Raw genomic sequence first — 93,901 nt, 5'->3', positions numbered from 1 at the left:
GGCTCCGCACGGGGAGCCTCCGCCGCGCCGGGTGTCATTGCCGCACGAGGCCGCCGGTGAACGAGTCGCTCGCCGAGGCGGAACGTGCGTTGGGCGTCGTACCCGCCGAGGCGTAGAACGCCGGGACCTCGTTGGGATCGCGGAAGGTGATGAGCACCCCGCTGCCGTTGGCCGTGGTGGCCATCGCCGTGTCCGTGTCGGCCAGCACCTTCGTGCCGGTGCGGGAGTCCGTGAGAACCGTCCACTGCTGGTAGTCGACGCCGCTGGGGGTCGACTGCTGAGTCGTGTACACGAAGTTGTCCGTGCTGCGGACCGAGATCCGGGCGACGCCGCCGGCGACGGCAGCGGCGGGAGAGCCCACCGCGACGAGGTTGTGGATGGGCGACCAGATGCCGGTGAAGCCGCTGCGCGTCTCGCGCTGCCAGTGCACGAACCCGTCCGCGCGGCGGGCGTAGAGGTCCAGCTTGCCGTCCAGGTTCAGCACGGCGGCGGGCTTGCCCGTGATCGCGCCGCCCGGCACCGAACGCCAGGGCCCGAAGGCGGCCTGTTCGTAGCGCACGGCCGTGACGTCACCGGTGGTGGTGCGCGCGACGAGTTCGAAGCCGTCGCCGGAGCGGATCACCACGAAGTCGGACGTGAGGTTGGTGCCGCCGACTTCGGTCCAGGGGATCAGCGGCCCGTCCACGGCGGCCTGCGAGCGGGTCCACAGCTTGCCGGCCGCGTCCACCGCGAAACCGCGGATCAGGTTGTCCTTGTCGCGCACGAACGTCGTCGGGCCGGGAGTCCATCCGCCCAGTGAGCTGTACGCGGACCAGGCAAGGCGGTTCTCGCTCTGCGTGGACGTTCGGGTCTCCCCGTCCTGGCCGAGGGCGAACGCCTGCAGCCGGTCGCCGACGCCGAGCACGGCGGAGGGCGTCCTGGTCAGCGAGTTGCCGTCGATGACCTGCAGCTCGACGCTGCGCGGGTCGGTCGCGTTGACCTGCTTGCCGTGCACGACCTGCCCGAAACCGTTGACGTAGAAGTACTGCGGCACACCGTCTTTGCTCATCATCACGTGCGCCGCGGCACGTCCGTCCAGAGGCACGCCGACACGCTGGGGGAACGACGGCACGGACGTGAGCTTGCAGGCGTCACTCATGGCGCTGGTGTCGTCGTTCTGCCAGCCGCTGCCGATCGGCACGCCCGTGGTCTCGCCACCGACCCACGTGTTGTTCGACTCGATGTAGCGGTACCAGAGCATCACACCGTCGGGGCGCACCCCGTAGAGCACGTCGCCGCCGGGGGAGAAGATCCGCTTGAAGCCGTGCCAGCCGGTGCCGACCTGCACGTCGCGCAGGACGTAGCGCTGAGACTCCGCGTGGAACCGGTAGCGGATCATCTCGCCGGTCGGCTTGCGCGCGTAGAGCACGCCCGCGCCGGCGGCGGTGATCGAGTCGTACCGGTTCCAGCCCACGCCGATGACGTCACCGGAGGGGTTGGCCCACTTCTTGTTCTGGGCGTCCCAGAGGTAGATCTTCAGCTGGCCCTTGTCGTCGATCGTGTAGATCCGGCCGGTCTCGTCGACGGTGATCCTGTTGCGGTACTCGTCGGTCGTGTAGCGCTGCCACTCGACGCCGATCACCTCGGGCTGGCCGTTGTTGTCCCAGCCGGAACCGTTCCAGCGCAACCGCTTCAGCGCGCCGTCCGGCGGGATGTTGTAGATCACGCCGTCCGGCCCGGCGATGGTGCGCCCGGTCCACTGCGTGCCCTTGACCTCGCCTCCGGTCCACACGCCCTGCCCGTTCTCCGGCTCCTCGTGCCCGAAGACCGCGAGGTCGCCGTTCTGGCGAACGGTGAACACCGACACCGCGCTGCGGCACACCGGGGTGGTGTCGGCGATGGCCACCAACGGGGTCGACACCACGGCCAGCGGCGCCGCGATCAGGCCGGCCAGCAGCGGCGCGTGCCACCGCTTCACTCTTCGCCTCATTAGTATTTCCTCTGCATTGATGAGAAATGGGCGTGCGACAAGGGTGCTCCAATTTTAGGGCGTGTCGCCTTCATGTCTGTTTCATCGCTGCAACGCGCCGCTTTCGTGATGAAACAGCAGCTCAGAGCCTTGTGTGAATTGCTCTTCTGGTTCATTCTCTCGTGCGGAGCAAATATTTCGTCCTGCCTGGGGGATGGTTCACGTGGTGGCGGAGAAACGCGGTCGTGTGCGGCGCTTGTCCTTGTTGGGACTGGCGTTGTTGTTGCTCATCACGTTGTTCGGCCCGGCTGCGTCGCAGTTGTTCCCACTGATCACCGCGGAGCAACGCGCGTTGCTGGAGGCGATCGCGCTCGCGCCCGAGCAGGCCGGCGGCAGCGCGGCGGGCAAGCCGCACGAGATCGCCGAGGGACCGACGAACCAGGCGAAACCCGAGTCGCTGCAGGCGAAGTACCCGGAGATCAAGTTCCCGGAAAGCCCTGACGTGCCGCGCAACGAGACCAAGGTGTCCACCGGTCCGGCGCAGGTGCGCGGGTTCAACCGGGACACCAGCGAGGAGCTGCCCGAACAACGCGGCAGACAGCAGCGCACGTACCGCAACGACGACGGCACGCTGACGACCGAGTTCTCCCGTGACCCGCTGAACTACCGGTCCGCCGACGGCAAGTGGCACGCCGTCGACGCGGCGATCGAGGACGCGGGCGCGGACGGCTGGCGCAACCGCGCGGACAGCGTGCGCACCACCTTCGCACGCACCTCGGACGCGCAACGCCTGGTGCGCATGGACTTCGGTGACGGCGTCGAGTTCGGGTACGGCCTGCGGGGCGCCGCTCGCGTCACCGGGGTCGTGGACGGCACGACCATCACCTACCCGGCCGCGCTGCCGGGCAGCGACCTCGAGCTCCAGTCGGTTCCCGGCGGCATCAAGGAAACAGTCGTCCTGCACGGCCCCGACTCGGCCAGGACGTGGAGCTTTCCTCTGCAGCTCAAGGGACTGACCGCCCAGGTCGTCGACAACCAGGTCGTCCTCACGGACGCGAAGGGCACCGAGCGCGCGACCATCCCCGCCGGGTTCATGACGGACTCGGCGAAGGACCCGGCCACCTCCCACGGCGTCAAGTACTCCATTGTGGACGGTGCACTGAAGGTCGAGGCGGACGAGGCCTGGCTGCGCGACCCCGCCCGCCGCTTTCCGGTCCTGGTCGACCCGAGCGTGCTGGAGCGCGCGGCCGGCGACAGCATCGTGGTGCACAGCAACGGCCGTCAGTCCGGCGCCCAGGACCTGCTCGTCGGTCTGCACAACAACGTCAAGCACGCCAGCTACCTGAACTTCGGTGACATCGCCGGAGCCATCCGCGACCACAAGGTGTTCGGCGCCCAGCTGTACCTCACCAACTGGTGGTCCGCGTCCTGCGAACCCCGGCCGATCACCGTGCACGCCGTGCGCAGCGCGTGGGGCACCAGCGGGGCCTACCCTGGTCCGTCCTTCGACCCCGAACCGCTGACGAGTTCGTCGTTCGCGCACGGCTACATCGGCGACTGGCAGCCGGTGTCGAGCTGCCCGACCGCGTCCGAGGTGATCGATCTCGGGGTGCGCGGCCGTGACCTCGTGCAGGGCTGGGCGAACGGCCAGCCCAACAACGGCCTCACCGTCCGCGCGTCGGAGACCGACACCCTCGGCTGGAAGAAGTTCACCGGCCACACCACTGCGAACAAGCCACGGCTGTTCATCACCCACAGCCCGTATGACGCGGAGTACCGCATCGACAACGGCGTGCCGGAACCGCCGGTGCACGCCGGGGCGCCCGGCTTCGTGAAGATCACCGTCACCAACCGCGGCGCGCAGACGTGGGGCGCGAACGACTTCGTGCTCGGCTACCGCGCCTACACCTCCACCGGCGCGCCGTTCGCCACGGTCGAGTCCCAGACGCTGGGCGGTGCTGACGTGCCCCGCGGCGGCTCGGTCACGCTCAACGCGCGGATCAACGCGATGCCGATCGGGGAGTACGTCCTCGACTTCTCGATGCTGCGCAAAGGCGGACCCTGGTTCACCGACGAGCAGATCCCGCCCGCCCGGCTGACGTTGCGCGTGGTCAACATCAAGCCGATCGTCAAGGCGCAATACCCGCCCAACGGCTACTCGGCGCAGACGCTGACCCCGCAGCTGTGGGTCGACGCCGTGGACGTCGACTCACCGCCGGACAAGAAGCCGCAGTACAGGTTCGAGGTCTGCGACAAGTTCGTCGACGGCAAGGGCGTCGGCTGCGTCGCCAACTCCGGCTACGTGAACGATCGCGTGTGGACGATTCCCGCGGGTGCGCTGAGATGGAGCAAGACCTACCAGTGGCGAGCGTTCGGGTACGACGGCATCGCCGAGAGCATTGAGCTGCCGGGCAGCGCGCTGCTCACCGCGGTGCCGCAGCCCGAGATCACCTCGCACCTCGCGAACGCGCCCTACGGCGGTGCGAACGAGAACTTCGACTCGCAGACCGGCAACTACTTCTCCAGCGCGGTCGACGCGTCCGTTGCGGTCACGGGTCCGGCGCTGGACGTCGTGCGCACGTACAACAGCCTCGACCCGCGCAAGGACCTGATCTTCGGCGCCGGCTGGTCGACCCGCTACGACATGCGCGTCCTGCCGGACAACGACGGCTCCGGCAACGTCGTCGTCACCTATCCCGACGGCCAGCAGGTGCGGTTCGGCCGCAACGCCGACGGCACCTTCTCCCCGCCGCCCGGCCGCTCGGCGAACTTCCGCACCGCGGCCGCCGAGGAGGGCGGGGGCTGGTGGCTCACCGACAAGGCGTTCACCACCTACCGCTTCCGGGTCGACGGCCGGCTGTGGAGGATCTTCGACGAGGCCGGGCACTGGGTCGAGATCGAGTACGACGCCAACGGCAGGATCATCCGAGCGATCAACCGCACCAGTGATCGCGTTCTGGAGTTCGGCTGGGCGGGCGGCACACACGTCAGGACCGTCACGAGCGACCCGGTGGACGGCACCCGGAACGTCTGGAACTACTCCTACACCGGCGACAAGCTCGACACCGCTTGCGGCCCGCTGAGCGGCTGCTCGAGGTACGACTACCAGCTCGGCTCGCACTACCGCAGCGTGGTGATCGACTCCAGGCCGCTGTCGTACTGGCGGCTCGGCGACCCGCTCGGCACGAAGGCGGAGAGCCAGGTCCGCACCAACCTGGGCAAGGACGACGGCGTCTCGAAGGACGTGACGCCCGCCGAGGGCGTGCTGAACGGCACCTCCGACGGCGGCACCCGGTTCAACGGCACGTCGTCGGCGATCACGCTGCAGGCCGGCCTGGTGCGCAAGAACCGCGACCTCGCCGTCGAACTGTGGTTCAAGACCTCGGCGGGCGGCCCGCTGTTCGGCTACCAGCAGCAGCCGATCACCGGCGTCTCCGGCGGCGGCGTGCCCGCCCTGTACGTCGGGCAGGACGGCAAGCTGCGCGGCCAGTTCTGGAACGGCAGCGCGAACCCGCTCACCTCGACCAGGGTGGTCAACGACGACCAGTGGCACCACGTGGTGCTGTCGGGCTCGCTCGCTACCCAGATGCTCTACCTCGACGGCGAGCCGGTCACCCAGACGCCGCTGCCCGGCGAGATCACCCACCCGGACGCGCTGCACAGCCAGATCGGCGGCGGCTACACCGTGCCACCGTCGGCGTGGCCGGGCTGGGGCACCGACGCCCGCCGCTACTTCTCCGGCCTGATCGACGAGGTCGCGTACTACGAGCACCCGCTCGGCCCGGCCGAGGTCAGGTCGCACTTCCGCGCCCGCGAGACGTCCGACCAGCTGACGAAGCTGACCCTCCCGAGTGGACGGACGGCAGCACAGCTCAGGTACGACGTCGTCAACGATCGCGTCAGCGAGTTCACCGACCGCGACGGCGGCCTGTGGAAGATCAGCATCCCGGTGGTCACCGGCACCGCGGACAACCTGATCCGCACCACCCGCGTGACGGATCCGGGCAACCGCAACCACTTCTACGACTTCGACCCCAAGCGCGGGCGCGTGCTGCGCTACGCCGCGCCATTGGGTCTGGGCACCCGGCAGGAGGACGCGCGGGACATCACCGGCAAGCCGAGCGTGCCACCCGCGCCCACCTGCCCCGCACCGACCAGTCCGCCACCGGGGCCAGGTGACCCGCCGCCGGTCTACTGCGGCGGTCCGGGCACGCCTCCGAACGACTGGATCGGCGGGCCCGTCGACGGCCAGGGCGTCCGCACGTTCGCCTACGACGAGCTGGGCTTCCAGAGCACCATCACGGACGAGAACGGCAACAAGGTCTTCCTGACCACCGACGAGCGCGGGAACCTGGTGTCCCGCAGGACCTGTCGCGTCCTGGAGACCGACTGCCAGACGTCGTACTCGACGTACTACCTCAACGCCGGCGACGTCACCGACCCGCGCAACGACAAGATCGTCACGCACCGGGACGCGCGCTCCTCGAACGCGACCGACTCCCGTTATCTCACGACCTACTCCTACACGGGCGAGAACAACCAGCGCGGTCTTCTCGCGCAGGTGTCCAAACCGGACGGTGGGGGCCTCACCCACACCTACACGCTGCTCAACGGCAGCACTCCCGCGTTCGACGGCGGCGGCGCACCGGCCGGGCTCGTCGCCACCTCGAAGGACAGCCGCGGCGCCGTCACGAAGTACAGCTACTTCCGCAACGGTGACCTGGCGCAGGAAGAGGCCGTCGCGACCGGGTTGATCACCCAGTACACCTACGACGCCCTCGGCAGGCGCACGTCGCAGACGCAGATCTCCGACGATTTCCCGCAGGGCCTCAAGACGACGTTCACCTACGACAAGCTGTCGCGGCGGACGTCCGTCACGGAACCGGCCACCACCAACGCGGTCACGAACGCCAAGCACACGCTGCGCACCGAGACGTCCTACGACGCCGACGGCCGGCCGCTCAAGGTGACGATCAGCGACCTCACCGGTGGTGATGCGGCGCGCACCACGACGAACGAGTACGACGACCGAGGCCGCCTCAGCGTCCAGACCGACGCCGAGGGTGGCAAGACGTCTTACGGCTACGACTCGTTCGGCAACCGCACCTCGATGACCGATGCGGGTGGCAACAAGTACGAGTACGCCTACACCGGGCGCAACAAGGTCGCCGAGGTGCGGCTGCGCGCGTTCCACGACCAGCCGGTCGTGCCGGACAGCGGCACCGGTGAGGGCTCGTCGTCGACGACACCGGGCACCACCCTGGTGCTGCAGTCGTTCACCTACGACCTCGCCGGCCGGACCATTCGCGCCACCGATGCCATGGGGCGCACGAAGCAGTTCATCTACTACAACGACGATCTGCTGCACAAAGTCGTCGCCAAGGGCGTGCGAGACCCGTTCAACGCCGGTGCCGCGGCGCGGGACGTCCTGCTGGAGGAGAACCTCTACGACGGCGCCGGCAACCCGGTCCGGCAGCTGACCCCCGGCACGGAGGGGACCGGCAAGCGCGTCACCGCCAGCACCTATGACGCCGTCGGTCGCGTCAAGACGGTCGAGTCCGATCCGGACGGTCTCAAGCGCAGGACCGAGTACACCTACGACACCCAGGGCCACACGACCCAGGTCAAGCGGACCGGGGCGAGCTCCAACAGCGTCGGCATCGACACCAGCCGCGTCGAGGTCACCGACTTCCAGTACGACCTCGCCGGCCGGATGTTCAAGCAGACCGTCGTCAACGGTCCCAAGTCGCTGGTCACGCAGCACGGCTACAACGACCGCGGCCTGCTCACCTCGGTCACCGACCCACGCGGCAACACCACCGACCTCGGCTACGACGAGCACGGCAACCAGGTGAAGGTGACTTCACCGACCGTGCAGGTGGAGTCCAATGGCGGCGCCGCGGTCGCGCAGCGCCCGGTGGCCACGACCGGCCTCGACACGTTCGGCGCGCCGACGCACGTGAAGACCCCGAACGGCGAGGTCGTCACGACCGGCTACGACCGGCTCGGACGCGTGGTGCGCACCGAGTCGCCGGACTACACGAGGCCGGGCGAGACCACCGCCAGGAAGGCGGTCCAGACCGCGAGGTACGACCGCCTCGGCAACCGGATCGAGGTGACGGACCCGCGCTCCGGCGTCACCACGAACCGCTACGACCAGCTGGGCAGGCTGCGCGAGGTGCGGCAGCCCGTGCCCGGCGGAACCTCGTCGTACACCTACACGGCGGCCGGTGAGCCGTTGTCGGCCACCGACCCGACGGGGTCGCGCACGCAGGCGACCTACGACGACCTCGGCAGGCCGGTCACCAGCACGTCGCTGGAACGCAAACCGCAACCCGCCGCGCACACCACCGAGCTCCGCTACGACGACGCCGGCAACCTGCGCACGGTCACCGCTCCGTCGAGGGAGGTCACGCAGCACGACTACAACGTGCTGGGGGAGCGGATCAGGACGATCGCGCCGGACAACGTCACGACCCAGTTCGGCTACGACCTGACCGGCAACCAGGTCCGCGTCTCCGACGGTCTCGGGCGCACGTCGTTCACGAAGATCGACGCCGCCGGCCGCCCGGTCGGCACCTACCAGCTCAACGCGCAGCAGGCGGTCCTGCGTCAGACCGCGACCGTCTACGACGACGCCGGCAACGTGGTCGAGGCCCGCAACGCCGAGCAGGAAGTCACGACGTTCGCCTACGACGCGGCGAACCGGCTCGTGAGCCAGGTCGAACCGGTGGCGGACAACAAGTCCATCACCACTTCGTTCGGCTACGACGCCAACGGCCGGCGCTCGCGGTTCACCGACGGCCGCGCGAACAAGTTCATCACCACCTACAACAGCCTCGGCCTGCCCGAGTCGACGGTCGAACCCTCCACGTCGCAACACCCGCAGCCCGCCGACCGCACCTGGACGACGAGCTACGACCTCGCGGGCAACCCGGACCTGCTGAAGGCACCGGGAGGCGTGACGCGCACCCGCGTCTACGACGCGCTCAACCGGTTGAAGGAGGAAACCGGCGCGGGCGCCGAGGTCGCCACGCCTACCCGCACGGTCGACTACGACGCGGCGGGCAGGCTCAAGACCGTCAACGCGCCCGGCGGCACCAACACGTTCGACTACAACGACCGCGGTCTGCTGCTCAGCGCGACCGGCCCGTCCGGCAACTCGTCGTTCACCTACGACGCCAACGGCAGGCCGCTCACGCAGACCGACGCCGGCGGCACCACCCGGAACTCCTATGTGGACGGTCGCCTGGCCACCGTCCTGGACGGCGCCACCGGCCGCACCCGCACGCTGGACTACGACAACGCGGGCGCACTGGCCTCCGTGGCGTACGGCGCGGGCAACACGAGGACCTACGGCTACAACGACGTCGGAGGCCTGGCTTCTGACACGGTGCGCGGCGGCACGACCGACATCACCGCCACGACCTACGAGTACGACCTGGCCGACCGGGTCAAGCGCAAGAAGGTCGTCACCGGCCCGTCGACGACCGACAACACCTACACCTACGACAAGTCCAGCCGCCTGAAGTCCTGGTCCGCCGGCGGCACCACCACCGCGTACGCCTGGGACGACTCAGGCAACCGCACGCAGGCAGGCGCGCGCACGGCGACCTACGACGAACGCAACCGCATGCTGTCCGACAGCGGTGTCACCTACACCTGGTCGGCACGCGGCTCCCCGGTCAAACGCGGCGACGTGACCTACCAGTTCGACGCCTTCGGCCGCTCGGCGAAACGCGGCGCGGGCACCTACACCTACGACGGCCTGGACCGCCTGGTGCGCCGCAACGGAGTCTCGTTCTCCTACGTCGGCGCGTCCCTGGACGTGGCCTCCGACGGCACGACGAACTACAGCCGCGACCTGACCGGCTCACTGCTCTCCCTGAACCGCGGCAACGACAAGCGCACCCTGCTCACCGACCAGCACGGCGACGTCGTCGGCGGCTTCGACGGCGCCGCGCAACTCACCGCCCTGACGGACGCCACGACGTTCGACCCGTTCGGCAAAGTCCAGGCCAGCACCGGAACCCGCCCCTCGCTCGGCTTCCAGTCGGACTACACCGACCCGGACAGCGGCGAAGTGGACATGGGCGCCCGCTGGTACGACCCGGCGGCCGGCGGCTTCACCTCGCGCGACGACATCTCGCTGCCTGCGTCGCCTTCGGTTGGGGCGAACCGCTTCACGTACGGCAACGGCGACCCGGTCGGCAACCACGACCCGGACGGCCACTACTGCGCCACCAACGGACGCTCGTGGCTGTCGCCCGTCGCGGCCTGCCCGCCGCTCACCAGGACCGCGGTCAAGCTGAAGACCAAGATCCCGGGACGGCTGGTCGCCCGCGGGACCGGCCGGCTGATCCCGTTCGTCGGCTGGGGTTTCTTCGCCTACGACATCGTCGACGGCATCACCGATCGGCCGCAGTCCAGCTTCGTCAGCCACTGGTCAAGGTTCCAGTGGCCCCAGAAGATGCCGGGTTCTCTCGACGCCAACCAGCCGGTGAGCGAGAGCGGCGACCTCGGAGACCCCGCACAACTCCCGCCCGACGTAGTCCTCCCGCCGCCCATCCCACCGGGCGTGATCGCCCGCATCGAGGCGGAGCAGTCGGCGAAGAACGTCGAGATGGCCCTCGACCCGGCAGCACTCGCGGTCGTGATCGCCGGTGGTGTCGTCGCGGCCAACCCGGACGTGCCGGCGGCGGTCGTGGGGACGGTGCTGCACGACGTCCAGGACGAGGAGGTCGTCAACCAGAAGGTCCGCGAGGCGGTGCTGGGGGCCGAGAACACGGTCATCCAGAACGCCGTCGAGACCATGCCGTCGGAGCTGTCGAACTCCGGTGGCGGCAACCTCTACACCGAGGACGGCATCTTCCGGGTCAGCGAGAACAGCGACGGCTCGAAGTCGTACCGCCAGACGGCCTGGAACGGCAATGGTGGGACGTCAGCCAGCCAGGACCTGGATGGTCCCGGGTTCCTCAAGATCACCGCAAAGCAGCCTGACAACTGGCGGAGGAAGGAGTCGACCTGGTTGTCAGAGCTCGCGGCCGCGGAGTATCTCGCCGGGCAGGGGCGACGAGTCGAGCTTCGGCCACCGGGCGACGATCGCAGGAAGAAGGGCAACACCAGCGATCTCCTCGTCGACGGAGCGCGATGGGACGTCTACACACCGTCAACGGCGAATGATGACGCGGTCGTCACCAAGGTTGCGAAGAAGTACTCGCAAGTACACGGTGGTGGCGTGATCGTCGACCTGCACCGCACGTCTCTGACCGCTGCTGACCTCGAGGACGTGCTGACTCGCGCTAACGGGATGATTCGCAGCTGGAAAGCCAAAGGAAAAGGGTTGGAGTATCCGTACTTGAGCGAGGTGGTCCTCTTCGACAGCGAACTTCCCTGGGAGAAATGACCATGGCCAAGTTCAGGTGCAAGTGCGGAACGGTGACCAGGGACGACGATCCTGATCACGGTCTGCAGATGTTCACCTCCAGGGAGTACGAGGACGACGTCGAGGAGTTGTGGCAGCTCATCGGCGCGTGCAGGCAGGTCATCGACTGTCCGACGTGCGGCAGGCTGTGGGTCTGGTGGGAGAACGAACCAGGGTTTCCGCCGACCGAGTATCTCCGGCAACCGCGGGACGCGGATGAGGGCGAGAACGTGTGATCCGGGCGGTTCCGTTCCCGTACTAGGCCGGGAACGGAACCGGCTCCGCCACCCCGAGCGAGGCGAAGATCTCGGCCGCCATCATCCGATGCGGCCGAGCCTCCTCCTCCCCGGACACCACAGCGACCGCCTCCGCGTACACCCGCAAAGCCCGAGCCTCAGCCAACCGATGCCCATGCTCCCGATGCGCGCACACCGCCCGCCACCCCTGAACAACGGCAGCCCCGCCGTCCCCCAACCGCAAATGAGCGGAAGCCAACGCCGTCAACACCCGCCCGACCCGCGACCGAACCCCGGAAGCCACCACCAAAGAGTGCGCCTGACGACACATCTCCAGCGACTGGACGAAGTCCCCGGATCTGCCCTGAGCCTCTGCCAGCCCGAGCAGCGCGGCGACCTCGGCCCGGCGGTGGCCCAGCGAACGGGCGACGCCCAGCGCCTGCGAGTGGTGACGCAGCGCGTCGTCGGAAAGCCCCAGTCGCAAGCACACGGCGCCCAGGGTGTTGTGCGCCTCGGCGGCCAAGCGGGGGTGGTGCGCGGCCGAGGCCAGGGCGCGGGAGGCGTAGTCGTGGGCCTGGTTCAGGTCGCCGCGGTCCAGGTGGACGCGCGCGAGACTGTCCTGCACCTCCACCCGCGCCTGGTGCGAGTCGGACAGGCTGAGGCACACCAGGGCCTCGTTGAACGTCTGGCCGGCGCGGGTCAGGTCGCCCATCTCCCAGAACGCCGAGCCGAGGTTCACGAGGGTGGTGGCCTCGGCGGCGGGGTGGCCGGCGGCGCGTTGGATCACCAGCGCCGTCTTGTACGCGGTGATGGCGATGGCCGGTTGGCCCATGTCCTGACGCAGCACGCCGATGTTGTTGTGGCTGGCGTGCACGACGCGCGGGACATCTTGCAGGCAGGCGACTTCCAGCGCCCGGTCGTACTCCTCCAGAGCGCGGCCGTGGTGGTGGAAGCTCGCGTACAGAGTGCCGAGGCTGTGCCGCATCAACGCCTGTGCTTGCGGGTTTCCCACAGCTGCACGCAAACCCGCGTGTGCTGCGACGGTCCAGTCGGTGCCGTTGGTCTGCAACCAGAAGTAGCCGCGCAGCGCGTCCGTGAGCTGCCATGCCAACGGACGTGGGCCGTGGTCGGCGGCGTGGGAGATGGCGGCGACGAGGTTGGCGCGTTCGGTGTGCAGCCACGAGAGGGCGTCCTCGGCCGTGCGGAACGGACCACCGTCCGCGCGGGAGGGCAGCATTTCCGGGTAGAGGTGTTGTGCCGCACCGAGTGCGCGCGACAGGTACCAGTCGTAGACGGCGTCCACCCCGCGCGAGTCGGGCAGCGCGGCGGCGTAACCGCGGATCAGGTCGTGGAAGCGGAACCGGCCCGGCGCGACGCGGTGCACGAGGTGCGCGTCGGTGAGGGTGCGCAGCACTGAGGCCGCGGTGGCGGGACAGACGGAGATCAGCACGCCGGCGACCTCGGTGCCGAAGTCGTCGCCCGGAAGTCTGGCCAGCAGCCGGAAAGCCTGCTGCGCCAACGGGTTCAGTGCCGCGTAGGACAGATCGAACGCCGCCGACACCGCGACTCGGGCATCACCCGCCACCGACAGGGCCGCCAGGCCGCGTCCGCGCAGCTCCGCGACGTACTCGGCGATCGAGCCGGTGATGTTCGCGGCGGCGATGCGCAACGCGAGCGGCAGGTGCGCGCACAGCGTGACCAGGTCGGCCGCCGCAAGGGGTTCGGCGCGCACCAGCTCCGGGCCGACGACGTCCACCAGCAGTTGCTCGGCCTCGGCCGCGTCGAACACGTCGATGGTCAACGACCGCGCTCCGTGCGTGACCACCAGGCCGCGCAACGGATCCCGGCTCGTGACGAGCACCGCGCAGCCGCCGTCGGCCGGCAGGAGCTTGCGGACGTGCTCCGCGTCGGCGGCGTTGTCCAGCACCACCAGCATCCTGCGGCCGGCGAGGACCGACCGGAACAGCGCCGCCTGCTGGTCCACGTCGAGCGGGATCTGCTCGGCGGGGATGCCGATGCCGCGCAGGAACTGGTTGAGCACCTGGTCCGCGGTCAGCGGCGGCTGCTCGTCGTAGCCGCGCAGGTCCGCGAACAGCTGGCCGTCCGGGAAGTGGTCGCGCACCCGGTGTGCGACGTGGACGGCGAGCGCGGTCTTGCCGACGCCCGGCGAACCGCTCAGCACCACGACCGAGGTGGCACCGCCGCACGTGCGCAGCCGCGTGGCCACCCACTCGGCGAGCCCCGCCCTGCCGACGAAACCCCGCAGGTCGAGGGGGAGTTGCATCGGCACTGGCGCGGAGGCCTGGTCCGGCACCGCGATCTCCTCACCGCCTGCCAGCACCGTCGCGTGCAACCGCCGCAGTTCCGCGCCGGGATCGACACCGAGCTCGTCGGCCAGCACACGGCGCACGTCCTGGTAGGCCGCGAGCGCGTCCGCCTGACGACCCGAACGCCACAACGCCGTGATCAGCTGCACCCACATGCGTTCCCGCAACGGATGCGCCGACACCAGCTGGCGCAGTTCGCCGACGACCGCGGAGTGCTCGCCGCGGTCGAGGTCGGCGTCGACGCGCATCTCGATCGCGTGCAACCGCTCTTCGGTCAGCGCCGGAGTCACGTGAGCGATCACGTACGCCGCCTCCACGTCGACGAGCGGGCTGCCACGCCACAACGCGTCCGCATCGCGCAGCAGGGCCGCACGGGCCGCGGGATCGGCGGTGGCGCTGGCGGCGGCCACCGTCTTGCGGAACACCGCCAGATCCACCGCGTCAGGTGCGACGGTGAGCTGATAGCCGCCGGGCGTGGTGCGGATCAGCTCCCTTCCGTCGCTGTCGCCGAGCAGGGCACGCAGACGCATCACGTACACCTGCAGCGTCCTCTTGGCATTGGCCGGCGGCGAGTCTCCCCACAGCCGGCCCACCAGCTCGTCGATCCTCAGCACCTCGTTCGCGCTGATCAGCAGCAGGGCCAGCAAAGCGCGGAGCTTCGCCGGCCGCACCGCCACCTGCCCCGTTCTGTCGAACGCTTCGAGCGGTCCGAGCACGCCGAAGCGGAACCGGCCAGACATCAACAACCCCCCCAGTCGTCGACGTGGACTGTACGTGCGATCAGCTGCCCAGCAGCCGCGTGATCGCGGCGTTCACCAGGCCCTCGGTGCAGTCGGGTGCACCGGGACGGTCCCGCGGCGAGGCGCGCAGCGGTGCCGGCAGCAGGTAGGACAGCGCGGCGGTGTCGATGCCCGCGATCTTGTCGTCGTCCTTCCAACCGGCGGCGTAACCACCGCGCCACAGCAGGTCGTCGGCGGCGACGTAGGCGTCCACGTGGTTCGCGTAGGCCATGAACCACAACGGTTTGCCGTACCGGTTCTTCGTGCCGACGTGGTAGCCGCTGACCACCTCGTGGGCGAGCGCGAGCACGGTCAGGCCGCCGAGGTCCAGCCGCTGCACCGTCATCGGCAGCGACCGCGGCAGCGCGTTCCGCCCGATCAGCCCGAGCATCCGTTCGGCGTGCCTGCGCACGCCGCTGCCGGTACCCGGCGTGTCCACGCGCTGCTGGTACTTGCGCCGCAACAGGTCCACGGCGGCCGCGTCCGACAGATCGACGGAGAACGGCAGCTCGATCGTCTCGGCGGCCGTCTGCATCGGGCCGTTCACCGGCAGGAAAGCGTTGTTTCGCACCATGGCGACGACCGAGTCGGCCAGCCGGTCGCCCGTGAGCCGCACGGCGGACTCGCTGCCCATCGAGACGGGGTTGAGATCGCCCGCCGCACCCTGGAAGAACAGGGCGGGCACACCCAGGCGGCGCGTCACCTCCGCGGCGGCCCGGCCGCAGTGATCCGCGTCGAAGGTCTTCGTCGCGTACGGGTGGCACACCGGATGGCAGGCGTGGCCGAACAGGACAGCGTGCACCGCGCCGTCGGAAGCCCGCCTGGCGACCAGCACCGGAACGTCAGGTGGTGCCCACCCCAGCTGCTCCCTGTTGGCCGCGATGTAGGCCTGTCCCTCGGCGTATCCGAGGGTGACCGGGACCGGCGTGGCCGCACGCGCACGCGTCACCAGCCCCACGATCACGTCGGCGAACTCCGCGGTGAACGCGTCGGTGAGAGCGATGTCGTCCTCGTTGCCCAGCAACACGTACGGGTCGGGCACGCGCCCGACCATCGGCCCGTTGTGGGTGTGGCTCTGCGCCAGCACGAAGTCCGCGGCCGAGGCGACCAGACCAGCGGACACCAGCCTTGCCACGATCTCCAGGTACACCGCGCGCGGCACGCTGATCACGTCGGCCCGCACCAGCACGACGACGTGACCCGTCGCGTCGGCCAGCACCGCGCACTGCGCCCGCAGCCGCCGTCCTTCCACCACGCTGCCGTCGCTGCGGCGCTCGGACCAGCCGTATCCGCCCATCGGAACGCCCGCGCCCGGCGTGTGGTCGACGGACTCGAGTCGCATCGTGAAGCTCATGCCGTCACCACGCCGTCGCCCGCCCAGCTCTGCCACGGCTGCCAGCCCGCGCCGGTCCGCCGCGTCCAGGTCATGGCACCGTCCTGCGTCACCCCGAACACCGAGATCTCCCCGGAGGGGCTCAGCACCGCGGACGGATCCGTGACCGTCGAGCCGCCGAGGTCCGCCCAGGTCGACCACGCACCGCCGTGCCCGTTCTGCTCGGCGAACCGCACCCGGCGACCCGCGTCGCGCGCCACGACCACAAGGCCACCGTTCGGCCCCACGAGCACCGCGGGCCTGCCCTCGACCACCTGGCTGCCGACCGAGGTGAACGACCCCCACGCGCCGCCGCCGGTGCTCTGGCTCAGGTACCGCAGGGTGCCGTCAGCGCCGCGAGCGACGACCGCGATCGCACCGGTAGGCGTCACGGCGACAGCGGGATCACCGCCCAGCGAGTCGCCGAGCCAGGTCCAGCCGGCCGACCACTCACCGCCGACCCCGACCTGCCAGCGATGCACCAGGCCAGCGCCGTTGCGGGCGAACACCACCGCGCCACCGGACCCGCTGATGACCGCACGAGGCCGCCCCGCCACCCCGAGATCGAGCCAGTCGCTCCACGCGCCCGACTCGGACTGCTGCTCGCGATACAGCACGGACCCCTGCGCGTCGCGCACGTACGCGGCCATTCGCCCGGTGGGCCCGACCGTGACGGCGGGCTCGTTCGTGCCGCTGACCGCGCCGAGCCCGTGCCAGTCCGACCATTCACCGCCGTAGACGTTCTGCCAGCAGTGCACCACCTGGCCACCGGACCGGGCGAACACGACGATCGCGCCGTTGGGCACGGTGACCGCGACCGGACGGCAATCCAGCGCCACGTCGCGCACCAGCTCGAACGCCGACCAGGCGCCGCCACGCGTGTGCTGGCGCCGGTAGTGCAGATGACGCTGGGAACCAAGCGCGAACGCCGCCAGCCCGCGGCCGCTGTCGACCACCGCCGGGTAGCCGGACGAGACGCTGCTCAGGAACCGGACGTCCGCCGCGACCGCGAGGCCGCCGGCAGGAGACGGCGCACCGTACGCGGTGGCCGCGGCGACTGGGCTCATTGCGCCCAGGCCAGTGGTGAGGATGGCGCTCTTGATCGCCGTCCTCCTGGTGATGCTGTTCAAGTGGACCCCCCAGGGTATGCCTGCGCAGCCTAATGGGACCGGCGGCCACGGCGCCAACATCCCGCGACATGGAACGGCCGGCGACCGCGTCACCCGCAACCCCCTTGTCCACTTTGGACACGTCAGCTATGGGGTGGACCACCACTTCTGACTGGTCTCGCCCGGACCAGATCACCGCCGTGGACGACGCTGACGTCGCTCACCGGCGGGGCCGGAACTCGTGGAGTTCCTCGACGCCGCCCCGCGCCACGACACAGGTCGACTCGGGCACCTCGCGCCAGGCGCCGTGCAGATCGCCCAGCGGCTCGGACACCACGAGCCGCGTGTCGGCGGAGAGCGAGTGCAGCGCGGGGTTGTCCGGGTACTGCTGCCGCAGTGTGGAGATGTCGGCACTGTGGAACAGGCTGCGCGATCGGCCTTCGCTGGAGTAGCGGAAGGCCCAGGTGGTCTCGCCGTCGGTCGTGGCGACCGTCATCTGGATCGGATGCGGCACGCCGCGGTTCCTGCCGATCGCCTCGACGAAACCGACCGTGCGGGCCACCGCGGTCCGTGGGTCGTGCTCCAGGCCGAAGGTCAGCGCGAGGTAGAAGAGGATCTCGGAGTCGGTCGATCCCTCGATCTCGGAGTAGAGCGAGGGATCGACCACCAACGCTAGTTCCCTGCGCAGCAACGGGAAATCGGCGATGAGCCCGTTGTGCATCCACAGCCGGCGACCGTGCCGGAAAGGATGGCAGTTCGTCTGCTGGATCGCGGTGCCGGTGGACGCGCGGACGTGCGCGAAGACGACGCCCGCCGTGGTCTGCGCCGCCAGCTCGCGCAGGTTGCGGTCGTTCCAGGCGGGTTCCGTGCTGAGGAACAGGCCTGGCGCCGGCGCGGTCGCGTACCAGCCGACACCGAAGCCGTCACCGTTGATGGTCTCCACTCCCAGCCGGGAGTGCCTGCTCTGGGTGACGAGCGAGTTCGCCGGAACGTAGAGGAGCTCCTCCAACAGGACCGGGGAACCGGAATACGCGAGCCATCGGCACATGTCAGATCTCCTCACAGTCCACTCTGGACAGACACGCGTCCGGACCGCGCCGCCTGCGCCAGGAGCCGGTGGTCCTGCTCGTTGCGATCCGCGTAGCTCTCGGCGAACTCGACGAGCGCGAGGTCGAAGGTCTTGCCGTCATCGAGGTACGCGGCCATCGCGATCCGGTCGCCGGTGCGCGCGTGCGCTCTCGCCAACGTCCACCCGCACAGCGCGCCGTACAGTCGCAGACCGACCGCGTCCATGGTCTCGACCGGGGCCGAGCCCTTCCAGTCGCGCAACTGCCGGACGTAGAAGTCCCTGGTGAGTCCGTCGATGCCCTCGGCGGTGTGCCAGCCCAGGAAGATGTCGCCGGCGGCCTGCATCAGCCGCTGCCCGGCCACGACCCGCTCGCCCTCGCTGCGGTGGTTCGTGCCCGCGCAGGTGGGCAGATGGTCCGCGAGAACAGATCGCGACGCCTCCTTCACCTGCAGCAGCAACGGATCGTTCTCGTCACGGCCGTACAGCAGCACGATCCAGCATCGGGTCCCGACGCTGCCGACACCGACGACCTTGCGCGCCATGTCGACGAACCGGAACCCGTTCATCAGATGACGCCGATCGGCGGACAGGGTGGTGGCGTAGCCGGCGAGCAGGTCCTGGACCAGGAGCTCCAGGTCCGCCCGGTCCGCGTCGGGGAGCAGGTGGCCAACCGGTACGAGAAGCGGCGGATCGGCGGCGATGCGGCGATGTCCGTCGACGACGGAGGTCAGCTTGCGGTAGGCCTGCAGGCTGTCCCGCGCACGGGCCTTCGCCTGCTCCTGTGCGAAACGGCGCTGTTTGGCCTTGTCCCCGTGTGCCTTGAGGAAGGTCTCCACCTCGTCGACACCGGCGTGGGCGTACCACACCTCGAGATCGCCCTGCTCGGCGAAGCGGATCATCGCCGACCGGTACCGGCCGACGGCGGTGCGCACGGCGGTCGCCCTTGCCTTGCGCCCCAGCCCGTTCTCCCTGCCGACGACGGCGATGCTGGCCGCGAGGCGTTTCACGTCCCACTCCCACGGACCGGGCAGGGTCTCGTCGAAGTCGTTGAGGTCGAACACGAGTTGCCGCTCCGGGGAGGCGAAGACCCCGAAGTTGCTCACGTGCGCGTCCCCGCTGAGCCGGCAGGTCAGGCCGGAGGACGGAGTCGTCGCGAGGTCACCGGCCATCACCGCCGCCGCGCCGCGGAAGAACGCGAACGGAGAAGCCAGCATCCGGCCGTACCGGATCGGCACCAGCTCCGGCACGCGTGTGCTGTCCTGTCCGGCCAGCACCTCCACCGGGTCGGGCCGGCCGCCGGACTCGGGCAGCTCCGCGTGTGCGTCGAGCGGAACCTCCTTGCGGGCGGCCAGACCCGTGGCGACCCTGGTGGACACTGGACCGGTCATCGTGCACCTCCCGGCGGAACCGGTGGCTCCGGTCCACCTGCGACGCAACAGCTTCGAGGCCGGCGGCGCACCACCCGCCACGGTGGAGCACGGTGCGGTGCCTCATCCGCGGCGCGTGAAGCGGCCCGGACGTGGCCGCTGGAGTCTGCGTGGGTGGACTCCAACGCCTTGCGCAAAGTGCTCGTCCCCCTCGCTCTCGCCCAGTTCATCTGCAGCTTCGCCGGCTCCAACATGAACGTGATGATCAACGACATCAGTCAGGACCTGGGCACCACCGTCCATGGCGTTCAGGTCACGATCACGATGTTCCTGCTGGTCATGGCGGCACTGATGATCCCCGGCGGCAAGCTCACCGACCGATACGGCCGCAAGCGATGTCTCACCGCCGGCCTTGCCGTGTACGGCGTCGGCGCCGTGCTGAGCGCGCTCGCACCCGGCCTGCCCGTCCTCATCCTCGGCAACTCGATCTTCGAGGGTGTCGGCACCGCGCTGCTGATCCCGCCCGTCTACATCCTGGCGACGATGCTGTTCACCGGCGTCACCTCGCGTGCCCGTGCGTTCGGCGCGATCAACGGCATGGCGGGCATCGGCGCGGCCACGGGGCCGCTGATCGGCGGGCTCATCACGACGGCGCTCAGCTGGCGGGTCGCGTTCCTGTTCCAGGCGCTGGTGATCGTGGTGATCTTCGTGCTGAGCCGCAGGTACGTCCGGGATCCGCGGCCACCGGACCCGGCCCGTCCGTTCGACCTCCGCGGCGCTGTGCTGTCGTCGACGGGGCTCGTCCTGATCGTGTCCGGCGTGCTGGCGGCGGACGACAACCTCTGGCTGACCGCCGGGTTGCTCGTGGCCGGCTCTCTCACACTGGTGTGGTTCTTCCACTCGGTGCGCGCCAAGGAACGCGCCGGCGTGGAACCGTTGCTGTCGACCGCCTTGTTCCGCAGCCGCACCTCCAACCTCGGCCTGATCACGCAGAACGTGCAGTGGCTCGTGCTCATGGGCGTCTCGTTCGTGGTCTCGGCGTACCTGCAGGTCGTGCGCGGATACAACGCGATCGAGACCGGTCTTGTCCTCACGGCGGCGACGGTGGGAGTGCTGCTCGCGTCGCTGTCGGCCGAGCGCCTCGCGAAACGCCACGCCCAGCGCACCCTCGTCCTGACCGGCTTCGCCGTCACGACCACCGGCATCGCGCTCTTCCTCGCCCTGCTCGCCATCTCGTCGCAGGTGTGGGCCTTCCTGCCGGGCCTCTTCCTGATCGGGCTCGGCATCGGCGCCATGCTGACCCCGTCGGTGAACGTCGTGCAGTCGAGCTTCCCGGACGCCCTGCAGGGCGAGATCTCCGGCCTGTCCCGCAGTGTGTCCAACCTCGGGTCCTCACTCGGCGCCGCGATCGCCGGCACCATCCTCGTCGCCGGCATCACCAGAACACCCGAACGCTCGTACGCGCTGGCGCTGGTCGTACTGGCGCTGATCGCACTCGGCGGCATGGTGGCGGCCGCGTTCCTGCCGCGGACCCAGCCGAGCCCGGTGCGGTGACCGTGCTCGCCGTGCGTTCCACCCACAGCGGATGAGGTGACCGAGGCCGGTGCGCCCCGACGATGGGACGACTGATCGAGTCGAGGAGGGGTCGTATGGCCATCGGGCCGATCCAACTGATCGTGCTGGGCTTCACACACCCGGACTTCCGCGGTGAGGTGATCGCTGAACTGGAGAGACTCCGCAAGACCGACACCATCCGCGTGATCGACGCTCTTGCCGTCCACAAGGACCCGCAGGGCAACATCGCGGTCGAGCACCTGAGCAACCTGTCACCATCGGAAGCGGTCGAGCTGGGCAGCAAGATCGGCGCGCTGATCGGCCTCGGCGCCGCGGGGGAGGCAGGCGCGCAGGCCGGTGCGGTCACGGGAGCCGAGTCGGTCGCGGAAAAAGGCGGCGTCCACCCGTTCGACGACGCGGACGCGTGGGACGTGCTCGCCGACATTCCCAACGACAGCGCGGCGGCGCTCTTGCTCATCGAGCACCACTGGGCTGTGCCGTTGCGCGACGCCGTCGCCCGCGCCAGGGGCTTCCGCATCTCCGATGGTTTCGTCAGCCCCTTCGACCTGATCGCGATCGGCCTGGTGAACGCGGAAGAGGCCGAGGAACTGCACGACCTGGAGAACGCAGGCTCGACGCCATGAGGAGGCAGACGTGTTCGGTTCACGCCGCGTGGCCCGCCGCACCGCACGACGCACGGCGCGGCGAACAGGGGGAGTGCCGGGGATGTTCGGATCACGCCGGGTAGCCCGGCGCACGGCTCGGCGAGTGTCCTGGCGCCGCTAGGACAGGGGCGCTATCACAGGGGCCGCTAGGACAGAGGCCACTAGGACAGGGCCAGTCCACGCAGCCGCGCCCAGTCCAGCTCGGGCCGGTGTGACGGCACCCCAGGCCGATGGCGCGGCACCCGCACTCGCAGCGCACCCGGCCTGACCACGCACCGCACGGGAGCCGGCATCGTGACCGCCTCGCCGTCCACACCGACCGGCAACGACGGTGTGTCCGCCGTGATGACGACCTCTGTCGCGGTCCGCAGGAACACCGCGCTCGACCGCCGCCGGCCGCGCACCAGGCCGGCGGCTTCGGCCGCGTTGCGCACCGTCACGGCGAGCACGCCCAGCACGCCGCCGTCCAGTCGCGGCCTGCGTCCCAGCCCGGCCAGGTCGCTCGACCCGTACGGGTTGTTGCTGACCAGCACCGCCTGCGCCCCGGCGAGCACGGCCGCTTCCGTCCGCACCCGCAGCATCGCCGCCCGCGGCCCTGTCAGCAGGCCGGGCAACAGGTTGAGCGTCGTCCGCGTCTTGCCGTCGCGGTAGGCGGGGCTCCGCACAACCTCGGCGTACGCGCCGAACGAAGCGTTGTTGACGAAGACGCGGTCGCCGGCCACGCAGAGATCCACCCGGACCTCGACGCCGTCGGTGAGCGCGTCGAGACAGCGGCGAGGATCGTCCCGGTCCAGACCGAGGTCGAGTGCGAAGTGGTTGCGGGTGCCCGCCGAGACGACCATGAAGGGCACCCCGCGTTCCGCCGCGATGCCCGCCACGATCGCCTGGGTGCCGTCACCGCCGGCCACCCCGAGCAGGTCGGCGCCGTCGTCGACAGCTCGCTGGGCGAGCGCGGCGACGTCCTGCGGCCCGTCGAGCACGCAGACCTCCGCCCCGAGCACCTGGGCCAGTTCCGGGAGACCGAACCGCCCGACCTTCCCACCGCCCGACCTCGGGTTCATGATCAGGTACGGCCGCCGGGGTGGCGGTACCTCGAGTTCGACCGGATGGCTCGGCTCACCGCTCGGAGCGAGCGCACGCCGTCCACAAGCCAGCGCCACCAACCACAGCAGGGCACACACCACTACCACCCACGCCAAGCGAGCCTGCACGTACAGGACGACCACGGTCAGCGGTGCGAGCACCACGAGCATCCCGGCCAGCCAGCGCAGCAGGCCGCGGTGCGCGAGGAACCACCACGCGCCCACCAGCGCGATCACCGTCCCCGCGGCGCCGACCAGCGCCAGCCCGATGCCGGCGCGCACCCCGGCCGCCACCAGCACGACCACGACGGCCGTTCCCGCCGCCAGGAAGGCGAGCCGGGCCAGCAGGCGTTGTCCCGGCGACGTCGTCACATCGGTCACGGCAGCCTCCAAAGTGGATTGTCCGTCCAGCCTGACCGCACACGTCGCGGGCGGCCTCACCCCAGGCGGATGAACGGGTCCGTCGAGCTCACCTGCGACGGCGGAAGCGCCCCGGCCAGGCCGTCACGACGATCGGTGCAGTGAAACCGTTGCGCATCAACAGATTTCTCTGCCCAGTCGTCGCGGCACTGCTGACTCTCACCGCCTGTTCGGCTCCCCACCGCGTCGCCCACGTCAGCCCGGCGCCGGCGACCACCGCCAGTCCCGCGCCGGCCGCCATGCGTTCCACCTCGCGACACTTCCGCGCCCAGGTGCTCGCGCGTGTTCCCACCGACCGCGCCGACGCACGCGGTCTGGAACTGGCCGGCGATCTCCTGGTGGAGAACACGGGGCCGGTGATCCGCGTGCTGGCACCCTCCACCGGTGAGGTCCGAACCCAGCGGAACGCACCGCCGGGCAACGGAATCGCGCTCACACCGGCCGGCCTGTGGCGCACCGGCGCAGGTGCCGCGGTGTTGCTGGATCCGCGGTCACTGGCGGAACGACACCGCGTCACGATCGCGGACGAGAGCTGGGGACTGTGTTACGACGGAACGAATCTCGTCCAGTCGGACGGCACCACCAGACTGCTGCTGCGCGACCGCGACACCGCCGCGTTGAGCCGCGAGCTGCGTGTCGACGCCCGTGAATGGTCCACCGCACGGCTCGGCGAGCTCCACTGCGTGATCGTCGACGGCCGCCCGCAGGTGTGGGCAGCGGTCACCGGCACGGACTGGATGATCCGAGTGGACCTTGCCACCGGCGCCGTCACCGCGGACGCCGACCTCGCCGCCATCACCATCGCCGAACTGCCGACGGGCCGCGATCAGGTGATCGGGGGCATCGCGGCGGTGCCGGGCACGGCGGGGGAGCTGTGGGTCACCGGCAGGCACTACCACCACCGCTACCGGATCGGGCTGCAGCCCCGGCCGTGACCCCGGCAGGCCGGTCCCACGCCTGGCGTTCCGCTCCGCGCGGGTCGTCGACCGTGCCGCTGTCCAGGTCGAACCGCATGGTGGTGCGCCGGTCCAGGGTGTAGCGCGGCCAGCCGGGATCTCCGGTGCGGGCGAAGCGGACCCAGCTCTCGTGGACGCGCGTCACGAGGGACGACGGCGGTTCGCCGTCGCCGAGCAACCTGTTCGGCCCGCGTAGTGAGGCGAGGCCGGTCCGCCCGAACACGAACGGGAGCTCGACCGTGTGCGTGGCGCCGAGCGCGCCGTCGAGCGCGGGTGACCGCCACGCGAACTCGTAAGCGAAAGCCCGGGAGTGACGGGCGTACGCCTCGGTGAGCGCCCAGGTGCCCGCGCCGAACAGGGCGTCACCCAGGACGGCGGACCGGATCTCTCCGTCGGACGCCGCCGGCCGCTGTTCGCGGTAGGTCCTGACCAGCCGCAGGGGGTCGGGGTGCGCCCTGGCCGCGACGGCGTCCACGTCCGCGCTGGTCGAGCTGCCGTACGTGCCGAACGGGACCAGGTAGAGATTGCCCTCCTCGGTGTTCGTGCCGATGAGCAGATCGACCTCGGCGACGGTGGCGTCGGCCGGTTGCGTGTCGAGCACCAGGCTGAACGGGCTCAGCCCGATCAGCGGATCGGTGTGCGTCGCGGTGCGCAGATCAATGCCCGCGAGCTTGGACGCCGTCTCCACGAGACGCTCGTCGGAGATCTCCGCGAAGGCTTGAGCGCTCGCCTCGACGCCGAGGAGTTCGGCGGCGGCGCGGGTGACGAGGGACGCCTGCTCGGGGGAGAAGGCGCCCAGACCGCTTCCACTTTGGACGATCGCGCGCCGGAACAGCCCAGCGGCCTCGGGTGTGGCCAGCAGCCCGCCGACGACGGTCGCCCCGGCGGACTGGCCGAACACCGTGACGGTGCCGGGGTCGCCGCCGAATGCGGCGATGTTCTCCCGCACCCAGCGCAGGGCCGCGACCACGTCGAGCAGGCCGCGGTTGGCCGGTGCGCCGGGAACGTCGAGGAACCCGGCGACACCGAGGCGGTAGTTCACGGTGACGAGCACGACGCCGTCACGGGCGAACGCCGAGCCGTCGTACGACTCGGCGCGTCCGGAGCCCGCCACGAAGCCGCCACCGTGCACGAACACCATGACGGGCAGGCCGGTGGCAGCGGGATCCGGCGTCCAGACGTTGACGGTGAGGTAGTCCTCGCCGCGGTGCCAGCCGTCACCGAAGTAGGCGCGCAGGTCCATGCTGCCGAGCTGGCGCGGCGCCTGCGGGGCGGTGGGTCCGAACCCGGTGGCATCGCGCACGTCCCGCCACGGCTCGTGCTCGGCGGGTGCCGCGAACCGGCCGGCACCGGAGGGTGCGGCGGCGTACGGGATGCCGAGGAAAGCGGCGATTCCGTCCCGGCTCAGCCCGCGCACGGCACCTCGGGTGGTGACGACCTCCACCGGACTCACCTCTGCTCGTAGGGGGAGAAGGGCGCCCAGTCCTTGATGGCGAACGTGCCCGCGTCGCGCACGACCTCCACGGCGCCCCCGCCCGGGAAGTGCGCCGGGAACACCAGCGTGCGGGTGTCCGCGGCCTCGCCCAGGATCCTGCGGCGGGTGGCGCGGGATTCGGCGGGGTTCTCGCAGAAGCAGCTGTTGGCGTCCGGTTCCACCACCTGCACCGGGGCGTGCATGAGGTCGCCCGCGAACACCGCGCGGTCGGTGCCGGAGGCGAGGGTCAGGACGCTGGAGCCCGGAGTGTGGCCGGGTGCCGGTTCCAGGCGGAGGTTGGCGTCGATCTGGTGGCCGTGCTCCCACAACCGCGCCAGACCGGCCTGGTGCACGGGGGCGACGCTGTCCTCGAAGACGTTCTGGTTGCCGCGGCCGAGCACAGCGGTCCTGTTGTTGGCGGGGTTCCAGAAGTCGAAGTCGTCCTTCGGCATCAGGTAGGTGGCGTTGGGAAAGGTCGGCACCCAGGCGCGGTCCTCGAGGCGGGTGTTCCAGCCGACGTGGTCGATGTGCAGATGGGTGTTGACGACGACGTCCACGTCCTCGGGGCGGACGCCGGCGCGTTCGAGGTTGCCGAGGAAGTCCGTGCTGAGATGGCTCCACACCGGGGCGTAGGGGCGCTCCTTGTGGTTGCCGACCCCGGTGTCGACCAGGATCGTCCTGCCCTCGCTGCGCAACAGCCACGTCTGGATGGCGGCACGCACGTTCCCGGTGGCGGGGTCGAGGAACTCCGGCTCCACGTCCTCCCAGACCTGCCGCGAGCTCTCGGGGAAGAAGACCTCGGGCGTCATCTCCACCGAGCCGTAGTACTCCCACACGCGGGTGACGGAGACGTCACCCAGTTCGATCGTGTCCATGCCGTCGATGCTGCGAACCCCGGCCGTGGGCTGCCAGACCCGCCCTTGCCTACCACTGGCGTGGTCAGGCTCGGCGCGACCGGCTTGCGCATACTGGCCAGATGAGCGGACAGGGACAGCTCGCCGAGTACCTCCAAGCCTGCCGGGCGCGCCTGCGACCGGACCAGGTCGGTCTCTCGACCTACGGCGAACGGCGACGGGTCCCCGGTCTGCGTCGCGAGGAGGTCGCCGGCCTGGCCGGCGTCAGCGCGTCCTACTACATCCGGCTGGAACAGGGACAAGCGCTGCACGCGTCACAGGAGGTCGTGGCCGCACTCGCCCGAGCGTTGCAACTGAACCCGGACGAACACGCCCACCTGCGCGAACTGGCCCAGCCACGACGCCACCGGACCGCGCCGAAGCCACCGCCGGAACGCGTCTCGCCCGACACCGCCGAACTGGTCGCCACGCTGGCCCAGCCTGCGATTCTGCTGGGCAGGCGCGGCGACGTGCTGGCGTGGAACCCCTTGGGCCACGCCTTCTTCGCGGGCCACCTCGACCCTTCCAGTCCGCAACGCCCCGCAGACCGTCCCAACATGACCAAGCTGGTCTTCCTCGACGCGCACACCCGCGCCCTCTACCGGAACTGGGGGGTCAAGGCCCGTGCGGTGGTCGGCAATCTCCGCCTCACCGCCGGCAAGTACCCGGAAGACCGGGAACTGACCGCCCTCGTAGGTGAACTGGCGACCCGCAGCCCCGAGTTCGCGACGATGTGGGCCGACCACCGAGTGCGCGTCTGCGCCAGCACCGCGCACCAGATGCACCACCCAGTCGCGGGGGAGATGGTGGTGAAGCAGCAGACGCTCCGCATCCCGCACGCCCCGGACCAGACGCTGACCGTCGTGACGGCGCAACCCGGTTCGGCCGCGGAGGCCGCGCTCACGTTGCTCGGGCAGGCCGTGGCGATGGGCCAACCGATGGCGCCCGCCGAGCCGCGGATCACGTCCTCGCCGCGGCCGTGACCTTCGGACAACCTGCCGTTCGCTTGCCCAGGGCCTCGGCAAAGTCGGCCGCTGGCCGCCGGGCCTGCGTTGATGGCGTGTGCAAGTACCACCAACTCAACATCAACAGGCACTTTCCTACTACCAACTGGTCGCCCCCCGTCCTGCGGCGACACCGATCGAACCAGGCATCGCCGCCGAGTTGGGTGCGGGTAGCGGCGGTTCGATCATGAGTTGGTAGTACTTGCACACGCCAACCAGCAGAAGCGACTTTGTCGGGGCCCCGGGCGGACCGCCTTGGGCACGGCCGATCCGGAGGTCGTGATCATCGTCGCCGGACTGGGCGTGTCGGTGGCCTTCTCGGTCGGATTCTTCAGCAGTCCGCACCGGAACCTCTGATCGAAATCGCGCCCGGCTCCGTGGGGTGAGAGAATGTCCGAGAAGATTGAATCCGAGGGTTTTCGAAACATTGTTGAAACTCTGTGGAGTCGCCTCGGCACTGCTAGTGTCGGCATGGTAAGCCACTGCCAACCGGGATTCCCGTCGAATCCGGTGTGGCCGTTCGAAACCGCATCGTCGGCCAACTGCGCAGAGCAGGCCGGCGCCAACGGCGGCCATCGCCACCAGCACTCACGAGTCATATAGCGCTGCCTGGCTGCTGTGCCAACCTCGACGACGAGGAGTACTGCACATGGCTGAAGCCAATGTTCGACCGTCGAGCCGCCCGCGCGGCCGTTTCGCATTGCTCGTCTGCGGCGCCTGTATTGCGCTGGTCGCCGCCCTGACGCCCAGCACCGCCGGCGCTGATGTGGGTATCACCGCCACGTGCTCGAGTCAGACGGGCAACAACGGCGGTTACTACTATTCGTTCTGGACCGATGGTGGTGGCAGGGTCTGCATGGACTTCGGGTCCGGCGGCAACTACAGCACCTCGTGGAGCAATGTCGGCAATTTCGTCGGCGGCAAGGGCTGGAGCAATGGTTCACGACGGACCGTGAACTATTCCGGAAGCTTCAACCCGTCCGGTAACGCGTACCTGACTCTCTACGGGTGGACGTCGAACCCGCTCGTCGAGTACTACATCGTCGACAACTGGGGCACCTACCGGCCCACGGGTTCGTACAAGGGCACAGTCACCAGCGACGGCGGCACGTACGACATCTATCAGACGATGCGCTACAACGCGCCCTCTGTCGAAGGCAACAAGACCTTCCCGCAGTTCTGGAGCGTCCGGCAGCAGAAGCGGACGGGCGGATCCATCACCACCGGCAACCACTTCGACGCGTGGAACCGTGCCGGCATGCGGCTCGGCAATTTCAGCTACTACATGATCCTCGCGACCGAGGGGTACCAGAGCAGCGGCAACTCCAACATCACGGTGAGGTGAGCATCCCGCTCCCCAACGGTCACCGCGACAGGCAGCGTGGCCACCGGAGGTGCCGCCGCCGGCGGGGCACGCCGCTGCCGGACATCCGGGCTACCCGAGCCCGGCGAAGAGGTCGGTTTCCGGGACAGGTGATCCCGTGGTGTCCCGTGCCCGGATGAAGTCCTCGACGCCGAGGGCTTCGGCGAACTCGGCCGGCGGCAGTCTGCCCGCGATCGACGAGCCGAGCTGGGAGGCGTGACAGTGCAGCGCGGCGCGCTTGCGGTCGACGACCGCGCGGGTGTCGATGGTCGTGGTGATGCGCCGGTCGACGTCGTCGAGTCCGGTGGGCCTGTCCCGGTGGATTCCGACCGAAGCGGCGACCCGGATGAGGCGTTCCCAGTACGCCCGGCCGTGTGCGTTGAAGTAGAGCTTGGCCGCCACTGCGGACAGGTCGAACGCCGCCGAAGCGACCCGTGCGGCGTGCAGATGGTCCCGGTGCTGCGCCGTGTTCTCGGCGTCGTAGGTCACCACGACCTGCGGCTGGTAGCGCTCGATCAGCCTCGCCACCTGGTCGGCGGCCGCGGACACCGGCACGTCCACGAAGGCGCCGCGAGGCTTCTCCCACGCCGCGATGCCCGAGTCGTGGTAGCCGAGCAGCTCGACGTCGGTCACACCGAGGACGCGGCACGCCGCGTGCAGCTCGCCGAGCCGGTGCGATGCGACCCGTGCAGGATCATGTGCGGGCGTGAACGGTCCAGCGCCGTCCGGTGCGTCGCCGAGCTCGCCGTTCGTGCAGGTCACGAGCACGATTCGGGCGCCGAGCGAGGCGTAGTGGGCCAGGATGCCGCCGGTGGACGTCGACTCGTCGTCGGGATGGGCGTGCACCGCGAGCAGCGTTCGGGTCATGGTGTCCAGCTCAGCAGCAGAAGCGCCGCACTGTCACCGCCGGCTCATGCCAAACGCCGGAGTCTCGTGGATGCCCATGCCGTACTCGTACCGCAAGCCGGCGTGCGCGATGAAACGCTCCGCGTGCGGCAGCACCGGGTGCGAACCGATCTTGCTCACGGCCATCCGGCGAACGGCCCGGTTGAACCGGCCGGAGGCACTGGTGACCGCCGCCCAATTCCACTCAGCGGGGTCACCCAGTCGCGGCAAAGTCGCTGACCACGCCGCCGCCCGCTTCTCCGTGTTGTGGTTGGTGTGACTCAAACGCAGCTCCCGCGTCCCGGCCGCCACGCCGTGGTGGAGCTGGATGAGCCCCCAGCCTTCGCAGCAGTACCGGAACGTGGCGTCGGGATGCACTCCTGGAAGGAAATCTATCCGCTTCGCGACGGGACCCGGTCCTGACCCGATGGCGAACAACGCCAGGCTTCGTCCCTGCCGACCGTCAGGGACCTCCGCGGGGGCGTGAAACTCGCGCAGCTCGCGATCCAGCTCCGAGTCGGACTCGAAGACACGGAACAAGCCGAGATCGAACACGGTATCGAGGACCGCGGACCAATCGTCGGCAACGGCGTAGAAGTCGAGGTTCGGCACGAACTCACCATCCCAGTCGGGGCACCACAAGCGCCAACGACCACGTCCTCTCCTTGGCATGACAGGCGTTCACCTGTCGGCTCCGACCTGAAAGTCAGCCGTCGCATGGCTCTGGTTTGCGCGGCAACATCTCCGGGAGGCATTGTTGGCCATGTTCAGTGGCGCGCATGTGATCCTCTACAGCCAGGACGCCGAGGCGGACCGGGCCTTCATCGCTGACGTCCTCGGGTTCCCTCACGTGGATGCCGGACACGGATGGCTGATCTTCAAGCTGCCGCCGGCCGAGGTCGCCGTCCACCCGACGGACGGGACACCGCAGCACGAGTTCTACTTGATGTGCGACGACCTGGACACGGTGCTGGCCGACCTGGCCGCAGCCGGTGTCGAAACCGCCCGACCGGTGACCGAGGCACGGTGGGGGCGACTCACCGCGGTACGGATGCCAAGTGGGGCCGAACTGCCTCTGTACCAACCGCTTCACCCCGTCGCACACAGCCTGTGACCCTGCCGAGTCGCAGGATCGCCGCGCCACGGACTGCGATCTCCGGGATCTGCAGGATGTTCCTGTGCGGCACGGTCTTGTCCGCCTCAACCTTATGGCCAATTGGTATGTACCACTCGGTGTGATCCTCGCCTTAGGGTTTGCGCGCAATCACCCTGCATGCAAGGAGCGGACATGAACCGCAAGCTCATCGCCGCCGCCACGGCGGCGGTCACGGCGGCCGGGCTGACCATCGCGGTGGCGCTGACAACCAGCGCCACCGCTGCCAACACGGCTGACCCTGCCGTGCTGGCCGCGATGGCCCGTGACCTCGGCATCTCCTCGGAGCAGGCGCGGGAACGCCTCGACGCCGAGAAGGTCGCAGGCCAGACCGACGCCGCGCTGAAGTCGCGCCTCGGCTCGGCGTACGCCGGGTCCTGGCTGGACAGCACCGGCCACATCCTCACGGTCGCGGTCACCGACCCGGCGCTGGCGAGCTCGGTGCGTTCGCGCGGTGCCGTCGCCACCACGGCGAAGCACAGTGCGTCCGCTCTGGACAGCGCGAAGATCAAGCTGGACGCCAAGGCCACCACCGCACCCGACGCCGTCCCCGGCTGGTACGTCGACGTGCGCACCAACAAGATCGTCGTGCTCGCCCGCGCCGGCGGCGAGGCGCAGGCCAAGGCGTGGACGGCGGAGGCAGGCCTGCACGGCGACATCGTCGCCTTCGAGGCCAGCACCGAGAACCCCGAGACGCTGATCGACATCGTCGGCGGCAACGCTTATGGCATCCCCGGCGGCGGCCGCTGCTCCATCGGTTTCGCCGTCGAGGGCGGCTTCGTCACCGCGGGCCACTGCGGAGCCACCGGCGGCCGCACTTCCAACCCCGGCGGCACCATCCAGGGCAGCAGCTTCCCCGGCAACGACTACGCCTGGGTCCGCACCGACGCGGGCAACACCCCGCGCGCCCTGGTCAACCGCTACCCGGGCACCGTGCCGGTCGCGGGCTCCCAGGAGGCTCCGGTCGGCTCCTCGGTCTGCCGCTCCGGCTCCACCACCGGCTGGCGCTGCGGCACCATCCAGCAGAAGAACGCCTCGGTCACCTACCCCGAGGGCACCATCACCGGCCTGACCCGCACCAACGCCTGCGCCGAGCCCGGCGACTCCGGCGGCTCGTGGCTGACCGGCGACCAGGCCCAGGGAGTCACCTCCGGCGGGTCCGGCAACTGCCAGACCGGCGGCACCATCTACTTCCAGCCGGTGACCGAAATCCTGCAGGCCTACAACCTGCGCCTGATGACCACCGCCGGCCCGACCACGACCACCCCGCCGACCACCACGACCACGACCACTCCGCCCGGCGGCGGCTCGTGGGCCGCGTACACCTACTACGGCGACGGTGCCCAGGTCACCTACGGCGGCGCGTCCTACCGCATCATCCAGCCACACACGTCCGCTCCCGGATGGGAGCCGCCGAACACCCCTGCCCTCTGGCAGCGGCTCTGACGGCAACACCCTCCAACCGCCCCCGACGGCTGCCACCGTCGGGGGCGCTGTGCACCGCGCAGGCCAGGCTGAGAAAGGCTTCGTGGACGTCGTCGCGGAGTTCTTCGACGTCGCAACGGAAACCGTCGGCCGAACGGAGCCGAACGGGGCGTGAGCAGGTCACTCAATCGCGGCCAACGAACTACGAGCGCGGCGATGGCGAGGCTGTGCGGGTCAGACCGGCCTCGCTTCCTGGAGGATGGATGAGAACCTGGTTGCGCAAGGCGTTGACGCTCGCGGTGACCGCGTCGGCAGCGCTGTTCCTGGTACCGGCCGCCGCGGTGGCCGCGGAGCAGCAAACGCCGGTGGTGCAGGGCATCAACCCCGGCACGTACCAGAACCTGATCAACAACTACCACCGCAAGTGCCTCGCGGTGAACTCGGCGGACAACCGCAACGGCAAGCCGGTGATCCACTACGACTGCTACTCGTCGTACACCGACCAGTACTGGCGGTTCGAGCCCATCGCGGCCGCTCCGGGGTACTACCGGATCCGCAACCAGCGGACCGATCGCTGCGTCGCCGCCGCGAACCCTGCCAACGGCGCGAAGGTCGTGCAGTACGACTGCGTCGACGAGTGGTACGACCAGTGGTGGTTGCCCGAGCTCATGCCCGACAACGTCCACTACCGGTTGCGCAACTACAAGAGCGACCGGTGCCTCGCGGTTCCGTCCAACAAGGGCGGGAACGGTGAGAGTGCCGTGAACTACAACTGCATCCTCGGCTACAACGACCAGTGGTGGCAGATCTGGCCCTGATGGGCGCAACCCTCCCCGCGCGGTCAGCCCGCACGGCCTAGCCCGAACGTTCGCAGCGTGACGGCAGAGCTTGAGCGTGTTGATCAGACCCGGTAAGCATGCTGCCGGGGCGCGGGGAGGAAGCCAGATGACGGTGCGGTTCCGGCTGCTCGGGGATGTCGGGGCACAGGTCCGCGGTGAGCCGATCACGATCGGCTACGGGCAGCTGCGGTCCATGCTGGCGGTGCTGCTGGTCGAGGCGAACCAGGTGGTGTCCGTCGACCAGCTGGTGGACCGGATCTGGAGCGAGCGCCGCCTTCCGCGCAAGCCGCGTGCCGCCGTTCAGCACAGCATGACCATGCTCCGCAACGCTTTGGCGCCCGCGGAGGGTGTCACGATCGTGCGCAGGTCGACCGGCTACCAGCTCACCGTCGAGCCGGAAACCGTGGACCTGCACCGGTTTCGGCGGCTCGTCGACGACGGTCGTGCCGCCGCGGACGACAGCCGGGCCGCGACTCTGCTCGAGGAGGCGCTGAGGTTGTGGCGAGGGGAACCGTTCGCCGGACTGGCCACGGCGTGGCTCGATTCCTTGCGCGCCACGCTGATCCAGCACCGCCACGCGGTCCGGCTCGAGCTCGTCGACGTCCAGCTCCGCCACCTGGCAGGACCCGAGCACACCGCACTGTTGCTGCCCGACCTGGCGGAGTGGGCGGACCAGAACCCGTTGGACGAACGCCTGGCGGGCCAGCTGATGCTCGCCCTGTACCGCAGCGGCCGCCCCGCCGACGCGCTGGACCACTACCAGCAGATGCGCAGGAGGCTGGCCGAGGAGCTCGGCACCGATCCCAGCCCGCCGCTGCAACGTCTGCACGAGCAGATCCTCGTGACCGATCCGGCGCTGACCGTGCCGCGCGGACCGCGGATCGTGGCACCGCAACAGCTTCCGGCCCGGCCGAGGCTGTTCTCCGGCAGAGCGCGCGAACTGGCGGAGCTCGACGCCGCACTGGGGCAGGACACCGTGGTGGTCACAGCGGTCGCCGGGCTCGGCGGGATGGGCAAGACCTGGCTCGCGTCGCAGTGGGCGCACCGGAACCTCGACCGGTTTCCCGACGGTCAGCTGTACGTCAACCTGCGCGGCTTCGACCCCACCGGCCAGCCGACGCCCGCCGCGACGGCGGTGCGCGGTTTCCTCGACGCGCTCGGCGTCGAGCCCTCCGCCGTCCCCGCCGGCCTGGACGCGCAGGCCGGGCTGTACCGGAGCCTCGTCGCCGGCAGGAGGATGCTGATCTTCCTCGACAACGCGGCCGACAGCGCCCAGGTGGCCCCGCTGGTGCCGGGGAGCTCGACCTGCGTCGTGCTGGTCACCAGCCGCCGCCACCTCAGCGGGCTGGTCGCCGCGCACGGCGCGCGGGTGCTGAACCTGGACCGGTTGACCGACGAGGAGGCACGACGGCTGCTGGCCGCGCACCTCGGCGAGGCCCGGCTGGCAGCCGAACCCGGAGTGACGGCCGAGCTGCTGACCTGCTGCGCGGGGCTGCCACTGGCGATCAGCATCGTGGCCGCCCGCGCCACCGCACATCCGGACTTCCCGTTGTCCGCACTGGCCGGTGAACTGCGCGAGCAGAGCGAGCTGCTCGACGCCCTGGACGCCGGCGAGGACCTGGTGAGCCTCCGTGCCGTGTTCTCCTGGTCCTACAACGCTTTGTCCGCTGAGGCGGCTGCCGTGTTCGGTGCCGTGGGAATCGCTCCCGGCGCGGACATCGGCCTGCCCGCCGTCGCGAGCCTCACCGGACTGCCCCTCGCCCGCGCCCGTGCCTGCCTGCGTGAACTGGAACAGGCGCACCTGGTCGGTCAGCACCTTCCTGGGCGCTACCGGATGCACGACCTCGTCCGGCTGTACGCGGCCGAACGCGCGCATCGCGACACCGTCGCGTTCGAGCGGGTGATCGACTTCTACGCGTACACCGCGTATGCCGCTGATCGAACGCTCGCTCCGCTGCGTCGCCTGATCGCGATCGGAGTACCCGCCGAGGGCGCGGTCCCGCTCGAGTTCGAGGACGACACAGCCGCGGCGGAGTGGCTGATCACCGAACTCCCGAACCTCCTGGCGGCGCAGAAACTGGCCGCGGAACAGGGCCTGCACGCCCAGGTCTGGTACGTGGCCTGGTCGTTGGACACGTTCTTCCGCAGGCGGGGCGCCTATCACGACGGCCTCACCACGTGGCGGGCCGCGGTGGCCGCCGCGGACCGCACGAGCGACAGAGACGCTCAGGCCATGACCCGAAGACATCTCGGCAACGAGTGCGGGGGACTGGGACTTCACTCCGAAGGACTGCCCCTGCTCCACGGTGCTCTCGCCATCAGCGAGGAGACGGGGGACCTCCCCGGCCAGGCTCACGCCCATCACATGCTCGCCAGTCTGTGGCAGGGCCGTGGGGACTACGGGCGGGCGTTGCAGCATTCAGTCCCCGCCCTCCGCCTGTTCCAGCACATCGGCCTGCCGGCCCAGGAGGCGTGGGCACGCGCCCAGGTGGGCTGGGATCATGCCCAGCTCGGGATGTACGAACAGGCACGCACCCACTGCGAGGCCGCGCTGACGTCGGCTCGGCGCCATCGTGACCGCGAAGTGGAAGCGGACGCCCTCGACACCCTCGGCTACGTCGCCCACCACACCGGCGACCTGCCCCAGGCCCTCGACCACTACCGGCTCGCGCTCGCCCTGTTCCGCGAGATCGGGCACGACTACCTCGAGGCGAACATCCTGGAGCGCCTCGGCCACACCCACCACGCCCTCGGACACCACGATCTGGCACGTACGGCCTGGCTGCAGGCCATCGAGCTGTACCGGGCCCAGCGCAGGGCCAAGGACGCGGCCGACCTCCGTCAGCTCTTGGACGGTCAGTCCACGTCGAGTGCCTCGGCGAGCCGCAACCGGCAGGAGACACCGAGCTTGCGGTAGCTCCCGGACCGCGCGTTCTCGACGGCGTCCGCGGGCATCAGTGAGATGGGCCAGTTCGGAGCAGCCTCCTCGTCGCCGGGCAGCGCGAGGGTCTCGTAGCGCAGGGTCAGCTCCCACGCGCGGATGGGTCAGGCGCATGGTCAAGCTGGTCCGCGTCGCGCCGTAGTGCGCACGGGCGTCGCCCTTCTGGCGAGATCAATCGCTCGACCAGGTTCCCAGCGCGGCGATCGCGGCCTCGATGAGAGCCGGACCGGTCGGCGCCCGCTCGATCGTGCTGCGGTAGTACAGCGGCCCGATGGTCGCGGCGGCCGCGTCCCGGCTGGGGAGCGCGAGCACGACCTCGCCGCGTGCCTGGGCGTCGTCGAGGGCCGCCGCCAGCCGGTCGGCGAGGATGCCGGCGAACTGCGCCCGGCGGGCGTTCATGGTCTCGTCCCACAACGCGGTGTTGGCCAGCGTCGTGGACACGGCTCGCACGTCGTCGAGTTCGAGTTGCCGCGCGATCGCGGCCAGTTCCCGCCGCAGCCACTCGCGCGTCGGAGCGCTCGGCTGGTCGAGGAACGGCATGGGCACGGTCGCCATGGCTTCCAGGAGGAGGGCTTCGGCCTGGGGCCAGTGGCGGTACACCGTCGCGCGGCCGATGCCCGCGCGCTCGGCGATCTGCACGTGCGTCACCGCGCTCGGCCCGCTTTCCAGCAGCAGGTCGCGGGCGGCGTTCAGGATCGCCTCCCGGCTTCGCAGGGACCGCGGGTCCGTCTCACTGGTCATCGGCCGATTCTATGAGACAACTTGACTCGAAGTGAGGTCGACGCCATGCTTCGGGTTATGAGACAGTCTGTATCGCAGATGAGGGTGGTCGTCCTCGGAGCGACGGGTGCCACCGGGCGTCACGTGGTGTCCGCGGCACTGCGGCGCGGTCACCACGTGGTCGCGCTGGTCCGGGCGGAGAAGTTCGCGCCGGCCGAAGGCCTCGATGAAGTGATCTGGCCCGGTGTCGCCGACGTCCCGGCCCTCACACGTGCCCTGCGCGGCGCGGACGTGGTGATCAGTGCGCTGGGTGGGGCGCAGAGCGAGCCGACGACGGTCTGCACCGACGGAATCCGGTCCGCGATCACCGCGATGAACACGGTCGGAGTCGACCGCCTCATCGCCGTCAGCGCGCACGGCGTGCTGGAGACGCACGACAAGTCGCTCTACTCGTTGGCGGTGTGGGCGAACGTGGCCGAACGCATGCGCGACAAGGAGACGATGGAACGTCTCATCACCGCCTCCGGTCTGAAGTGGACGATCGTGCGGCCGCCCAAGCTGTCGGACCACGAGGCGATCGGGAAGTACCGGACCGGTACCGACCTGCCGATCCGGCTGTGGAGCTCCATCGGACGCGCCGACCTGGCCGCGTTCCTGCTCGACGAGGCCGAAACCCCGCGCTACACCCACGCCTGCCCGAGGATCACGCGATGAACGCCGTCATTCCCGGCCTGACGGGCAAGGTCGCCGTCGTCACCGGCGCGACAGGCGGCATGGGCCAGATCATCGCCGCCGAACTCGCCCAGGCAGGCGCGCACGTCGTCACGATCGCCCGCAGCCCCGTGCGCGCAGAGGCTTTACGCGTCCACATCGGCGCACAGGCAGCGCACCGGCTCAGCGTGATCGCGGGCGACCTGTCTGTGCGCGCGGACGTCGTCAGCGCGGCGAAGACCATCCTGGACAGGCACGAGCAGGTCCACGTCCTGATCAACAACGCCGGCGCGCACTTCCCGGATCACCGCGTCTCGGCCGACGGGATCGAGATGCACATCGCCCTCGACCACCTCGCCGCCTACGGCCTCACCACCCTGCTCGCAGCGCCGCTGCGCCGCGGCCGGGCACGTGTCGTGAACGTTGCCAGCGACACCCTCAACGACACCCGGCAGATCAAGCTCCCCGGCAAGCCACGTCCGGCGACCCTCGACCTCACCGGCATCGACGACCTCGGAGAACTCAACCCCGCCAGCGGTTTTGTTCCGTTCGAGGCCTACGCGCGTGCCAAGCTCATGACCGTCACCGCCGGCTACGCCCTCGCCCGAGACCTCGCCGCCGACGGGGTGACCATCAACGCGGTGCACCCCGGGATCGTGGCCACCGGCATCATCGACGACCTCGTGCCCGCCGTGCTTCGCCCGATGCGCTCCCTGATCCGCCGCACCATGCTCACCCCCGCCGAGGGAGCGGCGAGCGCGATCCGCCTCGCGACCGATCCCGGCCTCGGCGGCGTCACCGGCCGGTACTTCCGCCGTGACGCGGAAGCGAGCACGCCGCAGGTGTCCCACGATCCCGCCGTCCAGCACAGGCTCCTGGCGTTGAGCGACCACCACTTCGCCCGCTGAACCGGGTCAGGCCGGTTGCATCGATCGCGGGTACAGCCAGCTGCCCGGCGTGCCCTCCGCGGGGTTCGTGTAGTACTCGTGCACCGCGTCCACGTACTCCTGCAGGCTGATCGAGCCGTCGCCGTCGGCGTCGAGGTGTGCGAACGCGACCCCGCACTCGGCGTCGGACAGGCCGCGCGCCTTCAGCAGGACCTGGAACTCGGCCTCCTCGACCCGGCCGTCCCCGTTCGCGTCGGCCAGCGCGAGCAACGACTCGGAGACCTCCAGGTACATGTCGTCGAACTCGTTCACGTCGGCGAGCACCGCCACCATCGCCGTGCGGTACTCGTCGAGGGTGATCCGGCCGTCGCGGTCGGTGTCGCAGCGCGCGATCAGCGTCTCCCAGAACTTGTCGGAGGTCTCGATCAGCTCCCGGCCCCGTTCCGAGGACGCGGGTTCACCGAAGCCGCGCATCAGCCGGTTGGCCAGCGCGTAGAGGTCCGCGAGCTCGATGACGCCGTTGCCGTTGGCGTCGTAGTGGGCGAACGTCGCCTCGATCCGGTGCAGGAGAACTTCGTTCATGACCACGCACCTTGGCGGCAGCGGAGGCCGGGCGCAACCGCGGGTTTCGTGTGCGGTCCCGCCGGGGAAGAAAGGTGATGTTGATACCGGATGGAGTCGAGATGAGTGACAACGGCAACCAGCTCACCGAGGACGACCGCGAGTTCCTCCGCCGCCCGCTCTACGGAATCCTCACCACGGCGGAAGGACCGGTCCCGCCGCAACCGAGGCCGGTGTGGTTCGAGCTGGCGGAGGACGGGACGTTCCACCTGTTCACCGCACCCGATGCGGTGCGGGTCCGCCGCCTGCGCGGCGATCTTCGCGCGTCGCTCGTGGTCGTCGCGCCGGTGGGGGAGCGCGAGCGTTGGGTATCGGTGGCCGGGCGTGTGACCCTGCACGAGGCCGGCGCCTCCGAACTGGTCGAACGCCTCTTCGCCCGTTATTGGGGCGAAGAGGCGCCGGCACGAGCGGACGAGCTCAACGGCATGCTCGCCGCCGAGTGGGTGCGCATCGAACTGCACCCTGACAAGGTGCGTCGCTTTGTGAACTGAACACCCGCAGTCAGCAACCGCGGGTCAGTTCACCTGGTAGGCCCTGATGATCGTCTGGGTCACCGTGTTGCCGTCCTGGTCCGCAGCCTTCGCGCGCAGCGACACGAACCCGGACGCCGGGTTCCGGATGACCGCCAGCCAGGTGCCGCCCACATGCAGCACCGGCACCCGCTGCCAGGTCTGGCCATCGTTGTGGGACACCTCGACCCTGTTCGGCTCGGCCTTGCCGCCCTGTGCGCCCGGCTGCCGGTCGACGCGCAACGGTACTTGGAACAGCGCGTTGCGGGGCGCGTGGTTCGTCAGGTCGAGTTCGGGGTCGAAACGGATCGACAGCAATGGCAGTGGTGTGGCGGCGGTGGTGTGCCCGGACCGGAAGCCCCATTCCGCGCTGACCTTTGTGGACAGCGGCCATCCCGGGTTGCTTCGGCTCGCCTCGGCGGTGAGCCGGTAGTTCGCCGCGCCCACGGGCACCGTGAACTGCCCGCTGCCGGGTTGGCCGCTGCGGGCGATCTCCTTGCCGTCCAGGTAAAGCACGGTGTCGCCGGTGTCACCGGAATCGGGGAACCCGGAGTGACCGCCTGAGTCGGAGAACAGCGGCAGACGGGTGTTGATCTTCTCGCCCGCGCGGTACGCCAGGTGCGGCTCGGTCGAGAAGAAGCCCACCGGCCCGGTGACACCCGGCCCGATCACGGCCTTGCCCCAGTCCACAGTGGCCTTTTCACCGGGCTTGAAGGTCCGCTTGGCGGCCTCGTAGTGCTGCGCCGCATCGCCTGCCGGCACACTCACGGCGTTCGCCCAAGTGACGGGGGAGTAGTACTCGGTCCGCTCCTGGGGAAGGGGAGTCGGCGTCGACTCCAGCGCACCCTCCAGGTCGTACTTCCCGTCGGTGGCGAACATCGACCCGTAACCCACACCGTCCACCGGCGCCCGGTAGGTCGTCTTCACCGTGGCCAGGTCGCTGTTGCGCGGCCGGTAGGTCACGTTAGCCGGAATGTCCCCGTAGCTGGGGAACACCAGCTCGTACCGGTACGGGCTCGGCGGCAAGCCGGTCAGCGTCACGGACGCGTTCGGCGACTTCGCCAGCCGAGCGCCCTCGGGGCTGAACGTGGCCGTCAACGGCAGTGGCGGTGCCTCCGTCAACCGCACGGCGCTGCCGGAGAAGTGGAACAGTGCGGAGTTCGCGCCCGCCTCGGCGATCGCCCGCACCCGTGGGCTGAACTCGAGGCCCTCACCGTCGCCGAGCGTGAACACCGCCAGTTTACCCTTGAGATCGGCCGCGGCGATCTCGCCGGGTGTGGCATGCCCGACGTCCACAGCGGACAGTGCGCGAGAGCCGGCCGGCCTCGGCGAGCCCCATATCCACTCCACGGGGACCTCGAACGACTCGGGCTTGTCGACCGTCAGCCGGACCTGTGGCCGTTCGAGCTTCATCCGGTCGAAGTACCGGAATTCCTTGGTGTGCTTGGCGGTGGGCGCGGTGTAGTCGTTGTAGTCCGACAGGCTGTAGTAGCCCACTCCACGCGCACCGGTGTCGACGACCATCCCGTTCGTCCAGGAGATCGGGCGGGCGTCCTTCTCGTCGGTCCGCACGGTGACCTTCTTGCTGTTCCTGGCGTCCAGCGTGACCGTGGTGTCCTTGCGCAGGTCGACCTCCGGGTCGGCCACCCTGGTGCTCGTCGGCAGGGGCTGACCGGGCACTGCGGTCTGGATCGTGCCCAGCACGGCGTACCGGCCCGCGGGCAGCCGCACGGTGCTGTTGTTCCCGATCAGGTCGAAGTCGTCCTGGCCAGTGCCCAGCGGAACCCACATCGCGCTCGCCAGCAGGCCGTCGGCCGGCGCAGCGCCGTTCTGGTCGATCAGCTTTGTCGTCAGGTCGTAGCTTTCCGGTTCCTTGTACGCGCCGACCGGCGTCTGGATCACCGCGTCACCGGCGTCGCTCTTGGCAACGAGCCTGCCGCCGTAGACACCGATCTGCGCGGCGGAGTGGTCAAAGGTGACCGACACCGTGGCCTCGCCGTTGGCGGGCACCGTGACCTGGTCGACGTTCGTGCGGAACGCCGGGACGTCCATGCTCAGCCGCAGCGAAACCGGTGCGCTGCCGGTGTTCCGGTACATGATCTGCTTTGTCAGCGCGGGCTGGCTGTGCGGCCACCGCACGAAACCGAGGCTCAGGCTCCCCGTGCTGGGGATGATCGTCTGCCTGGACGCCCGGCCCGCATCGAGCCGGCCGGCGCCCTGCTGGTAGATCGTGGCGTCGATCGGGGTCGCGCTGCCCATCAGCGCGGCCTTGATCTGCCGGCCGGTCCAGTCCGGATGCTGCGCGGCCAGGATCGCCGCGGCACCAGCCACGTGCGGCGTCGCCATGGAGGTGCCGCTCAGCCGCGCGTAATGCTCGTCGACAGCGCGGTCGGCGAGCGTGCCCTCGGCCCGTGCGGCCACGATGTCCTCACCGGGCGCGGCGACGTCCGGTTTGACGGCGTAGTCCTTGAACCGCGGTCCGGGCTGCGAGAACAAGCTGTACTTGTCCTGCTTGCTCACACTGGCCACGGCCAGCGCGGCGTCTGCGGAGGCCGGGCTCGAGACCGGCGTCCGCTGGCCGTAGTTGCCCGCCGCGATCACGAACAACGTGCCCTTCTCGGCCGAGAGCCGGTTGACCGCGATCTCCAGCGGGTCGCTGACGCCGTCGCCGGGCCCGCCACCCAGACTCATGTTCACGACCTTGGCGCCGCTGTCCGCGGCCCACTGCATGCCCGCGAGGATTGCGTCGAACGGGCAGCCGCCTGTCTGGCAGACCTTGCCGATCAGCAGGTCCGCGCCCTTGGCGACGCCGGTGTACTTGGAGCCACGGCCGGCGACGGTCGAGGCCACGTGCGTGCCGTGCCCCACGTTGTCGACGATGCCTTCGCCGGTGAAGTCCTTCTCGCCCTTCACGATCCCGGCCAGGTCAGGGTGTTTCGGGTCGTAGCCGGTGTCGAGGACCGCGACGGTCGCGCCCTCGCCGGTGTACCCGGCCTGCCAGGCGGCCGGCGCGCCGACCTGCGGCACGCTCACATCCAGTGATGGATGAACCTTGCCGTTGAGCCAGATCTTGCCCGCGTCGGCCTTGTCGAACAGTTCCGCGGCCTTGTTCTTCGGCGTGGCCACCGCGGAGAGCTCGACCGACGGCAGTTCACGGGTGATCTTGCCGAGCGTCCGGGCGCCTTTGGACTCGACCAGCAGCGGGATCTCAGACGTGTGGCCGTCGTCGTAGCCCAGGCCGATCAGGCCTGTCACGTCGAACAGCTTGCGATCCAGTTTGCCCGCCCTGATCAGCGGCTCGGCGACCGATGGGATCACCGTGACGCCCTTGGCGCTGACTGATTTGATGAACCGCACCGGCCCGAGCCGGGCGGCCGGCTGGATCTTCGCGTCCCAGGAGCCGTCCTTCCTGGTCACGGTCACCTTGTCGCCGGTGATCAGCGTGACCGTCCTGGGCGCCTCGGCCGGCGCCGGTGTGGGTTGCTGCGCGGCTGCCGGTAAGACGGCCACACCGGTGGCCACCACGGCGAAGACCGCCGCATGGATGAAACCGCGTTTGCGCACAGATCGCCCCTTGTGACGTCGGCTGGTGTTTCCCCTTGCCTCTATGACTCGTTGAGTGGGTCAACCTGTTTATTCGCCGAAGCCGGTAAACGGTTCGCCGTCGAGCTGAGTCTTCAAGAGTGATGGCTGACTACGACGACTTCGCCCGAGCGCAACTACCGCGGTTGCTGCGGTACGCGACGATGCTCACGGGCCAGCGGGAGCAGGCGGCTGATCTGGTGCAGGACGTGCTGGTCAAGGCGTACCGGCACTGGTCCCGGATCAGCGGCACGGATCACCCCGACCGGTACGTGCTGCGGATGGTGACCAACGGCTACCTGTCCTGGCGACATAGCTGGTCCGCACGTGTGATCACGTCGGGTGACCTTCCCGACGAGGCACGGGCGGACGATTTCGCGTCGGACCACGCCGCGCGCGAGGACATGTGGCAGCGCTTGGCGCGGCTGCCCAAGCGCCAGCGGGCTGTGGTGGTGCTGCGGTACTACGAGCAGCTGCCCGATTCCGAGATCGCCGGGCTGCTCGGCTGCGCCCAGGCCACCGTCCGCGCACACGCCCACAAGGCATTGGCCGCACTGCGAAACGGCTTGGCCATCGAGCAGATGGCGGAGGCCAGGGAGACGTGATGAACATCGAGAACCTGATCAAGGACACCTTCACGGCGCGCGAACACGACGCGCCCGACAGCGACGCGGTGTTCGCCGCGGCGCGCCAACGCATCGACAGCAGGCGCTCCGGGCTGAGCCGGCCGTTGGCGGTCGCCGCCGGGGCGACCGTGCTGACCCTCGGCGCGGTCACCGCCGTGGTGCTGAACCGGCCGGATCCCGTGGAGCAGTCCCAGACGATTGCCACCGCCAACGGCTCTCAAGGCAGCCAAACCCCTGCCCCTACCGGCCAGGCCGCGGCGGGTCTGCAGATGCCCTACTCCCTCGGCTGGCTCCCGCCGGGCTCAGTCGCCTACCGGGTGCACCGGATCAACGTCGGGTCCACCGCGGCCAACCCGGCCGCGCCCCTGTACGGCGGCGAGTACATGCTGACCGTCACTGCCGATGGCCAGGTCCTGGAGGTCGACGTCCAGCAGTTCCGGATGATGCCGGTGGACCAGGCGATGTTCAAGTCGGGTCCGGGCACGTCCGTGACGATCAACGGGCAGCGCGGGGTCGAGAGTTCGGTGTCCACCGGGCCAGGTGGGTACGAGCTGTACGTGGCGCACCCCGACGGCGGTTCGATGTACGTGAACGTGTCCGCCGCGCCGGGCAGCAACGCGCCCGCGCAGCAACTCATCGACGCCGGCCGCCGGATCGCGGAGAACATCCAGTTCCCGGGCACGACGACCGTCACCCCGGCGTACGGCCTGCGCGACCTGCCCGACGGGATGCGAATCTGCGCCTTCAGCGTCGACCAGGGCCTGGACGGGGCCCCGGCCGCGCAAGGGACCAAGCCGGGGACCAACACGAGCTACTCGCTGGGCACGTGCACCGTGCACCCGACGGTCTTCGTGAACAGCGCTGTCGTCGGCGAGCCGACCGGCACGCCGGGACAACCCGTGCAGGGCCACGCGACGCGCTACGTCGACGAGAACGGCTACCACCAGTTGTGGGTCCTCGACGCGATTGGGGGAGCCCCGGTCGTCATCGCCGGCCGGATACCGCAGGCCGACCTGTACGACATCGCCAACCGGCTCGTCCTGCCGCACTGACTGCGGCTCGAACAGGGCCCATCCGCGGCGTAGCCGATGCCGTACCGCCCGGAAAGTCATCCCCGCTCGGAGCAGCGATGACTTTTCGGGCGACAGACGCTAGACGGGCGTTGCTCCACGCTCGCGGTCGTCGATGTACCGGACAAGTTGGTCATTGGACACGACGTCTTCGAACCTGAACCGAGCCAAATCCACGTCGACCGACGTGGATTGCCGGAGCTTCGTCCAAACGGCTGCACCCAGATCGAGTGATGTGGCGTCCTCAGCTGGGGCGTATTCCGCGTCGCCGAGTTCGTCCTCGGCGCGAAGGAACGCCGCCCAGGCGTTGTGGGGAGGTTCTGACAGCGCGACAGCAGCTGCATGAGGTCCGAGTGGGACCGCGCGCTCCTTCGCGAGCATCCGCGCAAGTGCCGCAGCGCTCAGCTGCATCGTCCGGGTGGCATCGGCCTTGTCCGGATCCTGCCGATTCTCGGGAGCCTGCAGGTAACTCCTGATGTTGCCGAGGTACACGCAGATCCGCCGGACGCCGTAGCGGATCGCCTTGATCACCTGCCGATCCGGCAGCATTGCGTCGAAGGATTCATGAAGCTCGTGCAAAGCCGGGTCCGACCATCCCCCTTGCACGCGGTAGACAGCCATCGCTGTTCCGGTCGGGACGTGGTAAACGGTGCCGAAGAAGTCGATGGAGGGACCCACCAGGAGCGGATCTCGATCGAGGTCGAAGGCGATGCCCCGGGGCTCCTCAGCGCGCCAACGGCACAGTGGCTCAGCGCCGGCCCCTGGCTGGCCGACCGGGAAGTCGAAGTGCGCGCCGCGGTCGGCGAGGATCTTCAAGGTTCCTTCGCGCGCCATGTCACAGCCCTTGCGGTCGGCCATCAGACCGGAGAGGTGTTCGGCGATCGCCTGCCCTGGGGGGATCGGAGCCCACTCCGGGCTCGTGGCGATCCATTCCGCACTGATGACGATCCGGTCGTCGAAGAGCCGAAGTTCGTAGGTCTTCTGAGGGTGCAAGCTGATGCCCGGCAAGGTCGCGAGGAAGACGGTCCGCTCGTCGGCCCGCCATGCGGTGTACGCAGGCCCGGAGCTCAGGTGCAGCCGATAGGAGATCTCGCGCTTCAGGTCCCGGCTGAGCAGCGCCCGTTGCTCGGCGTCCGCGTGGGGCGACAGTTCCCAGCACCGGGCCACCAGGTGCGAGTTCGTCACGACCTTGAGCTCACGCAGATGGGTTCGCTCGAATCCCGGCATGGAGGTCGGATAGTCCGAGGCAGCCTGCGCGGACGGGACGCGGCCTGGGGTGGGCAGGTCGACGACACCGAACTCGCGAAGTTTCGCCAGGACGAGCTCGGCCGTCGCCTCGTAGCCTTCGAGTTCGAGATAGGCCACGTCGCGGACGGCGTTGGGAATGTCCGTGCCGTCGAGCCGCACCGGCAGGACGTAGTCCGGCTGCGAACGCCGCCTGATTAGTGCGGCCTCGAACTCCACTTTGGTGTAGTCGCCAACGAAGTAGTTGCGGGACAAGAACATCAGGCAGCAGCACGCGTCTTCGCGGTAGATCTGGCTCAGCCGCTCGTTGAGTGCCAGTCCCCAGGTCAGTGTCTTCTCGGTGCGATCGTGGAAAACCCTGATTCCGCGAGCCTTCAGTGCGTACACGACCCCGCTGACGGTTTCCTGATCCGTGCGGGAGTAGGACACCGCGACGTGGAACTTCCGGAATCTCGCCTCTGCCGTCATGATCCAGTCCCGCCGCGAGTCGGTGCGCTACTTGAGCAGTCGTTCGCGCCGTCCCGGTCGTTTCAAGCCCACATGCGGCGAACCGGCGACGATTCCGGCTTTGATCAGGTGACGGGTGCCGCTCGGCCTACAGGTGCAGGGTCAGGCCTTCCGATGCGGCGAGCACCTCACCGTCGAACTCCGCTTCGGCTGCCTCGACGGCGGCTGCACGGTTGTTTCCCGGCCAGAAGTGGGTCAGCATCAGGCGACGTGCGCCAGCCCGTGCGGCCCACTGGCCTGCGGCAACGGATGTCATCAGCAAGCCGGAGGTGTCGCCCGGCCGGTCGGTGGCCTCGACGATGAACAGATCCGCGGCACGACCGAGCTCGGCCAATGCAGGACTGGGACCCGTGTCGCCGGTGTAGGCGAGCACTCGATCCGCGACCAGCCGGACACCCGCGTTCGGTACGAAGTGGGGCAGGTCGAGACCGGTCAACTGGAACGGTCCGACCTCGTAGCTGCCGGGCAGCTCGAAGACGTCGAAAACCTCGCGCAGCTCGACCTCCGGCTCGAGGCCCTGTAGTCGGTCCAGTACGCCCAGGGGGCAGTACAGCGGCAGGCGACCGCGGCGGCCGTAGTGGTAGGCGCGGAACAGCGCGTGCAGATCGGCGCAGTGGTCCGGGTGCTCGTGAGTGATCACCACGGCGTCCACCCTGTCGGGCCACAGCTCCATCAGCCGCGGCAGCGTGCCGTAGCCGAGGTCCAGGACCAGGCGGAACCCGGCGGTCTCCACCGCGAAGCCGCTGCACGCCCGGCCGGGCTCCGGGTAGGCACCGCAGCTGCCGAGAACGGTCACGTCCATCAGGAAGGCCGGGTGGTCGGGGCCAGGATGGCCGTCTCCGCCGCGCGGCTGGTCCGTTCCCAGCCGGACGAGGTCTCCAGGCCGGCGGCCGCGGCGCTGGCGTAGAGGTCGGTCCAGCAGCCGCCCGGCTGGACCATGGTGACCTTGACGCCGAACTCGGCGGGGCACTCGGGTGTACGCACCACAACTGTGTTGATCTCGCGCGTGAGCTCGTCTACGTGTGTCGGGCCAGGCTGACAAATCGCGTTCGCCAATCTATGACCGCTACCTCTCGTGGTCGGTGACCGCTGGAACAGTGTCGAGCGGACGCTCGGCGAGGCGGAGGCGCTCCGGACGAACGCCTCGTTCCACCGCCGTGCAGCGAGGCGGCGAACGCACTGGTGATCGGAAACCCGCCGACGCCGCCCAGCGCGTCGATGATCCCCATGCCGGCCGCATTATTCTGCCACTTCGTCGCGCACCGCCGCGGAATCAGGTGGTAGATCGAGCCATCCACAGCGGCGCTGAACTGTCCCGCCCGCACTCCGGGCACGGTCTCGAAGATCATCCGGGCCGCGTCCGAGGCGGTGACACCCTGTACGTGGCGTCGCGAGAGGGTGTCGTGCAGGCGATTCCGTGGTGCGGTGGGTGTCTGACGAACGCGGCAATGGCGCGGGAGACGGCGACGATGGCCGACCGCGCTGCCGTGCTCGGTCTCGGCTGACCGCTCGCCTGCGGCAAGGGCGCTCGCAAGCAGGTTCCGGGCGAATATCCGAGTTCCCCTGGGGTACTCGATGGTGCATGCAGGAGACCGTTGTGCTCGGTCTGCTCGCCGATCCCGGGCTGGCGACCGACATCGTGGAGGACCTGGCCGAAGATCTGCCGCAGCGGCTGAGCCGTGACGTCGACGGCGACGTCGAATGGCGGGTGGTGCCCGTTTGCGACCAGTTCGCCGCCGATGAGCACGGCTCCGTGCGGCACGTGGTGCAGGCGGTGCGTGACCAGGTCGTGGAGGAGCGCTGCGACCTGTGGGTGTGCCTGACGGACCTGCCCCGCAGAGCCGGCACCGACCCTGTGGTGGCCGACGCCAGCGCCGACGACGGGCTGGCTGTGGCGTCACTTCCAGCACTGGGTAGTTGGGGTCTGCACCGCAGGACGGGTGACGTTGTCAGTGCTGTCGTTGCCGAACTCAGGAACCGTGAAGTCCCTATTGCACGGCTTGCGCGGCGGGTGGACTCACCCACAGATGACATCGGTGTGCGGTTCGTGGCTCCAGGGCTGCGCGGCCGGTTGCGACTGTTCGCGGGCATGGTGAGGGCGAACCGGCCGTGGCGGCTCGCGATGGGGCTGTCCAGCGTGCTCGTCGCCGCGCTGGGAACGGGCGCGTACACGTTGATCAGCCCGACCATGTGGATGCTCGGCACCCACTCGAGCGTGGTCAGGCTGGTGGCGGCGACGCTGTTGTCGATCACGGCCATGGTGGTGTGGCTGATCGTCACCCACAAGCTGTGGGAGCGCCCGTCCGACGCGGTCGGGAAGGAACGGGCGCGGCTGTACAACCTCACCACCGTGGTCACCCTGGTGCTGGGCATCTCCACGCTGTACGTGGCGTTGTTCGTGGTGGTGCTCGCGTCGGCCTTGCTCGTGCTCGAACCGTCCGTGCTGGCAGAGCAGATCGGCCATCCACCGGCCGTTGGCGACCACCTGGGCATGGCGTGGCTCGCCGCGTCGGTCGCGACCGTGGCCGGTGCGCTCGGTGCGCGGCTGGAGAGCGACGAGGCGGTGCGCAACGCCGCGTACGGCCACCGCCAGCAGGAGCGCCGCGAGAAACTCCAGAAGTGACCCTCAGGTCCACAACCTGCTCCGCTCCAGCTCGTCGGACGATCAGGTCAGGGCCACCAGCGCGGCCCTGACCTCGCCTCAGATCAGCAGCGGCGCCAGCCGTTCCACGACGCGGTCCCTGCCGGGTCCGTCGTGCACCAGTACCCGCTACCTGTCACCCACACGGAGAAAATGCGGTTCCCGCCGGACCACCAGGCGTCGTCGGTGTCGTCGGCGTGGCCGTTGCCCGGCATCACCTTCCAGCCGCCGCTGCCCGGCCACGCGTGCCAGATCGTGCGGTTGGTGGAGATCACGAAGCTCTCCAGGCGTGCGGTGCCACCGGGGTTCCAGTTGACGTCCAGGATGTGAGTCCCGCACATGGCCGTGCCCCCGTAGCCGTACCTGCTCACCGAACAGCCGGCTTGAGCGTCCTGGCCGGTGACCTGCTGCCTGGTCGCCGAGGCGGTCGCCGTCGGATCGGCTCCGGCGGACGGGACGGCGGCCAGGCCCAATGTGGCCAGGACGGCTGCGGCGAACAACAGGACTCGGTTTCTCATGGGTCCCCCCTCACTTGTGTCGTGTTCTGGCGAAAGTCTGGTGTTCGAGCGTTGACGAAAGGTTGATTCCGGTCGGCGGTCCTGCTAGACCCTGTGGCGGGGAGACGTTGAGGGGGCCACCGATGTCGGTGGAGTTTCGTGTGCTCGGCGACGTGCAGGCGTGGGTCGACGGCGAGCGGGTGGACATCGGGACCGCGCAGCAGCGGTGCGTGCTCGCGGTGCTGCTGGTGGAGGCCAACCGCCCGGTGTCAGCCGACCAGCTGGTCGACCGGGTGTGGGGTGAGCGCGGCGGGAACAAGCAGACGCTGCGGACCTACGTGTCCCGGCTGCGCAGGGCTTTGGCCGGGGGAGAGGCGGAGATCGGGCACGGCAGCGGCGGCTACGTCCTCGAGGTGGACGAGACGGCGGTCGACTTGCACCGGTTCCGCGGGCTCGTCGCGCAGAAGCAGTGGGAGCAAGCCCTTGGGCTGTGGCGATGCGAGGCGTTCACCGGCCTCGACAGGCCTTGGCTCGTGGAAATGCGGCAACGCCTGGAGGCCGAGCGCGTGGCGGCCGAGCTGGACCACACCGACGTGCGGCTGCGGCGTGGCGAACACGGATCGCTGCTGCCCGAACTGACCGCCCACGCGGCCGAACGGCCACTGGACGAACGGCTGGCGGGCCAGCTGATGCTCGCGCTGTACCGCGCCGGGCGACAGGCCGACGCGCTCGCCCACTTCCGGCGGCTGCGGGAGCTGCTCGCCGAGGAACTCGGCGTCGACCCCGGCATGTCGCTGCGGCTGCTGTACGAGCAGATCCTGCGCACCGACCGCGCCCTGGACCACACACCCGTGCCACGTCAGCTGCAGCCGGTCGCGGACGCTCCGGTGCACGCCCTGCCCCACGACGTCATGGACTTCACCGGCCGCGACGAGGAGCTCGCGCACCTGCTCGACGCCGTCTGCGGCCCTGCCGGCTCCACGATGGTCATCGCCGCGATCGACGGCATGGCCGGTGTCGGCAAGACCGCCCTCGCTGTGCATGCCGCCCACCGCCTCGCCGAACGTTATCCGGACGCACAGCTGTTCATCGACCTGCACGCGCACACAGCCGACCGGCAACCCACAGAGACCGAAACGGCCCTCGGCACGTTGTTGCGTTCGGTGGGGGTAGCGGGCGAGCGCATTCCGGTCGGGCTGGAAGAACGCGCCGCGTTGTGGCGAGCCCAACTCGCGGGGCGCAAGGCCCTGTTGATTCTCGACAACGTTGCCAGCGCTGCCCAGGTCCGCCCACTGCTGCCCGGCGGTCCTGGCTGCCTGGCGCTGATCACCAGCAGACGAAGACTCACCGACCTGGAGTCTGCCCGCACGCTGTCGTTGGACGTGCTGCCCCACCGCCAGGCGATGGCCCTGTTCACCAAGGTCCTCGGAGACCAGCGGCAGGTGCCGGAGGCCGTCGGAGAAGTGGTCGGCCTGTGCGGACATCTCCCGCTGGCGATCAGGATCGCGGCGGCGCGGTTGCGTTCCCGTCCGGTGTGGACGGTTGGGCACCTGGTCCAACGCCTGACGACCGGACGGCAGCGACTGAGCGAGCTGGTGACCGGCGACCGCAGTGTGGCCTCCGCGCTACAGCTGTCCTACCGCCAGCTCACCGAGACCCAACAACGACTTTTTCGGCTGCTGGGCCTGCATCCCGGTGCCGACTTCGACGTGTACCCGGCCGCCGCCCTCATCGCTGCCGGCGTGGAAGAGACGGAAAGTTTGCTGGAGGAACTGGTCGACCTGCATCTCCTGCACCAGCAACAGCCTGGCCGGTATCGGATGCATGACCTGTTGCGCACGTTCGCCGCCGAGCTTGCCGTTGACACCGACAGCGCCGCCTGCAGACACGAGTCTCTTACCCGCCTGTACGACAGCTATCTCTCCACTGCCGCCCAGGCAATGGACATCGTCGCGCCCAGGGACGAACACGTGAGTGTTCCCGCGAACCTCCCCGATCCGTTCCTGCCGGGCTACCCGGAAGCCATGGCATGGCTGGAGCGCGAACGCGAAAACCTCATGGCGACGGCCACTTCCACCGCGGGCACCCACTCCAGTGAGCTGTCCACGACTTTGTTGCGCTACCTCGACCTGCGCGGCTACCACGACGACGCGCTTGCATTGCACAGCCATGCCAACGCCACCGCTCGTAGTAGCGGTGACGTCGAATCGGAATGTCAGGCGCTGGGCAACCTGGGCACGACCTACGAGAGACTGGGTCGCTACGCCGAAGCCGAAGCGCACCACGGAAGGGCACTGGAACTGGCGAGGTCCATCGACGACCTCCCGTTGGAAGGACGCACGCACAACAACCTCGGCAACGTGTACCTGGCCGTGGCGGATCACCAGAAAGCGCTCGTGCACTACCGGCAAGCGCTCGACATCGCTGTGCGGACCGCGAACCGCATCGGCCAGTGCCGCTCGGCCAACAACCTCGGCATCGTCCACGAACGGCTGGGCCGGTACGACGAGGCGGTCGTCCAGCACAGAAAGGCCTTGACCGTCGCCGAACAGATCGACGACGTGGCCGGTCGCGGATATGCGTTGCACAGCCTGGGGTTCGGCTACCGCCGGCTCGGTCGTGCGGAAGAAGCGCTCGATCACTTCCAGCAAGCTGTCGTGATCGCCGCGGACACGGCCAACCGGAGCCTGGAGGGATACACGACGCTCGGCCTGGGGCTGCTCCTGGCCGATCTGGGCCGGTTCGCGGAGTCCGCAGCCAACCTGCACAACGCGCTCTCCGTAGGACTCGACACCGGAAACCGAGGCCTGCAAACCGAAGCACTCAACGGCCTCGGCGAACTGGGCCGGCTCGCCGACGAACCGCTTCGCGCACTCGACCACCACCGGGAAGCGCTGGCAATGGCCGAGGACACCGGTGATCGATATCAGCAGGCCTGCGCTCACGACGGCCTGGCACACGCGCATCGCGCCCTGGACCAGAAGGCCGAGGCCCGGCGGCACTGGCACAACGCACTGACCCTTTACGCCGGGACCGGCGTTCCGGAAGTCGATGCCGTCCGCCGCCAACTGTCCACTGTAGAGGATAGTCAGACAGGAGCTGGTCTGTGAAACTGTTGTCCGCCTTGGTGGCCATGGTGCTGCTCGCCACGATCCCCGCTGCCCCTGCACAAGCCGCCATCCAGGGAACCACACCGGGCACTCAGATCTACTACGTGGGCTCTGTGCAGGAAGCTGCCGGCACAGAACCGTCACGGCACCTCTGCGGAAGTGTGGTCATCGAGGAAACCTGGGTCCTCACCGCGAAGCAGTGCGTGCAAGGCAGAACATCCGAGTCGATCAACGTTCGAATCGGGTCCAGGTACCACGCGAGCCGCGGTGAACTCGTGTCCGCTGTCCGCATCCTTCCGCATCCCACCAGCGACGTGGCGCTCGTCGAGCTGAGCAAGCATGTCGGCGTCGTTCCGATGCACGTCGCCGAACAGCCGCTGCAAGAGGGTGAGAAGGGCAAGGTGCTGGGTTGGGGCCAGAACTGCCCGACCGCAGGGTGCGGTGGCCCGAGCACAGAACTACAACAGGTGAAGGCCCTCATCGAGCCGCGGTCGGCGTGCGGCGGTGAGGGGGACCGACTCTGCGCGACCTACGCGAACGGCGGCGGTCCCTGCTTCGGTGACGAGGGCGGCCCGCTGGTCACCGAGGACGGCTTCTCGTTGATCGGACTCGTTCCCAGCCGGGTTGCCGGCGCGCAGGACTGCGCCCAGGACCGGCCACCCCTGATCGACTTGACTGTGCTGCGCCACTGGATCAACCAGCACGCCAGCTGACTCAATGCTTGCGCGGGCGTCGCGTGTGCGGCAGGTAGCGGGCTGTTCCGGCATTCGGAAGGTGGTTCGGCGCCCGTGATGCGGCCCAGGGGAGTGGAGCCGTTCTAATCCTGGCCTCAGGTTGATCGGAGAGGATGAGCGGCAAAAGCATCGACTGGAGGGGGCGGGCCGGCGTGCGGATCATGATCGCGGATGACGAGGCGGCCATCCGCGAGTCGCTGGAGCGGGTGCTCCAGGTCGAGGGTTACGACACCAGCACCGTCGCCAACGGTCTCGCCGTGCTCGACGGGGTCGGTGGCGACGCGCCGGATCTGCTGATCCTCGACGTGATGATGCCGCGCCTCGGCGGGTTGGAGACTTGCCGGCGGTTGCGGGCGGCGGGCCGGGATCTGCCGGTGCTGATGCTGACCGCCCGGGATCAGGTCTTCGACCGGGTCGCGGGGCTGGACGCGGGCGCCGACGACTATCTGCCCAAGCCGTTCGCCACCGAGGAGTTGCTGGCCAGGGTCCGGGCTCTGCTGCGCCGCCGCGCGCCGGGCGGCGACGAGTCGCAGATCCTGACGTTCGCCGACGTCCGGGTCGATCCCGACAGGTTCGAGGCGTGGCGGGGCGGGCGGCCGCTCCACCTGACCCGTACCGAGTTCTCCCTGCTGGAGGTCCTCGTGTGCAACGCGACCCGTGTGTTGACCCGAGGCGCGCTGTTCGAGGCGATCTGGGGATTCGACATGAGCGTCACCTCCAACAACCTCCAGGTGTACGTGAGCTACCTGCGCCGCAAGATGGAGGCCGAGGGCGAGCCGCGATTGATCTACACGCTGCGCGGCTTGGGGTACACGTTGCGGGAGACTCCTCCGTGAGCAGGTCAGCCGGCCGGCTGACCCGTTGGTGGCGCCGGCGGTCTCTGCGGACCAGGCTGACGGTGATCGCGGCGACGGCCATCGCGGTCAGTGTGTTCGTGACCTTCCAGGTGGCCAGCGAGCTGCTGGCCTGGGAGCTGCGGGACACCGCGGAGGATCAGCTGCGTGCCGACTCCCGCGTCCTGGCGACGAGCGCGGAGCGCGCCGGTCTGGCGCAGGTCGAGCTACCGCCGTATCCCGGATCCGGTCGGCTGGTGCGGGTCATCCTGCCCGACGGCTCGATCCGGACGCCCGAGGGCCAACCCGCGCTGCCCCCGGTCAGCGAGCACGCCGGGCGGGTGGCGCAGGGCGCGTCGGCCGACCTGATGGAGTCGGGCGACAGCGACGACGACGGCTACCTCGTGTACACGCTGCGGGCGGGCGACGGCGCGGTCCAGGTGGCCCGCGTCGCCGACGACAGCCCGATCAACCGGTTCGGGTTGGGCATGCTGCTGATCGGGCTGTTCTGCGTGGTCAGCGGCGCCCTTGTCGGGCGGGCCGTGGCGCGGACCGGGCTGGCACCGATCGACCGGCTGACCGCCGCCGCGGTCCGTGTCGCGCACACCCGGGATCTAGACGCCGACATCCCGGATGAGGGCGGCGGGGAGATCCGGCGGCTGATCCAGTCGATCAACGACATGCTCGCCGCGCTCAGGGACTCCCGGCGGGCCCAGCGGCTGCTCGCCGAGGACGCCGCCCACGAGCTCAAGACCCCGCTCACCAGCCTGCGCCTCAACATCGAACTGCTGGTCCGGCTCGATCGGCGCGGCACCCTGGACAGCGCACTGCCGGCGGAGAGCCGGACCCGGCTGCTCAACGATCTCGGCGCCCAGATGGCCGAGTTGAGCACCCTTGCCGCCGAGCTGACCGACCTGGCGCGCGGTGACGTCAGCGACGAGAGCGCCGAACTGCTCGACCTCGCCGACGTGGTGGTGGCCGCCGCGGCCCGTGCTCGTTCCCGCGTGCCCGACATCGAGGTCGCGCTCGACGTGACGTCCGTGTGGGTGAGCGGGCGTCCCGCTGCGCTCCAGCGGGCGGTGCTCAACCTCATCGACAATGCCGGCAAGTGGTCTCCCGCGGACCAGCCGGTCCAGGTCCGGCTCCGTGCCGAGGGCGCGTCGGCGGTGCTCGAGGTCGACGACGCCGGGCCGGGCATCGACGCCGCGGACGTACCGCGGGTGTTCGACCGGTTCTACCGTGCGGACAGCGCACGGGCGTTGCCGGGATCCGGTCTGGGGCTGTCGATCGTGCAGCGGGTCGTCGACACCCACGGCGGCCGGGCCACCGTCGCCCGCTCCTCACGCGGTGGCGCGCTGCTCCGGGTCGACCTTCCGGCTGCGGCCCCGCCCGCCCCGATCGCGCGGCTCACCGTCGGGGAGGACACCGCGGTGCGCTGACCCCAGCCCCGGCCAGTTGCGACGGGCCTTGATTCTCGTGCGGGTGCCGAAACGGCGCTCCGGAGAGAAGTACCGTGGTACCACCTCCCTCCCGAGGATGACGACCGCAGTACGACGAAACGGGACGGAATCGGGCCTAGCGTTGGGCTATGACGAAACCTCATAGTCCACTGTGGAGGCTCGCGGCGGCCACCACGGCGCTGGCGACGGCGTTCGCTGTCGTCGCCTGCGGGTCTGGCGCCGACAACAGTGCGGCGCCCGCCGCGACCGGCTCGCACCACGCGCACGCGGGCCAGTCATCGGCTCCGCCGCAGCCGCTGCGCGCCGGCGAGCGGTTCCTCGACCTGAAGATGGCCGAGGCCTACACGCCCGCGCCGCCGGAGGGCGGCGGCACGGACGAATACCGGTGCCAGGTGATCGATCCGGGCCTGACCAAGGCGGCGTTCGTGACCGGAACCCAGGTCATGCCGGAGAACGCCACCATCGCGCACCACGCCATCGTGTACGCGGTGCCGCCGGCCGGCGCTGCCCTCGTGCGCGCACAGGACGCGAAGATCCCCGGCCTCGGCTGGCAGTGTTTCGGCGGGACCGGCGTGGTCGGCGCCGACGTGGAGAGCGAGGACGAGAGCGCCCACCCCGGCGCGACGTGGGTGGACACCTGGGCGCCGGGCGCCACGGAGACGCTGTTCACCCAGGACGTCGGCTTCAAGCTGGAGCCGGGCAGCCTGATCATCCTCCAGATGCACTACAACCTGTTGACGACCGACGGCAAGCCAGCCGGGTCGGACCGCTCCGCGGTGCGGCTGCGGCTGACCGACGGCACGCCGCAGACACGGGAACTCGACACGTTCCCGCTCGACGCGCCGACCGAGCTGCCATGCACCGCCGACGAGTCGGGTCCGCTCTGTGACCGGGCGGCCTCGATCGCGGACGTGACGAAGCGGTTCGGGCCGGAGGTCGGCGGCACCGCGGACGAGCAGCTGGAGGAGTGCGGCCAGAGCGCGCCGAAGCCCGGTGACACCCAGACCTGCGACCAGGAGGTGCCGGCGCCGATGACGCTGTTCGCCGGTTTCGGGCACATGCACCTGCTCGGGCGGGCCATCAAGGTCGAACTCAACCCTGGCAAGCCGAACGCCAAGGTCGTGCTGGACGTGCCGCAGTTCGACTTCGACAACCAGCGGCTGGTGAAGCTGCCGGAGCCGGTGGAGATCGGTCCGGGGGACACGCTGCGGGTGACGTGCACGCACGACGCGGGGCTGCGCAAACTGCTGCCGCAGCTGAGCAAGCTGCCGCCGCGCTACGTGGTGTGGGGCGACGGCACCAGCGACGAGATGTGCACGGGCATCATGACGGTCTCCCCCCGCAAGTCCTGACGAAGCGTCGAACGTGTGTGAGCTCACTGAGGTCAAGACGCCGAAAAACACCACTGTTCGCGCTCAGGAGGCATCGTCTTGCCAGATCCAACACGCCGCACGGTTGTCTGCGGCCTGCTAGCCGGTCTGGTCGCACCGGTTTCCCTGGCCGCCTGCTCGTCCGGGACGCCCGCCGCCAACCCGCCCGCCGGAGAATCCTCCGGCTCCGGTGGCAGGCCGTTGGCCAAGCTGGCCGACGTCCCGGTCGGCAGCGGCGCGATCGTGGACGGACCGTCAGGCAAAGTCCTGATCGTCCGGCCATCGGAGAACGAGGTCAAAGGGCTCAACCCGGTCTGCCCGCACGCGGGCGTCATCGTTTCCCCACCGGCGGGCGGCACTATCACATGCCCCGGCCACGGCAGCGTCTTCGACGCCGCGACCGGCGACAGGAAGAAAGGGCCGGCGACCACCGGCCTGACCCCGATCCCGGTGAAGATCAGCGGCGACTCGGTCGTGACCGCCTAGAAAGGTGTCGGCGGCCCGCCGGAACTCGGCGGGCCGTTCGCCCCAGGGATAGTGGCGGCGGCACTGGTCGATCAGCACGGCATCACCGTTCGGGAAAACCAACTCACGCTAAATCGGCAGGGCGAGCCTCAGGTCGTAGGCGAGGATGACGGCCTGGATCCGGTTCCGTGCGCCGATCTTGGCGAGGACCCGCCCGACGTGGGTCTTCACCGTCGACTCCGACAGCGTGAACCGTTGCGCGATCTCGCCGTTGGTGAGGCCCTGGCCGATGGCGACGAGGATCTCGCGCTCGCGGCCGGTCAGGGAGTCCAGCCGGGGATCCTTTCGCACGGGCCCGCAGAGGTCATCGCCGAGCCGGTCGGCGAACGCGTCGAGCAGCCGCCGAGTCAGCGCCGGCGCGATCACCGCGTCCCCGGCGGCGACGGCCCGGATGCCGGCGAGCAGCTCCTCCGGGCGGATGTCCTTCAGGAGGAAACCACTCGCTCCGGCCCGCAGCGCGGCGAGCGCGTACCGGTCCACGTCGAACGTCGTCAGCATTAGGATCCGCGAACGCCCACCGGCGGCGACGATGCGCCGGGTGGCCTCGATCCCGTCGACGCCCGGCATGAGGACGTCCATCAGCACCACGTCGGGACGCATCCTGGTGGTCCACCGAACGGCCTCGGCGCCGTTCTCGGCCTCGCCGACGATCTCGGTGTCGGAGGTGCTCTCCAGCAGCATGCGAAACCCGAAGCGCTGCAGCGGCTGGGAGTCCGCCACGAGCACAGAGATCATGAATGGCTGCCTTTCAGGGTCGCGTAGACGGTCCAGCCGCCGTCCGATGCGGGGCCGAGACCCGCCTCGCCCGGCGATGCCTACTTCATACCGAGCGAACCTGAGACGACTGTTAAAACGGCGCTCAGGCCGGCGGCTTAACCTGCATGGACGCAGTTTTCGGCACGCACAACGTTCTCGCCACCATCGGTCACCCGGGCCAACCGCAACCTGCTCATGGTCCTGGAGGACACTGCGTTCGGCTCCTCGGCACCCACGAATCGCGGAAATCGCGCGGAGAGGTCGTCAGCGTCGAGGCGCCCGTGGTGGGCAGGTCTAGCCAAAGGAATCCCGGAAGTGCCCACGAAGGAATCTGACGACGCCAAGGTGAGACTGGGAAGTCGCTTCCACAGGCTTTTCGGCGCCACGCTGGTGTCGTCCATCGGCACCGGAATGCACGCCGCCGCGTTGCCGTTGCTGGCCCTGCAGGCCACCAGCAGTCCGCTGGCGTTGAGCGCCGTTGTCATGGCTGCCGAGATTCCCTGGGTGCTGCTCTCGCTGCACGCCGGCGTCGTGGTGGACCGGCTGGACCGCCGGCGGGTGATGGTGTGGGCCGACCTCGCCCGGTTCGCCGTCCTGGTCGGTCTCGCGGCGCTGATCCTGACCGCGCAGGTGAACCTGGTGTGGCTGGTGGTCGCGGCGTTCCTGCTGGGGGTCGGCCAGGTCTTCTTCGACATCGCCGCCCAGTCGGCCATCCCGGACTTCGTGTCGCGGGACCCGCGGAACCTGGCCACGGCGAACGGGCGGATCGTCGCCGCGGAGAGCAACGGCGAGGACTTCGTGGGGCCCCCGGTCGGTTCCGCTCTGTTCGGCGTGTGGAACTTCCTGCCGTTCGCCGGCAACGCCCTTTCGTTCGCCGCGAGCGGCCTGCTGATCCTCTCGATCAAGACGGACGCCAAGCCGGAGAAGATGTCCGACGTGCCGCGCAAGACCGTGCGGAGCGAGATCGTCGAGGGCATCCGGTGGTTGTTCGGGAACCGGACCCTGCGGGCGCTGGCCACGGTCTCCTGCCTCGGCAACGTGGCCGCCACCGCCCAGTTCGCGATGCTGGCGCTGCTGGCCAAGGAAGTTCTCGGACTTCCGGACTTCGGTTTCGGCCTGCTGCTGACGGCCACCGCGGTCGGTGCGACGGCCGGGGGACTGACCGCCGCGGCCGTCAGCAGGCGGTTCGGTCCCGGCACGGTGATGCTCGTGGGCAAGACCGGCGTGGGCGCGGCCATCCTGGTCCTGGGACTCGTCTCGAATTCGTGGGTGGCGGCCGCGATGATGATGGTGACCGGTGCGTTGATGACCGCGGAGAAAGTCGTTGTGAGCACCCTGCGTCAGCAGATAGTGCCCGATGAACTCCTGGGGAGAGTTCTTTCTTCGAGCAGGCTGGTGGTGATGATCGGAGGCCCGATCGGAGCGGCACTCGGCGGGGTTCTCGCGACCGTTTTCGCCGTCCAGGTCTCGTACGTCGCTGCCGGTGTTTTCCTGATCCTGGTGGCATTGGCCTTCTATCCCGTGCTGAACAACCGCGCCCTGGCGAGCGCCACGGAACAATCAGCCGGATGAGCATGAGGATTTCGCGTCCGCACGTGTGTGGGGTGCCTGAAGTCAGCGGTCCTGTCACGGTGTACTACAACAGCGAATACGGCGGTTCCAAGCAGACCATCGCGGCAGGCGGCAAGGTCAACCTGAACGCAAGCCTCAAGAACGAGAACGCCTCCCACCGACTCAACGACAACGGGGGCGGCGGCGGTGGCGGCGTCACCTACGCGGCACCGCCGAACAACCCGCACCCATCGGCGACCACGTGTCTGTTCAGAACCCCCACGGCGACTGATCGACACGGCACGCTGACTGGGCCTGGTTTGTCTGCCAGGCCGCGTGATCGGACCGGGGTGGGCGGCCAAGCTTCGGTAGCTTCGCCGCCCACCCGATGCGTCGTTGGAGGCAGCCTCGACGTGGACGCTGAGTTCAGGTCCTTAATGGACAGTTGGTCGAGGTGTCTGCGCAGGAGTTGATCTCGGTCGGGGAATCGCCAGGCGATTACAGCGGTTCAGGCGCACCTTCGAGCACGGCGAGGTCGCGCACCGCGTAACGGTGGTGCTCGGCTTCTTCCTTCAGCACCACCTTGAGGCAGCGGCGCACGACGTACTCCTGGTCGGGATACATGTCCGCGGGCTTGCGGCCGCAAGCCCGGTCGAGCTCGGCCGCAGTGAGTCCGTCGACGACACGCCGCATCGCCGCCATGCGGGCGAGCCGGGGCGCGAGCACCTCGTCGAGCGTCGGGACGGCTTCAAGGGTGAGGCCGAGCCCCGCCGCAGCGTCAGGTGGCGTTCCCCCTGCGGGCAAGCCCAACGGGTGATAGGGCGCCTCCTCCTCGAGCACAGCATTGCCGAGCCAGGCATCGCTGGCGAACAGCAGATGCCGTTGTGTCTCGACCAACGACCACTCGCCGTCGACCCGCTCGTGCAGTTTGGCCTCGGGCAACAGCCTCGCGCGGTCGAGCGTCGCGCCCCACGCGGTCTCGATGACGTCCCAAGCGGCCCGGTAGTCCTCGGGAGACGCCGCATCCCGTGCCAGCACCCGCGCGGGGTGCAGGCGGTCGAGCTCAGCCTCGACGTAGGCGGTCACGTCGACGTCGTTGACGACGAGACGTTCGAAGAAGCCACCCAGGTAGACGTTGCTGCCGTAGCAGTCGACGATCTTCAGACTGTCCACCTCGCAATCGCGGATCTCGAGGCCCGCGAGATTGCACAGGTGGATACGAGCACCGCGGAATTGGTCGCTCTGAACGTATTCGGAAACCATCGGTGCAGTCTCGCTCACCCGTCTCGTCCGTGTCACGTTCGGCACCGGCCCTGAGCGTCGTCTCGATGCGCACCGCCGGACGGCGCATCGAGACGACGTCCTGAACCACATCTCCTCGGCGCACAGCGAGAACATCAACTCCCGTGTCCGGCAGCCGCTGCGGCCGAGTGTGGGGGTGTCAGCCCTTCTGCAGGTAGGCGTCGATGATCCGACCGTTCCTCGGAGGGGAGCTGAAGGTGTCCTTGTTGCCCTCCGGGCAGGCCCTGTTGCTCGTCCACGTGCTGCCGTCGGGGTAGTTGGCCGTCACCCACCCGCACATGCCGTCGGACCTGGTGTCCTTCACCCAGCCTTCGATCCAGATCTGGGTGCTGTTGCAGCGAACCGTCCAGCTGGCCTTCGCGCCGCCGAGGTCCGGGTTCTTGACGGCTCCGCACGAAGCCAAGATCGATACCGGGTCGCCGGCATCCGATGCAACGCTCGCCAACGCGGGTGTCGTACCGATCGCCATGACGGCCAACGAGGCCGCCAGCCACAAGTTCTTTGACGCGGGGTACACGTGGATCGCCTCCGATGCGTTCGCCGTGACAACCGCTTCCGGATGTCGGCTACCGGCGTGGACTCACGATGTGCCGCCGTTTCAGTGAAACTCCCGCGCTTTTCAACAATTCGCAGGTCGAGACTGGCTTTGTCGTGCTGATGGACAGGTGTGGATGGGAGGGCTTCTTGAGCGGTGTCCACATCCTCGGCACCACCACCAACCCTCGAACCGCCGAAGACGGGCAGCGGCCGACGAACGTGCATCTCCGCGCCGGCCGGAGTCCGATCTCCTCCGCCACGACGACGTTGAAGACCGCGTTGCGAAGGAGGGGTTCAGGAATCTGCGCTGGATGCCGAAGCTGGGGTGGCGTGAACCGGTGCAGGACCGGGCCCGTCCGCGTGGAGCACGGACACCGACGTTGTCGCGGAGTACCTGGTGGCTGCCCAGGAGATCAGCACTGACCCGATCGACATGCCGCCACCGAAGCCGCACAGGAGTACGAGGTCGTTCTGCGCGAGCAATCTCTTGCGGTGCACCAGGTCCAACGTGATGGGGATGGACGCGGCACCGGTGTTGCCGTACTGCTCGAGCGCGAAGTGACACGTGGCGTCGTGCAGCCCCAGTGAGGGCCACACGTCGTCGAGCATCGCACCATTGGCCTGGTGCGGTACGAAATGGCGGACGTTCTGCGGTGCCACCGAGTTCTCGCGCAGCAGCGCTTTCACCTCTTGGCTGAGGCTGCTCTCCACGAAGGTGCGCACCGCACGACCTTTCATCGTGAAGAAGTGCTGATGGTTGGTCACGGTGGCTGCCGACGCCGGCATTCTGCTTCCTCCGGCGGGAACGCCGATCAGGTCGTGCTGGTCTCCTCGCGTGGTGAGGCGGGTGCCCAGCACCCCGCGCCCCACGTCCACCCTGCCGATCAGCACGGCGCCCGCGCCATCGCCGAACAAGATGGCCGTGCTTCGATCCGAGTGGTCGAGGATGCGCGAGTAGATGTCGGCACCGATGACGAGTGCGTACCCTTGCGGCTGGTCGTGCAGCAGTCCTTTGGCGACGGACAGGGCGAAGACGAAGCCGCTGCAGACGGCGTTCACGTCGAACGCCGCCGCGTTGGAGGCACCGAGCAGGTGCTGGACGATGCTGGCCGTCGCGGGTTGCGGGTGGTCCGGCGTGGAGGTCGCCACCACGATGTAGGACACCTGGTCTGGCGTGACGCGCGCCTGGGCCAGTGCGGCTTTCGCGGCTGCGGCCGCCAGATCCGACGTTGCTTCATGGGGTGCCGCGCGCCGCCGGGACCGGATCCCGGTCTTGCGCATGATCCATTCGTCGGTGACACCGGCGGCCGCGCCGACTTCGGTGTTGCCGACCGAGCGGGCGGGCAGGTAGCTCCCTGTCGCGATGACGCCGATGGGATGACGCATGGTGCTCAACGCCTCTCTCAGAACGTTCGGGAGTCGCGCTCGCGGGTCAGTTGCGTTCGTAGAGGCGCTTGTGCCCGGAGAGACCCGCGAAGCGGAACGGGCCGGTGGTCTGCCGCGGCGTGAGGTGGTGTCCGCCGTCCTGAGGCAGCGACAGCTCGTGCAGTTCGCGGTAGGTGTCGTAGTCGATCGGCTGCCGCCGGTCGACGATCCGGCGGTGGTCATCCGTGCGCAGGCGCTCCAGGTACCCGGGAACGACGATGCCGCCGAAGAACTCGGCGACGCAGCCGGAGCCGTAGCTGGCGAAACCGATCGGCTGGTCGGTGAGGTCGCCCGCGTGGTCGAGCAGCGAGGCGAGCGCCACGTACATCGATGCCGTGTACGAATTGCTGACGACCTTGTTGTACGCGGTCGTCAGCCGGAGCATCGCCGACATCTGGTCCTCGTCGAGGTCGTGGCCCACAGTGGACGTGAAGTTGAGCAACCAGGAGACCCGCGTGCTCTCCCTGGCACAGGCGGGCTGCACCAACAAGCAGATCGCCGCGAAGCTGTGCCTGACCGTCCGCGGTGTCGAGTTCCACCTTTCGTCCTGCTACCGGAAACTCGGCGTGCCGGGGCGACGCGCACTGGCGGCGGTGCGCATCGCGACCTGAAGCCGCCTGGATCGAGCAGGATCAGCAGATGATCTTCAGATCGCCCCAGTCGGCGTGGTCGTAGGAAATGCCGTTGCCGCCGTCGAGCACGACCAGGCGCACGACCGTCGCGCCGGACACGTCGGCTTCCAGCGCCTTCGCGTCGTCGACACCGGAGACCGGGCCGCTGTCGTAGGCCTTTTTGCCGTCGGCCCAGACTTGGAAGCTCACCAGACTCAGTGGGTTGACCTTCCGGTCGTCGATGCCGATGGTGGCGGTCAGCTTCGAGCAGTTGCCACCGGTGTAGTACTCGATGTGCGCGGGGGCGTGCGTGCCGAGGCCCTTGGGGAAGACCCGGCCGCGGATGGTGATCGGGCCGCCATCACCGGCCTCGGTCTCGCCGTTGGTCGTGTCGATCTCGACCGGGCCGTAGCCGTTGGCCGCTCGCAGCCACTTGAGGTCGCTGACGAAGAGATCGCCCTTGGGGGCTGCGCCGGCGACCATGGCCTCGACGGTGTGCGTACCGCTCACCGGGTTGCTGCTGTGCGGTGCGTGGTAGGTGAGAGTGGCCTTGACGGGGAACCTGCCCGCCTGAGCATTCGGGGGAACGGTGACCTGCCAGGTGGTCTTGAACGTCTGCCCGCCGGCCAGGGAGGTCTTGAAGCTCGCGGAGGTGGCCTTCGCGGTCCAGCCCTGGGGGACCTGCAGGCTGGCCAGGACACGGCTGATCGGCAGCCGGCCGTTGTTGCGCACCGTCGTGGTGTAGGAGGTGGGCTTGCCGGGCTGCACGATCGGCAGCGCGCCGGGGTAGAGGATCTCGCCGTCCGCGGCCGTGGTGACGGCGGGCGGGTAGTTGTACCAGTCCTGCGCGGCGCTGATGCGGTACATCGCCGAGCCGTGCGGAGGCAGGCCGGCGCCGATCGAACCGGCGGTGTGCGTGGTGGTCTTGGCCCACAGGTCGCGGACTTTGTAACCGCTCGCCTTCGCCAGGCCCAGCTCCGCCGCGGTGACGGAGATAGTCGCGTTGTTGTCGTTCTCGTTGAACAGCAGGACGGCCTTGTCGCCGTTGGAGAGCGGCTTGACCAGGACGTAGGTGCCGTCCTGGTTGCGCACGACCCTGCCCTGCACGCCGAGCTTGTCCTGGTCGACGGCGATGACCTCCCGGTTCTCCAGGATCTCGAACGTCTCCGGAGTGGCCTTGCGCAGGTCGGCGCCGATCAGCAGTGGCGCTGCCATGATCGCCCAGAGGCTGAAGTGGCTGCGGTACTCCACATCGGTCATGCCGCCGTTGCCGACCTCCAGCATGTCCGGGTCGTTCCAGTGGCCGGGGCCCGCGTAGTCGGCGAGTTCCATGTTGCGCTTGGCGATCGACACCATGGAGTTCCAGTTGTCGCTGATGTCGCCGGTGGTGCGCCACAGGTGGCCGACGTCCTTCGCCCACTCCCACGGCTTGTTCTCGCCCCACTCGCAGATCGAGAACACGATCTTGCGGCCGGTGGCGTGGAGGGCGTCACGCATCTTGGTGTAGCGGAGCTTCGCGTCAACACCTTGGTTGTGGCAGTTGTCGTACTTCAGGTAGTCGACCCCCCAGGATGCGAACAGCCTTGCGTCCTGCTCCTCGTGGCCAAGCCCACCGGGGAAGCCCGCGCTGTCACACGTGGCCGTGCCCGCGCTGGTGTAGATGCCGAACTTCAACCCTTTCGCGTGGATGTAGTCCGCGACGGCCTTGATGCCGTTGGGGAAGCGGACGGGATCGGGGACGAGGTTGCCATCCGCGCCGCGTTCGGGCAGTGCCCAGCAGTCGTCGATGTTGACGTACTCGTAGCCGGCGTCCTTCAAACCCTTGGTCACGAAGATGTCGGCGATGCCCTTGACCATCTCTTCGTTGAAGTCGCCGCGGCAGTGCGTGGAGTTCCAGTTGTTGAAGCCCATCGGCGGCGTCAGCGCAAGACCGTCGTCGATCTGTGCGGCCGGGGGCTGGATCTGTTCAGGTGCGGCGGTCGCCTGTGGGGCGACCAGCGTTCCCGCGGCGATGAGGACTGCGAAAGCGGCTGTGTGCCATTTGATCCCGCGTAGTACCACGTGCCTGCTCCTAATCCCGGGAAATGGTCAGGGCGGCGCTCTGTCCAGAGCGGACAGAGCGCCTTTCACCCTCCGAGCTGCTCAGTCGGCGGCGTTCATGAGATCCACCGCGCTGTGCTGACGAGCGGCGTCGCTGCGCTGAAACGGGCCGGCCCACGGCTGGTCGTACGAGTCGGCGCTGGAGCGGTCCCGTGCATGGGCGGTGTCGGCCTGACGGCGCAGATAGGTGGTGTAGGGGCGGTCTGCCAGTGCTCTGTTCAGTGTGGACAGACCGCGGACGTAGATTCCCTTGAAGGACGGGACATCTCCGCCGCCGCCGTTGTCGAACAGGATGCCGCCGGGGTTGAGGAAGCCGCTGCTGGTCGAGGCATCGGCGAGGGTGCGTGCCTTGGTGAGCAGGCTCGTGTCTCCGGTGGCCCGGTACAGCTCCGTCAGCGCGGCGAGGGGAACGCCCTGGTTGTAGCTCCACGGTGTCAGGTTGTTGTTGGCGCAGGTTGTTGTGGTCAGGCCGTCGTTGACCAGGTTGGCGTTGTTGATCATTTTGCTGTTGGCGAACCACGTCCAGCCGGTCCTGGCGCGGTGCAGGTAGCCGGTGTCGCCGGGGATCCTGTTGTGCAGTGCGGCATTGAGCTGGACGTACAGCGAGTTGGTGATCGCGTTCTTGTAGTTTTTGCTCGCGCTCCACCACACTCCGCCGCCACACACCGAGTCCCAGTACCGGTGGATGTGGTCCGCGCCGATCCGGGCGGTGTTCAGGTACCTGTTGTCGCCGGTCAGGTCGTAGGCGGCCAGCCATGCGAGGCCCCACCAGGCGATGTCGTCGTTGTAGTCGTTGATGAAATTTCCCTGCCAGGCAGGGAGGTTGAGGTCGTAGGTACGGGCGATGGCGTAGCGGTAGCTGTTCATCCCGGTCACCCGGATGTTGTCGATGACCGCGGTGAGCGCGTTGGCGGAGTTCCACCAGCTGGTCGTGTCGAACAGGCCGTTGCCGAGGTTGTAACGCTCCATCAACGCCGTCGCGGCGGCCGTACGGCGTTCACCGGCGTTCCACGTCGTGCGATACCAGCTCGTGCACGCGATCGTGGTCGACCCGGCCGGCCGCCCGCAGGCTCGCAGCAGGCCGACCCCGAGATTGGCCCAGTCGTCCACGTTGAACATCATCGTGCGCCAGTCGCCGAAGCCCGGCGGGGCCGACGTGTTGCCGAGCCGGGAACCGGATCCCCAGCTGACGCCGGCGTCGAAGGACCGGTCCAGCCACACCTCGTCCCCCTGCCCGGTAGCGGAGATCGCCGCCCAGCCCATCGCGTCCGCGTCGTCGAAGTGCAGGGAGATCCGGCGACTGCCGACCGTGACGGTCTGGGCCGGCCGGTCCGCGGGCGCGAGGGCAGGGTCACGGACGTCGCAGTACTTGTTGCAGATGACGGCTGCCGCGGCTGGCGGCGAGTCTCCTGTCGATGGCGGGCCACCGGTCTGCGCCGGTGCGCTGGTGCCGGGCTGGTAGACGGATCGCCTCGAACCGGGTGGCAGGGCGGGGTCGCGGTTGTCGCAGTAGCTGCCGCAATCCACGACGGGCTGACTCGTCGTCGGCGCGACCACCACCGACTCAGGTGGCGCGGCTACGACGAGTGCGGACACCATGAGGGACGGGAGAAATAGACTTCTCAGCATGTGACCTCCCAATGCAGGGGTGGGCGGCCCGAGAGCTTGAGAGCGCTCTCAAGAATGACGTTAGAGTCGGGCAATCCTGCCGTCAATGCATCCTGCAGGACAGTGTTTTGTCAGATCGGTTGTCGGGCAACACACGGCTCAGCACACTCACCAGCTCGGGTATCACGTCGGTGAGGTAGAAATGGCCGCCAGGGAAGCACTCCAGGCCGAACCAGGACTCGGTCAGGTCTCCCCACCGGTCGAGATCGCTCGCACGTGTGATCGGGTCGTCGAGTGCGTGGCAGGCAATGATCGGGCACGTCAGCAACGGGCCTGACCGGTGCCGGTAGGAGTTCAACATCAGGTAGTCGGCACGCAACGACGGCAGGGTCAGGCGCTTGAGCAAGGCGTTGCGGTGTAATCGATCCGGGATACCGCCCAACTCGTAGGAGTGCGCCCAGATCTCGTCGTCGGTGCTGGGGAGCGTCGGTGTGGCCGCGAGATTCGGCGCGGTCTTGCCGGAGACGATCAAGGCGGCGGGTGGCGTGCTCAGCCGGCGGGTGGTCTCGAATGCCACCAAGGCCCCCATGCTGTGTCCGAAAAGGACCAGGGGCGAGCCCTGCGGTGTGTTCAACGCCGAGACCGCTTGGTCAACGAGGTCGAACAGGTCGGCGGCGTTCTGTTCCCATCCCCGGTGCCCTCGGCCCGGGTACTCCACCGCCTTCATCGCCATCCCGGCGGGCAGGTGCTCGGGCCAGGACTGGAAGAAGTCGGTGCGCCCGCCCGCATGCGGGAAACACACCAGGGTCGAGGAAATCACCTCGGGGACGTGGAGGTCCCGCATCACGGTCATCAGATGCTTCCCCCGCCGTCCGCGGCCAGAACCTGCCCGTCGATGTTGGTGTGGCTCAGCAACAGCATCCGCACCACGGGCAGCAGGTCGTCGGCGGTGACCAAACGGCCAGTGGGCGTACGCCGTGCGATCGAGGCGACCTGCCCTGAGCCGAGCACCGCCGACATCTCCGAGTCGAAGAAGCCGGGGGAAACGCAGTTGATCAGCACCCGGTCGCGCCATTCCCGCGCGAGCGAGCGTGTCGCAGACTCCAGCGCACCCTTGGTCGCCGAGTAGGCGCTCAGCCCGGGGTAGCCCCGCTGCGCGCACACCGACCCGATCATCACCACGCGGCCTCGGCCGCCGCGGACGAGCAGGCGGCGCAGGAACGTCCGCGTCAGCAGCAGCGGCGCGGTGAGGTTGGTGGCGATGATGGACTCGATCTGCTCGGGCCTGGTGTGCACCAGGATCGAGTCCTGGCCGACCGCGGCGTTGTTGACCAGCGCGTCCGCCGGGCCCAGTCGTTCGGCGGAGGCAGCGAGGAAGCTGGTGACGGCCGGCTGGTCGGTGATGTCGACGGCGCCGTGGTGGAAGTGCTCACCGTGACGTTCGGCCAGCTCGGCCATGCCCCTCGTCGGGGTGCGAGCGAAGGCGGCGACACGTACTCCGGACTTCAACAGGTCCTCGGTGATGGCCAAGCCCAGACCGCGGGAAGCGCCGGAGATGATGACGCTGGTGGCGACTGGCACCGGCTCTGTCGCGGACTCACAGCTCACTCTTCAACCCTTCTTTCACAGAGATCTCGTCGAGGAAGGTGATCAGTCGAGGGACCGCGTGGTCCGGCAGGCGGTCCGCGCACCAGGAGGTCAACTCGGCGGTGTTCACCGGCGCGCTGGCCACGACCTGCGCGGTCACCAGCTGACCGACCACGGGCGCACGGCGGGCATGCACCCTGGCCCAGGCGATGCGGGGGTGTTCGGTGAGCACTTGGCGCACTGCGGCGGCGGAGATCTTGGCACCACCGACGTTGAGCTGATCGTTGTCGAGGCGCCCGGTGATGTGCACACGGTCGCCCCGGATCTCGGTCCGATCACCGGTGCGGACGAAGCCGTCGAGGTCGACCCCCTGGTACGGGCTGTGCACCAGCAGTTCGCCGCCGTCCACACGCAGCCGGGGACGTCCTGGCGCCTCGCTGTCCAGCCACGCCACCGGGAAACCGGCCTGCGCGTCGTGCACGGCGAAGGCCGCGCCGGTCTCGGTGGAGGCGTAGATCCAGCTGATCCGGGCATCAGGAAAGCAGGCGGTCAGATCGTCGAGCAGCCGCTGGTCGACAGGCTCACCGCCGAGGGTGATCTGCGCCAAGGGGAGAGCGCCGGCCGCCGCGCGGTCGGTGAGCAGGCAGTGCCGCCAGAAGGTCGGGGTGGCCGAGACCGCGGTGACACCCTCGCGTGCAGCCACCCCGGTCCACCGGCTCAGCTCGTCCGGCTCGACTGTGACGAGGTCCTGACCGGCCACGGAAAGGGAAAGCATCACCAGCTGCCACCACGCGTACGTGCCAGGGGTGAACGGCAGCAGCCAACGGCGTGGCTCCTGCCGCCCGGTGACTGTGGTGAGCCCGGTCAGGGTGTGCGCGATGCGCTTGGGCCGGCCGGAGCTACCACTCGTGGACACCCAGACACGGCCGGGGCTAGCAGGTACATCCGGCCCACCAGGTTCACCGAAGATCGCGAACCCGTCATCGGTGAGTTCCGCGGCCATCTGGTCGGTGAAGCGCGTGGCAGGTACGACGAGCAGCTCGGTGTCGCGTCGTCGGTGGTGCGTCCACACCGCGGCCAGCGCGGTGAGGTGGTCCGGTGCGATCACGGCGACGCGGTGCGGTGGCAGTTCGGCCGTGGGCAGATCGTGCCAGGAGCCGTCATGTCCGCGCAGGGAAAGGCCATTGGCACCGTGATCCGGGAGGTTGGCGCTCATCCGGCTACGGGAGTGAGCTTGCCCAGCAGGTCGAGCAGATCCCCCACCGTAGCCAAAGGACGGATTTCCGCCGCTTCCAGAGCGAGTTCGCCGCCGGCCCGGTCCTCCAGCCGCACGGTCAGCTCGGCCAGGTCGAGGGAGCTGAATCCGAGATCGGCCAGGGTGTGGTCGTCGGTGACCGGCAGCGGCTTGCCCTGCGTGCGAAGCAAATCCTCCAGGAGCGCGCGCAATTCTGAGCGCGCGACAGCGTTCGAGCCAGTCTGCATGTGTCCTCCAAATGAATGCCAGTCGGCGAGTTCCCGTGCGGCCGGCACCGTTCCCGTCCCTGCGGTGGCCCAAGGGGATTGTTCCTGTGTGAGCCGTCTGGCTGATTTCGTAGGACGCTCGGTGAGTCGCAGCACTCAACCATGAGTGTCGGTGGTTGCCGCAATAGGTCGTTCCACGGTGCGGGACAACGCCAATGAGAGACATCGGGCAGGAACCGGAGGCAGCCTGTGATGCTTACTTCAGTCGAGCGGTCCTTTGTGGACTTGAGCCGAGCGGGCAGGCTCCGGAATCTGCTCGTTCGAATTCCGTTCGAACAAACGGGGCAATGAACGAACTCGTCTTTGGTTGCAATTGGGCGCAAACTCGAAAGCGCGACGCGCCAGTGGTCCGCGTCCGGACATGGGGAGCCACTCACCGGCAACTGGTGACGCAGGTCACTCTTCAGTGCTGTCAGGTTTCGCGCCGCTGTCCGGTTCAGGAAGCGAACACCGACCGGACAGGAGCAAACCGTGAAACACCGCATTGTCGTTCTAGGGGCTGGATACGCCGGAGCCAACGCCGCCGGGCGCCTGGCCAAGCGGCTGCACCCCGCCGACACCGAGATCACCCTCGTCAATGCCGATCCCGAGTTCGTCGAGCGCGTCCGCATGCACCAGCTCGCGGCTGGCCAGGACCTGTTGCCCCGCTCGCTGACCGATGTCTTCGCGGGCACGGGTGTGCTCGTGCGGCTGGCGCGGGTCACCGCCGTTGACGCCGAACGCAAGATCGTCGGCGTCGTCGAGGCCGACGGTCCTGGCGAGATCTTTTACGACACGCTCGTCTACGCACTCGGCAGCACCGCCGGCGACTGCGGCGTACCCGGCGTCGCCGAGCACGCCCACAACATCGCCGGCAAGCAGCCCGCGCTGCGGTTGCGCGCGTCTCTGGCCGACCTCGCCGGGGGCGGCACCGTGCTCGTCGTCGGTGGCGGCCTCACCGGCATCGAAGCCGTCACCGAGATCGCCGAAGCCCGACCGGACCTCGAGGTCTCACTCGCCGCCCGCGGTGGCCTCGGCGACTGGCTGGGGGAGAAGGCCCAGGGCCATCTCCGCAAGGCGTTCGACCGGCTCGGCATCACCTTGCACGAGCACACCGGCATCGCGAGCGTCGAGCCGACCGGCGCGGTCACCGCCGACGGCCGCGCGATCCCGGCCCAGGTGACCGTCTGGACGACCGGCTTCGCCGTCCATCCCATTGCCGCGGCCACGACCTTGCAGGTGTCCGCGACGGGACAGATCGTCGTCGACGACACGATGCGGTCCGTGTCGCACTCGGATGTCTACGCCGTCGGCGATGCCGCGCTCGCTCCGGGCGAGAGCGGTGCGCCACTGCGGATGTCCTGCGCCTCGGGAGTTCCCTCGGCTCACCTGGCGGCCGACGCCATCGCTGCCCGCCTGACCGGACGCCAGATCCCCCCGAACAAGATCGGCTACACCGCCCAGTGCTTCAGCCTTGGCCGCCGCGACGCCATCGTGCAGTGGGTGACCCCGGACGATCAGCCCAAACCGTCCGCGGCCACCGGCAAGATGGCCGCACGCCTCAAGGAACTGATCTGCAAGGCCGCCGCCTGGAGCATCTCCCACCCGACATCGATGTTCCCAGCCCGTCGCCACCACGCCATCCCGGCCGAAGAGGCCCTCGCGATCGCCGCGTGACATACCACCACCACAAGGAGGAACGACCGTCATGATGCTGATCACCGGCGCCAACGGCGTCGTGGGACGTCAGGTGATGAACCTGCTCCTGCACGAAGGCACCGCCGTCACCGCGGTCACTCGCGGCCCCGGCAAGCCCCTGTTTCCCGGCAACGCGAAAGTCGTCAGCGGCGACCTGTTTCGTCCACAGTGGATCGAGCCGGCGCTGCGAGGAGTCGAAGCAATTCAGATCAGCCCGCGCGCCACCGGCCCCGGCCTCGCCGAGCTGCTGAAGCTGGCGGCCGAACAAGGCGTCCAGCGCGTGGTGCTGCTGTCGGCCACCACTGTGGAGCACCCGGCAGGGGAAGCCCGCTTCGCCGCCCAATTCAAGTCAGCCGAGGACCTCGTCACCAGCTCTGGTCTGGAGTGGACGGTCCTGCGCCTGGCCGACTTCGCCGCCAACGCGCTGGCATGGGCGCCACAGATCATGGCAGGGGATGTGGTGCGCGGCGCGTACGGCCAAGCCGCCACCTCCCCGATCCACGAAACCGACATCGCCACGGTCGCCATGAAAGCCCTCCGCGGCAGCACCCCAGCGGAGTCGGTGTACACACTGACCGGGCCGCAGTCCCTGGACCAACACGAGAAGGTGCGGCTCATCGGCGCCGCCATTGACCGGACGCTGTCTTTCCAGGAGCTCCCGGCCGAGCAAGTACGGCACGGCATGCTCGCGCAAGGACTACCCGAGGAGGTCCCTTCCCGCCTGCTCGGCTCACTGGCCGACTACAGCGAACGCCCCGGCCCCACAACCCGCACCGTGGAGGACCTCCTTGGTCGTCCCGCTCTCACCTTCGCCGACTGGGCACACGACAACGCATCTGCCTTCGGCCCCTGATCACCGCGACGACCTGCGCCGCCAGCTGACCGGGCCGGTCCGTTGTGAGTGAGACCGCGGACCGGTTCTGGTTCGCTGCGGTGGAGGATCGGCAGTTCGTCGACGGCTGCGAGCACGCGGAGGCGGCGGCTGTGGTCGACCTCGATGGTGGGCGAGTTCGTGATGTCCTCGCAGATCATCCGAAGCATGGCGTGACCGTCGGGGTCGTCGGTGCCAGCAGGGGCGGTGGGCAGAATCGGCAGGGAGACCTGCCCCGCGGGATTCGACGGCCAGGCAGCCGCCACTGACCCGTCGAGTCGAGGAAATGCTTGTGCCGCCCATCTTTCAGGCAAAGCATCCGGTCGCGCCGGATGGGCGGCTACCCTCGCGCTGAGGGCCGCGACGGTACGGGGAGCGCTCCGGACCGGCCTGGTCGCACGTCAGTGGTGAGGGGAGCGCACCACGTGAGGATTCGGCTGCTCGGACCGATCGACGTCGTGGTGGACGGGACCCCTCGTCCGGTGCGGGGGTTGCGCCGCAAGGCGGTGCTCGCCGTGCTCGCGCTGCAACACGGACACATCGTCAGCGTCGCACGGCTCGTCGACAGCGTGTGGAGTGACAACGGGCGTCCACCGGCCCAGAACACGTTGCAGAGCCACGTGTCGCACCTGCGCCAGGTGCTGGGGAGCCGGACGTCGATCGTGGCGCGACCGCCCGGCTACCTGCTCGACGTCGGATCCGGGGACACCGACGTCGAGGAAGCCGAACGCCTGATCCGGCAAGGAATGCGGTCGGACGACAGCGCCGTGGCCGCAGGGCAGCTGCGCGGCGCGTTGGAGCTGTGGCGCGGCTCGGCATTGGAGGACGTCGCCGGACTCGCCTGGCTGGAAGGGCAGGCCGAGCGCCTGAGCCAGTTGCGGGCGCAGGCGGTCCGGGCCCTGCTCGAGGTCCGGCTGGACCTCGGAGAGCACGCGGCGCTGGTGCGTGACCTGGAGTTGCTGGCGGTCGAGCACCCGCTCGACGAGCAGATCCACGGCCAGCTCATGCTCGCGCTGTACCGCAGCGGCAGGCAGGCGGACGCTCTGGCCGTCTTCCGCCGCCTGCGGAGCGTTCTCGTCGGCAACCTCGGCGTCGATCCGACCCTGGCGCTGCGCGAGCTCGAGGCCCGGATGCTGCGGCAGGATCCCGGCCTCTGCCCGCCGCCCGCGCCGGTGACGGTGAGCCGGCCACCGCTGCCGGTCCCGGCGCAGCTGCCGTTGGAGGTGAGGGGGTTCGCCGGTCGCGAACCCGAGCTCGCGTGTCTCGACGCGCTGCTGGCCCAGGTGAACGGGCCGACCGCGCTCGTCGCCGTGCTGTCCGGATCCGCCGGGGTGGGGAAGACGGCGCTCGCCGTGCACTGGGCGCGTCGCGTGGCGGGTGAGTTTCCGGACGGGCAGCTGTACGTGAACCTGCGCGGCTACGACCCGAGCGGCTTGGTGACGAGCTCCGCCGACGCCGTGCGGGGGTTCCTGGAGGCGCTCGGCGTGCCGCCGCAGCGGATGCCGGTCGGCGCGGACGCGCAGGCTGCCCAGTTCCGCAGCCTGCTCGCCGAACGGCGGATGCTGATCGTGCTGGACAACGCCCGTGACGCCGGGCAGATCCGGCCACTGCTGCCCGGCGCGCCCGGCTGCCTGGTGGTGGTCACCAGCCGCGATGAGCTGGCCGGCCTGGTCGGCATCGAGGGCGCGCACCCGATCACCCTCGGCCTGCTCACGAACGACGAGTCGCGGCAGCTGCTGGCGTTCCGCCTCGGCGGCGATCGGATCGCGGCTGAACCACGCGCGGCGGACGAGATCAGCGCCCGATGCGCACGGCTTCCGCTCGCGCTCGTCGTCGTGGCCGCCCGCGCCGCCACGCACCCGCTGTTCAGCCTGCGGGCGCTGGCGGAAGAACTCGGCGACAGCCGCGAACGGCTCGACGCACTCGCCGGGGGTGACCTGGTCGCGGATGTGCGAGCGGTGTTCTCGTGGTCCTACCGCACGCTCACCCCCGAGGCGGCGCGGATGTTCCGGTTGCTCGGCCTGCACCGGGGACCGGACGTCTCGGCCGCCGCGGCGGCGGGTCTCGCCGGGCTCGCGGTGCGCGAGGCGCGGCACCTGCTGAGGGAGCTGGCTCGTGCGCACCTGCTCGTCGAGCACCTGCCCGACCGGTACGCGTTCCACGACCTTCTGCGTGCCTACGCCGCCGAACTCGCGGAGCAGACGGACTCCACGGAGCAGCGCGACGCGGCGATCCGCCGCGTGCTGGACCACTACCTGCACACGGCGTACCGAGCGGCCGTGGTGCTGAACCCGCACCGGGACCCGATCGAGTTGCCCGCGCCGGACCACGCCGCGACCCCTGAGGCCTTCACCGATCACCACGTGGCCATCGAGTGGTTCAGCACCGAACACGCCGTCCTGATCGCCGCACTGCGTCAGGCCTTGCGGCACGGCCTCGATCACCACGCCTGGGCGCTGGCGTGGTCGATGCACACCTACTTCAACCGTCGCGGACGCTGGCACGACTGGGCCGTCGTTTGGCAGACCGGGGTGGACGCGGCCACGAGACTGGCGGACCCGCTCGCCCGCGCCCATGCCCATCGCGGCCTCAGCTGGGCCTACGACAAGTTGAGCCGCCATGAGCACGCCAGGGCCCAGCTGCTGCACGCCCTCGAGCTGTGGGCCGAGGCAGGCGACCCCGTCGGCCAGGCCGACGTGCACCTGGACCTGGGCAGGGGACTCGCGATCGAGGGCCGGTTCGCCGAGGCCATGCACCACGCCCGCCACGCGCTCGACCTGTACAAGGAGGCGGACCACCCCGACGGGCTGGCGCTCGCGCTCAACAACATGGGCATGGCGTCAGTCGAGCTCGGCGACTACGAGCGCGGAATCGAGTGCTGCCGCGAATCCCTCGCCCTGCACCAGGAAGCCGGCAACCTCGACGGCGAGGCCGGCGCCTGGGACAGCCTCGGTTACGCCTACCACCACCTGGGCGACCACGCTGCCGCCATCGACGGCTATCAGCACGCGCTCGACCTGTACCGCGACCTCGGCGACCGCTTCGAGGTCGCCGCGACCCTCGCGAACCTCGGCGACAGCAGGCACTCCGCGGGCGACCAGGCCGGGGCGCGCGAGGCGTGGCGGGAAGCACTGTCGATCCTCGACGACCTCGATCACCCCGACGCCGACGGGCTGCGCGCCAAACTCCGCGCCGACGGGTCGCGGGCCTGAGCAATCCTCCCCGACTGCGCTGAAACGGCGCTGACCCCGTCACGTCAGCCCCGTTTCAGCACTCGATGTCACGGTGCTGGTGACAGATCGAGTTGAAGGGGGAACAAGGACATGAAGCGCATCATCCGCATCGCGGCCGGACTCGCCGTCGCGGCGATGACGGCCGTCGGCCTCGGGGCCGCCACCGCGTCAGCGGGAGCACCGGGGCAGGTACCTGACGCGATCAAGGTGCCCGCCGGCAACAGACAGATCGCTTTCCTGCAGGCGCACGGCGTCCAGACCTACCAGTGCGCCAACGGTGCGTGGGGCTTCCTGCAGCCCGACGCGATCCTGGAGAGCTACGGCAGGGCAGTGGTGTTGCACAGCAGGGGTCCTGTGTGGACATCGGTCGAGGATGGCAGCTCGGTGACCGCCACGACGGTCGCCAGCTCGCCGGTGCCGCTCGCCGTTCCCCAGCTGCTGCTGAGGGCCACCAGCAACCGCGGTCCCGGCCTGCTCGGCGCGGTCACGTTCGTCCAGCGGCTGAACACCACCGGCGGCCTGTCGCCGACCGGTGCCTGCAAGGAGGGGTCGACCGCATCGATCCCGTACACCGCCGACTACGCGTTCTGGGTCGCCACGCCCTAGTCAGAGGGCACGCGCCGCCATCCCGATTACCAGAAAGGCAACGAGGACTTGAGAATCCACAGTTTGCTCGGGCTTGCCGCGACCCTGATGGCCCTGGCGGTCAGCGGGTCCGGTGTCGCCCACGCCGGTTCCGGCCAGTCCCCGGCGGTGTCCATCGCGGCGGACGACTTCCACGAGCTCGTCAACACGGCCACCAACAAGTGCGTCGACGTCGTCAACAGCTCCGTGGAGAACGGCGCGCGCGTTCACCAGTGGGACTGCGGGCGGAACCACCCCAGTCTGCTGTGGGCGTCGATCGACCTCGGCAACGGCTTCGTCCAGTTCGTCAACAGGAACAGTGGCAAGTGCCTGAGCCTCGTGTGGGGCACGCTGATCGTCGACCAGCAGTCGTGCAACGCGGCCGACCAGCGCCAGTGGTGGCAATGGGCGCCCGCGGACGTGTTCGGCAACCTCGTGCTGGTGACTCCTCCCGCCGGAGGCAGCGCGTGCCTGGCCCTGCTGCCGTTCTCCCACAGGAACGGCACCAGGATCGGAATCGCCGACTGCGCGACCACCTCGTCGCAGATCTGGCACTCCGAGTAGTGCGAGCCTGAACCAGCCGCGGGATGCGCCGGTGACCTCATGGACGCCGGCGCATCCCGCCACCCTGAATCCGGGAGTCTCTGGCGCCACGTTCAGCTGCCCCCGATACCAGTGCTCGTCGTGGGACCGCACAGCCGGTGTCAGGGCCGTGACAGCCGTGTGTCTGCCTGGTTGGCGAACGTGGTCGCAACAACCACGAAGCCGACAAGGGAGACACGACATGTCCACGTTCACCACGCCGGAGCCGATCACGACCACGTTGACGACCGCGGGCGCGAGGGTGCGGATCGTCGCGAGCGAGCGGCAGGACACGGTGGTGCGGGTCGAGCCGGTCAACCGCGCGAGTTCCACGGACGTGAAAGTGGCCGAGAAGACCAAGGTCGACTTCTCCGGTGGTGTCCTGGCCGTCAAGACGACCAAGTCGGGTGACAAGAACGGTTCGGTCGCCATCACGATCGAGCTGCCGGTCGGATCCAGGCTGGTCCTGAACACGGCGTGGACCGATGTGCACGCGGACGGCCTGCTCGGCGACTGCGAGCTGAACATCGCGTCCGGGCACGTCCGGCTGGACCGCATCGGCGAGCTGCGCGGGAACCTCGGGGCCGGTGGGGTCGAGATCGGTCACGTCGCCGGGGCAGCCGACGTCGAGGGCAGCACGGCGGGGTTGCGGATCGGCGAGGTCGACGGCGTCGTCCGGTATCAGGGCGCGAGCGGCAAGGTCTGGATCGGCCGCGCCCGCACCGATGTCGGCCTCGGCAGCGCCGGCGGCAGCTTCGACATCGACCACGCTGAGGGCAGCGTCAGCGTCAAGGCCGCCAACTGTCCAATCCGGATCGGCAGGCTGACGCGTGGCCGAGCTGAGCTGATGAACGCCTCGGGTGGCATCGAGGTCGGCATCAGTGAGGGCACGGCCGCTCTGGTGGACGCCAAGAGCACGAAGGGCCTGGTGCGCAGCACGGTGTTCACGCAGGACAACCCCGAGGTCGAGGTCTATGCGCGCACCCGGCTCGACGACATCGTCATCCACCGCGTTGCCGCCTGAGTCAGGTGTCAGGGGGCTGACAGCCAGCCGTGGCAGGATCGGGCAGGTGCAGATCGGGATTCTGGGACCGTTCGAGGTTCGCGCGGACGACGGCACTCTCGCGGACGTGCCCGGTGCACGGCTGCGTGCGCTGCTGATCGCTCTCGCGCTCCAACCGGGTCGTGTGGTTCCGAAGGCGACGCTCGTCGACTGGATCTGGGGCGAGAACCCACCTGCCGACGCGGCCAATGCCTTGCAACGCTTGGTTTCCCGGCTGCGCAAGGCACTGCCGGATGCGTCGGTCGATGGGCTGACGGACGGGTACCGGCTGGCGGTGGATCCCGACGCTGTGGATGCGGTGCGGTTCGAACGCCTCGGCGCCCACGCTCGTGCTGACGAGGGATCGCTGCGGGTGCAGCGGCTGCGTGACGCTCTCGAGTTGTGGCGTGGCCCGGCCTTGCAGGACGTTGGTTTGCAGGACAGCGAGGCATTCGACGCCGCGGCCACCCGGCTCGACGGGCTGCGCCTGGCCGCGGTGGAGGACCGGTTCGACGCGGAGATCACCCTCGGCCGTGGCGCGGAGCTGGTTTCCGAACTGACAGATCTGGTGGCTGCGCATCCGGTGCGGGAGAAACTCGTCGCCGCGCTGATGCGCGCACTCGTCGCGGCCGGTCGCAACAGCGAGGCGCTGCTCGCGTACCAGCGCACGAGGGAAGCGCTGGCCGAGGAGCTGGGCGTCGACCCGTCACCCGAGCTGTCGGCGCTGCACGTCGCGTTGTTGCGCGGCGAGGTCGGGCGGCGTGAGGGGAACCGCAAGACCAACCTGCGTGCCGAGCTGACGAGTTACATCGGCAAGGACGCGGATGTCACGGCGGTGCGCGAACTGGTCGCGGGTCATCGGCTCGCGACCCTGATCGGACCGGGCGGCTCGGGAAAGACCAGGCTGGCAACGGAAACCGCCCGCACACTGCTCGGCGACCTGCCGGACGGCGCGTGGCTCGTGGAGCTCGCGCCCATCGGGCCGGACAGTGACGTCGCGCAGTCGACGCTCGCCGCACTCAGCCTCCGGGACGCGCTGCTCGGTGACGCGACGAACGCGGAGCCGATGGAGCGGCTCATCACCGCGATCCGCGAGCGGGAGATGCTGCTCGTGCTGGACAACTGCGAGCACGTGATCGAGTCGGCGGCGGCGTTCGCCCACCGGTTGCTGGGGGAGTGCCGCCGGCTGCGGATCCTGGCGACCAGCAGGGAGCCGCTCGGCATCACCGGTGAAGCGTTGTGGCCGGTCGGACCGCTCGCCCTGCCATCAGCGGTGCGGTTGCTGCGGGACCGGGCGGCCGCGGTGCGTGCGGACCTCGTGGTCGACGATGGCACGTTGGCGACGATGGAACGCGTCTGCCGGGCGCTGGACGGGATGCCGCTGGCGATCGAACTGGCCGCTGCCAGGTTGCGCACCATGTCCATCGACCAACTCGCCACTCGGCTCGACGACAGGTTCCGCCTGCTGACCGGCGGAAGTCGCACCGCGTTGCCCCGGCACCGGACGTTGCGGGCGATGGTCGACTGGAGCTGGGAGCTGCTGACCGACGCCGAACGGGTGGTGCTGCGCAGGCTCTCGGTGTTCGCCGGCGGGTCGAGCCTGGAATCGGCCGAACGGGTCTGCGCGCACGAGGCCGTTGAGGAGTACGAGGTCCTGGACCTGCTCACCTCGCTGACCGAGAAGTCGCTGCTGGTCGTCAGTGATGACGGTGCGCCGCGGTACCGGATGCTCGGCACGATCAAGGAGTACGCCGCCCATCGGCTCACTGAGGCGGGGGAGTCGGAACTGGCCAGGCAGGCGCACCTGACCTACTTCACCGAGCTCGTCGAGACAGCGGCCCCGCACCTGCTCCGCGTCGAGCAACTGACCTGGCTCGCCACACTCAGCGCCGAGCACGACAACATCAGTGCCGCGATGCGTGGTGCGCTCGCGGCAGGTGAAGCGCATGCGGCGATGCGGCTGGCGGCGGGCGCCGGCTGGTACTGGTGGCTCGTCGGGCACAAGGCAGAAGGCCTGGAGCTGATCCTCGCGGCCACCGAGTTGCCGGGCGAGGTGCCCGACGAGATCCGGGCGTGGGTGTACGGCCTCGTCGTGACGTTCGTGAGTTCCGGGCTGGGTGACGAACGTCAGGCCGCGGAGTGGATCCACCGGACTTACGAGCTCTACCAGCGCCTTGAGGTTCGCCCGCCGATGTTGGGACTGGTCGCCTCGCTGGAACGCATGTTGCGGGAGCCGGACAGGATTCCGTCCGCGTGGGAAGTGGCGCTGGACAGTGAGGACCCCTGGGTGCGCGCGATAGGCCGGCTGCACCTCGGGAAGATGCGGGTCGCAGTCGGCCAAGGCGGGCCGGAGGCAGATCAGTTCCTGGAGGAGGCGCTCGTCGAGTTCCGGGTGCTCGGCGAACGGTTCGGGATCTCGTTCGCCCTGACCGAGCTGGCGGACCGGATCGCCACGCGCGGCGAGTTCGCCGAGGCGTGCGAGCACTATGAAGAGGCGATCGCGGTCGTCACCGAAATCGGCGCCGTCGACGACGTCATCCGGATGCGTGCGCGGCAGGCTCAGCTGTACTGGCTGATGGGCGACAAGGACGCGAGCGCGGCCGCCATGGCCGAGGCAGGGCGCTGCGCGGAAGGCGTCACCTGGCCGGATGCGCTCGCCATGCTGGCTCTCGCGAAGGCGGACCTCGCCCGGTGGAGCGGCGACGCCGACGCGGTGTACGAACAACTCCGCGTCGCGACCACCGTGTGGGGCGACGAAGCGGACCAGGTGAGCATCCGCGCCGCGACACACACGCTGTTCAGCTACCTGACCGACGATCTCGACGAGGCCGGAGAGTTCCTCGCCGGCGCGTGCCAGGCGGCGGCCGAGGTGGGATACGCGCCCACGATCGCGCAGGTGCTCGTCGCGGTCGCGGACCTGGCACTGCGCCGCGACCAGCACGAGCAGGCCGCACAGCTGCTCGCGGCGAGCACCGCCGTGCGCGGACTACCGGATCGTTCACACCCCGACGCGGACCGGATCGAACGGGCAGCACGAAGCCGCCTCGGCGCCGCGGCGTTCGACGCGGCCTCCCGGAAGGGTGCGGAGACTTCCTGGCGCGACCTGGTCGAGGCGGCGCTCGCTCCCTGACAGCGCGGCCCTGTCACAGGATTCAGGCCGTGTCAGCGTCGTGTCAGTCCGGTGTCTGACCTGCCGGTGATCGTGGTGGCCACAACCACCACGAAAGGGAATCCGATGAGCCAGACGGTTTCCGTCCCGCAGGGCCTGCCGATGGAGCGCGACGCGGGCCCGTTCGACCCGCCCAGCGAGATCACCCGCCTGCGTGAGACCCGGCCCGTCAGCCCGATGGTCTTCCCAGACGGCCACGAAGGCTGGCTGATCACCGGTTACGACGCGGTGCGCCAGGTCATGGCCGACACCCGGTTCAGCAACCGCCAGGACATCGGCGTGATCCACGTGCCGTACGAGACGCCCGGCATGCCCGCCGCCGCCGAACCGTCCCCGCAGACGCCAGGACTGTTCATCAGCATGGACCCGCCGGACCACACCCGGCTGCGGCGCAAGCTCACCGGTGCGTTCACGGTCAAGCGGATGAAACAGCTCGAAGAAGGCATCATCGCGATCACCGAGCAGCAGCTGGACGAACTGGCTCGCTTGGCCCCACCGGTCGACCTGGTGAAGGAGTTCGCGCTTCCGGTGCCGTCACTGGTGATCTGCGAACTGCTCGGCGTCCCCTACGCGGACCGGGAGACCTTCCAGTCGAACTCCTCGAAGTTCATGGAACGGGACGTGACGCTCGAGGACAAGATGGCCGCGATCGGCGCCATGTTCGGCTACCTCGCCGAACTGGTCACGAACAAGCGCGCCAACCCCGGCGACGACATCCTCTCGGACCTGGCCCGCGACGAGGACCTCACCATCGAGGAACTGTCCGGCATGGCGTTCCTCCTGCTGCTCGCCGGCCACGAGACCACCGCGAACATGCTCGCGCTGGGCACCTTCGCTTTGCTGGAGCACCCCGCACAGCTGACAGAACTGCGCGACAACCCGGACCTGCTCCCCGACGCCGTCGAAGAGCTCATGCGCTACCTGTCCGTGGCCGACATCTTCTTCCGCTACGCCACCGAGGACATCGAGCTCGGCGGCGAAACGATCCCGGCGGGTTCAACCGTCGTCGTCTCTTTGCTGGCCGCCAACCGCGACCCGCAACGGTTCGAGAACCCCGACGCGTTGGACGTGCACCGCAAGGTCCGCGGCCAGGTCGCGTTCGGGCACGGCATCCACCAGTGCCTCGGCCAGCAGCTGGCCCGCATCGAGATGCGCGCCGGCTTCGAGGGACTGCTGCGCCGCTTCCCGACCCTTCAGCTCGCCATCCCGGCCGACGAGGTGAAGCTGCGGACCAACATGCACATCTACGGCGTGCACGAACTTCCGGTCACCTGGGCCTGACCACCGTCTACTTAGGAGAGAACGATGAACTCGCCCTGGACCGGCATGCTCGCCGTGCGTGAGCTCGCCCTCAGCCTCGGGAGCGTCCAATGACGACACGACCCGCAATCCACGTGCAAGGCCTGGAAAAGTCGTACAAGACGCTGAACGTGCTGCGCGGCGTGGACTTCGACGTGGCGCGCGGCAGCATCTTCGCGCTGCTCGGCTCGAACGGCGCAGGCAAGACCACGGTCGTGAAGATCCTCTCCACACTGCTGAAAGCCGACGCGGGGACGGCCGGCGTCAACGGCTTCGACGTCACCACGCAGTCTGCGAACGTGCGGGAGTCCATCAGCCTCACCGGGCAGTTCGCCGCCGTCGACGAGATCCTCAGCGGCCGGGAGAACCTCGTGCTCGTCGCCCGGCTGCGGCACCTCAAAGGCCCCGGCAAGATCGCGGACGATCTGCTGGCCCGATTCTCACTGACCGACGCGGGTGCGCGGAGAGTGTCGACCTACTCGGGTGGCATGCGCCGCCGCCTCGACATCGCGATGAGCCTCGTCGGGAACCCGCCGGTCATCTTCCTCGACGAGCCCACGACCGGGCTCGACCCCGAGGGGCGGCTCGAGGTGTGGCAGGCCGTCAGGGAACTCGCCGGCCAGGGCACGACGGTGTTGCTCACGACTCAGTACCTGGACGAGGCCGAACAACTCGCCGACCGGATCGCGATCCTGCACGAGGGCCGGATCATCGTGAACGGCACCCTCGCCGAGCTCAAGCAACTGCTGCCGCCCGCCAAGCTCGAGTACATCGAGAAACAACCGACCCTCGAGGAAGTCTTCCTCGCACTCGTCGGTGCCCGCAAGGACGCGACGTCGACCGAGGAGCGATGATGACCAAACACTTCTTCGTCGACACCACCGTCCTTCTGGGACGGTCCCTGAGTCACATCACACGCAGCATGGACACCATCCTCACGACCGTCATCACTCCGATCGCAATGATGCTGATGTTCGTCTACGTGTTCGGCGGCGCGATCCGAACCGGGTCGGACTCGTACGTGAACTACCTGCTGCCCGGCATCCTGCTCATCACGGTCGCCTCCGGCATCGCCTACACCGCGTTCCGGCTCTTCATGGACATGCAGAGCGGCATCTTCGAGCGGTTCCAGTCCATGCCGATCGCGCGGTCGTCGGTGCTGTGGGCGCACGTGCTGACCTCACTGGTCGCCAACCTGATCTCACTCGTGGTCGTCGTGCTCGTCGCTCTGCTCATGGGCTTCCGCTCGGGAGCGGGACCACTGGCGTGGCTCGCGGTCACCGGCATCCTGATCCTGTTCACCCTGGCGTTGACGTGGCTCGCCGTCATCCCCGGCCTCACCGCGAAGTCCGTCGACGGCGCGAGCGCGTTCTCCTACCCGCTCATCTTCCTGCCGTTCCTCAGCTCGGCCTTCGTGCCCACCGAGACCATGCCCGGACCGGTGCGCGCCTTCGCCGAGAACCAGCCGGTGACCTCCATCGTCAACGCCATCCGCGCCCTGTACACGCAGCAACCGGTCGGCACCGACATCTGGATCGCGCTCGCCTGGTGCGTCGGCATCCTCATCGTCGCGTACGTCTTCGCCACGATCACCTACCGCCGCAAGATCTCCTAGCGGCCCGCCGGTCCAACATGTCTGAGTTGCCTGGCGTCGTGGCGCCCTGATGCCTGCCGGCCGCCTGCCGCTGAGAGGCGGAGCGCTCGGTGGAGAACACGTTGGATCTGCGGGTGTTCTCGTCGGTCACCTCGACCACCAGGACCTTCGAGACAACGCGAGAGCTGGACCAGGAGACCATGAACGCGAGGATCTGGCTCGGCATCCACTTCCGCAAGGCGATGACCGACGGCAACCGACTCGGGCACCAGGTGTCCGGCTGGACCATCGAGCACCGCTTCGAGCCGACACGCTGACCTGGCTCCTGTTCAGCCGCAACCGGTCGATTCCGTTCCGCCTGCACGGGCGTGATGCGCGAGACCCACGTCCGCGTCAGCTAGACCCGCCATGCCTTGTGCCCAGAGCACGGTGTGAGTGGACTATGAGGCCGCTATGAGCGGCCTGTGACCAGGCAAGTTCATGGTCGCTCCATGCCCGCAAGGTCATCGGAGTGAGAGGTCCCCGGCCATGATGCGTTGGATCGTCGGGTCGAGCCAGAGGTACCGCCGTCTCGTCCTGGCGGTCGCGATTGCCCTCATCGCGCTCGGCTTCGTGCAGCTGCGCAACAGCAACGTCGAGGCACTGCCGGAGTTCGGGCCGGTGAGGGTCGACGTTCAGGTGGAGGCGCTGGGCCTCTCCGCGGAAGAGGTCGAGAACCTCATCACGAACCCCATCGAGAACGAGTTCTTCAACGGCATCCCGTGGCTCGCGAAGCTGGAGTCACGCACCGTCCCCGGCCTCACGTCGATGGAGATGACGTTCGAGCCGGGCACGGATCCCATCCGCGCACGACAGGTCGTGCAGGAGCGCCTGACCATGTCGACCGCGCTGCCGCAGGCGTCGTCCAAGCCGCCGCTGGTGGTGCAGCCGCTGTCGTCCACCGGGCGGCTGATGATGATCGGCTTGTCGTCCAAGGACAAGTCGCTGATCGACATGTCGCTGCTGTCGCGGTGGTCGGTCGTGCCGCGGCTGCTCAGCGTGCCCGGCGTGGCGAACGTGGCCGTCTGGGGCTTCCGCGACCGGCAGCTGCAGGTGCAGGTCGACCCGTCGCAGCTCGCGAAGAACGCCGTGACGCTGGACCAGGTCCTGCGCACCTCGGCCAACGCGTTGTGGGTGTCGCCGCTGACGTTCGTCGAGGCGTCCACGCCAGGTCTGGGTGGTTTCGTGGACACCAAGAACCAGCGCATCGAGATCCAGCACAACCAGCCGATCAAATCGGCCGCGGAGCTCGGCAAAGTGACGGTCCAGGGTGCGGAGGACCGCGGCCTGAAGCTCGCCGACGTCGCCACGATCACCGAGGACCACCAGATCCTCATCGGTGACGGGGTCGTCAACGACGAGCCGAACCTGATGCTCGTCGTCGAGCGGTTCCCCGGCAGCAGCGTCTCCGAGGTCACCAAGAACGTCGAGGCCGCGCTGAACGAGCTGCGTCCCGGCCTGCCCGGCGTGCAGATGGACACGACGATCTACCGGCCCGCGTCCTTCATCGACAGGATGAAGGACAACCTGGTCACGACCCTGCTGATCAGCGCCCTCCTGCTGCTGCTCGTGCTGGGAGCGTTCCTGTTCCACTGGCGCAGCGCGCTGGTCAGCCTCGTCACCGTGGCGGCGTCGATCGGGACGACGGTGCTCGTGTTGTCCTGGTTCGGGATACCGCTGAACATGATGACCCTGGCGGGCCTGGTGATGGCGCTCGCCGTGGTGATCGACGACGCCGTGGTCGGCGTGGAGAACGTGCGTCAACGCTTGAGGGAGCGACCAGAGACGTCTACGGAGACCTCGGTCGTCGACATGATCGGCGCGGCGATCCTCGAGGTGCGCGGGCCGTTGTTCGTCGCGGCGGTCATCACCGCGGTGTCGGTCGTGCCGCTGCTCGTGCTCGACGGCGTCAGGGGCGCGTTCCTCACGCCGGTGGCGGTCGCGTTCCTCATCGCGACCGCGGTGTCGCTGCTCTGTGCGCTGATCGTCGCGCCCGTGCTGGCCACGATGCTGCTGGCGAAGGAGTCGTTGGCGCACAAGCCGTCCCCGCTCGCCGCACGGATGGAAGGCGGATACGCCAGGCTGTTGCCCACGTTCGTGCGCTTCCGCGTGGTGGGGTACGCGCTCGGCGCACTGCTGGTGATCGTGTCGGCGGCCCTGCTGCCCCTGCTCGTCTCGCGACCGCTGTCACCGACGCTGCAGGAACGTGACGTGCTGATCAAGTGGGAGGCCGCGCCCGGCGCGTCGCGCCAGGAGATGAACCGGATCACGGCCGCGCTCACCTCCGAGTTGCGGACGACGGGTGGCATCCGGAACGCGGGTGCGCACACCGGGCGCGCGCTGGCGTCCGACCAGGTCTCCAACATCAACTCCGGTGAGGTCTGGGTGAGCATGCGACCCGAGGCCCACTACGAAAGCACCCTGAACGCGGTGCGCGAGATCGTGAAGGGCTACCCCGGCATCCGCAGCGACGTGCTGACCTACTCCGACCGCCAGGTGCGCGACGTCCTCAGCCGCGGCACTTCCGCTGACCTCGTCGTGCGCGTCTACGGCAACGACTACGGCGTGCTGAACGAGAAGGCGAACGAGGTGCTCGGCATCATCAAGGGCATCGAGGGCGTCGCCGACCCGCGGATCAACTCGACCGAGATCCAGCCGACCATGGAGATCGAGGTCTCCGTGGAGCGTGCGGCGAAGTACGGCCTCAAGCCCGGCGACGTCCGCAGGCAGTCCGCGACGCTGGTCGCGGCGACCATCGCCGGCAACCTGTTCGACGACCAGAAGATCTTCGAGGTCGTGGTCTGGGGCAAGCCGGAACTGCGCCAGAACCCCCACACCATCAAGGACCTGCTGATCGACGCACCCTCCGGTGGGCCGGACGGCGGTCCCATCCAGGTGAAGCTGAGCGACGTCGCCGACGTCCGGGTCTCGCCGAAGCCGGCGATGATCACGCACGACCAGGTGTCGCGGAGCATGGACGTCGTCGCGAACGTCCGCGGCCGGTCGCTGGACGACGTCACGGCCGCCGTGTCCGAGCAGGTCAAGGGCTTGAGCTTCCCGCGTGAACACCACCTCGAGGTGCTCGGTGAGAGCCAGGCACGGTCGGCGACGGACTTCCGCGTCTGGACCTACATCGCCGGCGCGGCGATCCTGATCTTCTTCCTGCTCCAGGCAGGCCTGCGCAGCTGGCGGTTGGCGACGCTCACGTTCCTGCTGCTGCCGGTGGCCCTGTCGGGCGGCGTGCTGGCCGCCTTGCTGGACCGGAGCTCGATGTCCGTGGCCGCGTTGCTGGGCCTGCTCGCCGTGCTGGCTGTGGCCGTGCGCACCAGCATGCTGCAGGTCGCGTACCTGCAACGACTGGAGGAAACCAGTCCAGACCTCGTCGTAGGGGGTATGCGCGAACGGTTCACCCCGGCCGTGACAGGTCTGCTGGCGACCGCTCTCGTGCTCGTGCCGTTCGTGATCTACGGCGCCGTGAGCGGACTGGAGATCCTCGCACCGCTCGCGCTGGTCGTGATCGGCGGCCTGGTGACCACCGCGCTGGTGAACCTGTTCATCCTGCCCGGTCTCTACCCCCAGTTCGCCGCGAAGGAGAAGACAGCCGAGATGGAGAAGACGGATGCCCAGGAGAAGACGAATGTCTAGCCAACGATGGGCCGCGGCGGCCCTGATCGTCCTCGGTCTGGGGGCGGCTGGATGCACCGCCGTCACCTCCGCCACCGAGGCCCCGCAGGAGAAGCCGGCGAAGGTGGAAGCGATCCAGGGCAAGAACGTGAAGAGCGTGACGCTGACCGAACAGGCGGTGAAGCGCGTCGGCGTGGAGACGACCACGGTCGCCGCGGCCCCCACCGGGACGGTCGTGCCCTACCAGGCGGTGATCTACACACCGGACGGGAACACCTGGGTCTACGTCGTCACCGGTTCGCGCCAGTACTCGCGTGAGCAGGTCACCATCGCGACTGTGGGCGGCAACGCGGGCACCGACGCGTTCCTGTCCGCCGGCCCCGCGGCGGGCACCACGATCGTCAAGACAGGCCTCATCGAGCTTTACGGAGCCGAACTCGGCGTCGGGAAGTAGCCCACCATGATGCGCTGGATCATCGGTACGAGCCTGAAACTCAAGTTCCTCGTGGTCGTAGGTGCGTCGATGATGATGTTCTTCGGCATCCTGCAGATCAAGGACATGTCCATCGACGCGTTCCCCGAGTTCGCGCCGCCCCGCGTGGAAATCCAGACCATCTGCATCGGACTGTCCGCGAAGGACGTCGAAGAGCTCGTCTCGGTGCCGATGGAACAGGGGCTCAACGGCATCGAGGGACTGACCGCGATGCGGTCGAAGTCCGTGTCCCAGCTGTCGTCGATCGTGATGATCTTCAAGCAGGGTACCGACCTGATGAAGGCGAGGCTGCTGATCCAGGAACGCGTCAACGCGATCACCCCACGACTGCCGCGGTGGGCGAACCCGCCGTTCATGATCCAGCCGTTGTCGTCGACCAGCCGCGCCATGAAGATCGGCATATCGCAGGCGGACAAGTCCGACCAGGCCCACATCGACATGGCGCTGCTGACCTACTGGTCACTGCGGCCGCGGCTGATGCGTGTACCCGGCGTCGCGAACGCGGCGATCTGGGGCGACCGGTGGCACGTGAAGCAGGCCCTGGTCGACCCGGACCTGATGACGAAGCACAACGTCACGATGCAGCAGGTGCTCGACTCCGCGGGCAACGCGGTCGACGTCGGGCAGCTGAAGTTCAAGGGCGGCTTCGAGATCGGCACCGGCGGATACGTCGACACGGCCAACAACCGGTTCCCGGTGCAGCATCAGCTGCCCCAGTTGTCCGGGCAGCAGCTGGCCGAGATCCCCATCGAGACCAAACCCGGTGAGCCGAAGGTCTACCTCAAGGACGTCGCCGAGATCCGCGACGACCTCATGCCGCCGTCACTGCTCACCGGCGACGCCGTCATCAACGACGGTCTCGGCATCATGGTCATCATCGAGAAGCTGCCGTGGGCCAACACGTTGGAGGTCACGCGCGGCGTCGAGCAGGTGATGAAGGACTTCCAGCCTGGCATGGTGGGCCTGCAGGTCGACACCGAGATCTTCCGGCCGGCGACGTTCATCGAGACGTCGGTGAACAACCTGGGCCGCGCGATGCTGATCGGCTTCGGCCTGGTCGTGCTGATCCTGATCTTCTTCCTGTTCGAGTGGCGGGTGGCGTTGATCAGCGCGATCACCATCCCGTTGTCACTGGTGGCCGCGGGTCTTGTGCTGAACGCCACCGGCGCGACGATAAACGTGATGATCCTGGCAGGCCTGGTCATCGCGCTCGGCGTCCTGGTGGACGACGCGATCATCGACATCGAGAACATCGTGCGCCGAATACGGCAGCATCGGCGAGAGGGGAGTGACAGATCCACCGCGTCGATCATCCTGGAGGCCTCGATCGAGGTCCGCGGCCCGATCGTGCACGCGACACTGATCATCCTGGCGTCGACGGCACCGGTGTTCCTCCTCAGTGGACTGACGGGTGCGTTCTTCCGTCCGCTCGCCTTCGCGTACGGGTTGTCGATCCTGGCGTCGCTGCTGGTGGCGTTGACCGTGATCCCGGCTCTGGCGCTGATCCTGCTGCGCAACGCGGAGATCGAACACCGTGAGTCGCCGTTGGTGCGGTGGCTGCAACGCGGCTACACGGCGTTGCTGGCGCGAATCGTGCCGCGGCCCGGTGTGGCGTACTCGAGCGTGGCCGTGGTGATGGTCGCGGGCATCGCGATCGTGCCGTTCCTCGGGCAGAACCTGTTCCCGTCGTTCAAGGAGCGGGACTTCCTGATGCACTGGGTCGCCCAGCCGGGCACCTCGCGCGAGGAGATGGTCCGCATCACCCAGCAGGCCAGCAAGGAGCTGCGCGCGATTCCGGGTGTGCGCAACTTCGGCGCGCACATCGGTCAGGGCACGCTCGCCGACGAGGTCGTCGGCATGAACTTCACCGAGAACTGGATCAGCATCGACAAGGACGTCGACTACTCGAAAACCGTTGCCGCCGTTCAGAAAGTCGTCGACGGCTATCCGGGTCTGCAACGCGACGTGCAGACGTACCTCAAGGAACGCACGAAGGAGGTGCTGACTGGATCGAGTGACGCGATCACGGTCCGCATCTACGGCGACGATCTCGACGGCATCCGGCAGAAGGCCAACGAGGTCAAGGAGCTCATAGCCGGGATCGACGGCATCATCGACGAACACGTGACGCTGCAGACGAACATCCCGCAGGTGGCCGTGGAGGTCGATCTGCAGAAGGCGTCGCAGTACGGGATCTCGCCCGGTGAGGTGCGGCGGACCGCGTCGGCGTTCATCTCCTCCGAGGAGGCGGGCGACATCTGGCGCAACGGCAAGAACACCGAGGTGCACGTGTGGTCGCAGCCCAAGGCCCGGTACAGCGTGGAGTCGGTGCGCCAGTTGCTGATGGACGCGCCGGACGGCCGGAAGGTGCCGCTCGGTGAGCTCGCCTCGGTGAAGGTCGTGTCCGCGCCGAACCAGATCCTGCGGGAGGACGGATCGCGGCGGATCGACGTGGGCGCCAACGTGGCCGAGGGTGCCGCGCTCGGTGACGTGGCGGGGGAGGTCGAGCGGCGGCTGGCCCAGGTGAGCATGCCCGCCGGGTTCCACGCCGAGCTGCTGGGCGAGTACAAGGAGGCCACCGCTGCGCAGAACCGGTTGCTGCTCTTCGCCGGCGGGGCGTTGATCGCGATCCTGCTGATCCTGGTGACCGCGTTCGGCAGCTGGCGGCTGGCCGTGCTGGTGCTGCTGACATTGCCGATGGCCCTTGTAGGTGGTGTGCTCGGGGCGTGGCTGACCGGTGGTCTCCTGTCGCTCGGGTCGCTGGTCGGGTTCTTCACGGTGCTCGGCATCGCGGCGCGCAACGGGATCCTGATGATCAACCACTTCCAGCACCTGGAACGGGAGGAAGGGGAGCCGTTCGGCCGGGACCTCGTGCTGCGCGGCGCCCGTGAGCGTCTCGCGCCGATCCTGATGACCTCGCTGGCCGCCGGTCTGGCCCTGGTACCGCTGGCGATCGCCGGCGACCTGCCGGGCCACGAGATCGAGCATCCGATGGCGATCGTCATCATCGGCGGGTTGTTCACCTCGACCCTGCTGAACCTCTTCGTGACCCCGTCCCTCTATCTCCGGTTCGCCGGGCCACGCCACGACAAGGCGGATCCCGCTCCCGCTCCTGAACCCGTTCCCGCCTAGCCGACACGTGATGAGGGGCTTCCATCCACTGTGGACGGAAGCCCCTCATCACGTTGTGAACTGCGGCACTCAGGCGGTGTTGCGCTGGCGGCGGCGGACCGCGTAGACCGCGACCCCCAGCAGGATCGGCACGATCAGTGCGATCGGCAGGGCGCCACCGGCGCTGAGCGTGCGCCGCCCGGCCACCTCCACGTGGATGGGCGGACTGACGGACAGCGAGGTGGAGCCGTTCGGCAGCACGACCGCGTACACGTTGAACACCCCGGCGTTCACGGCCTGGACGTCCCACGACACCTCGGTGCTCTGCCCTGGGCCGAGCGGCGGCAGGGATTGTGTCGGCGCGGCGGTCCAGTCCTCGAGGTCCACGTACACGTCGTTCAACGAAGCCACGTTGAGATGCGCGATCAGCTTCCCGGTCGGCGAGGGCCCGGTGTTGGTGACGGTCGATCTGATGTTCAGGTACTGGCCGACGGTGCCGGTGATGCGGGACTCCGACACCGCCACCTCGACGGTCGCCGACGCCGTGGCGGGGAACAGTGCCAGCGTCAGAGCGGCGAGCAGCAGTCTCATCCAGAACCAACCCCTCCTGTGAGACGGACGATGCGCGGCCCCGCCACGGCCAGCGCCACGACGGCGGCCACCACGGCCGCCACCGGTGAGATCAGGTACGACAGGTCCTGGGTCCACGAATGCCCCTTGAGCAGGACCAGCCCGATGTAGTGCATCCCTGCTGTGACCGGGTTGATCCGCACGAGCAGATCACCCACCGACGACGTCGGCATCGTGGGCAGCTGCGTGGGGGCGAACAGGGCGAGCAGCAGGAACAGCGACGCGGCGAGGCTCACCTTGTTGGTGGAGGACCGGGCGCTGATCAGCAGACCGATCGCTGCCATCGACAGCGCGAGCACGGTTCCGATGAGCAGACCGAGCAGCACCGCCTCGCCCACCACGGCGACGCCCTTGCCGAGTACCCACAGGTACGGCAAGGTCACGACGAAAGCCACGCCCCACAACGACATCGCGGCCACCAGCTTGCCCAGCACGATCGCTCCGCGGGACACCGGTGTCAGCAGCAGGCTCTCCAACGTGCCGCGCTCGCGTTCGCCGCTGATCCCGTCCGCGGCGACCACCATGGTCAGCAGAACCCCCACCGCCACGGCGATCTGGAGCACGAGGTTCACCGACTCGCGCTGTTCCAGGAAGTTCAGGACCTGGTTGGTGGCGGCCAGGTAGGTCACCGCGCTCAGCAGCACGGCGTAGGCGAACGTCAGCACCGGACCGCGGCCGCTCAGCCACAGGTCGCGGCACTCCTGGCCGGCGATGATCCGCGTGCTCACGACGTACCTCCCCGTGTCATCGCCAGGAACGCGTCGCTCAGCCGCATGCCGTCCACCTCGAACGACAGCACGGTGATCCCGGCACCCAGCAGGGCTGACAACGCCTCGTTCATGCCGTCCGACGACGACACCGACACGACGTCCTTCGTCACCTCGACCGACACACCGCGAACACGTCGCAGCACTTCCGCTGCCCTGCCGACCTCGTCCAGCGGGACGCGCAGGTGGCCGGACTGGCGGCTGCCGGCCTCCGT

General features: G+C 69.0%; 73 protein-coding genes (1 of these 73 cut by a window edge). 41 read left to right on the top strand and 32 right to left on the bottom strand.

Going from position 1 to position 93,901, the window contains the following annotated elements:
- Nucleotides 1-34: 34 nt before the first annotated feature.
- Complete coding sequence (locus ACWGE0_RS13180) at nt 35-1,969, bottom strand: tachylectin-related carbohydrate-binding protein (RefSeq protein ID WP_452261124.1); 1,935 nt, start codon at nt 1,967-1,969, stop codon at nt 35-37.
- A 205-nt stretch (nt 1,970-2,174) separates the two neighbouring features.
- On the opposite strand from ACWGE0_RS13180, the gene ACWGE0_RS13175 reads away from it, so the two are divergent.
- The gene (locus tag ACWGE0_RS13175; protein ID WP_452261123.1) at nt 2,175-11,354 is read left to right on the top strand and encodes a LamG-like jellyroll fold domain-containing protein; all 9,180 of its coding nucleotides are present in this window, start codon (nt 2,175-2,177) and stop codon (nt 11,352-11,354) included.
- A 2-nt stretch (nt 11,355-11,356) separates the two neighbouring features.
- Complete coding sequence (locus tag ACWGE0_RS13170) at nt 11,357-11,608, top strand: hypothetical protein (RefSeq protein ID WP_452261122.1); 252 nt, start codon at nt 11,357-11,359, stop codon at nt 11,606-11,608.
- Between the two features lie 22 nt (nt 11,609-11,630).
- Here ACWGE0_RS13170 and ACWGE0_RS13165 read toward each other — a convergent pair whose 3' ends face one another.
- The 5 genes from ACWGE0_RS13165 to ACWGE0_RS13145 all read right to left on the bottom strand — a co-directional run bounded on the left by ACWGE0_RS13165 (nt 11,631) and on the right by ACWGE0_RS13145 (nt 19,652).
- Entirely contained in the window at nt 11,631-14,675 is a 3,045-nt protein-coding gene (locus ACWGE0_RS13165) for an AfsR/SARP family transcriptional regulator (RefSeq protein ID WP_452261121.1), read from the bottom strand.
- A gap of 40 nt (nt 14,676-14,715) precedes the next feature.
- The gene (locus ACWGE0_RS13160) at nt 14,716-16,068 is read right to left on the bottom strand and encodes a hypothetical protein (protein ID WP_452261120.1); all 1,353 of its coding nucleotides are present in this window, start codon (nt 16,066-16,068) and stop codon (nt 14,716-14,718) included.
- A complete protein-coding gene (locus ACWGE0_RS13155; protein WP_452261119.1) occupies nt 16,065-17,153 on the bottom strand; it encodes a hypothetical protein in 1,089 nt (362 codons plus the stop codon). The genes ACWGE0_RS13160 and ACWGE0_RS13155 overlap by 4 nt, the downstream gene beginning before the upstream one ends.
- Before the next feature lie 262 nt (nt 17,154-17,415).
- The gene (locus ACWGE0_RS13150; RefSeq protein WP_452261118.1) at nt 17,416-18,243 is read right to left on the bottom strand and encodes a class II glutamine amidotransferase; all 828 of its coding nucleotides are present in this window, start codon (nt 18,241-18,243) and stop codon (nt 17,416-17,418) included.
- A gap of 11 nt (nt 18,244-18,254) precedes the next feature.
- Nucleotides 18,255-19,652 carry a DUF2252 domain-containing protein gene (locus tag ACWGE0_RS13145; protein WP_452261117.1) on the bottom strand — a complete coding sequence of 466 codons (1,398 nt, stop codon included), beginning with the start codon at nt 19,650-19,652 and terminating at the stop codon, nt 18,255-18,257.
- A 153-nt stretch (nt 19,653-19,805) separates the two neighbouring features.
- Between ACWGE0_RS13145 and ACWGE0_RS13140 the strand changes: the two genes are divergently transcribed.
- Both ACWGE0_RS13140 and ACWGE0_RS13135 read left to right on the top strand, forming a co-directional pair.
- Entirely contained in the window at nt 19,806-21,185 is a 1,380-nt protein-coding gene (locus ACWGE0_RS13140) for an MFS transporter (protein ID WP_452261116.1), read from the top strand.
- Between the two features lie 95 nt (nt 21,186-21,280).
- Nucleotides 21,281-21,829 carry a hypothetical protein gene (locus ACWGE0_RS13135; RefSeq protein WP_452261115.1) on the top strand — a complete coding sequence of 183 codons (549 nt, stop codon included), beginning with the start codon at nt 21,281-21,283 and terminating at the stop codon, nt 21,827-21,829.
- Between the two features lie 182 nt (nt 21,830-22,011).
- Here ACWGE0_RS13135 and ACWGE0_RS13130 read toward each other — a convergent pair whose 3' ends face one another.
- Nucleotides 22,012-23,313: a diacylglycerol/lipid kinase family protein gene (locus tag ACWGE0_RS13130; protein ID WP_452261114.1), complete on the bottom strand. Its 1,302-nt coding sequence runs from the start codon at nt 23,311-23,313 to the stop codon at nt 22,012-22,014.
- A 140-nt stretch (nt 23,314-23,453) separates the two neighbouring features.
- Between ACWGE0_RS13130 and ACWGE0_RS13125 the strand changes: the two genes are divergently transcribed.
- The gene (locus ACWGE0_RS13125; RefSeq protein WP_452261113.1) at nt 23,454-24,287 is read left to right on the top strand and encodes a glutaminyl-peptide cyclotransferase; all 834 of its coding nucleotides are present in this window, start codon (nt 23,454-23,456) and stop codon (nt 24,285-24,287) included.
- Here ACWGE0_RS13125 and ACWGE0_RS13120 read toward each other — a convergent pair.
- Together ACWGE0_RS13120 and ACWGE0_RS13115 are read right to left on the bottom strand one after the other, a co-directional pair.
- Complete coding sequence (locus ACWGE0_RS13120; RefSeq protein WP_452261112.1) at nt 24,232-25,752, bottom strand: carboxylesterase/lipase family protein; 1,521 nt, start codon at nt 25,750-25,752, stop codon at nt 24,232-24,234. The two genes, ACWGE0_RS13125 and ACWGE0_RS13120, sit on opposite strands and share 56 nt — an antisense overlap.
- A 5-nt stretch (nt 25,753-25,757) precedes the next feature.
- A complete protein-coding gene (locus ACWGE0_RS13115) occupies nt 25,758-26,657 on the bottom strand; it encodes an MBL fold metallo-hydrolase (RefSeq protein WP_452261111.1) in 900 nt (299 codons plus the stop codon).
- Between the two features lie 101 nt (nt 26,658-26,758).
- Here ACWGE0_RS13115 and ACWGE0_RS13110 point away from each other — a divergent pair, with 101 nt between their 5' ends.
- Nucleotides 26,759-27,658 carry a helix-turn-helix transcriptional regulator gene (locus ACWGE0_RS13110; RefSeq protein ID WP_452261110.1) on the top strand — a complete coding sequence of 300 codons (900 nt, stop codon included), beginning with the start codon at nt 26,759-26,761 and terminating at the stop codon, nt 27,656-27,658.
- Between the two features lie 670 nt (nt 27,659-28,328).
- The gene (locus ACWGE0_RS13105; RefSeq protein WP_452261109.1) at nt 28,329-29,024 is read left to right on the top strand and encodes a glycoside hydrolase family 11 protein; all 696 of its coding nucleotides are present in this window, start codon (nt 28,329-28,331) and stop codon (nt 29,022-29,024) included.
- A 90-nt stretch (nt 29,025-29,114) separates the two neighbouring features.
- Here ACWGE0_RS13105 and ACWGE0_RS13100 read toward each other — a convergent pair whose 3' ends face one another.
- Together ACWGE0_RS13100 and ACWGE0_RS13095 are read right to left on the bottom strand one after the other, a co-directional pair.
- A complete protein-coding gene (locus tag ACWGE0_RS13100) occupies nt 29,115-29,909 on the bottom strand; it encodes a PIG-L family deacetylase (protein ID WP_452261108.1) in 795 nt (264 codons plus the stop codon).
- Nucleotides 29,910-29,942: 33 nt separating this feature from the next.
- On the bottom strand, nt 29,943-30,539 hold the full coding sequence (locus ACWGE0_RS13095; protein ID WP_452261107.1) for a hypothetical protein: 597 nt from the start codon (nt 30,537-30,539) through the stop codon (nt 29,943-29,945).
- A 151-nt stretch (nt 30,540-30,690) separates the two neighbouring features.
- On the opposite strand from ACWGE0_RS13095, the gene ACWGE0_RS13090 reads away from it, so the two are divergent.
- The 4 genes from ACWGE0_RS13090 to ACWGE0_RS13075 all read left to right on the top strand — a co-directional run bounded on the left by ACWGE0_RS13090 (nt 30,691) and on the right by ACWGE0_RS13075 (nt 36,261).
- Nucleotides 30,691-31,041 (top strand): VOC family protein, encoded by a 351-nt coding sequence (locus tag ACWGE0_RS13090; protein ID WP_452261137.1) that lies wholly within the window; start codon nt 30,691-30,693, stop codon nt 31,039-31,041.
- A 174-nt stretch (nt 31,042-31,215) separates the two neighbouring features.
- A complete protein-coding gene (locus ACWGE0_RS13085) occupies nt 31,216-32,526 on the top strand; it encodes an alpha-lytic protease prodomain-containing protein (protein ID WP_452261106.1) in 1,311 nt (436 codons plus the stop codon).
- A 242-nt stretch (nt 32,527-32,768) separates the two neighbouring features.
- Nucleotides 32,769-33,323, top strand: a complete 555-nt coding sequence (locus tag ACWGE0_RS13080; RefSeq protein ID WP_452261105.1) for an RICIN domain-containing protein — start codon at nt 32,769-32,771, stop codon at nt 33,321-33,323.
- Nucleotides 33,324-33,450: 127 nt separating this feature from the next.
- Nucleotides 33,451-36,261, top strand: coding sequence for a BTAD domain-containing putative transcriptional regulator (locus tag ACWGE0_RS13075; protein WP_452261104.1), 2,811 nt, complete (start codon nt 33,451-33,453; stop codon nt 36,259-36,261).
- Between the two features lie 195 nt (nt 36,262-36,456).
- Here the strand turns inward: ACWGE0_RS13075 and ACWGE0_RS13070 are convergent, their stop codons facing one another.
- A complete protein-coding gene (locus ACWGE0_RS13070; RefSeq protein WP_452261103.1) occupies nt 36,457-37,026 on the bottom strand; it encodes a TetR/AcrR family transcriptional regulator in 570 nt (189 codons plus the stop codon).
- 57 nt (nt 37,027-37,083) lie between these two features.
- Between ACWGE0_RS13070 and ACWGE0_RS13065 the strand changes: the two genes are divergently transcribed.
- Both ACWGE0_RS13065 and ACWGE0_RS13060 read left to right on the top strand, forming a co-directional pair.
- Entirely contained in the window at nt 37,084-37,719 is a 636-nt protein-coding gene (locus tag ACWGE0_RS13065; protein WP_452261102.1) for an NAD(P)-dependent oxidoreductase, read from the top strand.
- Nucleotides 37,716-38,624, top strand: a complete 909-nt coding sequence (locus ACWGE0_RS13060) for an SDR family NAD(P)-dependent oxidoreductase (protein ID WP_452261101.1) — start codon at nt 37,716-37,718, stop codon at nt 38,622-38,624. The genes ACWGE0_RS13065 and ACWGE0_RS13060 overlap by 4 nt, the downstream gene beginning before the upstream one ends.
- Before the next feature lie 6 nt (nt 38,625-38,630).
- On the opposite strand, the gene ACWGE0_RS13055 is transcribed toward ACWGE0_RS13060, so the two are convergent.
- Nucleotides 38,631-39,185: an EF-hand domain-containing protein gene (locus tag ACWGE0_RS13055; protein ID WP_452261100.1), complete on the bottom strand. Its 555-nt coding sequence runs from the start codon at nt 39,183-39,185 to the stop codon at nt 38,631-38,633.
- Nucleotides 39,186-39,286: 101 nt separating this feature from the next.
- Between ACWGE0_RS13055 and ACWGE0_RS13050 the strand changes: the two genes are divergently transcribed.
- The gene (locus ACWGE0_RS13050) at nt 39,287-39,715 is read left to right on the top strand and encodes a pyridoxamine 5'-phosphate oxidase family protein (RefSeq protein ID WP_452261099.1); all 429 of its coding nucleotides are present in this window, start codon (nt 39,287-39,289) and stop codon (nt 39,713-39,715) included.
- Between the two features lie 24 nt (nt 39,716-39,739).
- Here ACWGE0_RS13050 and ACWGE0_RS13045 read toward each other — a convergent pair whose 3' ends face one another.
- A complete protein-coding gene (locus ACWGE0_RS13045; protein WP_452261098.1) occupies nt 39,740-43,297 on the bottom strand; it encodes a S8 family serine peptidase in 3,558 nt (1,185 codons plus the stop codon).
- Nucleotides 43,298-43,419: 122 nt separating this feature from the next.
- On the opposite strand from ACWGE0_RS13045, the gene ACWGE0_RS13040 reads away from it, so the two are divergent.
- Both ACWGE0_RS13040 and ACWGE0_RS13035 read left to right on the top strand, forming a co-directional pair.
- Nucleotides 43,420-43,920, top strand: coding sequence for a SigE family RNA polymerase sigma factor (locus tag ACWGE0_RS13040; RefSeq protein WP_452261097.1), 501 nt, complete (start codon nt 43,420-43,422; stop codon nt 43,918-43,920).
- Complete coding sequence (locus tag ACWGE0_RS13035; protein WP_452261096.1) at nt 43,920-44,993, top strand: hypothetical protein; 1,074 nt, start codon at nt 43,920-43,922, stop codon at nt 44,991-44,993. The genes ACWGE0_RS13040 and ACWGE0_RS13035 overlap by 1 nt, the downstream gene beginning before the upstream one ends.
- 99 nt (nt 44,994-45,092) lie before the next feature.
- Here ACWGE0_RS13035 and ACWGE0_RS13030 read toward each other — a convergent pair whose 3' ends face one another.
- From ACWGE0_RS13030 to ACWGE0_RS13020, 3 genes are all read right to left on the bottom strand, one after another.
- Nucleotides 45,093-46,724 carry a TIR domain-containing protein gene (locus tag ACWGE0_RS13030; RefSeq protein ID WP_452261095.1) on the bottom strand — a complete coding sequence of 544 codons (1,632 nt, stop codon included), beginning with the start codon at nt 46,722-46,724 and terminating at the stop codon, nt 45,093-45,095.
- Between the two features lie 127 nt (nt 46,725-46,851).
- On the bottom strand, nt 46,852-47,568 hold the full coding sequence (locus tag ACWGE0_RS13025; protein ID WP_452261136.1) for an MBL fold metallo-hydrolase: 717 nt from the start codon (nt 47,566-47,568) through the stop codon (nt 46,852-46,854).
- Nucleotides 47,565-47,747, bottom strand: coding sequence for a hypothetical protein (locus ACWGE0_RS13020; RefSeq protein WP_452261138.1), 183 nt, complete (start codon nt 47,745-47,747; stop codon nt 47,565-47,567). The genes ACWGE0_RS13025 and ACWGE0_RS13020 overlap by 4 nt, the downstream gene beginning before the upstream one ends.
- A 293-nt stretch (nt 47,748-48,040) precedes the next feature.
- Between ACWGE0_RS13020 and ACWGE0_RS13015 the strand changes: the two genes are divergently transcribed.
- Both ACWGE0_RS13015 and ACWGE0_RS13010 read left to right on the top strand, forming a co-directional pair.
- Nucleotides 48,041-48,268 (top strand): hypothetical protein, encoded by a 228-nt coding sequence (locus ACWGE0_RS13015; RefSeq protein WP_452261094.1) that lies wholly within the window; start codon nt 48,041-48,043, stop codon nt 48,266-48,268.
- 77 nt (nt 48,269-48,345) lie between these two features.
- The gene (locus tag ACWGE0_RS13010; RefSeq protein ID WP_452261093.1) at nt 48,346-49,386 is read left to right on the top strand and encodes a hypothetical protein; all 1,041 of its coding nucleotides are present in this window, start codon (nt 48,346-48,348) and stop codon (nt 49,384-49,386) included.
- 83 nt (nt 49,387-49,469) lie between these two features.
- Here the strand turns inward: ACWGE0_RS13010 and ACWGE0_RS13005 are convergent, their stop codons facing one another.
- Nucleotides 49,470-49,922, bottom strand: a complete 453-nt coding sequence (locus tag ACWGE0_RS13005) for a hypothetical protein (protein ID WP_452261092.1) — start codon at nt 49,920-49,922, stop codon at nt 49,470-49,472.
- Nucleotides 49,923-50,044: 122 nt separating this feature from the next.
- On the opposite strand from ACWGE0_RS13005, the gene ACWGE0_RS13000 reads away from it, so the two are divergent.
- The 6 genes from ACWGE0_RS13000 to ACWGE0_RS12975 all read left to right on the top strand — a co-directional run bounded on the left by ACWGE0_RS13000 (nt 50,045) and on the right by ACWGE0_RS12975 (nt 57,894).
- Nucleotides 50,045-53,011: an AfsR/SARP family transcriptional regulator gene (locus ACWGE0_RS13000; RefSeq protein ID WP_452261091.1), complete on the top strand. Its 2,967-nt coding sequence runs from the start codon at nt 50,045-50,047 to the stop codon at nt 53,009-53,011.
- Nucleotides 53,008-53,724: a S1 family peptidase gene (locus ACWGE0_RS12995; RefSeq protein ID WP_452261090.1), complete on the top strand. Its 717-nt coding sequence runs from the start codon at nt 53,008-53,010 to the stop codon at nt 53,722-53,724. Before ACWGE0_RS13000 ends, ACWGE0_RS12995 begins: the two co-directional genes overlap by 4 nt.
- A 173-nt stretch (nt 53,725-53,897) precedes the next feature.
- The gene (locus ACWGE0_RS12990; protein ID WP_452261135.1) at nt 53,898-54,581 is read left to right on the top strand and encodes a response regulator transcription factor; all 684 of its coding nucleotides are present in this window, start codon (nt 53,898-53,900) and stop codon (nt 54,579-54,581) included.
- Entirely contained in the window at nt 54,578-56,017 is a 1,440-nt protein-coding gene (locus ACWGE0_RS12985; protein ID WP_452261089.1) for an ATP-binding protein, read from the top strand. Before ACWGE0_RS12990 ends, ACWGE0_RS12985 begins: the two co-directional genes overlap by 4 nt.
- A gap of 149 nt (nt 56,018-56,166) precedes the next feature.
- Nucleotides 56,167-57,390, top strand: coding sequence for a monooxygenase (locus ACWGE0_RS12980; RefSeq protein ID WP_452261088.1), 1,224 nt, complete (start codon nt 56,167-56,169; stop codon nt 57,388-57,390).
- Between the two features lie 78 nt (nt 57,391-57,468).
- Nucleotides 57,469-57,894, top strand: a complete 426-nt coding sequence (locus ACWGE0_RS12975; RefSeq protein WP_452261087.1) for a Rieske (2Fe-2S) protein — start codon at nt 57,469-57,471, stop codon at nt 57,892-57,894.
- A gap of 108 nt (nt 57,895-58,002) precedes the next feature.
- Here the strand turns inward: ACWGE0_RS12975 and ACWGE0_RS12970 are convergent, their stop codons facing one another.
- Entirely contained in the window at nt 58,003-58,668 is a 666-nt protein-coding gene (locus tag ACWGE0_RS12970) for a response regulator (RefSeq protein ID WP_452261086.1), read from the bottom strand.
- Between the two features lie 366 nt (nt 58,669-59,034).
- Here ACWGE0_RS12970 and ACWGE0_RS12965 point away from each other — a divergent pair, with 366 nt between their 5' ends.
- Nucleotides 59,035-60,261, top strand: a complete 1,227-nt coding sequence (locus tag ACWGE0_RS12965; protein ID WP_452261085.1) for an MFS transporter — start codon at nt 59,035-59,037, stop codon at nt 60,259-60,261.
- A 477-nt stretch (nt 60,262-60,738) separates the two neighbouring features.
- On the opposite strand, the gene ACWGE0_RS12960 is transcribed toward ACWGE0_RS12965, so the two are convergent.
- Both ACWGE0_RS12960 and ACWGE0_RS12955 read right to left on the bottom strand, forming a co-directional pair.
- Complete coding sequence (locus ACWGE0_RS12960) at nt 60,739-61,413, bottom strand: DinB family protein (RefSeq protein WP_452261084.1); 675 nt, start codon at nt 61,411-61,413, stop codon at nt 60,739-60,741.
- Nucleotides 61,414-61,681: 268 nt separating this feature from the next.
- A complete protein-coding gene (locus ACWGE0_RS12955; protein WP_452261083.1) occupies nt 61,682-61,846 on the bottom strand; it encodes a hypothetical protein in 165 nt (54 codons plus the stop codon).
- On the opposite strand from ACWGE0_RS12955, the gene ACWGE0_RS12950 reads away from it, so the two are divergent.
- Nucleotides 61,836-62,147, top strand: a complete 312-nt coding sequence (locus tag ACWGE0_RS12950; protein WP_452261082.1) for a hypothetical protein — start codon at nt 61,836-61,838, stop codon at nt 62,145-62,147. The two genes, ACWGE0_RS12955 and ACWGE0_RS12950, sit on opposite strands and share 11 nt — an antisense overlap.
- 226 nt (nt 62,148-62,373) lie before the next feature.
- On the opposite strand, the gene ACWGE0_RS12945 is transcribed toward ACWGE0_RS12950, so the two are convergent.
- Nucleotides 62,374-63,465, bottom strand: coding sequence for a 3-oxoacyl-ACP synthase III family protein (locus ACWGE0_RS12945; RefSeq protein WP_452261081.1), 1,092 nt, complete (start codon nt 63,463-63,465; stop codon nt 62,374-62,376).
- A 46-nt stretch (nt 63,466-63,511) separates the two neighbouring features.
- A complete protein-coding gene (locus ACWGE0_RS12940) occupies nt 63,512-63,946 on the bottom strand; it encodes a hydroxymethylglutaryl-CoA synthase (protein ID WP_452261080.1) in 435 nt (144 codons plus the stop codon).
- Between ACWGE0_RS12940 and ACWGE0_RS12935 the strand changes: the two genes are divergently transcribed.
- Nucleotides 63,939-64,115 carry a response regulator transcription factor gene (locus tag ACWGE0_RS12935; RefSeq protein WP_452261079.1) on the top strand — a complete coding sequence of 59 codons (177 nt, stop codon included), beginning with the start codon at nt 63,939-63,941 and terminating at the stop codon, nt 64,113-64,115. The genes ACWGE0_RS12940 and ACWGE0_RS12935 overlap by 8 nt on opposite strands.
- A 21-nt stretch (nt 64,116-64,136) precedes the next feature.
- On the opposite strand, the gene ACWGE0_RS12930 is transcribed toward ACWGE0_RS12935, so the two are convergent.
- From ACWGE0_RS12930 to ACWGE0_RS12905, 6 genes are all read right to left on the bottom strand, one after another.
- Nucleotides 64,137-66,176, bottom strand: coding sequence for an NPCBM/NEW2 domain-containing protein (locus ACWGE0_RS12930; protein WP_452261078.1), 2,040 nt, complete (start codon nt 66,174-66,176; stop codon nt 64,137-64,139).
- An 81-nt stretch (nt 66,177-66,257) separates the two neighbouring features.
- Nucleotides 66,258-67,844: a glycoside hydrolase family 76 protein gene (locus tag ACWGE0_RS12925; RefSeq protein ID WP_452261077.1), complete on the bottom strand. Its 1,587-nt coding sequence runs from the start codon at nt 67,842-67,844 to the stop codon at nt 66,258-66,260.
- A gap of 82 nt (nt 67,845-67,926) precedes the next feature.
- Nucleotides 67,927-68,676 carry a thioesterase II family protein gene (locus ACWGE0_RS12920; protein WP_452261076.1) on the bottom strand — a complete coding sequence of 250 codons (750 nt, stop codon included), beginning with the start codon at nt 68,674-68,676 and terminating at the stop codon, nt 67,927-67,929.
- A complete protein-coding gene (locus ACWGE0_RS12915) occupies nt 68,676-69,431 on the bottom strand; it encodes an SDR family NAD(P)-dependent oxidoreductase (RefSeq protein ID WP_452261075.1) in 756 nt (251 codons plus the stop codon). The genes ACWGE0_RS12920 and ACWGE0_RS12915 overlap by 1 nt, the downstream gene beginning before the upstream one ends.
- Nucleotides 69,421-70,626: an AMP-binding protein gene (locus ACWGE0_RS12910; RefSeq protein WP_452261074.1), complete on the bottom strand. Its 1,206-nt coding sequence runs from the start codon at nt 70,624-70,626 to the stop codon at nt 69,421-69,423. The genes ACWGE0_RS12915 and ACWGE0_RS12910 overlap by 11 nt, the downstream gene beginning before the upstream one ends.
- Nucleotides 70,623-70,892, bottom strand: a complete 270-nt coding sequence (locus ACWGE0_RS12905) for an acyl carrier protein (RefSeq protein WP_452261073.1) — start codon at nt 70,890-70,892, stop codon at nt 70,623-70,625. Before ACWGE0_RS12905 ends, ACWGE0_RS12910 begins: the two co-directional genes overlap by 4 nt.
- Nucleotides 70,893-71,402: 510 nt before the next feature.
- Between ACWGE0_RS12905 and ACWGE0_RS12900 the strand changes: the two genes are divergently transcribed.
- From ACWGE0_RS12900 to ACWGE0_RS12835, 14 genes are all read left to right on the top strand, one after another.
- A complete protein-coding gene (locus ACWGE0_RS12900; protein ID WP_452261072.1) occupies nt 71,403-72,587 on the top strand; it encodes an NAD(P)/FAD-dependent oxidoreductase in 1,185 nt (394 codons plus the stop codon).
- A 31-nt stretch (nt 72,588-72,618) separates the two neighbouring features.
- Entirely contained in the window at nt 72,619-73,461 is an 843-nt protein-coding gene (locus ACWGE0_RS12895) for an NAD(P)H-binding protein (RefSeq protein WP_452261071.1), read from the top strand.
- Nucleotides 73,462-73,904: 443 nt separating this feature from the next.
- Complete coding sequence (locus tag ACWGE0_RS12890; protein ID WP_452261070.1) at nt 73,905-76,691, top strand: BTAD domain-containing putative transcriptional regulator; 2,787 nt, start codon at nt 73,905-73,907, stop codon at nt 76,689-76,691.
- Between the two features lie 111 nt (nt 76,692-76,802).
- Nucleotides 76,803-77,318, top strand: coding sequence for a DUF3455 domain-containing protein (locus ACWGE0_RS12885; protein WP_452261069.1), 516 nt, complete (start codon nt 76,803-76,805; stop codon nt 77,316-77,318).
- Nucleotides 77,319-77,366: 48 nt separating this feature from the next.
- Nucleotides 77,367-77,900, top strand: coding sequence for an RICIN domain-containing protein (locus tag ACWGE0_RS12880; protein ID WP_452261068.1), 534 nt, complete (start codon nt 77,367-77,369; stop codon nt 77,898-77,900).
- A 220-nt stretch (nt 77,901-78,120) separates the two neighbouring features.
- Nucleotides 78,121-78,942, top strand: a complete 822-nt coding sequence (locus tag ACWGE0_RS12875; RefSeq protein ID WP_452261067.1) for a hypothetical protein — start codon at nt 78,121-78,123, stop codon at nt 78,940-78,942.
- 46 nt (nt 78,943-78,988) lie between these two features.
- The gene (locus ACWGE0_RS12870) at nt 78,989-82,090 is read left to right on the top strand and encodes a BTAD domain-containing putative transcriptional regulator (RefSeq protein WP_452261066.1); all 3,102 of its coding nucleotides are present in this window, start codon (nt 78,989-78,991) and stop codon (nt 82,088-82,090) included.
- Nucleotides 82,091-82,195: 105 nt separating this feature from the next.
- Nucleotides 82,196-83,410, top strand: coding sequence for a cytochrome P450 (locus tag ACWGE0_RS12865; protein ID WP_452261065.1), 1,215 nt, complete (start codon nt 82,196-82,198; stop codon nt 83,408-83,410).
- A gap of 89 nt (nt 83,411-83,499) precedes the next feature.
- Nucleotides 83,500-84,282, top strand: coding sequence for an ABC transporter ATP-binding protein (locus tag ACWGE0_RS12860; protein ID WP_452261064.1), 783 nt, complete (start codon nt 83,500-83,502; stop codon nt 84,280-84,282).
- The gene (locus ACWGE0_RS12855; RefSeq protein WP_452261063.1) at nt 84,282-85,043 is read left to right on the top strand and encodes an ABC transporter permease; all 762 of its coding nucleotides are present in this window, start codon (nt 84,282-84,284) and stop codon (nt 85,041-85,043) included. Before ACWGE0_RS12860 ends, ACWGE0_RS12855 begins: the two co-directional genes overlap by 1 nt.
- An 89-nt stretch (nt 85,044-85,132) precedes the next feature.
- Nucleotides 85,133-85,339 carry a hypothetical protein gene (locus ACWGE0_RS12850; RefSeq protein WP_452261062.1) on the top strand — a complete coding sequence of 69 codons (207 nt, stop codon included), beginning with the start codon at nt 85,133-85,135 and terminating at the stop codon, nt 85,337-85,339.
- Nucleotides 85,340-85,550: 211 nt separating this feature from the next.
- Nucleotides 85,551-88,706: an efflux RND transporter permease subunit gene (locus ACWGE0_RS12845; RefSeq protein WP_452261061.1), complete on the top strand. Its 3,156-nt coding sequence runs from the start codon at nt 85,551-85,553 to the stop codon at nt 88,704-88,706.
- Nucleotides 88,699-89,139 carry a hypothetical protein gene (locus ACWGE0_RS12840; RefSeq protein WP_452261060.1) on the top strand — a complete coding sequence of 147 codons (441 nt, stop codon included), beginning with the start codon at nt 88,699-88,701 and terminating at the stop codon, nt 89,137-89,139. The genes ACWGE0_RS12845 and ACWGE0_RS12840 overlap by 8 nt, the downstream gene beginning before the upstream one ends.
- A gap of 6 nt (nt 89,140-89,145) precedes the next feature.
- Complete coding sequence (locus ACWGE0_RS12835; RefSeq protein WP_452261059.1) at nt 89,146-92,310, top strand: efflux RND transporter permease subunit; 3,165 nt, start codon at nt 89,146-89,148, stop codon at nt 92,308-92,310.
- 69 nt (nt 92,311-92,379) lie between these two features.
- On the opposite strand, the gene ACWGE0_RS12830 is transcribed toward ACWGE0_RS12835, so the two are convergent.
- The 3 genes in view from ACWGE0_RS12830 to ACWGE0_RS12820 are tightly spaced (each overlapping or abutting the next) and all read right to left on the bottom strand, a layout consistent with a single transcriptional unit that may run on beyond the window.
- Nucleotides 92,380-92,880 (bottom strand): hypothetical protein, encoded by a 501-nt coding sequence (locus tag ACWGE0_RS12830; protein WP_452261058.1) that lies wholly within the window; start codon nt 92,878-92,880, stop codon nt 92,380-92,382.
- Nucleotides 92,877-93,647, bottom strand: coding sequence for an ABC transporter permease (locus ACWGE0_RS12825; RefSeq protein WP_452261057.1), 771 nt, complete (start codon nt 93,645-93,647; stop codon nt 92,877-92,879). The genes ACWGE0_RS12830 and ACWGE0_RS12825 overlap by 4 nt, the downstream gene beginning before the upstream one ends.
- On the bottom strand, nt 93,644-93,901 hold the 3' portion of the coding sequence (locus ACWGE0_RS12820; RefSeq protein WP_452261056.1) for an ABC transporter ATP-binding protein. Its footprint extends 675 nt past the window's final position; 258 of the gene's 933 nt are visible here — the last part of the coding sequence; its start codon lies beyond the right edge, outside the window; the stop codon is at nt 93,644-93,646. Before ACWGE0_RS12820 ends, ACWGE0_RS12825 begins: the two co-directional genes overlap by 4 nt.

Source organism: Lentzea sp. NPDC054927, from assembly GCF_053610285.1.
This window is presented reverse-complemented; position numbering and strand designations above follow the sequence as displayed.

Coding starts and splice junctions, on each gene's coding strand:
- ACWGE0_RS13075 (WP_452261104.1), top strand. CDS start 33,451: ATGACGGTGCGGTTCCGGCTGCTCGGGGATGTCGGGGCACAGGTCCGC.
- ACWGE0_RS13135 (WP_452261115.1), top strand. CDS start 21,281: ATGGCCATCGGGCCGATCCAACTGATCGTGCTGGGCTTCACACACCCG.
- ACWGE0_RS12875 (WP_452261067.1), top strand. CDS start 78,121: ATGTCCACGTTCACCACGCCGGAGCCGATCACGACCACGTTGACGACC.
- ACWGE0_RS12970 (WP_452261086.1), bottom strand. CDS start 58,668: ATGATCTCTGTGCTCGTGGCGGACTCCCAGCCGCTGCAGCGCTTCGGG.
- ACWGE0_RS12895 (WP_452261071.1), top strand. CDS start 72,619: ATGATGCTGATCACCGGCGCCAACGGCGTCGTGGGACGTCAGGTGATG.
- ACWGE0_RS12860 (WP_452261064.1), top strand. CDS start 83,500: ATGACGACACGACCCGCAATCCACGTGCAAGGCCTGGAAAAGTCGTAC.
- ACWGE0_RS13070 (WP_452261103.1), bottom strand. CDS start 37,026: ATGACCAGTGAGACGGACCCGCGGTCCCTGCGAAGCCGGGAGGCGATC.
- ACWGE0_RS12865 (WP_452261065.1), top strand. CDS start 82,196: ATGAGCCAGACGGTTTCCGTCCCGCAGGGCCTGCCGATGGAGCGCGAC.
- ACWGE0_RS12925 (WP_452261077.1), bottom strand. CDS start 67,844: ATGCTGAGAAGTCTATTTCTCCCGTCCCTCATGGTGTCCGCACTCGTC.
- ACWGE0_RS13160 (WP_452261120.1), bottom strand. CDS start 16,068: ATGAGCTTCACGATGCGACTCGAGTCCGTCGACCACACGCCGGGCGCG.
- ACWGE0_RS13170 (WP_452261122.1), top strand. CDS start 11,357: ATGGCCAAGTTCAGGTGCAAGTGCGGAACGGTGACCAGGGACGACGAT.
- ACWGE0_RS13000 (WP_452261091.1), top strand. CDS start 50,045: ATGTCGGTGGAGTTTCGTGTGCTCGGCGACGTGCAGGCGTGGGTCGAC.
- ACWGE0_RS13035 (WP_452261096.1), top strand. CDS start 43,920: ATGAACATCGAGAACCTGATCAAGGACACCTTCACGGCGCGCGAACAC.
- ACWGE0_RS13180 (WP_452261124.1), bottom strand. CDS start 1,969: ATGAGGCGAAGAGTGAAGCGGTGGCACGCGCCGCTGCTGGCCGGCCTG.
- ACWGE0_RS13115 (WP_452261111.1), bottom strand. CDS start 26,657: ATGGACACGATCGAACTGGGTGACGTCTCCGTCACCCGCGTGTGGGAG.
- ACWGE0_RS13145 (WP_452261117.1), bottom strand. CDS start 19,652: ATGACCGGTCCAGTGTCCACCAGGGTCGCCACGGGTCTGGCCGCCCGC.
- ACWGE0_RS13030 (WP_452261095.1), bottom strand. CDS start 46,724: ATGACGGCAGAGGCGAGATTCCGGAAGTTCCACGTCGCGGTGTCCTAC.
- ACWGE0_RS13150 (WP_452261118.1), bottom strand. CDS start 18,243: ATGTGCCGATGGCTCGCGTATTCCGGTTCCCCGGTCCTGTTGGAGGAG.
- ACWGE0_RS13055 (WP_452261100.1), bottom strand. CDS start 39,185: ATGAACGAAGTTCTCCTGCACCGGATCGAGGCGACGTTCGCCCACTAC.
- ACWGE0_RS13105 (WP_452261109.1), top strand. CDS start 28,329: ATGGCTGAAGCCAATGTTCGACCGTCGAGCCGCCCGCGCGGCCGTTTC.
- ACWGE0_RS12980 (WP_452261088.1), top strand. CDS start 56,167: ATGACGAAACCTCATAGTCCACTGTGGAGGCTCGCGGCGGCCACCACG.
- ACWGE0_RS12840 (WP_452261060.1), top strand. CDS start 88,699: ATGTCTAGCCAACGATGGGCCGCGGCGGCCCTGATCGTCCTCGGTCTG.
- ACWGE0_RS12885 (WP_452261069.1), top strand. CDS start 76,803: ATGAAGCGCATCATCCGCATCGCGGCCGGACTCGCCGTCGCGGCGATG.
- ACWGE0_RS13060 (WP_452261101.1), top strand. CDS start 37,716: ATGAACGCCGTCATTCCCGGCCTGACGGGCAAGGTCGCCGTCGTCACC.
- ACWGE0_RS13100 (WP_452261108.1), bottom strand. CDS start 29,909: ATGACCCGAACGCTGCTCGCGGTGCACGCCCATCCCGACGACGAGTCG.
- ACWGE0_RS12945 (WP_452261081.1), bottom strand. CDS start 63,465: ATGCGTCATCCCATCGGCGTCATCGCGACAGGGAGCTACCTGCCCGCC.
- ACWGE0_RS13080 (WP_452261105.1), top strand. CDS start 32,769: ATGAGAACCTGGTTGCGCAAGGCGTTGACGCTCGCGGTGACCGCGTCG.
- ACWGE0_RS13050 (WP_452261099.1), top strand. CDS start 39,287: ATGAGTGACAACGGCAACCAGCTCACCGAGGACGACCGCGAGTTCCTC.
- ACWGE0_RS13085 (WP_452261106.1), top strand. CDS start 31,216: ATGAACCGCAAGCTCATCGCCGCCGCCACGGCGGCGGTCACGGCGGCC.
- ACWGE0_RS13010 (WP_452261093.1), top strand. CDS start 48,346: ATGCAGGAGACCGTTGTGCTCGGTCTGCTCGCCGATCCCGGGCTGGCG.
- ACWGE0_RS12920 (WP_452261076.1), bottom strand. CDS start 68,676: ATGACCGTGATGCGGGACCTCCACGTCCCCGAGGTGATTTCCTCGACC.
- ACWGE0_RS12845 (WP_452261061.1), top strand. CDS start 85,551: ATGATGCGTTGGATCGTCGGGTCGAGCCAGAGGTACCGCCGTCTCGTC.
- ACWGE0_RS13090 (WP_452261137.1), top strand. CDS start 30,691: ATGTTCAGTGGCGCGCATGTGATCCTCTACAGCCAGGACGCCGAGGCG.
- ACWGE0_RS13065 (WP_452261102.1), top strand. CDS start 37,084: ATGAGACAGTCTGTATCGCAGATGAGGGTGGTCGTCCTCGGAGCGACG.
- ACWGE0_RS12910 (WP_452261074.1), bottom strand. CDS start 70,626: ATGAGCGCCAACCTCCCGGATCACGGTGCCAATGGCCTTTCCCTGCGC.
- ACWGE0_RS13040 (WP_452261097.1), top strand. CDS start 43,420: ATGGCTGACTACGACGACTTCGCCCGAGCGCAACTACCGCGGTTGCTG.
- ACWGE0_RS12905 (WP_452261073.1), bottom strand. CDS start 70,892: ATGCAGACTGGCTCGAACGCTGTCGCGCGCTCAGAATTGCGCGCGCTC.
- ACWGE0_RS12855 (WP_452261063.1), top strand. CDS start 84,282: ATGACCAAACACTTCTTCGTCGACACCACCGTCCTTCTGGGACGGTCC.
- ACWGE0_RS12835 (WP_452261059.1), top strand. CDS start 89,146: ATGATGCGCTGGATCATCGGTACGAGCCTGAAACTCAAGTTCCTCGTG.
- ACWGE0_RS13005 (WP_452261092.1), bottom strand. CDS start 49,922: ATGAGAAACCGAGTCCTGTTGTTCGCCGCAGCCGTCCTGGCCACATTG.
- ACWGE0_RS12830 (WP_452261058.1), bottom strand. CDS start 92,880: ATGAGACTGCTGCTCGCCGCTCTGACGCTGGCACTGTTCCCCGCCACG.
- ACWGE0_RS13155 (WP_452261119.1), bottom strand. CDS start 17,153: ATGAGCCCAGTCGCCGCGGCCACCGCGTACGGTGCGCCGTCTCCTGCC.
- ACWGE0_RS13165 (WP_452261121.1), bottom strand. CDS start 14,675: ATGTCTGGCCGGTTCCGCTTCGGCGTGCTCGGACCGCTCGAAGCGTTC.
- ACWGE0_RS13110 (WP_452261110.1), top strand. CDS start 26,759: ATGAGCGGACAGGGACAGCTCGCCGAGTACCTCCAAGCCTGCCGGGCG.